Annotated in this window: 106 protein-coding genes, 1 pseudogene and 4 riboswitches (1 of these 111 running past the window's edge); of the genes and pseudogenes, 55 read left to right on the plus strand and 52 right to left on the minus strand. The window is 73.4% G+C overall.

Annotated features, from left to right (window positions below; genetic code table 11):
• The first annotated feature begins 630 nt into the window (after positions 1–630).
• Positions 631–834 (plus strand): hypothetical protein, encoded by a 204-nt coding sequence (locus tag ACFY2K_RS16455; protein ID WP_387711908.1) that lies wholly within the window; start codon positions 631–633, stop codon positions 832–834.
• A 265-nt stretch (positions 835–1,099) separates the two neighbouring features.
• On the plus strand, positions 1,100–1,753 hold the full coding sequence (locus tag ACFY2K_RS16460) for a hypothetical protein (protein ID WP_380530185.1): 654 nt from the start codon (positions 1,100–1,102) through the stop codon (positions 1,751–1,753).
• Positions 1,754–1,813: 60 nt separating this feature from the next.
• On the opposite strand, the gene ACFY2K_RS16465 is transcribed toward ACFY2K_RS16460, so the two are convergent.
• Both ACFY2K_RS16465 and ACFY2K_RS16470 read right to left on the minus strand, forming a co-directional pair.
• Positions 1,814–2,116: a DUF3040 domain-containing protein gene (locus ACFY2K_RS16465; RefSeq protein ID WP_380530183.1), complete on the minus strand. Its 303-nt coding sequence runs from the start codon at positions 2,114–2,116 to the stop codon at positions 1,814–1,816.
• 103 nt (positions 2,117–2,219) lie between these two features.
• Complete coding sequence (locus ACFY2K_RS16470) at positions 2,220–3,569, minus strand: nucleotide disphospho-sugar-binding domain-containing protein (RefSeq protein ID WP_387711910.1); 1,350 nt, start codon at positions 3,567–3,569, stop codon at positions 2,220–2,222.
• Positions 3,570–4,006: 437 nt separating this feature from the next.
• On the opposite strand from ACFY2K_RS16470, the gene ACFY2K_RS16475 reads away from it, so the two are divergent.
• Positions 4,007–5,872 (plus strand): glycosyltransferase family 4 protein, encoded by a 1,866-nt coding sequence (locus tag ACFY2K_RS16475; protein WP_387711912.1) that lies wholly within the window; start codon positions 4,007–4,009, stop codon positions 5,870–5,872.
• Between the two features lie 24 nt (positions 5,873–5,896).
• Positions 5,897–6,061, plus strand: coding sequence for an FAD-dependent oxidoreductase (locus ACFY2K_RS16480; RefSeq protein WP_387711914.1), 165 nt, complete (start codon positions 5,897–5,899; stop codon positions 6,059–6,061).
• 8 nt (positions 6,062–6,069) lie between these two features.
• Here ACFY2K_RS16480 and ACFY2K_RS16485 read toward each other — a convergent pair whose 3' ends face one another.
• Complete coding sequence (locus ACFY2K_RS16485; RefSeq protein WP_380530171.1) at positions 6,070–7,584, minus strand: cryptochrome/photolyase family protein; 1,515 nt, start codon at positions 7,582–7,584, stop codon at positions 6,070–6,072.
• Entirely contained in the window at positions 7,581–8,114 is a 534-nt protein-coding gene (locus ACFY2K_RS16490; protein WP_380530168.1) for a DUF4383 domain-containing protein, read from the minus strand. Before ACFY2K_RS16490 ends, ACFY2K_RS16485 begins: the two co-directional genes overlap by 4 nt.
• A 275-nt stretch (positions 8,115–8,389) precedes the next feature.
• On the opposite strand from ACFY2K_RS16490, the gene ACFY2K_RS16495 reads away from it, so the two are divergent.
• The 9 genes from ACFY2K_RS16495 (at position 8,390) to ACFY2K_RS16535 (ending at position 13,906) form a co-directional block, all read left to right on the plus strand.
• Entirely contained in the window at positions 8,390–8,989 is a 600-nt protein-coding gene (locus ACFY2K_RS16495) for a sigma-70 family RNA polymerase sigma factor (protein WP_387711919.1), read from the plus strand.
• Positions 8,986–9,471: a DUF427 domain-containing protein gene (locus ACFY2K_RS16500; RefSeq protein ID WP_387711922.1), complete on the plus strand. Its 486-nt coding sequence runs from the start codon at positions 8,986–8,988 to the stop codon at positions 9,469–9,471. The genes ACFY2K_RS16495 and ACFY2K_RS16500 overlap by 4 nt, the downstream gene beginning before the upstream one ends.
• Positions 9,472–9,709: 238 nt before the next feature.
• Entirely contained in the window at positions 9,710–9,928 is a 219-nt protein-coding gene (locus tag ACFY2K_RS16505; RefSeq protein ID WP_380530159.1) for a hypothetical protein, read from the plus strand.
• The gene (locus ACFY2K_RS16510) at positions 9,922–10,971 is read left to right on the plus strand and encodes a MerR family transcriptional regulator (RefSeq protein WP_380530154.1); all 1,050 of its coding nucleotides are present in this window, start codon (positions 9,922–9,924) and stop codon (positions 10,969–10,971) included. The genes ACFY2K_RS16505 and ACFY2K_RS16510 overlap by 7 nt, the downstream gene beginning before the upstream one ends.
• A gap of 28 nt (positions 10,972–10,999) precedes the next feature.
• A complete protein-coding gene (locus ACFY2K_RS16515) occupies positions 11,000–11,323 on the plus strand; it encodes a glycosyltransferase (protein ID WP_387712155.1) in 324 nt (107 codons plus the stop codon).
• Positions 11,323–12,186, plus strand: coding sequence for a 5'-3' exonuclease H3TH domain-containing protein (locus ACFY2K_RS16520; protein WP_380530191.1), 864 nt, complete (start codon positions 11,323–11,325; stop codon positions 12,184–12,186). The genes ACFY2K_RS16515 and ACFY2K_RS16520 overlap by 1 nt, the downstream gene beginning before the upstream one ends.
• Entirely contained in the window at positions 12,180–12,803 is a 624-nt protein-coding gene (locus ACFY2K_RS16525; protein WP_387711926.1) for a PIG-L deacetylase family protein, read from the plus strand. Before ACFY2K_RS16520 ends, ACFY2K_RS16525 begins: the two co-directional genes overlap by 7 nt.
• A 51-nt stretch (positions 12,804–12,854) precedes the next feature.
• Positions 12,855–13,448 (plus strand): GTP cyclohydrolase I, encoded by a 594-nt coding sequence (gene folE / locus ACFY2K_RS16530; RefSeq protein WP_380530148.1) that lies wholly within the window; start codon positions 12,855–12,857, stop codon positions 13,446–13,448.
• Between the two features lie 35 nt (positions 13,449–13,483).
• Positions 13,484–13,906, plus strand: a complete 423-nt coding sequence (locus tag ACFY2K_RS16535) for a hypothetical protein (RefSeq protein WP_387711930.1) — start codon at positions 13,484–13,486, stop codon at positions 13,904–13,906.
• Positions 13,907–14,008: 102 nt separating this feature from the next.
• On the opposite strand, the gene ACFY2K_RS16540 is transcribed toward ACFY2K_RS16535, so the two are convergent.
• Positions 14,009–14,725 carry a flavodoxin family protein gene (locus ACFY2K_RS16540; protein WP_380530142.1) on the minus strand — a complete coding sequence of 239 codons (717 nt, stop codon included), beginning with the start codon at positions 14,723–14,725 and terminating at the stop codon, positions 14,009–14,011.
• A gap of 172 nt (positions 14,726–14,897) precedes the next feature.
• Here ACFY2K_RS16540 and ACFY2K_RS16545 point away from each other — a divergent pair, with 172 nt between their 5' ends.
• Complete coding sequence (locus tag ACFY2K_RS16545) at positions 14,898–15,275, plus strand: hypothetical protein (protein ID WP_387711933.1); 378 nt, start codon at positions 14,898–14,900, stop codon at positions 15,273–15,275.
• 15 nt (positions 15,276–15,290) lie between these two features.
• A complete protein-coding gene (locus ACFY2K_RS16550) occupies positions 15,291–17,693 on the plus strand; it encodes an SAM-dependent methyltransferase (RefSeq protein ID WP_387711936.1) in 2,403 nt (800 codons plus the stop codon).
• 99 nt (positions 17,694–17,792) lie between these two features.
• Here the strand turns inward: ACFY2K_RS16550 and ACFY2K_RS16555 are convergent, their stop codons facing one another.
• Together ACFY2K_RS16555 and ACFY2K_RS16560 are read right to left on the minus strand one after the other, a co-directional pair.
• Positions 17,793–19,937 carry a hypothetical protein gene (locus ACFY2K_RS16555; RefSeq protein WP_387711939.1) on the minus strand — a complete coding sequence of 715 codons (2,145 nt, stop codon included), beginning with the start codon at positions 19,935–19,937 and terminating at the stop codon, positions 17,793–17,795.
• Positions 19,934–21,736: an HSP90 family protein gene (locus ACFY2K_RS16560; RefSeq protein ID WP_380530131.1), complete on the minus strand. Its 1,803-nt coding sequence runs from the start codon at positions 21,734–21,736 to the stop codon at positions 19,934–19,936. Before ACFY2K_RS16560 ends, ACFY2K_RS16555 begins: the two co-directional genes overlap by 4 nt.
• 350 nt (positions 21,737–22,086) lie before the next feature.
• Here ACFY2K_RS16560 and ACFY2K_RS16565 point away from each other — a divergent pair, with 350 nt between their 5' ends.
• Positions 22,087–23,691 (plus strand): neuraminidase (sialidase), encoded by a 1,605-nt coding sequence (locus tag ACFY2K_RS16565; RefSeq protein WP_387711942.1) that lies wholly within the window; start codon positions 22,087–22,089, stop codon positions 23,689–23,691.
• Positions 23,692–23,805: 114 nt separating this feature from the next.
• Here the strand turns inward: ACFY2K_RS16565 and ACFY2K_RS16570 are convergent, their stop codons facing one another.
• Positions 23,806–24,519, minus strand: coding sequence for an IclR family transcriptional regulator (locus ACFY2K_RS16570; RefSeq protein ID WP_380398676.1), 714 nt, complete (start codon positions 24,517–24,519; stop codon positions 23,806–23,808).
• Between the two features lie 199 nt (positions 24,520–24,718).
• A riboswitch (SAM riboswitch) is annotated at positions 24,719–24,861 on the minus strand.
• Between the two features lie 117 nt (positions 24,862–24,978).
• On the opposite strand from ACFY2K_RS16570, the gene ACFY2K_RS16575 reads away from it, so the two are divergent.
• Together ACFY2K_RS16575 and ACFY2K_RS16580 are read left to right on the plus strand one after the other, a co-directional pair.
• Positions 24,979–25,272 carry a transporter suffix domain-containing protein gene (locus ACFY2K_RS16575; RefSeq protein ID WP_380531425.1) on the plus strand — a complete coding sequence of 98 codons (294 nt, stop codon included), beginning with the start codon at positions 24,979–24,981 and terminating at the stop codon, positions 25,270–25,272.
• A gap of 8 nt (positions 25,273–25,280) precedes the next feature.
• On the plus strand, positions 25,281–25,736 hold the full coding sequence (locus ACFY2K_RS16580; RefSeq protein WP_387711947.1) for a MarR family winged helix-turn-helix transcriptional regulator: 456 nt from the start codon (positions 25,281–25,283) through the stop codon (positions 25,734–25,736).
• Between the two features lie 102 nt (positions 25,737–25,838).
• Here the strand turns inward: ACFY2K_RS16580 and ACFY2K_RS16585 are convergent, their stop codons facing one another.
• On the minus strand, positions 25,839–26,234 hold the full coding sequence (locus ACFY2K_RS16585; protein WP_380640882.1) for a hypothetical protein: 396 nt from the start codon (positions 26,232–26,234) through the stop codon (positions 25,839–25,841).
• A gap of 257 nt (positions 26,235–26,491) precedes the next feature.
• On the opposite strand from ACFY2K_RS16585, the gene ACFY2K_RS16590 reads away from it, so the two are divergent.
• From ACFY2K_RS16590 to ACFY2K_RS16620, 7 genes are all read left to right on the plus strand, one after another.
• On the plus strand, positions 26,492–26,749 hold the full coding sequence (locus ACFY2K_RS16590) for a hypothetical protein (RefSeq protein ID WP_380640880.1): 258 nt from the start codon (positions 26,492–26,494) through the stop codon (positions 26,747–26,749).
• Positions 26,750–26,886: 137 nt separating this feature from the next.
• Positions 26,887–27,333 (plus strand): SRPBCC domain-containing protein, encoded by a 447-nt coding sequence (locus tag ACFY2K_RS16595; protein WP_387711951.1) that lies wholly within the window; start codon positions 26,887–26,889, stop codon positions 27,331–27,333.
• Positions 27,330–27,734, plus strand: coding sequence for an ArsR/SmtB family transcription factor (locus tag ACFY2K_RS16600; protein WP_380640878.1), 405 nt, complete (start codon positions 27,330–27,332; stop codon positions 27,732–27,734). Before ACFY2K_RS16595 ends, ACFY2K_RS16600 begins: the two co-directional genes overlap by 4 nt.
• Before the next feature lie 201 nt (positions 27,735–27,935).
• The gene (locus ACFY2K_RS16605; protein ID WP_387711954.1) at positions 27,936–29,207 is read left to right on the plus strand and encodes a hydroxymethylcytosylglucuronate/cytosylglucuronate synthase; all 1,272 of its coding nucleotides are present in this window, start codon (positions 27,936–27,938) and stop codon (positions 29,205–29,207) included.
• Between the two features lie 152 nt (positions 29,208–29,359).
• Entirely contained in the window at positions 29,360–30,784 is a 1,425-nt protein-coding gene (locus tag ACFY2K_RS16610; protein WP_387711957.1) for a M1 family metallopeptidase, read from the plus strand.
• Positions 30,785–30,982: 198 nt separating this feature from the next.
• Positions 30,983–32,812: an RNA ligase family protein gene (locus ACFY2K_RS16615; protein WP_387711960.1), complete on the plus strand. Its 1,830-nt coding sequence runs from the start codon at positions 30,983–30,985 to the stop codon at positions 32,810–32,812.
• Positions 32,812–35,718, plus strand: a complete 2,907-nt coding sequence (locus tag ACFY2K_RS16620) for a poly(A) polymerase (protein WP_387711963.1) — start codon at positions 32,812–32,814, stop codon at positions 35,716–35,718. The genes ACFY2K_RS16615 and ACFY2K_RS16620 overlap by 1 nt, the downstream gene beginning before the upstream one ends.
• 87 nt (positions 35,719–35,805) lie before the next feature.
• Here the strand turns inward: ACFY2K_RS16620 and ACFY2K_RS16625 are convergent, their stop codons facing one another.
• Positions 35,806–36,075: a hypothetical protein gene (locus tag ACFY2K_RS16625; RefSeq protein WP_387711966.1), complete on the minus strand. Its 270-nt coding sequence runs from the start codon at positions 36,073–36,075 to the stop codon at positions 35,806–35,808.
• A 184-nt stretch (positions 36,076–36,259) separates the two neighbouring features.
• Entirely contained in the window at positions 36,260–36,997 is a 738-nt protein-coding gene (locus ACFY2K_RS16630; RefSeq protein WP_387711969.1) for a VOC family protein, read from the minus strand.
• A 97-nt stretch (positions 36,998–37,094) separates the two neighbouring features.
• On the opposite strand from ACFY2K_RS16630, the gene ACFY2K_RS16635 reads away from it, so the two are divergent.
• The 3 genes from ACFY2K_RS16635 to ACFY2K_RS16645 all read left to right on the plus strand — a co-directional run bounded on the left by ACFY2K_RS16635 (position 37,095) and on the right by ACFY2K_RS16645 (position 40,061).
• Positions 37,095–37,751: an ArsR/SmtB family transcription factor gene (locus ACFY2K_RS16635; RefSeq protein ID WP_387711972.1), complete on the plus strand. Its 657-nt coding sequence runs from the start codon at positions 37,095–37,097 to the stop codon at positions 37,749–37,751.
• 42 nt (positions 37,752–37,793) lie between these two features.
• Positions 37,794–39,092, plus strand: a complete 1,299-nt coding sequence (locus ACFY2K_RS16640) for an MFS transporter (protein WP_387711975.1) — start codon at positions 37,794–37,796, stop codon at positions 39,090–39,092.
• Positions 39,093–39,449: 357 nt separating this feature from the next.
• A complete protein-coding gene (locus tag ACFY2K_RS16645; RefSeq protein ID WP_387711978.1) occupies positions 39,450–40,061 on the plus strand; it encodes a hypothetical protein in 612 nt (203 codons plus the stop codon).
• Between the two features lie 334 nt (positions 40,062–40,395).
• Here the strand turns inward: ACFY2K_RS16645 and ACFY2K_RS16650 are convergent, their stop codons facing one another.
• The gene (locus ACFY2K_RS16650; protein WP_380398650.1) at positions 40,396–40,851 is read right to left on the minus strand and encodes a MarR family winged helix-turn-helix transcriptional regulator; all 456 of its coding nucleotides are present in this window, start codon (positions 40,849–40,851) and stop codon (positions 40,396–40,398) included.
• A 147-nt stretch (positions 40,852–40,998) separates the two neighbouring features.
• On the opposite strand from ACFY2K_RS16650, the gene ACFY2K_RS16655 reads away from it, so the two are divergent.
• Both ACFY2K_RS16655 and ACFY2K_RS16660 read left to right on the plus strand, forming a co-directional pair.
• Positions 40,999–42,537 carry an MFS transporter gene (locus tag ACFY2K_RS16655; protein ID WP_380586369.1) on the plus strand — a complete coding sequence of 513 codons (1,539 nt, stop codon included), beginning with the start codon at positions 40,999–41,001 and terminating at the stop codon, positions 42,535–42,537.
• A 187-nt stretch (positions 42,538–42,724) separates the two neighbouring features.
• Positions 42,725–44,149 (plus strand): pyridoxal phosphate-dependent decarboxylase family protein, encoded by a 1,425-nt coding sequence (locus ACFY2K_RS16660; protein WP_380586366.1) that lies wholly within the window; start codon positions 42,725–42,727, stop codon positions 44,147–44,149.
• 113 nt (positions 44,150–44,262) lie between these two features.
• On the opposite strand, the gene ACFY2K_RS16665 is transcribed toward ACFY2K_RS16660, so the two are convergent.
• Positions 44,263–44,709: a hypothetical protein gene (locus tag ACFY2K_RS16665; RefSeq protein WP_387711983.1), complete on the minus strand. Its 447-nt coding sequence runs from the start codon at positions 44,707–44,709 to the stop codon at positions 44,263–44,265.
• Between the two features lie 199 nt (positions 44,710–44,908).
• Between ACFY2K_RS16665 and ACFY2K_RS16670 the strand changes: the two genes are divergently transcribed.
• Positions 44,909–45,346 carry a PPOX class F420-dependent oxidoreductase gene (locus ACFY2K_RS16670; RefSeq protein WP_387711986.1) on the plus strand — a complete coding sequence of 146 codons (438 nt, stop codon included), beginning with the start codon at positions 44,909–44,911 and terminating at the stop codon, positions 45,344–45,346.
• Positions 45,347–45,531: 185 nt separating this feature from the next.
• Here ACFY2K_RS16670 and ACFY2K_RS16675 read toward each other — a convergent pair whose 3' ends face one another.
• The 4 genes from ACFY2K_RS16675 to ACFY2K_RS16690 all read right to left on the minus strand — a co-directional run bounded on the left by ACFY2K_RS16675 (position 45,532) and on the right by ACFY2K_RS16690 (position 50,676).
• The gene (locus ACFY2K_RS16675) at positions 45,532–46,323 is read right to left on the minus strand and encodes a putative protein N(5)-glutamine methyltransferase (protein ID WP_380524534.1); all 792 of its coding nucleotides are present in this window, start codon (positions 46,321–46,323) and stop codon (positions 45,532–45,534) included.
• Positions 46,324–46,582: 259 nt separating this feature from the next.
• Positions 46,583–48,658: an NAD-dependent DNA ligase LigA gene (ligA, locus tag ACFY2K_RS16680; protein WP_387711989.1), complete on the minus strand. Its 2,076-nt coding sequence runs from the start codon at positions 48,656–48,658 to the stop codon at positions 46,583–46,585.
• Between the two features lie 145 nt (positions 48,659–48,803).
• Positions 48,804–49,616, minus strand: a complete 813-nt coding sequence (locus tag ACFY2K_RS16685) for a BTAD domain-containing putative transcriptional regulator (RefSeq protein WP_387712158.1) — start codon at positions 49,614–49,616, stop codon at positions 48,804–48,806.
• 343 nt (positions 49,617–49,959) lie between these two features.
• Complete coding sequence (locus ACFY2K_RS16690) at positions 49,960–50,676, minus strand: ScbR family autoregulator-binding transcription factor (RefSeq protein WP_380640858.1); 717 nt, start codon at positions 50,674–50,676, stop codon at positions 49,960–49,962.
• A gap of 381 nt (positions 50,677–51,057) precedes the next feature.
• On the opposite strand from ACFY2K_RS16690, the gene ACFY2K_RS16695 reads away from it, so the two are divergent.
• Together ACFY2K_RS16695 and ACFY2K_RS16700 are read left to right on the plus strand one after the other, a co-directional pair.
• On the plus strand, positions 51,058–51,513 hold the full coding sequence (locus tag ACFY2K_RS16695) for an ArsR/SmtB family transcription factor (RefSeq protein ID WP_387711992.1): 456 nt from the start codon (positions 51,058–51,060) through the stop codon (positions 51,511–51,513).
• Positions 51,510–52,004: an SRPBCC family protein gene (locus ACFY2K_RS16700; RefSeq protein WP_387711995.1), complete on the plus strand. Its 495-nt coding sequence runs from the start codon at positions 51,510–51,512 to the stop codon at positions 52,002–52,004. The genes ACFY2K_RS16695 and ACFY2K_RS16700 overlap by 4 nt, the downstream gene beginning before the upstream one ends.
• A gap of 13 nt (positions 52,005–52,017) precedes the next feature.
• Here ACFY2K_RS16700 and ACFY2K_RS16705 read toward each other — a convergent pair whose 3' ends face one another.
• Positions 52,018–52,422 carry a RidA family protein gene (locus tag ACFY2K_RS16705; protein WP_380524527.1) on the minus strand — a complete coding sequence of 135 codons (405 nt, stop codon included), beginning with the start codon at positions 52,420–52,422 and terminating at the stop codon, positions 52,018–52,020.
• A gap of 240 nt (positions 52,423–52,662) precedes the next feature.
• On the opposite strand from ACFY2K_RS16705, the gene ACFY2K_RS16710 reads away from it, so the two are divergent.
• Positions 52,663–53,319, plus strand: coding sequence for a C40 family peptidase (locus tag ACFY2K_RS16710; RefSeq protein WP_387711998.1), 657 nt, complete (start codon positions 52,663–52,665; stop codon positions 53,317–53,319).
• Between the two features lie 28 nt (positions 53,320–53,347).
• Here the strand turns inward: ACFY2K_RS16710 and ACFY2K_RS16715 are convergent, their stop codons facing one another.
• The gene (locus tag ACFY2K_RS16715; RefSeq protein ID WP_380586354.1) at positions 53,348–53,809 is read right to left on the minus strand and encodes a MarR family winged helix-turn-helix transcriptional regulator; all 462 of its coding nucleotides are present in this window, start codon (positions 53,807–53,809) and stop codon (positions 53,348–53,350) included.
• A 71-nt stretch (positions 53,810–53,880) separates the two neighbouring features.
• On the opposite strand from ACFY2K_RS16715, the gene ACFY2K_RS16720 reads away from it, so the two are divergent.
• Complete coding sequence (locus ACFY2K_RS16720; RefSeq protein ID WP_387712002.1) at positions 53,881–54,291, plus strand: VOC family protein; 411 nt, start codon at positions 53,881–53,883, stop codon at positions 54,289–54,291.
• 48 nt (positions 54,292–54,339) lie between these two features.
• Here the strand turns inward: ACFY2K_RS16720 and ACFY2K_RS16725 are convergent, their stop codons facing one another.
• From ACFY2K_RS16725 to ACFY2K_RS16745, 5 genes are all read right to left on the minus strand, one after another.
• A complete protein-coding gene (locus ACFY2K_RS16725; protein WP_387712004.1) occupies positions 54,340–54,888 on the minus strand; it encodes a hypothetical protein in 549 nt (182 codons plus the stop codon).
• Positions 54,889–55,017: 129 nt separating this feature from the next.
• The gene (gene thrS, locus ACFY2K_RS16730; protein WP_387712161.1) at positions 55,018–56,247 is read right to left on the minus strand and encodes a threonine--tRNA ligase; all 1,230 of its coding nucleotides are present in this window, start codon (positions 56,245–56,247) and stop codon (positions 55,018–55,020) included.
• A 257-nt stretch (positions 56,248–56,504) separates the two neighbouring features.
• Positions 56,505–57,239: a leucine-rich repeat domain-containing protein gene (locus ACFY2K_RS16735; protein ID WP_387712163.1), complete on the minus strand. Its 735-nt coding sequence runs from the start codon at positions 57,237–57,239 to the stop codon at positions 56,505–56,507.
• A gap of 50 nt (positions 57,240–57,289) precedes the next feature.
• Positions 57,290–57,949, minus strand: coding sequence for a TetR/AcrR family transcriptional regulator (locus ACFY2K_RS16740; RefSeq protein WP_380524521.1), 660 nt, complete (start codon positions 57,947–57,949; stop codon positions 57,290–57,292).
• A 102-nt stretch (positions 57,950–58,051) separates the two neighbouring features.
• Positions 58,052–58,981 carry a 3-hydroxyacyl-CoA dehydrogenase family protein gene (locus ACFY2K_RS16745; RefSeq protein WP_387712007.1) on the minus strand — a complete coding sequence of 310 codons (930 nt, stop codon included), beginning with the start codon at positions 58,979–58,981 and terminating at the stop codon, positions 58,052–58,054.
• A 173-nt stretch (positions 58,982–59,154) separates the two neighbouring features.
• Between ACFY2K_RS16745 and ACFY2K_RS16750 the strand changes: the two genes are divergently transcribed.
• From ACFY2K_RS16750 to ACFY2K_RS16765, 4 genes are all read left to right on the plus strand, one after another.
• On the plus strand, positions 59,155–59,907 hold the full coding sequence (locus tag ACFY2K_RS16750; RefSeq protein ID WP_387712010.1) for an acetoacetate decarboxylase: 753 nt from the start codon (positions 59,155–59,157) through the stop codon (positions 59,905–59,907).
• 179 nt (positions 59,908–60,086) lie between these two features.
• Positions 60,087–60,881 carry a hypothetical protein gene (locus ACFY2K_RS16755; protein WP_380524518.1) on the plus strand — a complete coding sequence of 265 codons (795 nt, stop codon included), beginning with the start codon at positions 60,087–60,089 and terminating at the stop codon, positions 60,879–60,881.
• Between the two features lies 1 nt (position 60,882).
• On the plus strand, positions 60,883–61,719 hold the full coding sequence (locus ACFY2K_RS16760; RefSeq protein WP_387712013.1) for a hypothetical protein: 837 nt from the start codon (positions 60,883–60,885) through the stop codon (positions 61,717–61,719).
• A gap of 34 nt (positions 61,720–61,753) precedes the next feature.
• Entirely contained in the window at positions 61,754–64,384 is a 2,631-nt protein-coding gene (locus ACFY2K_RS16765; protein ID WP_387712016.1) for a CHAT domain-containing protein, read from the plus strand.
• A 36-nt stretch (positions 64,385–64,420) separates the two neighbouring features.
• Here ACFY2K_RS16765 and ACFY2K_RS16770 read toward each other — a convergent pair whose 3' ends face one another.
• Both ACFY2K_RS16770 and ACFY2K_RS16775 read right to left on the minus strand, forming a co-directional pair.
• Positions 64,421–65,668, minus strand: a complete 1,248-nt coding sequence (locus ACFY2K_RS16770) for a serine hydrolase domain-containing protein (protein WP_387712018.1) — start codon at positions 65,666–65,668, stop codon at positions 64,421–64,423.
• 206 nt (positions 65,669–65,874) lie between these two features.
• A complete protein-coding gene (locus ACFY2K_RS16775; RefSeq protein WP_380398681.1) occupies positions 65,875–66,354 on the minus strand; it encodes a carboxymuconolactone decarboxylase family protein in 480 nt (159 codons plus the stop codon).
• Positions 66,355–66,512: 158 nt separating this feature from the next.
• On the opposite strand from ACFY2K_RS16775, the gene ACFY2K_RS16780 reads away from it, so the two are divergent.
• Both ACFY2K_RS16780 and ACFY2K_RS16785 read left to right on the plus strand, forming a co-directional pair.
• Positions 66,513–67,490: a pirin family protein gene (locus ACFY2K_RS16780; RefSeq protein WP_387712020.1), complete on the plus strand. Its 978-nt coding sequence runs from the start codon at positions 66,513–66,515 to the stop codon at positions 67,488–67,490.
• A 470-nt stretch (positions 67,491–67,960) separates the two neighbouring features.
• Positions 67,961–68,977, plus strand: coding sequence for a tyrosine-type recombinase/integrase (locus tag ACFY2K_RS16785; protein WP_387712023.1), 1,017 nt, complete (start codon positions 67,961–67,963; stop codon positions 68,975–68,977).
• A 214-nt stretch (positions 68,978–69,191) separates the two neighbouring features.
• On the opposite strand, the gene ACFY2K_RS16790 is transcribed toward ACFY2K_RS16785, so the two are convergent.
• From ACFY2K_RS16790 to ACFY2K_RS16800, 3 genes are read right to left on the minus strand one after another with little or no spacing between them, the layout of a single operon-like run.
• Positions 69,192–70,448, minus strand: coding sequence for a multidrug effflux MFS transporter (locus tag ACFY2K_RS16790; protein ID WP_380586327.1), 1,257 nt, complete (start codon positions 70,446–70,448; stop codon positions 69,192–69,194).
• A gap of 3 nt (positions 70,449–70,451) precedes the next feature.
• On the minus strand, positions 70,452–71,096 hold the full coding sequence (locus ACFY2K_RS16795; protein ID WP_380524511.1) for an NAD(P)-dependent oxidoreductase: 645 nt from the start codon (positions 71,094–71,096) through the stop codon (positions 70,452–70,454).
• Between the two features lie 23 nt (positions 71,097–71,119).
• Positions 71,120–71,872 (minus strand): MBL fold metallo-hydrolase, encoded by a 753-nt coding sequence (locus ACFY2K_RS16800; RefSeq protein ID WP_380524509.1) that lies wholly within the window; start codon positions 71,870–71,872, stop codon positions 71,120–71,122.
• An 81-nt stretch (positions 71,873–71,953) separates the two neighbouring features.
• On the opposite strand from ACFY2K_RS16800, the gene ACFY2K_RS16805 reads away from it, so the two are divergent.
• Positions 71,954–72,583, plus strand: a complete 630-nt coding sequence (locus ACFY2K_RS16805) for a winged helix-turn-helix transcriptional regulator (RefSeq protein ID WP_380524508.1) — start codon at positions 71,954–71,956, stop codon at positions 72,581–72,583.
• A gap of 60 nt (positions 72,584–72,643) precedes the next feature.
• On the opposite strand, the pseudogene ACFY2K_RS16810 reads toward ACFY2K_RS16805, so the two are convergent.
• Positions 72,644–72,832 (minus strand): annotated as a pseudogene (locus tag ACFY2K_RS16810) (recombinase family protein); the annotation flags it as partial.
• Positions 72,833–73,160: 328 nt separating this feature from the next.
• Between ACFY2K_RS16810 and ACFY2K_RS16815 the strand changes: the two are divergent.
• A complete protein-coding gene (locus tag ACFY2K_RS16815) occupies positions 73,161–73,298 on the plus strand; it encodes a hypothetical protein (RefSeq protein ID WP_387712028.1) in 138 nt (45 codons plus the stop codon).
• Here the strand turns inward: ACFY2K_RS16815 and ACFY2K_RS16820 are convergent.
• The gene (locus ACFY2K_RS16820) at positions 73,285–73,449 is read right to left on the minus strand and encodes a hypothetical protein (protein ID WP_380524506.1); all 165 of its coding nucleotides are present in this window, start codon (positions 73,447–73,449) and stop codon (positions 73,285–73,287) included. The two genes, ACFY2K_RS16815 and ACFY2K_RS16820, sit on opposite strands and share 14 nt — an antisense overlap.
• Before the next feature lie 347 nt (positions 73,450–73,796).
• Between ACFY2K_RS16820 and ACFY2K_RS16825 the strand changes: the two genes are divergently transcribed.
• Positions 73,797–74,987: an Ig-like domain repeat protein gene (locus ACFY2K_RS16825; RefSeq protein ID WP_380524505.1), complete on the plus strand. Its 1,191-nt coding sequence runs from the start codon at positions 73,797–73,799 to the stop codon at positions 74,985–74,987.
• 304 nt (positions 74,988–75,291) lie between these two features.
• Here the strand turns inward: ACFY2K_RS16825 and ACFY2K_RS16830 are convergent, their stop codons facing one another.
• On the minus strand, positions 75,292–75,450 hold the full coding sequence (locus ACFY2K_RS16830; RefSeq protein WP_380524504.1) for a hypothetical protein: 159 nt from the start codon (positions 75,448–75,450) through the stop codon (positions 75,292–75,294).
• A 215-nt stretch (positions 75,451–75,665) separates the two neighbouring features.
• A complete protein-coding gene (locus ACFY2K_RS16835) occupies positions 75,666–76,523 on the minus strand; it encodes an alpha/beta fold hydrolase (RefSeq protein WP_380640836.1) in 858 nt (285 codons plus the stop codon).
• Positions 76,524–76,623: 100 nt separating this feature from the next.
• On the opposite strand from ACFY2K_RS16835, the gene ACFY2K_RS16840 reads away from it, so the two are divergent.
• Positions 76,624–77,034, plus strand: a complete 411-nt coding sequence (locus ACFY2K_RS16840) for a winged helix-turn-helix transcriptional regulator (RefSeq protein ID WP_380640834.1) — start codon at positions 76,624–76,626, stop codon at positions 77,032–77,034.
• A gap of 79 nt (positions 77,035–77,113) precedes the next feature.
• On the opposite strand, the gene ACFY2K_RS16845 is transcribed toward ACFY2K_RS16840, so the two are convergent.
• The 13 genes from ACFY2K_RS16845 to ACFY2K_RS16905 form a co-directional block, all read right to left on the minus strand.
• Complete coding sequence (locus tag ACFY2K_RS16845; protein WP_380640832.1) at positions 77,114–78,130, minus strand: ricin-type beta-trefoil lectin domain protein; 1,017 nt, start codon at positions 78,128–78,130, stop codon at positions 77,114–77,116.
• Between the two features lie 123 nt (positions 78,131–78,253).
• Complete coding sequence (locus tag ACFY2K_RS16850; RefSeq protein ID WP_380640830.1) at positions 78,254–83,932, minus strand: PA14 domain-containing protein; 5,679 nt, start codon at positions 83,930–83,932, stop codon at positions 78,254–78,256.
• Between the two features lie 610 nt (positions 83,933–84,542).
• Positions 84,543–85,340 (minus strand): (2Fe-2S)-binding protein, encoded by a 798-nt coding sequence (locus ACFY2K_RS16855; protein WP_387712035.1) that lies wholly within the window; start codon positions 85,338–85,340, stop codon positions 84,543–84,545.
• Positions 85,337–86,212, minus strand: coding sequence for a CbtA family protein (locus ACFY2K_RS16860; protein ID WP_380524498.1), 876 nt, complete (start codon positions 86,210–86,212; stop codon positions 85,337–85,339). Before ACFY2K_RS16860 ends, ACFY2K_RS16855 begins: the two co-directional genes overlap by 4 nt.
• Positions 86,213–86,238: 26 nt before the next feature.
• Positions 86,239–86,457, minus strand: coding sequence for a CbtB-domain containing protein (locus ACFY2K_RS16865; protein ID WP_380524497.1), 219 nt, complete (start codon positions 86,455–86,457; stop codon positions 86,239–86,241).
• 37 nt (positions 86,458–86,494) lie between these two features.
• Positions 86,495–86,619: riboswitch (cobalamin riboswitch) on the minus strand.
• Between the two features lie 22 nt (positions 86,620–86,641).
• Positions 86,642–87,430 (minus strand): ECF transporter S component, encoded by a 789-nt coding sequence (locus tag ACFY2K_RS16870; protein WP_387712039.1) that lies wholly within the window; start codon positions 87,428–87,430, stop codon positions 86,642–86,644.
• Positions 87,427–89,070 carry an ABC transporter ATP-binding protein gene (locus ACFY2K_RS16875; RefSeq protein ID WP_387712042.1) on the minus strand — a complete coding sequence of 548 codons (1,644 nt, stop codon included), beginning with the start codon at positions 89,068–89,070 and terminating at the stop codon, positions 87,427–87,429. The genes ACFY2K_RS16870 and ACFY2K_RS16875 overlap by 4 nt, the downstream gene beginning before the upstream one ends.
• Complete coding sequence (locus ACFY2K_RS16880; protein WP_387712045.1) at positions 89,067–90,287, minus strand: CbiQ family ECF transporter T component; 1,221 nt, start codon at positions 90,285–90,287, stop codon at positions 89,067–89,069. The genes ACFY2K_RS16875 and ACFY2K_RS16880 overlap by 4 nt, the downstream gene beginning before the upstream one ends.
• 4 nt (positions 90,288–90,291) lie before the next feature.
• The gene (locus ACFY2K_RS16885; RefSeq protein ID WP_387712048.1) at positions 90,292–91,392 is read right to left on the minus strand and encodes a hypothetical protein; all 1,101 of its coding nucleotides are present in this window, start codon (positions 91,390–91,392) and stop codon (positions 90,292–90,294) included.
• Positions 91,389–92,945, minus strand: a complete 1,557-nt coding sequence (locus ACFY2K_RS16890; RefSeq protein WP_387712051.1) for a prenyltransferase/squalene oxidase repeat-containing protein — start codon at positions 92,943–92,945, stop codon at positions 91,389–91,391. Before ACFY2K_RS16890 ends, ACFY2K_RS16885 begins: the two co-directional genes overlap by 4 nt.
• Before the next feature lie 108 nt (positions 92,946–93,053).
• Positions 93,054–93,198, minus strand: a riboswitch (cobalamin riboswitch).
• 160 nt (positions 93,199–93,358) lie between these two features.
• A complete protein-coding gene (locus ACFY2K_RS16895; protein WP_380524491.1) occupies positions 93,359–93,856 on the minus strand; it encodes a flagellar hook-length control protein FliK in 498 nt (165 codons plus the stop codon).
• A 29-nt stretch (positions 93,857–93,885) separates the two neighbouring features.
• Positions 93,886–94,992: a peptidase gene (locus tag ACFY2K_RS16900; protein WP_387712054.1), complete on the minus strand. Its 1,107-nt coding sequence runs from the start codon at positions 94,990–94,992 to the stop codon at positions 93,886–93,888.
• Between the two features lie 98 nt (positions 94,993–95,090).
• A riboswitch (cobalamin riboswitch) is annotated at positions 95,091–95,239 on the minus strand.
• A gap of 112 nt (positions 95,240–95,351) precedes the next feature.
• Positions 95,352–95,945 carry a TetR/AcrR family transcriptional regulator gene (locus tag ACFY2K_RS16905; RefSeq protein ID WP_387712057.1) on the minus strand — a complete coding sequence of 198 codons (594 nt, stop codon included), beginning with the start codon at positions 95,943–95,945 and terminating at the stop codon, positions 95,352–95,354.
• Between the two features lie 126 nt (positions 95,946–96,071).
• On the opposite strand from ACFY2K_RS16905, the gene ACFY2K_RS16910 reads away from it, so the two are divergent.
• Complete coding sequence (locus ACFY2K_RS16910) at positions 96,072–97,181, plus strand: FAD-dependent oxidoreductase (protein ID WP_387712060.1); 1,110 nt, start codon at positions 96,072–96,074, stop codon at positions 97,179–97,181.
• A gap of 34 nt (positions 97,182–97,215) precedes the next feature.
• Here ACFY2K_RS16910 and ACFY2K_RS16915 read toward each other — a convergent pair whose 3' ends face one another.
• Complete coding sequence (locus ACFY2K_RS16915) at positions 97,216–98,124, minus strand: LysR family transcriptional regulator (RefSeq protein WP_387712063.1); 909 nt, start codon at positions 98,122–98,124, stop codon at positions 97,216–97,218.
• A 172-nt stretch (positions 98,125–98,296) separates the two neighbouring features.
• On the opposite strand from ACFY2K_RS16915, the gene ACFY2K_RS16920 reads away from it, so the two are divergent.
• The 4 genes from ACFY2K_RS16920 to ACFY2K_RS16935 all read left to right on the plus strand — a co-directional run bounded on the left by ACFY2K_RS16920 (position 98,297) and on the right by ACFY2K_RS16935 (position 100,914).
• Positions 98,297–99,115 (plus strand): inositol monophosphatase family protein, encoded by an 819-nt coding sequence (locus tag ACFY2K_RS16920; protein WP_387712066.1) that lies wholly within the window; start codon positions 98,297–98,299, stop codon positions 99,113–99,115.
• 39 nt (positions 99,116–99,154) lie between these two features.
• The gene (locus ACFY2K_RS16925; protein ID WP_380593620.1) at positions 99,155–99,751 is read left to right on the plus strand and encodes an NADPH-dependent F420 reductase; all 597 of its coding nucleotides are present in this window, start codon (positions 99,155–99,157) and stop codon (positions 99,749–99,751) included.
• 59 nt (positions 99,752–99,810) lie between these two features.
• On the plus strand, positions 99,811–100,155 hold the full coding sequence (locus ACFY2K_RS16930) for a hypothetical protein (RefSeq protein ID WP_387712069.1): 345 nt from the start codon (positions 99,811–99,813) through the stop codon (positions 100,153–100,155).
• 78 nt (positions 100,156–100,233) lie between these two features.
• Positions 100,234–100,914, plus strand: a complete 681-nt coding sequence (locus ACFY2K_RS16935) for a hypothetical protein (RefSeq protein WP_387712072.1) — start codon at positions 100,234–100,236, stop codon at positions 100,912–100,914.
• A gap of 152 nt (positions 100,915–101,066) precedes the next feature.
• Here the strand turns inward: ACFY2K_RS16935 and ACFY2K_RS16940 are convergent, their stop codons facing one another.
• On the minus strand, positions 101,067–101,576 hold the full coding sequence (locus tag ACFY2K_RS16940; RefSeq protein WP_380593618.1) for a hypothetical protein: 510 nt from the start codon (positions 101,574–101,576) through the stop codon (positions 101,067–101,069).
• Between the two features lie 272 nt (positions 101,577–101,848).
• Here ACFY2K_RS16940 and ACFY2K_RS16945 point away from each other — a divergent pair, with 272 nt between their 5' ends.
• The 3 genes from ACFY2K_RS16945 to ACFY2K_RS16955 are packed head-to-tail and all read left to right on the plus strand — an operon-like array spanning position 101,849 to position 105,640.
• Entirely contained in the window at positions 101,849–102,526 is a 678-nt protein-coding gene (locus ACFY2K_RS16945) for a response regulator transcription factor (protein WP_380529735.1), read from the plus strand.
• Entirely contained in the window at positions 102,520–103,914 is a 1,395-nt protein-coding gene (locus ACFY2K_RS16950; protein ID WP_387712076.1) for a sensor histidine kinase, read from the plus strand. The genes ACFY2K_RS16945 and ACFY2K_RS16950 overlap by 7 nt, the downstream gene beginning before the upstream one ends.
• Positions 103,915–103,969: 55 nt before the next feature.
• Positions 103,970–105,640, plus strand: coding sequence for an alpha/beta hydrolase (locus tag ACFY2K_RS16955; RefSeq protein ID WP_387712080.1), 1,671 nt, complete (start codon positions 103,970–103,972; stop codon positions 105,638–105,640).
• Between the two features lie 453 nt (positions 105,641–106,093).
• Here the strand turns inward: ACFY2K_RS16955 and ACFY2K_RS16960 are convergent, their stop codons facing one another.
• Genes ACFY2K_RS16960 through ACFY2K_RS16975 form a run of 4 tightly spaced genes read right to left on the minus strand, consistent with a single transcriptional unit; the run spans position 106,094 to position 109,786 of the window.
• Entirely contained in the window at positions 106,094–107,317 is a 1,224-nt protein-coding gene (locus ACFY2K_RS16960) for an ABC transporter permease (protein WP_380644295.1), read from the minus strand.
• Positions 107,314–108,078, minus strand: coding sequence for an ABC transporter ATP-binding protein (locus ACFY2K_RS16965; RefSeq protein WP_387712083.1), 765 nt, complete (start codon positions 108,076–108,078; stop codon positions 107,314–107,316). Before ACFY2K_RS16965 ends, ACFY2K_RS16960 begins: the two co-directional genes overlap by 4 nt.
• Positions 108,075–109,262 (minus strand): peptidoglycan-binding protein, encoded by a 1,188-nt coding sequence (locus ACFY2K_RS16970; RefSeq protein WP_380529709.1) that lies wholly within the window; start codon positions 109,260–109,262, stop codon positions 108,075–108,077. Before ACFY2K_RS16970 ends, ACFY2K_RS16965 begins: the two co-directional genes overlap by 4 nt.
• A complete protein-coding gene (locus ACFY2K_RS16975; RefSeq protein ID WP_380529708.1) occupies positions 109,259–109,786 on the minus strand; it encodes a hypothetical protein in 528 nt (175 codons plus the stop codon). Before ACFY2K_RS16975 ends, ACFY2K_RS16970 begins: the two co-directional genes overlap by 4 nt.
• Before the next feature lie 179 nt (positions 109,787–109,965).
• Between ACFY2K_RS16975 and ACFY2K_RS16980 the strand changes: the two genes are divergently transcribed.
• Together ACFY2K_RS16980 and ACFY2K_RS16985 are read left to right on the plus strand one after the other, a co-directional pair.
• Positions 109,966–110,616, plus strand: a complete 651-nt coding sequence (locus ACFY2K_RS16980) for a response regulator transcription factor (RefSeq protein WP_387712087.1) — start codon at positions 109,966–109,968, stop codon at positions 110,614–110,616.
• Positions 110,613–111,695, plus strand: the 5' portion of a protein-coding gene (locus tag ACFY2K_RS16985) for a sensor histidine kinase (protein ID WP_387712090.1). It continues 192 nt past the right edge of the window; only the first 1,083 of its 1,275 coding nucleotides appear in the window; it begins with the start codon at positions 110,613–110,615; the stop codon falls past the right edge of the window. Before ACFY2K_RS16980 ends, ACFY2K_RS16985 begins: the two co-directional genes overlap by 4 nt.

Below are 111,695 nucleotides of genomic sequence, written 5' to 3' on the forward strand. Positions count from 1 at the left end.
CCGACCCCCGGCCCTACGTCTGGACCAAAACCGCTGACCAGATCCTCGAATCCCTCGCTGGATACATCCGACGGATCAAGGACTCAGGACACTAGCCACGGCGGTGTAGACAGTAGGGCACCGGGCATCCACGAAACAGTGTCTCCACCTGTGAAAGGACCTTCCATGCGCGTTCTCCGTGTTACGTCCGCCGCGCTTCTCGGCGTGCTCGTCTCCGTCGGCCTGGCGGCTGAGCCATCGTCGGCAGCTGGTATGTCCCCGCAGGCCGGCATCAGAGGGCACGTCGTCGCCCAGGACGCCGCGCTGCAAAGCAGCTACATCTTTAACCGTGCAGTTCCGTCAGACCAGAAGGTGTACGCGCCCCGCGGGGACTGCCAGCGTGCGCACCAACGGATTCAATGCTGAGGTGCGGCGGTTTCACGGCCGCAGTTCGAGGGACTGTCAGGCGGCCGGATCTTGGACGGGCGCGGGCACGGTCGCGGGAGCGGAGTCGCACCAAGGTGTTGGCCTGCGGTGGGGACGGCGGGGCGAAACGCGCCGCCCCGCAGGGCGGAACCCGCAGGACGGTCCCGCGCCCTGTTGGCGGGTCACCGGGTGCGGTGGTGCCCGGCGCCGGAGCAGGGTGAGGTGGTGGGCATCCTCGTGGTGATCGAGCAGCCGCAACAGCCGGATCTCCTGGTCGTGCACGCCACTGGCTCCGACCCCGACTCGCCCGGTGACCCGCTGCCGGTGACGGCCTGCGGGATCGAGACCGTAAGCATGATCGTCGACCCGTGGCGACCGTCCGGACCGGGCCCGCGCTGGTACCCGCCCGAGCACGCCGGGCACGTGTGACCGCGATGCGAGCGGGCCGTCCGGTCGATGTGAGCGCCAGCCCCGCGGCGCCCGACTCGGGCCCGCCTCGTGGGTGGCGCCCGTCGGCGATGGCCCGGGTTGTGCGTCTCGGGTCCGGCGGGCGCCACGGGCAGCCTATCCGCCCTGGCCTGCGGCGGGGAGCGAGGCAGATCCCGTGTCTTGGCGGGGCGAAAGCAGCGCTTTGGTGGGGCGAAACCCGGCAACCGGGGCGTGAGCGGGATGGCGTCGGCGGGGTTCACCGGTCATGACGAACCTGATTCCCCTGTCCGACGACCAGCAGCACTTCGGCGGCGGACACGACAGCGGCGGCGGTGCGGTGTCGGTCCTCGCCGCCGAGCGGGCCGCCTTCGAGGCTGCCCGTGCCGCCCGCGCGCGGCATGACTCGGCGGAGGCGATGGAGGTGGCGCGGGCCGACGCGCGGTACCGGGTACGGGTCGAGGCCGCGGTGGGGATCGCGGCGGCCGCGGCCAGCCGAGCGGCCACGTGGGTGGAGGAGCTGGCCGCGCGGACCGGTAGCCGGCGCCTGGCCGGGTACGCGGCCGCGGTGCTCGCCTGCGGGCGGGACCTGGACCCCGGGGACGACGAGGACGGCGGCGTACACCCAGACCTCGCCTTCGTCCTCAGCGGGCTGATCCTGGTCGACGAGAACGGCCTGACCGAGGGCGAAGGCCTCGTCCTGGCAGCCGCCGGCGCGATCGCCCTGGCGATGCCCCGCAGCATCACCGTCGGCAACGACCCGGACGGCCAGCTGCCCGAGCTCGCCCACCACCTCGACCGGGCCGTCGCCGCCGGACGGCGCGCAGCGCCGCAGTGTGCATGGCCGCCGCCGGGAAGGTGGGCAGAGGGGCGGGGCCACAAGCCCTTGCGGTCACGCGGACCTGTAGCTGAACTGCGGTGACGGAGTTCGCGCAAGCCCCCGGCTCGTGGCGGCCGTTCGCGGGAACGCGGAGCGGGCAGGTCAGACCGTGCGAAGTGCCGCGAGTCGTCGGAAGACGAGCGCCATCATGAGTGCGCCTGTGGCTGCACCCGCTGCGGCCATCGGCGTGGCCGGTCCGCCCGTGCTCGCACACAGCGCGGCGAATGCGGTCAGGGTGGCCAGCGCTGCGGCCAGGGCGGCGAGGAGCCGGGGGCGGTGACCGATCCGCGTCAGGATCGAAGGCCGACGCCCGAGCAGACGGTCGAGAGCCGGGTCGTCGCGGCGTAGGTGCTGCTCGATGCCGTTCAGCAGGTGTCGCTCTCTGTCGGTCAACGGTGCGTTCACGGTGCTGCCGCCTCTCATCCGCCGGTCCTCGTCCAGCCTCCGCCGGTCCTGGCGCGTCGCCAGTCGCAGCGTTTGGCACATCGACCGTTGCGGGGCGCGGTCTTCAGCGGTGGGAGGGCATGTGCCGCAGGAGGGAGGACGCCGCCCACTCGGGGCCCCGCGGGCGCACACGGGCGCTGAGCTCTGCGGTGCCGCGGGCCTGTCCGTCGAGCAGGGCCGCGACGGCGGTGCCGGCGGATTCCGGTGTGAGCGTGTTGGGGTCGAGGCAGCGGCCGAGGGCGGCGCGTTCGGCGTCGTGCGCGATGGCGAACTGGTCGCTGGAGAAGGGCAGCACCAGGGCGGGCACGCCGGCGTGCAGGCACTCCGTGAAGGAGTTGTTCCCGCCGTGGTGGACCATGGCGGCGGCGTACGGGAGCAACTCCTGCTGCGGAATGGCGGGTGCGACCTCCAGCCGCCCGGCCGGCGCCTCCCGCAGCAGCGGGTGGGCGGTGAGCTCGGCGAGGTGGTCGCCGGCGGCCACGATCACCGAGGCCGGTGTGTGCCGCAGGATCCCGGCGGTCGCGGTGGCCAGGACGTCGTGGCGGGCGGACAGGAACGTCCCCAGGGCGACGAGCGTCAGTGGGCGACCCGCCGCCGTCAGGCGTGTGACCGCGTTGCGCCAGTGCCCGTTCAGCGGGGCGGTGCCGGTGTGCGGCAGCAGGTGGCCCGCGTAGATGGCCTTGGGCCCGGGCGGAGCGGGCGGCAGCCAGGGCAGAAGCGGGTAGTTGAAGACGACGGCGTGCGGTGAGCAGAGCGCGAAGGCACGGCCGGGTTCCGGCCGGTCGGGGGCGTGGCGGCGGGTCGTCGCCCGGAAGACCCGGGTGAAGGACGCGTCGTTGGCCGCTACCGCGGCGCGCAGCCGGCCGAGGTCGGCGGTGTCCGGGCGCAGGGTGTCGGGCCAGGCGTACGGCAGGCCGAAGTGGGCGTCGGGGGTGGCGGGCAGGTAGCTGGGGTGGCCGGGGCAGAACGTGGCGTAGGGCAGGCCGAGGCAGTGCAGGGCGAGGGTGGCGCTGTAGGCGAGCTGGTCGACGAGGTACCAGTCGGGGCGTACCGCGGTGTCGAGGGCGCCGAGCTCGTTCAGGACGCGCTCGGGGTCGGGGAGCATGTCGTCGGCGCGGTGGCGGGCCTGGGCGAGGAGGGTCGCGGTCGGTCCGTGGTGGGTGGCGGCGAGGAACTCGCGCAGGCGGCCAGCCTCGGTGCGGCCCTGGCGGGTCGTTTCGGCGATGCCGTGGTTGGCGTTGCGGGTGACCGCGAGTTCGGCGAAGCCGAGGCCGCTGCGGGCGGCGAGTTCGGCGAACGCGCCGGTGCAGGCGAAGTCGACGCGGGTGCCGTGCCGGGCCAGCGCGGCGCCGAGGGCGGCGAGCGGGCGGGCGTGGGAGTGGAAGGGCGGGCTGATCACGACGACGCGGGCCATGGTGTCCTCCGTCGGGGGCCGTGGGTTCGCGTGCGGCTTCGATGATGCCAGCAATCCCGGGGCAGCCGCGGACCTTGCCGGCCGCGCGACCGCGTCCCTGCCGCTCTCCTGCGGCCCGTGCGGGTGGAGGGGCGCCCGGATCCAATCCGTTCGGCCACCGGTCTCCGAAAAGGAGGCCGGAACGATCCGGCGGCTCGGGAGGACGGCCGATGACACACCACAGCACACCGACCACGACCCCGCAACCGTCGGGGGCCGATGGGGGCGACGCGAGGAGCCTGGCGGCGTGGCGCAGGTGCTACTGGACCCAGGACTTCGCTGCTGTGACCGGTGGCGACCTGCTCGGTCGGCTCGCGCGGGCCGAGTACGGGGGTTCGTGGGTCCACCCCGATGCGGTCCTGTCGGGCTCCGACCGGCGAGCGGCACGGCTTCGCCAGATGGCGCGGCGCGAACGGGCCGCCCCGGCATGGATGCTGGCGGCCGCCGGGGCTGCGCCGGACCAGGCGGCGTGGGAGCGGACGGCACTCGCCGAGGCGTGGGAGCGCAGTGCCGGCCTTGATGAGGGGCTGACGGCGACCGCGGAGGTCCGTCGGCGCCTGCTGGCCGCCCCCGGTCCGGCGGAGACGGCGTTCCTGCTGGACATCGCCGACGCGAACGCCCTGCGGCCGCTCTCGGCCCGAGAGGTGATCAAGCTGAAACCCGCCGCGCGGACGCACCTGCACGCACGGTGGCGCTACCTGTCGGGGGTACCGGGCGGTGATCTGGTGCTGCCGAGTCCGGAAACGGCCGGAGACGCCTACGAGCGGCTCCTGCTCGCGGCCTGCTGCGAGCGGGCACGCCCGGGGTCCCCGGCCGGACAGCGGTTCAGGACGGCGTTCGAGGCCCTGACTCAGCACTTCCGGGAATCCCTGGTGGTCGCACAGTCGATGCTGCTGGGCCGCCTCGAGGAGCCGGGCGCCGGACTCAGCGGCGGAATGAGCGTGCTGCTGACCGGACTCGGCGAGGCCCTGACGGCCGACGCACGCGTCGCGCGAGTCCTGACCCTCACCGCCACCCACCCAACTGAGTCACAACACCAGTCGCTGGTGGACGAGTTGAGTCCCGGGCACTGGCTCGTGCGGCTCCCCGTGGACACGCCGGGAACGCTCGATCCCGAGACCGCCGCCGCCCATCGGAGCGCCCTGGCCTGGTGGACCACCCGCGTCTTCGAGCTCCCGGGCGCCCGACCCGACATCACCCACGTCAGGTTCGCCGACGACGCGTCCCTCGCCGTCGCCCAGGCCACGCTGCGCCACGGCGCCAAGCTCGCGTTCACCGTCACCCCCGACCCGCACCGTTCCATGGACGAACGGCACGCCGGCACAGAGCCGGTCCACACCGGCGACGCGGGCCGCGCGCTGCGCCTGGACCTGCACCGGGTCTTCGTCGCCGACCGTCTCGTGGCCCGCGCCGACCTGCTCGTGGCCATGCCCGGCCGGTCCGGGACCGAGGAACTCCACACGCACTTCCCGCAGTTGCGGGGCCGCGCGATCCACACGCTGCCCGAAGGCATCGCCCCCTTCCGCCCGGCCCCGCACGATGGCGCGACCGCACGCGCGATGCTCTCCCGGCTGTTCGCAGGCGGTGCGAACGCCGACGGACTGGACTCCGCGGACCGCGAACTGCCGCTGCTCCTGTGCGTGGGACGGCTCCACCCGGTCAAACAGCAGGAGCAGCTCGTGCGGGCCTGGATGCACGCCGGCCTGCACAACCGCTCGACCCTGTTGCTCGTCGGCGGGTCACTCAGGGAGCCGACCGCCGTCGAATCGGCGGTGCGAGGACGGGTGAGCGAGCTGCTGCGGTCGCAACCGGTCGCGATGCGCCGGGCGGCCCTGTGGCCGGCGCTGCCCAACCACCACGTGCGCCTGCTGGAGCGGGTCCTGGCGCAGGGGCGGTCCGGAGCAGCCCTGTACGTGTGCCCCAGCGCGAAGGAGGAGTTCGGACTGGCGGTGCTGGAGGCCATGGAGGCGGGCCTGCCCGTCGCCGCCCCGCGCCGCGGCGGCGCCTCCCACTACCTGCGTGACGGTGTCAACGGACGGCTCCTGGTCACCGAGTCGCCGCAGGGCCTGGCCGCAGGCCTGCAGTCCCTCCTGCGCACACCCGCGCCCGAGCTGGCGGCGATGGCGGCGGCCGGGGCGGCGACGGTCCGTGACCGGTTCGGCGTCGACACCATGGCCGAGTCCCTCGCGCACGCCTACCACGCCACCTGCCCGACGGGCCACCACCGCCCGCGGCGCAGCCCGCACTCGACGGAAAGCCGGTGAGCAGGGTGCGACGAGAGACAACCAGTGGACCCGGGCGCGGTCGGCGCGGGCCCGGCCGCGCCGGACCTGACCGCGGCCGGACAGGACGTCATGGTCGTGGAGGCCGCCGACGAGACGGGCGGACGGATGCGCACCGACGCGGTCCTCAGGCACGGATGCTCAAGGAGCGGGTACCTGAGCGGACGTTGAGCGGCGAGCTACGGCGGTGACTGGCCGCGGGCGCGTTCGGCGGCCAGGAGTTCCGGCAGGCCGTCCAGTCGGCGCAGGCCGGCGGCGGCCTGCGCGGTGCGGTGGTTGGCGGCGAGGAGGTCGTGGTGGCGGTGGACGAAGGCCCAGTAGCCGGTGGTGAACGGGCAGGCACGCTCGCCGAGTCGTTCGGTGGGCCGGTAGCGGCACGGGCGGCAGTGGTCGCTCATCCGGTTCAGGTAGGCGCCGCCCGCCGCGTAGGGCTTGGTGGTGATCAGTCCGCCGTCGGCGAACTGGGACATGCCGACGACGTTGGCGGTCATCACCCAGTCGTAGCCGTCCACGAAGCAGCGGTGGAACCAGTCGGTGAGTTCGCGCGGGTCCCAGCCGTGCTGCAGGGCCCAGTTGCCGAGCACCATCAGCCGGGGGATGTGGTGCACCCAGCCGTGGTCGCGGACCTCGGCGAGGACGCGGGCCAGGCAGCGGGCGGTGACGGCGTCGGCGTCGAGGTCGCGGAACCAGGCCGGCAGCGGCTCGTGGTGGCCGAGGCGGTTGGCGTCGCGGTAGCCCTCGCCGAGGTGCCAGTACAGCTGCCAGACGTACTCGCGCCAGCCGGCGACCTGCCGTACGAAGCCCTCCGCGCTGTTGAGCGGCACCTGCCCCGCCCGGTAGGCGGCCTCGGCGGCGCGCACGCACTCGCCCGGGTCGAGCAGGCCGAGGTTGAGCGGGACGGACAGCGCGCTGTGGGCCAGCCACGGGTCGGCGTGGAGCATGGCGTCCTCGTACCGGCCGAAGTCGCGGAGTCGGTGGGTGACGAAGTGCGCGAGTGCCCGTTCGGCCTCCGCGCGGGTCGCGGCGAAGCGGCGCGGGCCGTCCCGGCCGACGAAGGCGACCTCGCCCGCGCGTTCCCAGCGGTCCAGGTCGGCCCGGACCTGCTCGTCGATCCCGTCCTCCTCGGGCGCGAAGGGCGGCGGCAGTGGGAGGGCGGCGGCTCCCCTGGGCGGTGGCTCGCGGTTGTCCCGGTCGAGGTTCCAGCGGCCGCCGGCCGGGCTGCCGTCCGGTTCCAGCAGCAGGTGCTCGGCGCGGCGCACCCGGTGGTAGAAGTCCTCCAGCAGCAGGCGCCGTTGCCCCGGCTCGCCGGCCCAGCGGCGGAAGTCGGCGAAGGGGACGAGGAAGCCGCGCGGTGGCAGCACCGTCACCCGGGGGAGGCCGTCCACCAGGCCGAGGGCGGCTCGCGAGGTCGGGTGGCACACCGTAATCTGCTGCCGGCCCACCGCCCGGGCCAGGCCCTCCCGGTAGGTGTCGGCCTGGACGTAGCGCACCCGGTCCCCGAGGGCGGCCGCGGCATGGCGCATGGCCGAGAGCACCAGGTGGGCCTTGGCCCGGTGGAAACGCCGTCGGCGCAGCACGGACCGGGCCTCGATCATCACCACCGGGGCGTCCGGGTCCGGGCCGTCCTGCGCGGGGACGCGGAAGTGCGGCCCCAGCTGGTCGCCGAACACCCAGTGCGGGCGCGGGCCGCTCATACCGGACGCCCGGGCAGGAGGGCCCGTCCCGTCCCGCCGGGAAGGGCCGCGGCGCCGTCCCGAAGAGCCGGCCGCGGGTGGCGGTGACGCCAGTAGGGGTTGTCGAGCGGCAGCTTTCCGCTCACCCGCCCGTACATGCCGAAGGTGGCGATCACCAGCCCCATGACGAAACTGAACAGCACGTTCGGCATGCGGAAGGCCAGGATGTTCGCCGACGAGTCCAGCAGCGCCAGGTTGACGAAGCCGCTGAGGACGAACAGCGTGCCCACGGTGATGTTGATCGTGGAGGCGGTGTTCCCGCCGATCAGCGCGCCGACGACGAGCACCACGGCGGTCACCACCGACACGAGACTGAGCAGACCATTGCTGGAAAGACCGGCAATCCTCTCACCGGAGGTGCTGAAGAAGGACAGCCCGTCCACCAGGCCGAGAGCGCCGAACACGAACAGGGCCGCACCGCACAGTCCGGCGCCGGCACGGTAGACCTGGGACAGACGGTGATCGACCGGCAGTTCATCGTGCAGTTTCATGGTCGGCTCCACTTCTCGGTCATCGGGTGGGCGCGAGGCACGCGGCCTCCCCCGCAGATTCGGCCGCCGCAACCGGCCGCAACAGTTGCAGCGGTACCGCACCGTTTACCGGACGGACGGGTTCCCGGCTGGATCAAAACGCTGCACAAACGCTTCGGCTTCTCTCCCGTGCCGAATCGCTGCACCGTGACGGCGTGACCTCACCATGGCAAGGTCGTGTCGGCAGTGCCCCCGGCGGCAGCAGGGTGCCGAAGGCCTCCGATCTACGTCCTCTCGTGGAGCGTTCGGCGCGCGGCGACGAGCGTGCGTTCGAACGTGTGTATCGCACGGTCGCCGCACCGGTGTACGGAGTCGCACTGCGGACGCTGCGCAGCCCCGCACACGCCGAGGAGGTCGCCCAGGAGGTCCTGCTGGAGATGCGGCGCACTGCCGCGGTCTACCGGCCTGAGCGGGGGTCGGTGATGACGTGGGCGCTGACGATTGCGCATCACCGTGCGGTGGATCGAGTGCGCTGCGTCCGGGCGGCTGCCGAGCGGGACCACCGTGTCGCGGCTCGCGGGCCTGTGCCGAGCGATACGCCGGAGGAGCAGGTGGTCCGCTCCCTGGACCGGCTGCGGGTCAGGTCTGCCCTCGCGGAGCTGAGTTCGGCGCAACGCGAGGCGGTGGTGCTGGCCTACTACGGCGGGTACTCACATCGGGAGATCGCGCAGCGGACCCGCGTGCCCCTGGGTCCTGTCAAGACCCGCATCCGCGACGCGCTCATTCGGCTCAGGGCCGCCTTCGACGTTGGCTCCGACCTCCCGTGCACGAGGCAAGCGCGCGCCGGGCTGCGGGCCTGGCCCGGGTCCAACCGTCTGACGGGGGCGGGACGATGACGGTGGCAGGTCGCGGTACGGAGTCGGTGTGGGACTACCCGCGGCCTCCGGCGGTCCGCTCCGCCCGCGGCCGGCTCGTCGAGGTGCGGTTCGCCGGGAAGCTGGTGGCGTCCACGACGCAGGCGGTGCGGGTGCTGGAGACGAGCCACCCGCCGGTGTTCTACCTGCCGCCCGACGACGTCGCCACCGAACTGCTGAGCCCCGCCGACGGTGAGAGCGTGTGCGAGTGGAAGGGCCGGGCCCGCTACTGGGACCTGAAAGTGGACTCCCGCACGGCGGTGCGGGCGGCGTGGAGCTACCCGCATCTGCTCCCCGGGTACCGGGAACTGCGCGGCATGCTGGCGTTCTACCCGGGACGGGTGGACCTCTGCACCGTCGACGGCGAGGCCGTGCACGCCCAGGACGGCGACTTCTACGGAGGGTGGATCACCCGGGAGATCACCGGCCCGTTCAAGGGCGGGCATGGCACCTCGGGCTGGTAGGAGACGTGTCGAGCACCGCCGAGTACGACGGAACCGGGTTCCGGTGGCGGTGCGCAAACGCTGCGGCTGGGGACAGGGAGCAGGCAGACGCACCATGGAGACGTTGAACCGCCGGACCTGCGACGGGCCCGAAGGGCTTCGGGCAGGCCCGAGTTCGCTCCGGGCCGACGCGCACCGTACCGGCCGGGCTCGCATCCAATCGGATCGCCCGCACCACCGCACACAGCGGGAGGACATCATGACCACCTACCACCAACTCCCCGCCGGCGGGCGCCCGCAGCCCGTGAGCCCGCCCACCGAGACGCCCGAGTGCGAGGCCTCGACCTGCGCGGGCATCTCCACCCCGGAGTCGGTCGAGCTGCACACGGCCTGGCCGGGCTGGATCCCGCTGCTGGTCATCGCCGCCATGGTGGTGTGCTGTGTGGGCTTCGCCGTGGGGCGGATCGCCGGATGGTGACCGTGTCGCCGGGCCACGCTGCCGGACTGCCCGTCGGGGCGGAGCCCGCGGCGTCGGACTCCGTCTCCGGTCCGCTGGAGGACGTGGGGCTGCCGACCGGCGGTGTGGCCCGGCGACTGGGGGTGTCACCCACCACCGTCCGTTCCTGGGAGCGCCGCTACGGCATCGGTCCTGCCCACCGCGAGGCCGGACACCACCGGCGCTGGAACCAGCAGGACATCGCGGTCCTGGAGACGATGTGCCGCCTGACAGCACGCGGGGTACCGCCGGGCGAGGCCGCCCGCGCGGCCCTGGCCGAACGCGACGGCAGTCCGCATCCCGCCCCTGGCAGGCCCGAAGCGAACTCCCGGGGCCGCAACCGGCCCGGCCCCGGCCCGGGTGGAAGCCGCGCCCTGGGGGTCGGGACGGTACGCCCTGAGTGCCGGGGCCTGGCCCGGGCGGCGGTGCGGCTCGACGCGCCGGAGATTTCCAGGATCCTCCGGGAAGCGCTGGAAACGCTGGGGGTGGTCGACGCGTGGACGGACGTCATGATGCCCGCCCTTCGTGCCGCGGGCCGCAAGTGGGCGGCGGACGGCGAGCAGTACGTCGAGGTCGAACACCTGCTGTCCTGGCACGTCTCCAGTGCCCTGCGGAGCGTGGCCGTGGGCGCGTACACCGCCCGGCGGACAAGGACTGTCCTGCTGACCGCGACTCCCCTCGAACTGCATACCCTCCCCCTGGAAGCGACGGCCGCGGCGCTGACCGAGCGCGCGGTCGCCTTCCGCATGCTGGGCGCGGCCGTCCCGCACCGGGCCCTGCTGGACGCCGTCCACCGGATCGGCCCGGGGGCCGTGATGATCTGGTCCCAGGACCGGCACACCGCGGACCGCGAGCTGGTACGCACGGTCAGCGACAGCGCGTGGGGCCCGCACGGCTCCCGCGGCGGGGCGGTGGTCGTCGCCGCCGGTCCCGGCTGGGCCCGCAACCAGCCGCCGAGCGGCGCAGCCCGCCCCGCCACCCTCGCGGAGGCCGTCGACCTCCTCGAACAGGCCGTCACCCACTGACGCCCGGCCGCTGACCCCGTCCGCGGTACTGCCCTGGCTCGCCCAGGCCGCCGTGGTGATCGTCCCCAGTCACAAGGAGACCTTCGGCCTGGTGGCGCTGGAGGCCATGAGCGTCGGCACCCCGGTCGTCGCCTACCGGGTCGGCAACCTTCCTACCCTGATCGGCCCGACCGGCCACGGCGACCACCTCCTCGTCGACCACGGTGAAGGCCCGGCCGCACTCCACAAGGCGGCACGAACCCTCCTGGAAGATGACATACTGTACGTCGCGACTACACAGACCGTGTATCGGCGGGCGGCTCAGTTCGAGCCCCGCCGAATCGCTGACTTCTTCATGGAGGCGGTGTCGTGATGCCCGAAACCCCAGCAACCCCTGCCCCGTTGCTGCTCGTCGACGGGTTCAACCTTCTGTGGGCCGGCACCTTCGGCTTCCCCGCGCCGATCCACTCCCGCGACAAGACCCGCGAGCTGACCGGCCTGTTCGCCTTCTTCGCCCTGCTGCGCGCGGCGATCCGCGACGACGTCGACGTCGCGCCCCCTGAGGTCCTGGTCGTCTTCGACGGCGAGCACGGCTCCGCCGAGCGCGTGGCCGCCGACCAGGAGTACAAGGCGAACCGGGAGGCGACACCGGAGGCACTCAAGCCGCTGCAGTTCCTCGCCCCGGTGAAGGACGGCTTGGACGCACTCGGGATCCGGTGGGCCGAGGTCGAGAACGCCGAGGCCGACGACGTCATCGCCACCCTCGCCACCCGGGCCGCCGCTTCCCGACCGGTCCTAATCATGTCGCGGGACATGGACTTCTACCAGCTCCTCGACGACCGTGTGCGCATCCTCAACCGCTCCCGGAAGTCGTCCCAGCGGATCATCACTGCCGACGAGGTCGTCGCCCGCTTCGGCGTCACCCCGGCCCAGTGGCCGGCCTTCCGCGCCCTGACCGGCGACAAGTCCGACAACATCCCCGGCGTCCGCGGCGTCGGCCCTAAGGTCGCCGCCACCCTGCTGCGTGGCGGCATGCTGCTGCACGGCCTGCCCGGCTCCGGGCGGCTGACCGGCGCCGAGGGCACCGCGATCACCACCGCCTGGGCCGACGTGCTCCGCTGGGAGGCGATGATCACGGTGCGCCGCGACCTGGACGTGCCCGTCGTCCTCCGCGGCGAGGCCAGCCCCCAGCTGCCGAAGCCCGCCGACGTCGTCGCGAAGCTCGGGCTGTGGTGACCAGCGGCGCCGTGCCGGGCTCGATCCTGGCCGTCTTCGCACACCCCGACGACGCCGAGCTGTGGGCCGGCGCCACCCTCGCCCTCCACGCCAGGTACGCCGTCGTCACCGTCGTCATCCCCCACCGCGATGACGTCCGCGGCGCCGAGGCCCGCAAGGGAGCGGCGGCCCTCGGCGCCGACCTGCGCCAGGTCCCCCGGCTCGACCACGCCACCGTGCAGCAGCAGCTGCTGGAGGCGCAGCCGGAGATCGTCATCACCCACCCGCTGGGCGATGTCCACCCCGAGCACCGGGCGGTCGCCGCCACCGTGCTCGTGGCCGTCCCCGAGCCCCGGATCGCCACTGGCCGGCCGACCCGCTTCTACACCTGCGACACCTACAGCTCGCTCACCCTCGACGGGCCGGTGCGCGCCGACGTGATCGTGGACGCCACCGCGACCTTCGACGCCAAGATGGCGGCGCTGCGCGAGCACGCGAGCCAGCCGATCGAGCAGCACTTCGGGCCCATGGCCGAGGCCCTCGGTCGGCTCTGGGGCCCCCGCATCGGCACCCGGTACGCGGAGGCGTTCACCTCCGTGCCGATCCTCGGTTGTCTGCCCGGCGCCACCCACCTCTGATACTCCGCACCTCGCGGCCCCTCCACCGTCAACTCACCCCGAGGGATGACTATGACGTCCATACCCGTGCAAACCCAGCGCCGCCCAGTCGACCGCCCGCGCGTCGCAGAGCTGACCCGCCAGCTGTTGCACGCCCTCGACGAAGACCCCGACCGCGACGGCCTCAGGGACACACCCCGCCGAGTCGCCGACTGGTGGGGAGAGTTCCTCGACCACAACCCCGGCCGGCTCGACACCAGCTTCGCCCACGAGCGCCAGTACGGCGACTTCGTCCTGCTGACCGGCATCGAGGCGTGGAGCGTCTGCGAGCACCACCTGCTCCCGTTCCGCCTCGACGTCTCCATCGCCTACGTCCCGGCCACCACCGTCCTCGGCCTGTCCAAGCTGGTACGGCACTTGGAGGCCCATAGCCACGCTCTCCAGCTCCAGGAACGCATCACCCACGATGTCGCCCACGACCTCGCCAAGGCCGCCGGGACCGATGACGTCGCCGTCTACACCGCCGGCGAGCACCTGTGCATGAGCATGCGCGGCGTCAAGGCCACCTCGGTCCGTACCACCACCATGTGCCGACTCGGCCGCACCGAGAGCGACCCCGACCTGGCCACCCGAATCGAACGCCTCGCGCTCCCCGTCCGCCCCTGACCACCTCCCACCCTCGACACACCAGGAACCCCACCGTGCCTGTCCACACCTTCACCCTCACGGCCTCGCTGGGCACCGACGCGGCGACGGCCGAGGTCTGGCAGCAGTTGAAGGCCTCTCCACCGGCCGGCTGCACCTACGACTCCGAGGTCCTCCCCCAGACCCCCGGGCTGCACTGCGAGCGTGCGGCCCACACCCGGCTGGAGGCCGTGTTCGCCGTCGTCGGCGAGGTCGACGCCTCCCACGGCCTCCTCCTGGACGACCTGGGCGTGGAGAACCTCTCCGAGTGGATCGGCGACGACGCGGACCAGCCCGACGGCCTCACCGGGATCTACGCGGCCGACACCGCCGCTCAGGCCCTGCTCCTGGCGATCGACCGCCTCCGGCGCCTTGGTCACACCGCCGACAGCATCAAGGCGTCCATGGACCTGGTCATCGGCAGGTCTCTCACCTCGTGATCACCAGGCCATAGGCATACCGACGCTGGCACCTCAAGACACCCAACCTGCCAGCTCGCGACGGCCGCAGCCACCTGCTCCTGGCTCAATACCGCCAGCGGTTCAGCGGTGCTCGGGGTTCTCGAAGTCGAAGCGGCAGCCGGCGTCCCACTCGGAGCGCTGGTTGCCGTGGGCCGGGATGCCGCCGGCATCCTTGAGCATCCTGGCCAGGTGGAGCTGGTTCCAGGTCATGAAGGTGGTGTTGCGGTTGGTGAAGTCGTTCTCCGGGCCGCCGGAGCCGGGATCGAGGTAGGACGGCCCGGGCCCGGCCTCGCCGACCCAGCCCGCGTCGGCCTGCGGCGGGATGACGTAGCCCAGGTGCTGGAGGCTGTAGAGGACGTTCATCGCGCAGTGCTTGGCGCCGTCCTCGTTACCCGTGATCAGACAGCCGCCGACCCGGCCGTAGTAGGCGTACTGACCCTCGGAGTTGAGGATCGACGAGCAGGCGTACAAACGCTCGATGACCTTCTTCATCACGGATGAGTTGTCTCCCAGCCACACAGGACCAGCTAACGTCAAGATGTCCGCGCTCATCACCTGGGAGTAAATGACGGGCCACTCGTCGGTCTCCCAACCGTGTTCGGTCATGTCCGGCCAGACGCCGGTGGCGATGTCGAGGTCGACGGCGCGGAGGACCTCGACCTCGACGCCCTGGCGTTGCAGGATTCCGGTGCTGACGTCGATCAGGCCCTGGGTGTGGCTGCGCTCCGGGGAGCGCTTGAGGGTGCAGTTGATCACCAGGGCGCGCAGGTCGGCGTACGAGGTCGTCGGGTCCGGCACGGGGTCTCCTTCGGGCGGTCCGGGAGGCCGGTCGGTGGCGGGCTCCCCGCACAGCTCACCAGGCCGGGTCGGCGGGCGCGCGCGGGGCTGGGCCGGTTGCCTGACGGCGGGGCCCCGCCCGGGGTCGGGTCGGGACCTCGGCCCCTGTTCGACCGAACGCCTGATCAGTAGCATGAACTCGCCTTCCACCATGGCCCCGAGGGGACGAGTGACCGCCGTGCTCACGCTCACAACGAACAGCCTGCCCGTCGACGTCGTGGACATCGACGTGGACTTCGACCTCACCCTGGCCGGTGACACCGCCACGGACCTCGCTACCGCCGGGTCACTGCCGCAGAGCCCCATGCCGCAGGTCACCCAGATGGATCCGCTGCCGCCGCAGGTCACTCAGATGGGCTTCGACCTCGACACCACCACCGCCCTGGCGGAGCCCGCACCGCAGGTGGTGCAGACGTACGTCCAGCTCGACCCGCCGCTCCTGGTCGACGCGCTGACTCCGCTGGTCACCGTCGCAGCCACCGAGGGTGCCCACGCCCCCGACACCGTCTGAGGCCGCGCCGCACACATGGACCACGACCTGCCCTCCGGCCATCACTACACCCGCCCCTTCGACCGCTTCCCGTCCCAGTACGAGCACCAGGAGCGGTGGGCCGAACTGACCCGCGCGATCGCCGCCGCCGGCCCGCCCGGCGGTGACTCCGGCCGTTCCGGCCGTGAATCCTGTGATGAATACGGTGGCGCCAAGGGCGAGTTGACGGTGCTCGGCTCGGGCATCGAGGCGGCCGGGTTCACCCGGGCCGACGAGCGCCTGCTCCGCGAGGCCGACCACGTCTTCCACTGCGTGGCGGACCCGGCCACCGTGGTCCGGATCAACGCCTGGCGCCCGGACGCCTACGACCTCGGCGTCCTCTACGACGACGCCAAGGACCGCTACCTGACGTACGTCCAGATGTCCGAGGCCGTGCTGCACTTCGTCCGCGCGGGGCGGCGGGTGGCCGCGGTCTTCTACGGCCACCCGGGCATCTTCGTGCTCTCCTCCCACCGCGCCGTCCGGATCGCCCGCCGGGAGGGGCACCGCGCCGTGATGCGGCCCGGCATCAGCGCCCTGGACGTGCTCTGCGCCGACCTCGGGGTGGACCCGAGCACCCCCGGCATGCAGACCTTCGAGGCATCCGACCTGCTGATCCGCGGCCGGCGCATCGACCCGAGCCTGCACCTGGTGCTCTGGCAGGTCGGCGTCGTCGGCGAACTCGACTACCAGCGCGCCGGGTTCACCAACCGGCACCTGCCCGTCCTGCTGGACCGGCTGGAGGAGGTCTACGGGCCGGACCACACCGTGGTCAACTACATCGGCGCCCGCTACCGCGGCCTCGAACCCGTCACCGCCGAGCACACCGTCGCCGCCCTGCGCGACCCGGCCGTGCAGCGCACCGTCACCAGCGCCTCCACCTGGTACCTGGCTCCCACCGCCGCCGCACCGGCCGACCCCCAGGTGCTCCGCCGCCTCGGCCTGCTCCAGCCCGGCCAGACCGTCCGCACGCCCGACGGGCCGCTGCGCACCATCGACGAGTACGGCCCGCGCGAACGCGCCGCGCTCGACGGTTTCGCCGACTTCCGCATTCCGGCTGCGTACCACTGGCAGGAGGACACGCCCGGCGCCCGCTTCGTCCTCGCCCTCGGCGAGGACAGCGCCCTGCGCGCACGCTACGTCCGTGAGCCCGCGGCCGCCGTCGCCGACTGGGCGCCACCGGAGCTCGGCGCAGCCGAACGCGCCCTACTGTCCCAGCGCGAGGACCTCGCCCTCCAGGCCGCCGCCCGTGGCGTACGGCACCGGCCCACCCCGGAGGCCGCGCGGCGGCTGCGTACCCTGCTCACCCGCAAGTCCGAGGCGCGCGCACTGCTGCGGGACGGCATCACGGCCTGGCCGTCGCTCCGCCAGGACCTGGAATCCGTTCTGGACGACGCCCTCTACCCCTGGACCGGCCTGTACGGCACGCCGGACGGCGAACTCTCCGTCTACGTCCTGGGCCGCGCGACCGACCCGCCCCGACACCGGGTCCACATCGACGGCCGCCGGATCGCCGACCCGCGCTACGAGCGCGGCGTGCTGCGCTGGCGCGAGCCGGACGGCAGCGGCGGCGAACTGCGCACCGAGTTCGGCCGGGACGGCCGGCGCCGACTCGTCGGCACCGTCAGCGCTACCGGTGTCGGCGGTACTGCGGGTTCCGTCACGCGCGCTGTCCGCCTGACGGAATACCCGCTGCCGGAGACCCCGCCGCTCGCCGACCTGGTGGGCGGGTACCGAGCCCGTGGCGTCCAGGTGGACGTGGTGTCCGACGCCCCCGGCGCGCTCCCGCGCCTGCACGTCAGCGTCGACGGCGAACCCGTCACCGCGGCGGTGCTGCTCGGCCCGGCGGGCTTCGAAGTGACGGGCTTCGAGGTGGCGGACTTCGAGGTGGACGCGGTCACCGTCCCCTTCGACCAGTCGCTGCCGGACGTGCCGCCCTGCCTGTACGGCGACTACCGGCTGCGGCTGCCGTCCCGGCCGGACACCGGCGCCCACCTGCGGGTCGCGGTGGACGGCGTCACCCTCGACGGACAGCCCGTGCCCAAGGTCGGGTCGAGCGGCCGGCGTCTCGGCTGGCAGGACGGCCCGGCCCCGGTGCCCGGCGCCGAGCTCACCCTGCTGCTCGACCCGATCACCCTCCACCCGATGCTGCACGGCACCGGCCGGACCGCGGACGGCACGCCGTTCCCGCTGGTCGGCATGGTCCCGGTCGAGGCCGAGGCGGCCCGGCGGCTCGCCGCCCGGCCCCGGTTCGGCATCCCACCCGGCCCCTGGGCCCACCTGACCGCGCTCGCCGCCGAGGCCGGCCAGGACGGCGGGCTGTTCTGGTGGCACGGCTGGGAACAGTCGGCCACCGCCCTGCGGACCGTCCAGCTCGCCCTGTGGGAGAGCGAGCGGTAGGCGCGCCACCGTGCCGTCGGGCGCGTAGCACTCGGACCAGGTCAGGTCAGGTCAGGTCAGGTCAGGTCAGGTGAATCTGCTCAGGTGAATCTGGTCGGGTCAATCGTCCAGGTCCTCCCGGTCCAGGCCGTAGCAGGCCAGGACCTTCGTCAGCTCCTCCTCGGCGCCCCGGGCCCGCAGGGCCTTGCCGAGCAGCAGGGCCTCCTCCCAGGCCTCGTCCGGCTCGTCCAACAGTGCGATGGCGGCGCGGGCCAACTCCTCGGCGCCCGCCACGTCGCCGAGTTGCAGCTGCACCTCTCCGAGATCGGTGAGCACCGTGCCCCGCCGCTCGGCAGCCTCGGTGTCCGGGTGTGCGTCGAGCAGGGCGCGGGCCGCCCGCAACCGGTCGGCGGCCTCCTCCAGCCGCCCGACGGCGCGCAGGTGCTCGGCATAGGCGATCAGGATGACGACGGTGGGCGCGACGACCGGGCCCGGCACACCGGCCGCACCGAGGAGCCGGTCGAGCACCGTACGGGCCTCCCCCAGCAGGTCGGCGAGGACGCCGTCCACGGGTTCGGCGTCGGCGTCCGGGTGCCGGGCCAGCGCCTCGCCGAGTGCCGTCAGCCCTTCCTCCTCCCGCCCGGCGGCCGCGAAGCCACGCGCTGCGGCGAGCCCCCAGGCCGCGCCCTCGGCACCGTAGCCCAGCCACCAACCGAGGGCGGCTTCGACCTCCGGGCGCGACGGGAGCGAGGGAGCTGAGGGCAGCGATGGCAGCACCGGCACCGGCACCGACTCCGACCGCAGCGCCACCGGGCCACCGCCCCGCAGCTCCTGTCCCCACGGGTCCGCGTCCAGCAGGTCGCGCAGTACCCGGGCGCCGCTGCCGCTCCCGCCGTGCATCCGGTAGGCGCGCGCCAGCACCCACCGGCAGGCTGCGGCATCCGCTGTCAGGCCGAGCCGGTCGAGCTCGCGAACGGCCTCCTCGGCAGCCTCCGAGGCCTCGGCGTACTGCTCGTCCGCGAGCAGCGCCGCCGCGGTGGCCGCCCGGGTGCGGGCCGCTCCGGTCAGGTCACCCGCCGCCGTCCGGGCCGCGACCTGGTCGAGCAGGCCGCGGAGGCCCTCCCCACTGCGGGAGTTCAGGTCGCGCTCGAAGACCGACAGCGGTGTGGGCTCGCCGATCGGGCCGGCGTCCATCCAGCCGCGTATTCGGGTGCTCTGGTGGGTGTTGCCGTTGCGGGCGTCGAAGCGTTCCGCGATGCCGAGGGCGCGCTCGCGCAGTTCCACCGCGAGGTCGGCCACGCGGGTGTCCGGGCGCCGCTTCCCCTCCACGGTGGGGAAGCGCAGCACCACGTCGCCGTCGCCGCCGTTCTGTTCCTGGCTGCGGGACAGGACGGCCACGGCGGCGGCCGCGAACTCCATCTCCGTCAGCGGCGTGCGCGGCCGGTCGAGCCAGGAGAGGTGGCGCTCGATCAGGTCGAGTCCGCGCCCGAGGTTGCCGCTGTGCACGCAGAACAGCAGGTTCAGCGCCAACTCCCCCAGGTGGTGCGGGTTGTCGCGGATCCTCCGGTAGGCGGCGCGGTGCGCCTCGACGGCCCGCTCCCCCAGGCCGGAGCGGAGGAACGGCAGCAGCAGCTCGGAGTAGATCAGCTGCGGCTGTTCGGTGCAGCCGGAGCGGACCGCCGACTCGCCGATCCGGATCGCCTCCTCGTCCCGGCCGAGTGCCACCAGGGTCTGCACCTGGCTGCTCGGCACGCAGCCCGCGCAGTCGGAGAGGGCGTCCCGGCGGGTGAGCGCCATCTCCTCGTAGTGGGCCTGGGCCCGCTCGATCTCGCCGATGGACTGCGCGGCCTCTCCGCGGTGCTGGAGGACGGCGTGCATGCTGTGGCCGCCCCGGCGGTAGCGCCGCTCCATGTCCGCGAGCAGGTCCGTCCCCCGCTGCAGCGGGATCTCGGGGTACTGGTAGACGCTGTAGACCATCCACTTGAACTGCCACAGCAGGGTGTGCTCGTGTCCGGAGCCGAAGCGGTGCGGCTCCCGGTCGTAGGCCGCCAGGCACCAGGAGAAGGTGAGGAAGGCCTTCTCCGGCGCCCAGCTGTGCTGGAAGACCGAGGTCGCCGACATCCGCACGTCGAAGGCGAACTCGACCAGGCCGAGCGCGTCGGCGTGCCGGATCACCTCCTCCAGTGCGGCGAACTTCGCCGCCCCCGTGGGCATCCCGAAGGTGCTGTCGTAGAGCCGGCGGAGCTCCTTCTCGGTACGGCTCATCGCGCACCTCCGGCGACGGCCCGGCCGATCAGGCCGAGGAAGGACTGGTTGAGGGCCGCGGTGTCGGCCGGGCGCAGCGGATGGTGCCCGAGCAGCAGCGCCTGGGTGTACAGGCCTTCCAGGCACATGCCCTGGAGCTCCGGGTCGGCCAGCGCGAGGACCTGGCGGGCCAGCGGGTTGCGGTGGTTGAGCACTAGCCGGGGCCGGGGCGGGGTGTCGGCCTGGAAGCTGCCGAGAATCGCCGCCCAGGTCTCGTCCACCTGCTCCCGGGCGCCCTGGACGTCCAGTTGGAACGCGGTGTCCTCGTCCAGGAGGTAGAGCGAGGGCAGTCCGGAGGGCTCGAAGGAGCGGACCAGCAGGTCGCATCCGAGCCGGTCGAGCACCCGGTCGGCCACGGCCAGGAACGGGGCGATCGCCTGTTCGTCGGCCGGGTCGAGGCGCTGCAGGTGGGTGGTGAGGTCGGCGGCGCGCAGCTGCTCGACCTCCAGGGCCCGGTCCACCGTCGCGAGCCGGTCGACCAGCTCGGCGTCGTACACGTAGCCGGCGTTGACGACGGCCAGGCCCTGCGCGGCGGCCACCGGTGCGAGTTGCCGGAACTCGTCCAGCAAGGGGGTGAAGCGCAGCAGGCCGTAGCGGTCGGTGAACTCGGCGAGGGTGAGCGGGCCGACGTTGGTCTCCATCGGCCAGAAATCGGCGACCAGGCGCAGCATGTCGTCGTCGTGCAGCGCCAGCGCCTTGACGCCCAGGTGGTGGACGCGCAGGAAGGAGCGCAGTCGCGCGGGCTCCTGGCGGCTCAACCGCACCAGCCAGCCGCGCAGTCGGTCGCCGAGGGCGTCGCGGGTCGCCTCCAGCAGGGAGTCCTCGTAGAGCGCCTCCCGGCTGGCGGTGGGCCGCAGCTCGGAGGTGTCGACGACGCACCGTACGAAGAAGGCCCACTCCGGCAGCAGGCGTTCGGCTCCCTCGGCGAGCAGCATCTGCTTGAGGTACACCCGGTGCGCGGCCGGGACGGCCGGGTTGGCCGGCATCGGCAGGACGAAGGCGACGCCGCGCAGGCCCGCCTCCGCGCTGGCCACGTCGATCACGTCGAAGGGCGCGAAGCCGAAGACCTCCTCGCAGTAGGCCTCCAGGCGGGCGCGGCGGGCCGGTTCGCCCTCGCCTTCGGGGCGGTCCCAGGGGGCGGGGCCGCCGGTGACCGTGGTGCCGTCCACCGTGACCGGGTGCGGCAGCCGGGCGCCGTAGTGGCCGACCAGTTCGGTGACGGCCCGGCGGGTGAGCAGGTGCTCGCAGCCGGGGCGGGGGCGCAGGGTGACGGTGGTGCCGGGCTCCGCGCGCTGCTCGTCGGCGGGCGCGAGCTCGACGGTGTAGCCGCCGTCCGAGGAGCCGTGCCAGCGCACGGTGGGCTCGCCGGCCCGGCGGGTGGTGACCTCGATGGCCTCGGAGACCATGAAGCAGGAGAGCAGGCCGATGCCGAACTGCCCCATGAACTCGTGCCGGGCGAACCCCAGGTCGTCGCGCTTCGAGCTGCGCCCGATCGTCGCCAGCAGCTCGTGCACCTGTGCCTCGGTGAGGCCGATGCCGTTGTCGCTGATGGTCAGCGAGCCGTCGCCGTTGGCGTCGCTGGAGGCGATCGCGATCCGGGCCTCCCGCGCCGCCGCGGCGGCGTCGCCCGGGTGCCGGGCCGTGATCGCGTCCACCGCGTTCTGCAGCAGCTCGCGCACGTACACCTGCGGGCTGGTGTAGAGGTGGTGGCTCAGGAGGTCGACGATGCCGCGCAGGTCGACGCGAAAGGTTCGGCTCAACGGACTCTCTCTCAGGTCGGTTCGGGAGCACCCTAGAACGGGGGTACGACACGGGAAACCGAATATCCGCGCGACGGGCGCCCGGAAGGTCGACCGACCGGGCAGCGGCCGGGGTGCGCTCAGATAACCGCAGGTCAGCGCGGGGACAGCGGCCGATGGTGCGGACTTGGTAAGGGAGCGCACGCGGACCGTTGGCGCGCCCCCTCCGGCTGGTTAGACTCGCGCGGCCGACCGGGCGGGCGACACGCACGGCCGACCGGGCGCCGACTCCCGTTCGGCACCGGAGCAGAGCACAGCGCGGCACCACCCAGGACACCAGGCACGTACCGCCGACGACCATGGGGGTCTCCATGCAGTTCCGCACCAGAGCACCGCTCGCCACCGCGACCGCGGCGCTCCTCCTCGCCGCCGTCGCCGCCGGCACCCCGGCCGGCGCGACCACGGACGGTACGAACCCGCCCGACACCTCGCCCGGCGCACCGCTCGCCGTGATCTCACCCGGCGATCCGTACGCCTCCTGCGACCTCGGCGCGGACGGCGACGGCACCAACCACCCGGGCGCGGAGGACGAACCGTACGCCGCCGCCAACCCGCTCGACCCGGCGAACACCATCACCGTCTACCAGCAGGACCGCTGGTCCAACGGCGGTGCCCGGGGCCTGAGCTCCAGCTACACCACGGACGGCGTGCACTTCACCCAGACGGCGCTGCCCTTCACCCACTGCGCGCCGGGCGGGCTGGCCTACCAGCGGGCCTCCGACGGCTGGGTGAGCTTCGGCCCCGACGGCACCGCGTACGCCAGCGCCCTGGTCTTCGACGCCACCACGCCGCGCAGCGCGGTGGCCGCCGCCACCTCCACCGACGGCGGGCGCAGCTGGCAGCACGTCACCGAACTGATCGGCGACGACGACCCGGCGATCACCGACGACAAGAACGCCGTCACCGCCGACCCGGTGCACCCGGGCGTGGCCTACCAGGTCTGGGACCGGGTGGACCAGACCACCGGCCCGACCCCGGTCTTCGACGGGCCGGGCTACCTGTCCGTCACCCGGGACCACGGCCGGACCTGGTCCCCGGCGAAGCCCTTCGTGACCACGGCCACGACGCCGAACACCCAGACCATCGGCAACCAGATCGTGGTCGACCCGCGCACCGACACGCTGTACGACTTCTTCGACTGGATCACCTTCACCGACGCGACCGCCACCACCGTCAGCGACGTGCACTTCGGCATGGTCAGCTCCACCGACCAGGGCCGCACCTGGAGCCCGCCGGTCCGGGTCGCCGCCGACACCTCCGTCCCCGAGGTCCACCCGAACGCGCCCACCGACGCCACCAAGTCCCTCCGGGCCGGCGCCGGACTGCCCAGCGTGGCGATCGACCCGCAGACCGGCGAGCTGTACCTCGCCTATGAGGGCTCGGAGTCCACCGGCGGCAGGTACGACGCGATCCAGCTGGTGCACTCCACCGACGGCGGCCGGACCTGGAGCGGCCCGACCCGGCTCAACCAGGCCCCGGGAGCGCCGGCGTTCACCCCGTCGATCACCGTGACGGCCGACGGCACCGTCGCCGTCAGCTACTACGACCTGCGCTACCTCACCCCGGACGACACCACCGCGCTGCCCACCGCCGCCTGGCTGCTCAGCTTCCCGCGCGGCGGCGAGAACAGTCCGGTCGAGCGGCAGATCTCGCCGGTCTTCGACTGGCTCCAGGCGCCGTACGCCGGGGGCCACTTCCTCGGCGACTACCAGGCCCTGATCACCGACGGCCACCGGATCCGCCCGGTGCTGGTGACCGCCAACAGCGGCGCCCCGCTGAACTCCACCGACGTGTACAGCGGCCGCTTCCGGCCGGACACCCTGCGCAGCCCGGGTGCGGCCGCACCGACCACCGGGGCGGCGCGCACCGGGGCGCCCGCCGCCGGCCCGCGCGCCGTGCAGCACCTGCGGCGCTGACCCGACCGGCGGCTGCCGGCGCGGAGGAGCTCCGCGCCGGCGGCCGCCCGGACCCGAGCGCTCGGGTCCGGTCCGGGCCCCGGACCGGTCACCCCACGTCAGCCGACGGCCCGGTCAGGGCCTGTTCAGTGCGTCCGTGAGGTGGCCCGCCGCCTCGATGACGGCCTGGGAGAGGCGGGCCCCCGGGTGCCGGCTGAGCCGTTCGATCGGCCCCGAGACGGAAACGGCGGCCACCACCCGGCCGGCCGGGCCCCGCACGGGCGCGGAGACGGAGGCCACGCCGGGCTCGCGCTCGCCGATCGACTGGGCCCACCCCCGGCGCCGCACCCCGCTCAGCGCGGTGGCGGTGAACCGGGCGCCCTGGAGGCCGCGGTGGAGCCGCTCGGGCTCCTCCCAGGCCAGCAGGACCTGGGCGGCGGACCCGACCTTCATCGGCAGCGCGAGGCCCACCGGCACGGTGTCCCGCAGGCCGAAGAGGCGTTCGGCGGCCGCCACGCAGATCCGGACCTCGCCCTGCCGACGGTACAGCTGGGCGGTCTCGCCGGTGACGTCGCGCAGGTGGGTGAGGACCGTGCCCGCCGCGGCCAGCAGGCGGTCCTCACCGGCCGCCGCCGAGAGCTCGGCGAGCCGCGGGCCGAGGACGAACCGGCCCTGGAGGTCCCGGCCGAGCAGCCGGTGGTGCTCCAGTGCGACGGCGATCCGGTGGGCGGTCGGCCGGGCCAGCCCGGTGGCGTCGACCAGCCCGGCCAAGGTGGCCGGACCGGCCTCCAGGGTGCCGAGGATCGAGGTGATCTTGTCGAGCACGCCGACGCCGCTCGTGTTCTCCATGGACGGGTACTCCAGTCTCAGATCCCGTGAGCGACGGGTGGGTACGGCTCACGGGCGCTCCGGTGGGGTGGGAGCGGGGTGGTCAGCGGAAACAGGCCTGCGGGAACAGCAGATCGCCTGCGCCGAGCACGAAACGGGTACGCGAAAGGGCCGGGGCGGGAAGCGCCCGGGCGAAGGACAGCACTGAGAGCACCGTGTCTCCTCATCTTCCCCGCGCCACGTTGGCGACAGGCCGGAGTTGGCACTGACCCCGGACGGCACGGCGCGTACTTCGGACGCCGGGTCGAACGGGGAGTTGCCGGGGCTTCGTAGGGCCGGTCCCTCCACCCCTCTGGATGATTCGCGAAGAACCATACAAGATTTCCCGGCCGCCCCGCCAAACCCTTTCCCGACCGCCCCTCGACCCGGAGCCCGCCGGGGTCCTTGACCACGGATGATTTAGATTTCTAAACTATTTCCATGACTGCGACCCCGGCCACCTCAGCGCCCCCGAAGAAGCCGCTCAGGTTCAGAATCGGCATCGCGCTCCTCATCCTGAGCGCCCTGACCTACGTGGCCGTCCTCGTCATCCTCTTCCTCCCGCTGGAGTCCGGCACCAAGGCCGCCGCCTTCGGCGGGACGCTCGTGGTCGCCGAGACCTGCGCCCTCATCGGCATGGCGGGCGTCGGCAAGGAGGCCGTCCGGGCAGTCCGGTCCCGCCTGGGGCTCAGGAGGCGCAGCCGCGCCGCCGAGCAGCCGCCGACCACGGACTGACGGGCCCGATGGACACCGGAGAAAGACCCGACAGCGCCGACCTGCACGCCCGCATCACCCGGATCGACCGGCTCTTCGCGGACCTGTGGGTCCTCTCGGAACGGCACGCGCCCCGCTACGGCGACTTCGGGCTCACCGCCCAACAGCACCTCGTGCTCGCGCGGATCGTGGCCGACCCGGGCATCACCCCCAAGGACCTGGCCGAGCACCTGGGCGTGTCCAGGGGCGCCGTCAGCCAGCACCTGGCGCGCCTGGAGGAGGACGGCTACCTCTCCCGGCGGCGCAGCCCCCAGGACGGACGCGTCCACGTCCTCCGCCTGGAGGCCCGCGGCGCGGCCTACCGGCAGGCCGTGCTCCGGTACGAGCGGGAGCTCCACGACGCCTACGTCGCGAAGCTCTCGGCCGCGGACATGGCGGAGATCGAGTCCGCACTCGGGAAGTTGAGGCGGGTGTTCGAGGACTGACGTCACCCGCCGTGGCCGCTACTCCGGATCGATCAGTCGGGACCGGTCACTTGGGGCCGGTCACTTGGGGCCGGTCACTTGGGGCCGATCAGTGCAGACCGATCACTTGAGATCGATCACGAGGCCGCCCGTCCGCGCCTCTTCGTTCGTGACCTTCGTCCTCGGGTGCCAGAGCACCTGCACCGAGTAGGAGTCCGAACCGCCCGGCACGTCGGGCAGCACGATCGGGAACCGGCAGGCGGAGTCGTGGTACTCGCCCTGCCCCAGGGTGCCGGTCGCCACCACCCGGCCCGCCGCGTCGCGAACGGTCACCAGGGCGTCCTTGTCCACGTCGTCCAAGCCCCTGGCACCGTTGCAGGTACCCGACTTGGTGGGGTCGGAGGTGCTGATCCGCGCCTGGCCCACCAGCGTGAAGGGCTCGTCGTCCCCGGGTCCGGACAGGCCCCAGGCCAGTCCGACGGCGCCGGCGCCGACCACGAGTCCGGCAGCCGCGAACACCGCCGGGGCCTTCCAGGGCCGGAGCCGGGGCTCCTGCGCAGGCTCCGGCGGAGCCGCCTCCGTGGCGGGTATCGGAGCGACATTCTCTTCATACGATGCGTCAGACATTCGCACAGCATGGCATCGAGCGCTTCGCCCGACGAGGAGTTATCTCGACCGGGGCCTGCCCGCGCGGCCGCCACCGACCGGCCGTGCCGACCGGCCATGGGGGCTGGCCATGGGGCCGGCAGCCGTCGGGGCACGGAAGAATGGGGCGGGTGACCAGCACTCAGCCGCTCCCCCGGGGCCTCACCGCCCTCATCCCCGACGCCCGCACCCAGGCCACGCCCGGCGAGCGGGCCGCCTCCCAGCTCCTCCACCTGCGCGAGGCGACCGTGCCCGTGCCGGTCCTCGCCGCGGCCGCCGAGCTGATCACCCCGTTGCTGAAGGACCAGGACCCGGCCACCCGCGCCGCCGCCACCGCCGTCCACACCCGCCTGCTCGCGGCCATCGAGGAGGCCACCCCCTGGCGGTAGCCGGCCGGGCGCGGCAGGGCGAGGGCCGAGCCCCTTCGCGACGAGCCCTCGCGAGGTGCAACCCTCGGGTTGCACCCGGCAGTGCGACGTGCAACTCTGGAGTTGCATCCATTGTCCGCAAGCGAAGGAGCCCCCTCATGAGCGAGGACCGGATCGAACGCGAGACCCTGATCGAGGCGCCCCTGGAGCGGGTCTGGTCCCTGGTGGCCGAGCCCGGCTTCTGGGTCGCCGACAAGGCGAGCCTGCCCGGCACCGTGGCCAGGGAGGGCGAGGAGCTGGTGGCCAGGAACCCGGAGTACGGCGACTTCCCGGTACGCGTGGAGAAGGTCGAGCCGCCGACCTACCTGGCCTACCGCTGGGCCAGCGCGTTCCCCGGCGAGGAACTGCGCGAGGACAACAGCACCCTCGTCGAGTTCACGCTGACCCCGGAGGACGGCAGGACGCGGCTGCGCGTGGTCGAGAGCGGCTTCGCGGCACTGGCCGGCTCCGAGGAAATGCGCGGCAAGGCGGTCGAGGACAACACCGGCGGCTGGCGCCAGGAGCTCGACGCGCTCAGGACGCGCGCCGAACAGCCCGCCACGTGACCGACGAACCCCACGGCGCCGCCGAGGCGGTCGACACCGTCCTCACGGCCCTGGCCGACCCGACGCGACGCCGGCTGCTCGAACTGATCGCCGCGCAGGGCGAGGCCACCGCGACGACGCTCGCCCGGCACCTCCCCGTCTCGCGCCAGGCCGTGGTCAAGCACCTCGCCGTCCTGGACGCCGCCGGGCTGGTGAGCGGCGACCGCATCGGGCGCGAGGTGCGCTACACGGTGCGGCCCGCGGCGCTCGACGCCACGGCGCGTTGGATGGCCTCGCTCGCCGCCGACTGGGACCGCCGGCTGGCGCACATCAAGCGCCTCGCCGAGGCCGCGGAGCACGACTCCCGGACCACGCGTGACCACGCGTCACGCCCACCGGAACAGCCTCACGGAAGGGCATGAGCTAGGCCTGAGTGCGGCCGGTCACCCGCCTGCCCATCCCTCCGCCCCTCCGTCCGTCCGTCAATGCACCGAGCGGGAACTTCACCTTTCGGGGTGGTTAGGTCTCGCTTTTCCGTAGGTAGTCGAACCGCCCCTTCTCCGAGCGCCTGGTACGAATGCGGAGCGACAGAAGATCCGGTACGGGCGGGGGAGTTGACACGGATGCGGGCGAGGACGGGGATCACGACGGCAGGGACCACGACGGCGGGCACGACGGCGGGCACCACGACGGTCGCCGTGGCCGGGGTCGAGTGCGGCTGGGGCAGTTCGGGGAAGTTGAGCGCGGTCCTGTCCGCCCTCCGGGCCCACAGCAGCAGGCGGCTGAGATTCATCGGCCTCGCCTCCGGGTTGGGCAGACCGCTGCTCGCCGAACAGCCGGTGGAGCGCTGGTTCGACCTCCCGGACGAGCGGTCCGACCAGGAGCTGGACCGGATCGTCCGGGCGCAGCGGGTGCAGGCGGCACTGGTGGTACTGGACGGCGTGCTGGCGAAGGCGTTGCGGGCCTGCGGGGTGCCGGTGGTGTTCGTGGACAGCCTGCCGTTCCTCTGGACGGACGGCGACCGGCCCGACCTCCCGCTGGACGCCGAGGTGTACTGCGCCCAGCGGTGCGTGGAACTGCCGCCGGAGGGCGCCGGGGTGCTGGCCGACGTGCACCGGCTGCGCTGGGTGGACGCCGTGATCGCCGACGGCGGCACCGTCCGCAGCAGCCCTCCCACGCCCCACCCTCGGCGCGCCCTGCTCAACCTCGGCGGGCTGCGCGCGCCCCACCTCACGGACTGGGCGAGCTATCCCCAGCTCGTGCTGCCCGCCGCGCTGGAGGCACTGACCGCGAGCGGGGTCACCGAGGTGCACATCGCGGGCAACCTGCCGGCCTGGCTGGCCGCGCAGTTGGTCGACTCCTGCGCCCACCCGCCCGTGACCACCGTCGGCGCCCTCCGCCACCAGGACTTCCTGCACCGCCTCGCCGACTGCGACGTCCTGCTCACCTCCCCCGGGCTGACCACCCTCCTGGAGGCCGGGCAGCTCGGCACCCCCACGCTCTGCCTGCCGCCGCAGAACCTCAGCCAGATCTTCAACGGCCGCTTCCACAGCCGGGTACTCGGCGCCGACGTCCGCCTGCGCTGGCCACCGGAGGTGTTCGACGAGGAGGAGGCACTGGCCCTGCGCGCCCACGGCGCGGGCAAGGCCCTCGACCTGATCCACGGCGGCATCGCCCGCGCCGCCGACCTCGGCCGCCACCGTACGGCCGCGGCCGTACGGGAAGGCCTGGTCGAGAAGCTCAGACAGTTGGCCTCCGTGGCTGCCACCACTCCTCCCGCCCCGGACTGGACGGCGTTGACGAGCGCGGTCGGCACGGCCGGTGCGGCCCAGGTCGCCGACGCGCTGCTGCGGCTACTGGCCGAGTCCCCGGAAGCCGACCAGCCACTCCGCTGACCAGGCCGGATCACCCCGACGGAGGGCTGCCGCGTGTCCCCGGGCCGGTGGGGGCCGTTCTCAGGCTCGGTGCCGGCGACGCGCCGACCACCCCTCCGGCACCCACGCCTGCGGCCCTGCTTCCGACGTCCCCGAGGTTTCCGAGGTCCTCCATGATGAAGTCCACCGGCCCACCCTTCCGGCCGGTCACGTCCGCCCGGTTCACCACCACCGTCCAACGACTCCTCGACCGGCCCGGTGCGCCCTCCCGCGCACGGCGCCTCCTCCCCCTGATCGCCGTCCTCACCGTGCTCCTCTCGGTGGGCGCCGCGCCACCCGGCCGCGCCCCCTCCGACCCGACCCGCACCCCCGGCGCCCCCGCCTACACCGTGGAGTTGAGAAGCGACGCCACCGGAGCTCACTGGCGCGGCCACGAGCGGATCGTCTTCACCAACACCTCGCCCGAGCCCCTGCACGAGGTCTACCTGCGCCTCTGGGACAACTTCCGCGGCGGCTGCGCGACCCCGTCCGTCCGGGTGACCGGTCTGGACGGCACCGCGGAGGTCGACTGCACCGCGCTGCGCGTCCCGTTGGCCCACCCGCTGCACCAGGGCGCCTCCGACACGGTCGAGTTCGACCTCGGCGTCGACGTCCCCGACGGCCTCGACCGCTTCGGCCGGGACGGCGCGTTCAGCTTCATCGGCAACGCCCTGCCCGTCCTCGCCGTCCACGACGGATCGGGCTGGCACCTGGACCCGTACAGCGAGCTCGGCGAGTCGTTCTACGGCCTCGCCTCCGACTTCGCCGTCACCCTCGACCACCCCACCGAGGTCCTGGTGCCCGCCACCGGCACCGCCGTCGACACCCCCGGGCGCCCGGGCCGCACGGTCACCCGGATCGGCGCCCGGCAGGTCCGCGAGTTCGCCTGGGCCGCCGGGCCCTTCCACCGGATCGAGGGCCGGTCCGGCGACGGCGTCCGGGTCGCCGTCTACTCGGTCAGCAGCGTCTCCGCCGAGGACGCCCGCGCGATGCTGGACCTCTCCCTGCGGACCATCGACGACCACTCCGCCCGCTACGGCCCCTACCCGTACGGGGACGTCGCCACCGTCCTCGACGACGCCTTCGAGTTCGGCGGCATGGAGTACCCGGCCTTCGTCCTCGACCGGATCCGACCCTCCGCCGTCATCCACGAGCTGGCGCACCAGTGGTGGTACGGCATCGTCGGCGACGACCAGTACCGCGCACCCTGGCTGGACGAGTCCTTCGCCGAGTACGCCATGGACGTCGAGATGGGCCGGACGAAGGAGGGCTGCACCGCCGCGACTCCCTTCCGGAGCCCGGCCGAACGCCTCACCAATCCGATGAGCTACTGGGACACCCACCCCGACCGCTACGAGGCGGTCATCTACGACCACGGCTCCTGCGCCCTGCACGAACTGCGCCGGCTGATCGGCACGGACACGATGTCCGCGCTGCTGCACGACTACGTCCGCGCCCACTGGTTCGGCGTCTCCACCACCGCCGAGTTCAAGGCCGCCGCCCAGGCCGCGACGTCCGTCGACCTGACGCCCTTCTGGCAGGAGCACCGCATCGACTGATCCCCGACCCGCACCGGCCCCCTCCCGGCCCCTCCCGTTCCCGTACCCTCCCGTTCCCGTACCCTCCCGTTCCCGTACCCGACCGAACCCCCGGCAGCAGTCCCGGCAAAGCCCCCACCAGCAGCTTTAATCGGTGGCCCTCCCGTCCCAGCGGCTCCTACAGTGGCCGCCGGATCAAGGACGTTCAGGGAGCCGAGCATGCGTGTGCACTACCCCCGGACGCCGCATCTCCCCTGGTCACCGGGGGCTGCGGCGGACGACGTACGGACCGGGGACGTCTCCGCCCTAGCCGGGGCGGAGATCGTGGTCACCGAGAAGCTGGACGGCGAGAACACCACCCTCTACCCCGACGGACTGCACGCCCGCTCGCTGGACTCCGCCCACCACCCCTCCCGCGCCTGGGTCAAGGGCCTGCAGAACCGGGTCGGCGCCCGCATCCCGGACGGCTGGCGGATCTGCGGCGAGAACCTGTTCGCCCGGCACTCCATCCCGTACACCGACCTGGACAGCTGGTTCTACGGCTTCTCGGTCTGGACGGACCGGGACGAGTGCCTCGACTGGGACGCCACCGTGCGTTTCCTGCGCCGCCTCGGCATCCCCACACCCCGGGTGCTCTGGCGCGGCCGCTTCGACGAACGGGCCCTGCGCGCCCTGCGCCTGGACCTCGACCGCCAGGAGGGATACGTGGTCCGGACCGTCCGGGGCTTCCCCCGGGGCGAGTTCGGCGTGCGGGTCGCCAAGTGGGTCCGCCCGGAGCACGTACGGACCGACACCCACTGGATGTACGCCGCCGTGGTGGAGAACGGCCTCGGTCCCGACGCCCCGCTCTGGGACATCCGGTCCGGCCGACTGCCCGAACTCCCGCTGCTGGCCGAGGCCTTGGACCTGCCCGAACTCACCACTGTGCCCGTCCCCTCCCCCACACCCGCACCCGCACCCGCACCCACACCCGTGCCCGTGCCCGTGCCCGGAGCCCCGACCGCCCCCGGCCCCGACCGCCGGTCGGAGGAGCTGGCCGACGTCTCCGCCCGCCTCGACGAGCTCGGCCGCACCGGCGACGCCCGTCTGGCCGGCATGCTGGCCACCGCGCTGCGCTCCGCCCGCCGGGAGTCGCTCGCACCCCGGCTCGCCGACCGCCTGGGCCTGCCCCTGGCCCGCCGGGTCGCCGACCTGGTCGGACTGCACCCCGGCCTCCAGCAGCCGTACCCGGACACCGAGCGCCGCGCCGGGCTGGTCCGGCTCGCGAGCGCCGCCGACCTCGGGGTGCTGCACGCGGTGGCCGCGGCCACCGCCCCCTGGCCCGCCGAGCGCGAGCAGGTCGCCTGGTCGGCCCTGCACGCCGAGGACGCCGGACTGCTCGACCCCGACCCACTGGCCTGGCTGCGCACCGGCCTGCGCGAGGCTCTCGCCGACCTCGCCGCCGACGCACCGGACGCCGCCGACCGCTGCTGGGCCCAGGCCCGCGAGGCCTACGCCCTCGGCCGGATCAGCACCGTCGAGGAGGCGGTGGCCGCCACCTGGCGCTGGCGCGACGGCCGCTTCCCGCGGCTGGTCCACCTGAGCGGCCCGTCCGGCAGCGGCAAGAGCACCTTCGCGGCCGCCCTGCCCGGTGTCTCGGCCCGGATCAGCCTGGACGACCTGCGCGCCGCCCGCGGCTCGCGCGCCGACCAGCGCAACAACCCCGAGGTGCTGCGCACCGCCATGGCCCGGCTGGACTCCGCCCTGGCCGACCGGGCCGCCACCGTGGTCTGGGACGCCACCTCACTCAACCGCGAGCAGCGCTCCCACGTCCACGGCACCGCCCGGCGCCGCGACGCCCTGGTCACCCAGGTGGTGCTGCTGGTCGGCGAGCAGGAACTGCTGCGCCGCAACGCCGTCCGCCCGCACCCGGTACCGCCCGAGGTGCTCTCCGCCCAACTGCACCGCTTCAACCCGCCCTACCCCGGCCAGGCACACCGCACCTGGTACGTCGGCGCCGGTGGCACCGTGGAGGACACGGCGGGAACGCTCGACTCCGAGGAGGACTGATGCGCCCCATCGAACAGGTCTGCCAGCGGATCCGCTGGGACGCCCGCTTCGACCCGGCCCGGTTCACCCTGGGCGTGCGCCAGCGCGACGACCGCATCGCGCGCGTCCCGTTGGAGGCCTTCCTGGCGTCCGGCGAGATCCCCTGGCACCGGGTGTACCAGGTCGAGGCCGACGGCGTCGTGGTGTGGGACCGCTCCACCGGCGTGGACGACCTCGACACCACCGAGGCCGGGCACCGCGCCGAACCGCGCCACCTGCCCGCGCCCTTCTTCACCGCCACCACCCCGTACGCCTGGCGGCCGGACGGCGGCTGGCAGCCCCACCACACCGCGGGCGGCACCACAGGCGGAACCGGCCCGAACGCCACCACCACCGCCGCCACCGCCACCCTGCGCGTGGTCACCTGGAACACCCTGTGGGACCGCTACGACGCCGACCGGATCGCCACCGCCCGCCGCCGACCGCTGCTGCTCGCCGAGCTGGCGGCCGCCGACGCCGACGTCATCGCGCTCCAGGAGGTCGAGCCCGCCCTGGTCGTCCAGCTGCTGGCGGAGCCCTGGGTCCGGGAGCGCTACGTCCTCGGCACCGACCCCTCCGGCCGCGACGTGCCCGAGTACGGCCTGCTGGTGCTCAGCCGTCTCCCCGTCCTGGAGGCCGGCCGGCACGCGCTGGGCCCGCACAAGGCCGTCACGGCCGTCACCGTCCGGGCCGCCGACGCGCCGCTGACCGTCGCCGCCGTCCACCTCAGCAGCGACCACTCGACGGACGGCCCGGCCCGCCGCCAGGCCGAACTCACCCGGCTGGCCGAGGGCCTGGCCAGTGTCGAAGGAGAACTGCTGCTGCTCGGCGACTTCAACGACGCCCGCTCCGGACCGGACGGCCCCGCCGCCGCACTCGGCCTCCGGGACGCCTGGACCCAGGTGCACGGCCGGGGCGACGACACCCCCACCTTCGACCCGACCGTCAACCCACTCGCCGCCGTCTCCTCCCTCACCGGCCGCCCGGGCCGGATCGACCGTGTCCTGTACCGCGCCGACCGGGCCGGCGCCACCGCCGCCGCCCTGCTCGGCGACCGGCCCACCCCCGACGGCCTCCACCCCTCCGACCACTACGGCCTGGTCGTCGACCTCGCCCTCGCCCTCGACGGTGCCGCCTCCCCGGACTCCCTGGACGCCCCGCCCACCGCCCGGACGGCCGTCGCCTGGCTCCCGCCCGAGGAGCTGTGGCCGCCCATCCAGGAACTGCGCGCCGCGTACGACCCGCAGCTGCGCCGCTGGCCCCCGCACGTCAACCTGCTGTTCGGCTTCGTGCCGGAGTCCGCGTTCGACCGCGCGCTGCCACTGCTCGGCGCGGCCGCCGCCGAGGTGGCCCCCTTCACCGCCCGGCTGGAGGGCGTGCACACCTTCGGCCACCGCGAGGACGCGACGATCTGGCTGGACCCGGCCGCCACTGCGGCCGACCCCTGGGCGGCACTGCGGCACGCCCTCGAAGGCCGGTTCCCCCGCTGCCGGGGCCGCGCCGAGGGGTACACCCCGCACCTGAGCCTCGGGCGCAGCGACGACCCCCAGCGGGTGGCCGCCGACTGCGCCGCCCGGCTGCGCGGGACGGACGCCCTGGTCGGCGAGCTGGTGGTGCTGTCCCGCCGGGGCGAGGAGCCGATGCGCCCGCGCGCGGTGGTCACCCTGGGAACGGGCCAGGTGCGGGTGCTCCCGGCGGAGCCGACGGTGTCGCTCCACCCCGAGCCCCCGCAACGCACCGCCGTCGCGGACGAGTTGGCCCGCCGACTGACCGCCGCGCTGCCCGAGGGGGTCGTCCACCAGGTCGGCTCGCGGCGGCTCGGCTGCCAGCTGGACGGCGGCGACCTGGACCTGGTGGCGGCGCTGCCCGGCCCGGCGGACCTTCCCGGGGTGCTGGCCCGGGTGGCGACGGCCCTGCCGCAGGCCCGTCGGCTCCGCGAGGTGCGCGGCGCCCGGGTGCCGGGGCTGCGGCTGGAGGCGGACGGGCTGACCGTCGACCTCGCCGTAGTGTTCACCGGCGTCCTCGACCCCGCCGAGGCGGTCGCCCGGCGCACCGAACTGGGCGAGGCGGCGGCCGTCGCACTGAGCGCGGTCACCGACGCCGAGGCGATCCGCTCCGCGCTCGGCGAGCAACGGCCGCGGTTCGTCCGACTGGCCCGGCAGGTCAAGTCCTGGGCCCGGGCCCGCGGCCTGGACGGCGCGCCGTTCGGCCAACTGCCCTCGCTGGCCTGGTCGGTACTCGCCGCCCGGACCGTCCTCGACCTGCCGGACACTCCCGAGGACGACCTGTTCCAGCGCTTCACCGAGACCTGGGCCTCCTGGGACTGGCGCCAACCCGTCACCCTCACCGCAGAACCCACCACCGTGGAAGCCACCGCGGAGGCGACCCCCAGGGAAACCACCGGGAGTTCCGGCTCCGGACCAGCCGGGGGCCCGCTGACCGTGCTCACCCCCTCCACCCCCGTCCGCAGCTGCACCACCCAGGTGGGACCGGACACCAGGGACCAGCTCACCGAGGAGCTCTACCGCGCCTGGGAACTCACCACCACCGACCCCGACCCCTGGCCCGCCCTGCTCACCCCGCCCCCGCTGCACCGCCGCCACGCCGCCTGGGCCGTGGTCTCCGCCGAGCAGGAGTCCGTCGGCCCGGCGCGCGGCCGCCTCCGCAGCCTCCTCGCCGCCCTGGAGGAGGCCGGTGCCACCGGGCTCCACGCCTGGCCCCAGCCGTACCGGACCCGCGACGGCCGCACCCATTTCCCGATCGGCCTCGGCCCCGCCCCGCTCCCCCGCGCCGAGCTCGCCGCGGTGGCCGCCGCCTGGTCCCGCGGCCTGCCGGGCGTGCGGGTCGACCACGTCGAGGGCGGCGCCGTCCGGACCCTCACCCGCTGACCCGGCCCCCGGGGCCACCGAGCCCGGAGACGACCGAACCCGCCCGGCGGATGTCCACCGGGCGGGCTCGTCAGCTCCTGCGGAGGATCAACAGCTGTGCGCCGAGGCGGGGCGCGAGGCCGCGATGTACGGCTTGCCGCTGATGTGCGCGACGACGTCGGCCGGGCAGGACGCGATCCAGGCGGCGCCCGTGGCGTGGTTCTTGACCTTGGCGTCGCTGCAGTACACGTCGCGGTCGGCGGTCTTGAAGCACTGGAAGCCGGGGTAGCCGCCGCCCGCCGCCGTGGCGGTGTTGACGCCGGCGAACAGGCCGACCACGGTGAGCAGGGCGACGGGAAGAGCGGTACGCATCCTCATGGGTTCTCCCATTGGTTCGTACAGACAGTGCGCCGATCCTGGCACCGCGGTTCCGGGCCCGACAACGACGCACGTCATGTTCGCGTCAATCCAATCGGGGGTGAACCGTTCACCGCCCGGCCCCGTCACCCGGCCCCCTGCTGCCGGCCGGCGGCCCGAGTACGACCGGCACCCCCACCGCGCCTCAGCGCGGACTGAGCAGGCAGAACTCGTTGCCCTCCGGGTCGACCAGGATCCTCCAGGAGATCGAGGACTGGTCGATCCCGGGGTCGGTGGCACCGAGGGCGCGCAGCCGGGCCTCCTCCGCCTCCGGGTCGTCCCCGCGGTAGGGGCTGACGTCGAGGTGGACGCGATTCCACCCGCTCTTGGCATCGGACGTGCGGATGAACTCCAGGTACGGGCCGACGCCCCGGGCGGAACGCATCGACGCGAAACCGTCGGCGACCTCGTGCACCGTCCAGTCCATCGCTTCCCCCCAGAACCCGGCCATTCCTCGCGGGTCGGCGCAGTCGACCACCACCGCGGCGATCGGCCCGGTGTCCCGGTACACCTCGCGGGGCTCCAGGACGCAGAACTCGTTGCCCTCCGGATCGGCCATGACCGTCCAGGGCACGTCACCCTGCCCCACGTCCGCGAGCGTGGCACCGAGGCCCTTCAAGCGCGCCACCAGTTCCGCCTGGTGGGCAGCCGAGGTGGTGGCCAGGTCGAGGTGGACCCGGTTCTTCACCGTCTTGGGTTCCTCGCTGACGACCAGGTCGATGCAGACCGCCGCCGGGTCGGGATAGGCGAAGCCCACGGGTTCGAGGTTAGTCACGCCGGGCGCCTCGCTGTCGATGCCCCAGCCGAGCGCCTCCGCCCAGAACCGGCCGAGCGCCGCATCGTCCCGGGCCTTCATGTTGATCTGCACGAGTCTCGTCGCCATGCCGAAGATCCTAGAAGGCTCCGCTCCGGGAAAGATCAGGAGTATTCATTGCGCAGTTTTCATTGCGCAACATTCCTTTCGGATCTACCGTGAAGACATGCCCAAGCCGGCCGAACCCCAGCAGCCTCAGCACCCCCAGCACCCTGAACAGCCTCGAACCCCTCGGCAGCAACCCCCCTCGGAGTGGATCACCGATCTCTCCCGCCTCAAGGCGTTCACCAACCCCCTGCGGATGCAGCTCTACCGCCTGCTCTACCTCGCCGGCACCGCCACCGCCTCCCAGCTCGCCGAACAGGTCGACCAGGCGCCGTCCCTGGTCAGCTACCACCTGCGCAAGCTCGCCGAGCACGGCTTCGTCACCGAGGCGGCCACCCAGAGCGGCGACGGACGCGAGCGCTGGTGGCAGGTCTCCTCCGAGGAGGGCTGGAGCTTCCGCGAGTCGGACCTCTCCGGCACGCCCGAGGGCGCGGCCGCAGTCGGCGCCGTCAGCCGCAGCCTGGTCGACAGCCGGGCCGCCCAGTACCGCAACTACCTCGACCAGAGCTCCGCCTGGGGCGCGGAGTGGACGGACGCCGCCTTCACCGCCGAGTGGCTGCTCGACCTCACGGCCACTGAACTCGCCGAACTGGGCGACGAGTTGCAGGAGCTCAGCCGACGCTGGCGGGAGCGGAGCAAGGCCGCGCGCGCGGCCGGCGCCACCGAGGGACGCGAACACGTGTCCGTCCACATGTACGGCTTCCCGTTCCGTCCCTGAAACCGTCACCCCACTCCCGCCCCGACCCCTCGGAGCCCCGCCATGGCCACGCTGGAGACGACCCCTCCGATACGCTCCGCCGCCGATCCCGGGAACGCACCCGCCCACCGGGACCCGAACGTCCTGCGCTGGCTCACCGCCTACACCGCCTCCCTGGTAGGCGACAGCGTCTACTTCCTCGCCCTCGGCTGGTCGGCCCAGCGGGCCGCCGGGCCCACCGAGGTCGGCCTGGTGATGGCCGCGGGGGCACTGCCCCGGGCGGTGCTGATGCTCGGCGGCGGAGTGGTCGCCGACCGGTTCGATCCCCGCCGGGTGATCCTCGGCAGCGACGCCCTGCGCTGCCTGCTCATCCTCTCCGTCGCGGCCGCCATCGCCTTGACCACGCCCGCCCTCTGGCTGCTGGTGGCGGTAGCGCTGGTGTTCGGCGCCGTGGACGCCCTGTTCGTACCCGCCGTCGGTGCCCTGCCGCCCCGGATCACCGGCCCCGACCAGTTGGCCCGGGTCACCGGACTGCGGTCGCTCGCGATGCGCCTCGGCCAGATCGCCGGCCCGCCGATCGGCGGCCTGGCCATGGGCCTCGGCGGCCCGGCGGCCGCCTTCACCGTGGCAGGAACCCTGTTCGCCCTCTCACTGCCCCTCCTCCTCTCGGTCCGGATCCGCCCCCTGGACCCACCCCCGGCCGACACCACACCCACCACCCCCGCCGGCCGTACCCCCGCCGACCGCACCTCCGCCCGCGCGGACCTCGCCGACGGGCTGCGCTACATCCGCCGTCACCGTCTGCTCGGCCCGCTGGTCCTCGTCGGAGCCGTCTGCGAGCTCGGCCTGATCGGCACGCTGAACGTCGGCATGGTCCTCCTCAACGCCGAACGCGGCTGGGGCCCGTCCGGCTACGGCCTGATCATCGCCTGCTTCGGCGCGGGCGCCACCGTCGGCGCCACCCTGCTCGCCGTCGTCGGCCGGCTGCCCCGGGCCGGGCTCACCATGGCCGTCACCCTGCTGCTGGGCAGCATCGGAGCGGCCGCCATGGGCCTGGTCCCCACCCTGTGGTCCGCCGCGGTGCTCGCCGCACTCGTCGGCCTGAACGCGGGCATCTTCGGCACCCTGGACGGCGCCCTCGTCCAGACCACTGCCGACCCCGCCTACCTCGGCCGGGTCACCTCCGTCGTCATGCTCACCATGGTCGGCCTCGCGCCACTCAGCTACCCCCTGGTCGGCGCCGCCATCGGCGCCTGGGGCGCAGCCCCCGTCTTCCTCGCCTGCGGCACCCTCTCCTCCCTCGGCGCCCTCCGCGCCCTCACCTCCCGCCCCGTCCGAACCGCCGAACTCCCCCGCCGCTGACGCCCCCGACGCCCCCCCCGACGCCACACCCCGCCCACGGCCCACAACCGGGCACGGCCAGACATCACTTGACCAGGCGGAACCTGGCCCCGGCGAGGCCAAGGGCCCGGCCGCCAGGGACACGCCCGCCCGCCGGCACTCCGGCCGTGCCATTCTTCTGGGAGCGGACCAGGGAGGGCCCGCTGTCCGTTGACGGGGGGCGTGATGGGATCGATCGGTCTCGCGTGCGTGGTGGCCGGGCTTGTCGGTGCTGGGCTGTTGCGGTGGCTACCCGTCAGGGGGCGAGCGGACGGACTGGCGGCGGAGGGCGTCGCCGGAGTGCGGGGCGGCTCGAAGGCCGCACTGACAGTGGCTGTGGTGGAACTCCACCTCGTGGGGGCGATCGACGTCGGCCGGCGCGGCCTGCTGCGGCGGGTGGTGCACTCCAGCCCCGGACGTGACGCGACTTCCTTGCGCCGAGCCACATGGACGGCGTTCGGCCGAGAGCTGTCCTCGGCCGATACCGCCGCCGCTCCGGCCGTACGGCGGGCTCGGGAAGAGGTGCGCACCGAACTGACCGGGCGTGGCCTGCGATGCGGCCGGGCTCGGCTGGCGGTGGCCTGCCTGCTGGCCATGGCAGCAGGCGGTACGGCCGTCGCCATCGCGGCGCAGGAAGGCCTCTGGACCGGCCTGCCCCTGGCCGTGCTCTCGCTCACCCTCTTGTGCGCCCCGGCGCGAACACTGGCCGGGCACCGGCTGCTGCGCGAGATGCGCCGCCTGCATCCCCTTCCCGGCGCCACCCCGGCCGAGCCGGGGGAGATCGGGCTCCTCGTCGCGCTTCACGGACGCCGGGCACTGCGCCTGCTGGTACCGGAGTTCGCCGCCCGCGCCGCTTTGCTCGGTGGCCGTGCCGCCAGAGAGACGGTCGCCCGGTCCGAGGGCGACTCGTTCGGCCACAGTGCCCTCTCCGGCACCGGCGAGGGAACCTGAGAGATCGCTGCTACGGCCGTCCCGAAGGGGAAGGGTATCTGCGGGAGGCGGTCCGTCCAGGTCTTCACCAGGGCATTACTGCTGGCCGCGAACCGACGGTTCGTTTCAGCACTACCGCTGGAACGTGCGGCCGACACCGAAGGTGTTCCTTCCTCGGACTCGACCCGACGCCGCGACCCCGACTCGGCCCACTCGGTCGACAACCATCCGCATCCGGGCCTCACTTGACCACGCGCAACTCGGGTGTGCGAGCCGGGCGGTCAGGAACTCGACGTCGCCGACGTGGCCCTACCAGCGGCCGCCGTCCCCGTGAACCGCCCTGCGGGGTGCGGCCTCAGGGCCGGGGCCAGGGCCGGCCGTCGAGGCGTTCGATGCCGGTGTTGAAGCGGCGCAGGTAGTCGGCGAAGCCGGCGATGTCGGCGTCCGACCAGTCGGACATCACCAGGTCGAGGGCGCGGACGTGGGCGCCGCGTTCCTCGTCCAGGCGGCGGCGGCCCTCGTCGGTGAGGCGGAACTTGCGGGCCATCCCGCCGTCGGGGTCGGGGATGCGCTCCAGCAGGCCGGCGCCCGTGAGCCCGGCGGTCTGCCGGTTGAGGGTGGAGACGTCGAGGCCGAAGGCATCGCTGAGCTGGCCGATGGACATCGGCCCCTGGGCCTCGACCCGGCTGAGCAGGATGTACGCGCTGCGCTCGAGTTGGCTGCCCTCGGGGCGGTTGCCGACCTGGCCGAGGTCGCGGTGACGGGCGAACACCAGGAATTCGAGGGCGACCTGGTGCGTGGGGCTGGTCATGTCGAAGTCCTTCCATCGCCCGCTCGACCTGCGGATTCCTCATTGATCGCGACCATCAGTATGCCAGAGGAGTGCAGCGCCCACATGATGTGCACGGCGCACAAGAGGGGTATGCTCCCAGCGATGTGCATGATGCACATCTCATGCATGGAGCACATTCGCCCGCCGAGCCCCAGGAGGCCCGCCATCGACGGCCCCGCCCCCACCCTCCGTACCGGTCCGATCGTCGCCACGCTCGCCTTCACCGGCACCGTCGCCGCGATCATGCAGACCCTGGTCACCCCGCTGATCAGCGAGCTGCCCCAACTGCTGCGCACCACCCCGTCCAACGCCTCCTGGGTGATCACCGCGACGCTGCTCTCCGCCGCCGTCTTCGTCCCGATCATCGGGCGCCTCGGCGACCTCCTGGGCAAGCGGACGATGCTGATCGCCTCCTGCGTCCCGCTGCTGCTCGGCTCCGTGCTGTGCGCGCTCTCCTCCTCCGTGCTGCCGATGATCGCCGGACGCGCCCTCCAGGGCATCGGCATGGGGTTGGTGCCGCTCGGCATCAGCCTGCTGCGCGACGTCCTGCCGCCCGAGCGGCTCGGCTCCGCGATCGCCCTGGTCAGCGCCTCGATGGGGATCGGTGGCGGCCTCGGCCTGCCGATCGCCGCCGCCGTCGCCGACTACGCCAGCTGGCGCGCCCTGTTCTGGGGCACGGCCGTCCTGACCGTCGTCATCATCGGCATGATCCGGACGGTCGTACCGGCACCAGCACCGGCACCCGCACCGACCCAGGCCCCAGCAGCGGCCACCCGACCGAGCGCCACCCGCTTCGACTTCATCGGTGCCGCCGGACTCAGCGTCGGCCTGGTCTGCCTGCTGCTGCCGGTCTCCAAGGGCGGCGACTGGGGCTGGGGCAGCACCCGCACCCTCGGCCTGTTCACCGCCGCCGCGGCCGTACTGCTGCTCTGGGCCCGCTGGGAACTGCGGGTCACCGCGCCGCTGGTCGACCTGCGGGTGACCGCCCGCCCGCGGGTGCTGCTCACCAACGCCGCGTCCGTCCTGGTCGGCTTCGGCATGTACGCCCAGGCGCTGATCGTGCCCCAGTTGCTGCAACTGCCGAAGGCCACCGGCTACGGCCTCGGGCAGTCGATGCTGGCGATGGGCCTGTGGATGGCACCGGGCGGTCTGATGATGATGCTCGTCTCCCCGCTGGGCGGACGCCTTTCCGCCGCGCGCGGTCCCAAGTTCACCCTGGTCGTCGGCGCGCTCGCGATCGCGGCCGGCTACGGGCTCGCCCTGCCGCTGATGGGCTCCACCTGGGGCGTGCTGACCGCCACCCTCGTCTCCAACGGCGGCGTGGGGCTGGCGTACGGCGCGATGCCCGCCCTGATCATGAGCGCGGTGCCGCTGTCCTCGACGGCCTCCGCCAACAGCTTCAACACCCTGATGCGTTCCCTGGGCACCTCGGTGTCGGCGGCGGTCGTCGGCGTGGTGCTGTCCCAGCTGACCACCACCCTGGGCGGCCGCACCCTGCCCTCGGAGGGCGGATTCCGGGTCGGCCTGGTGCTCGGCTGCGGTGTCGCCCTGCTCGCGGCCGCCGTCGCCGCCGCGATCCCCGCCCCGCCGATCGCCGCCACCGCGCCCGACCGGCCCGCCGCCGACCCGAGGGCCGGCGAGGCGCAGAACACCGCCACCGCCTGAGCCCGGCCCGCGCCCGAGCGGCCCGAGCGGCCCAAGCCCCCAGCCCCAGCCCCAGCCCCAGCCCCGACCCCCGGTGGCCCGGGCGGTCCCGCCCCACGACCGCCCGGGCCACCGGCACGGAATTGGCCCGCGACACCCTCTCCGTCCGCCACTAGCCTCGGCCTGACCACCGATCAACGGAGAACCCATGCACCGCGAACTCGCCGCCGACCTCGACCAGTTGCCCGCCCTGTTGGAAGAGGCCCGGCAGCGGGCCGTCGACTTCCTCGGCGGGCTCGACGACCGGCCGGTCATCCCGGAGGAGGCCGGCCGACCGACACCGTCGGAGCCGCTGCGCGAGGACGCCGACGGACTGCGGGCTGCCCTGGCCGAGTTCGGCGAGCGCTGGGAGCCACGGCTGTCGGCCGGCGCCGGGCCGCGCTACTTCGGCTTCGTGACGGGCGGGGCGACCCCGGCCGCGCTGGTGGGCGACTGGCTGACCGCCACCGCCGACCAGAACTCCAACTCCTCGCTCGACCCCGCCGGTCAACACCTGGAGCGGGAGACCGTCGGCTGGCTGCGCGAGCTGTTCGGGCTCTCCCCCGCGCACAGCGGCACCTTCGTCAGCGGCGCCACCCAGTCCAACACGGTCGGACTGGCGATCGCCCGCGAGTGGCTGGGCGAACGCCTCGGGGTCGACGTGGCCGAGGACGGGGTCGCCGCGCTGGGCCGGGTCCGGGTGCTGTCGGGCAGTGCGCACTCCAGCGTGGCCAAGGCGCTGTCCGTCCTGGGCCTCGGCCGCACCGCGCTGACCGCCGTCCCCGCCCTGCCCGGCCGGGAGGCCGTGGACGTGGCCGCCCTGGAGCGGGCCCTCGCCGGGGCCGACGGCCCGTGCGTCGTGGTCGCCAACGCGGGCACCGTGAACACCGTCGACTTCGACGACCTGCGGGCGATCGCCGCCCTCCGCGAGCGGTACCCGTTCTGGCTGCACGTGGACGCCGCCTTCGGCGCCTTCGCCGCGCTCTCCCCCCACCACACCGAGCTGGTCGCCGGGCTCGACCTCGCCGACTCGGTCTGCGTGGACCTGCACAAGTGGCTCAACGTGCCCTACGACAGCGCCGTGCAGTTCACCCGCCGCCGCGACCTCCAGGCCCGGGTCTTCCAGAACGCCGCCGCCTACCTCGGCCCGGTCGGCGACCACCCCGACCTGGTGCACCTGACCCCGGAGAACTCTCACCGCCTGCGCGCCCTGGCCGCCTGGTTCACGCTGCGCGCCTACGGCCGGGCCGGCCACCGCGAGATCGTGGAGCGCAATGTCGCCGGGGCCCGCGCGCTCGGCGCGGCGGTCGAGGCGATCGACGGCCTGCGGCTGCTCGCGCCGGTCCGCCTCAACGTAGTGTGCTTCACCCTCACCGAGGACCCCACCCCGGAGCGCCTCGCCGCCCTCGCCTCCGAGCTCTCCGCGGAAGCCTTCCTCACCCCGACCCGCTACGCCGGCCTGCCCGCCCTGCGCGCGGCGTTCAGCAACTGGCGCACCACGGAGGCGGATGTGCGGCGGACGGCCGCCGCGCTCTCCGCCGCGACCGCCGTGATCACCTCGGCCCACGCCGGCCGGACCCCGCCCGGCGCCTGAGCCCTGGAACCCCGGTCACCGCCCGTAGGGTGGCCGGGGTTCCAGGCGTTCGGACGTTCCGGCGTTCGGGCATTCCGGCGTGCGGACGTTCCGGCGTTCGGGCGTTCAGAAGCTCACGGGTGCGCCCCGTCCCCGTACCCGCCCCGCGACAGGTCCGTCAGACCGGCCATCAGTTCGGCATGGGCGAGGTTCAGGAAGCGCAGCGCCCGCCACCGGGGTCTGTGGTCGGGGTGGTCGCGGAAGCCGTCGGCCGTTCCGCACAGCCGCTCCCACCACACCATCACGTCCTGCCGGAGCCGTTGAGTCTCCCCGGGCACTTCGATCCGGTCCTCGACCACCACCTCGCGCCAGGCGACGAGGAGGTCGCCGAGGTGGACGCAGTCGCGGCGGGTGACATCGGCGAGGCGCTCGGCCGCGAAACGGCCGGCGCTGCCCTCGGGCTGGGCCTCGACCACCTCGCCGAGACGGGCCGACAGGAAGGCCTGCAAGGGGAGGACGTCCTCGTGGTGCAGGTCGTCGGAGAACTCCAGCACTTCCCTGGGCCGGTAGTCGGCAGCCATCGCGTGTGCTCCCTCGGTTCGGACCAGCACTCGGTGACGGATCGTCACGCCCTGTCGGCTCCCGACCCTAGCCGCGGCACGGCGGCGGCCACCGGCGATTCCGCAGATCCTCATCTTTCGGGGCCAACCAGGCGCCAGCGGCGCAACACACCTGCCGGGTCCCGCCCTTCACACCGGCGTGAAGCCCGATGATGCTCCCATGACCACCACCACGCGCCCTCCGTACGACCCGTACGCCCTCCTCGCGCAGAGCCGCCTCGGCATCCTCGCCACCATCAAGGCCGACGGCCGGCCCCAGCTCTCGCCGGTGCTGCCGTACTACGACCGCGAGGCGAACGTCCTCCTGATCTCCACCCGGGAGGGACTCGCGAAGACCGCGAACCTTCGCCGGGACCCGCGGGTCAGCCTGGAGGTGACCGCACCGGACGACCGCTCCTGGACCACCGCCGAAGGCACCGCCACCCTCACCGGACCGGGCCTCGACCCCGACGGTCCCGAGGTCGAGGCCCTGGTCGACTACTACCGCCGGGCCGCCGGCGAGCACCCCGACTGGGCGGACTACCGCAGGGTCATGGTCGCCGACCGCCGGGTACTGCTCACCATCCCGGTCGACCACGTGTACGGCGCCCGGATCTGACCGGATGACCGGGTGACCGGGTGACCGGGTGACCGGGTGACCGGCGACCGAACGGCCCGGCCATCGTCACAGGGGAACGGTGGCCGGGCCGTTGACCGCCCTCGGACGAGCGCCCCCGAACGACCACCCGCCTCCCGGGGCCGACAACCCCCAGGCGCCCCCAGGCGACCACCCGCCGACGACGGTCAGTTCCGGGTCGCCGTGACGACCGTGGCGTCCAGTTCCTCCTCGCGGCTCACCTCCGCCGCCAACCCCGCCGCCCGGGCCACCTCCAGCGCACCGGCCGCCTGCCGCTCGCTGGTCTCGAACAGCAGCGCCCCGCCCGCCGCCAGCCACCCGGGCGCGACCGCGGCCACCCGGCGCAGCACGTCCAGCCCGTCCGCCCCGCCGTCCAGCGCGGGCCGGGCCTCGTGCAGTCGCGCCTCGGGCGGCAACAGCTCGACGTCCGCGGTCGGTACGTACGGGACGTTGGCGATCAGTACCTCCACCCGTCCGCGCAGTGCCTCGGGCAGGGGTGCGAAGAGGTCGCCCTCGTAGACCCGCGCGCCCGTCCCGGCCAGATTGCGCCGGGCGCAGCGGACGGCGGCGGGGTCGAGGTCCGCGGCGTACAGCTCGACCGGGTGGTCGACCTGGTCCGCCACGGCGGCGCCGAGGGCACCGCTGCCGCAGCACAGGTCGACCACCACGGCGCCGGGGCCGGCGAGTCGGGCGGCCTCGGCGGCCAGGAACTCGCTGCGTCGGCGCGGGACGAACACGCCGGGGTCGACGGCGATCCGCAGACCCGCGAACTCGGCCCAGCCGACGACGTGTTCGAGCGGTCGGCCCTGGGCGCGGGCCCGGACCATGGCGGCCAGTTCGGCGGGCGAGGCGGCGGCGGTGAGCAGGATCCGGGCCTCGTCCTCGGCGAACACGCAGCCGGCGGCGCGCAGTCGGGAGACGACGGAGGAACGGAGAGCGGCGGAGGAGAAGACCGACAAAGGGACCCCTAGGGCAGGACGGGAGGAGAACGGAGGACTCCGTCAGGGCTCCTGCCAGGGCCGACACCGCGTCGGCGCGCCCGCGCTACGCGCGCGATGCGCCCGCACGGCCGCGCTCCGGGAGCACCCGCTCGGACATACCGGTAATGGGTCTCACCTCCCTGGCTCTCGGTCGTGTTCGTCGTGTACAGCGTCGGCCACCCTACCGCACCGACCGGGCCCACCGACCGGCCGCTGAGCCGTGCGGTCGGCCTCGCGATCAGCCGAGGAAGTCGGCGACCAGGACGGCGAAGTCCTCCGGGGTGGTGACCGGCACCCCGAGCTCCTCCGCCTTGGCCCGCTTGGAGCCCGCCTTCTCGCCCGCGACCAGCAGGGTGGTGCGCTTGGACACCGAGGAGGAGACCTTGCCGCCCGCACGCTCGATCAGTTCGTTCATCGCGTTGCGGGAGAGCTCCGCCAGGACGCCGGTCATGCTCCCGGTGACCACCACGCTCTGCCCGGCCAGCGGACCGGCCACCGCACCTTCCGTCTCCGCGCCTTCGCCCGCCGCACCGGCAGCGGGAGCAGCCGCCGCGACCAGCGGCTCGGTGACCGCCGTCCCCACGCCCTGCTCCGCCAGTCGGTCCAACAGCGGCGCCACGTCGGCGAGTTCGGCGACGATCACGGTCGCCTTCTCGGCCCCGATGCCGTCCACGCCTGCCAGCGCCTCCGCGTCGGCGGCCCGGATCGCGGCCATGCTGCCGAAGTGCGCGGCGATCCGGCGCGACATCGTCCGGCCGGTGCCGCGGATGCCGAGGGCGCAGAACACCCGGTTCAGCGGGCGGGTGCGGGCGGTCTCGATCGCGGCGAGCAGGTTGTCCGCGCTGGTGTCGCCCATCCGCTCCAGCGTGAGCAGTTGTTCCTTGGTCAGGGTGAAGAGGTCGGCGAGGTCGGCGACCAGCCCGGATTCGACCAACTGGACGGCCCGGGTGCCGCCGAGGCCCTCGATGTCGAGCTGGTCGCGCCCGGCCGCGTAGATCACCGAGGCGACGGCCTGGCAGCCGCGGCCGCGCACGCAGCGCCAGCGCTGCTCCGAGCGGTCGATGGCATCGCCGCAGCGCGGACAGACCTCGGGGAAGGCGATCGGCTGCTCGGCGCCGGTGCGCTCGTCCACCAGCGGCGCCTCGACGCGCGGGATGACGTCGCCGGCGCGGTAGACGAACACCTGGTCGCCGAGCATCAGTCCGCGGCGCTCGATGTCGGCGGGGTTGTGCAGGGTCGCGTAGGTGACGGTGACGCCGTCGATCACCACCGGCTCCAGCACCGCGCGGGGCGCGATGATCCCGGTGCGGCCGACGTTCCACTCCACGGCGAGCAGCCGGGTGACCTTGTGCTGGGCCTGGAGCTTGCGGGCGACCGCCCAGCGCGGCGCGCGGGAACCGGAGCCGGCCTCCTCCTGGTCGGCGACCGCGTCCGCCTTGACCACGACGCCGTCGATGCCGAAGGGCAGTGCGGCGCGCAGCGCGGCGATCTCCTCGATCCGCTGCTCGGCCTCGGCGAGCGTGGCGCAGCGGCGGGGCGCGGCCGCGGTGGTGGCCGCGGTGTTGGCGCCGAGTCCGGCGATACGGGCGAGCAGCGCGGCGTGGTCCAGGCCGGGCAGGCCGTGGGCGTCGTAGCCGAAGAAGGTGAGCTCGACCCGGTACGGGCGGTCCTTGGCCCGCAGGGTGCCGGCGGCGCCGCTGCGCGGGTGGGCGAAGGGGGTGGCGCCGTGGGCGGTACGCACGGCGTTGGCCGCTTCGAACTGTGCGTGGGTGAGCAGCACCTCGCCGCGCAGTTCCACGTCGAGCGGCTCGCTGAGCCGGGCGGGCAGGCCGAGCACGGCGTCGGCGGCGTGGGTGATGTCCTCCCCGGCCAGGCCGTCGCCCCGGGTGAGCACCTGGTGCAGCCGGCCGGCCCGGTAGCGGGCGGCGACCGCGAGGCCGTCCAGCTTGGGCTCGACGCACCAGGCGGCGACCGGTCTGCCGAGCCGGCGCTCCAGCCCGGCGGCCCAGGACTCCAGTTCCTCGGCGGAGAAGACGTTGTCGAGCGAGAGCATCGGCGTGCTGTGCGGGACGTCGCCGACGACCGCGCCGCCGGCCACCTTGCCGGTGGGCGACTCGGGCAGCACCTGCTCGGGGTGCGCGCGCTCGTAGGCCTCGATCCCCCGGACCAGGGCGTCGTACTCGTCGTCCCCGAGCGGGGTGGAGCCGTCGCCGTAGTACGCCCCGGCGGCCCGGACGGCGGTGGCGACGGCGTCGGCGTAGGCCTGCGGGGAGGCGAGGGTGGCGGGGGTGGCCGTGGTGGCTGCGTCCTTCATACCGCCATCATGGCGAGGCGCACTGACATTCGACCCGGTCCGGCGCGGGCGGGCCCGGGAACGGGTACCCGATCGGCCGAGTGAACCGGTTGCTCCGGGCGAACCGGATGCTCCGAGCCGTCCGGGTGGGCCGACGGCGGGCCGGCTACGGCGCCGCCGGCGCGGGTTCGCGCTCCGCCCCCTCCGAGCCGGCCAGCAGGACGGACCGCTGGAGCCGCCGTAACCCGGCGGACGGTTCCATGCCCAACTCCCGCACCAAGGTGGCGCGCAGGCGCTGGTAGGCCGCCAGGGCCTCGCCCCGGCGGCCGGAGCGGTGCAGGGCGATCATGTACTGGCCGTGCAGGCTCTCGTGGGTGCGGTAGCGGTCGACCAGTACGGTCAGCTCCGCCAGCAGGGCCCGGTGCCGTCCCAGCCGCAGGTCGGCCTCGATCCGCTGGTCCAGCGCGCAGAGCCGGGCCTCTTCCAACCGCTGCGCCTCAACGGCGAGTTGGCCGCCCGCCGGGACGTCCGCGAAGGCCGGTCCGCGCCACAGCGCCAGCGCCTCGCCGAGCGTCCGGGCGGCCTGCGGATGGTCGCCCTCGCCCATCGCCCGGTGGCCCGCCCCGGCCAGCCGCTCGAACTCCCGCACGTCCAGCGTCCCGTTGCCGCTGTTCAGCAGGTAGCCGCCGGGCGAGGTCACCAGGACGTCCTTGGCGCAGGAGACCCCGGCGGGCGCAGCGGCCCGGGCGAGCGCCCGGTCGATCAGGTCACGCAGGTGCAGGACGTAGGTCTGCACGATGGTGCGCGCCGTGCGCGGCGGGCGGCCGGACCACAGCTCCTCGGCCAGCACCCCGGCCGGGACCACCTGGTCCGCTCGCACCGCCAGCAAGCCCAGCACCTGGCGGGGCTTGGGCGCCGTCGGCACCACCGACTCCCCGCACACCCGGACGTCCAGCGCCCCGAGCACCCTGATCTCCACGATGACCACCCCCATCACGCGGAACGCCACGGCCCCTCCGCCGCAGCGCCTCCGCCACAGCCGACCCCGAGTCGACACCCCTGGGTCAACCGTCCGTCCTCAGTGAAAAACAGCACGTGCGGTTTGTCAATACAAAACCGTACGCGCTGTTTTTTACGGAATCGAGCGCCGACCTTCACCGGGCGACCCACCACCGGGGCCCCGCGTCCGCACGTGATCACCCTCCGCGCCCACCCCCGGACAAACCGAAGGCGGCGCCGGCCCCCTGGGCCTCGCGCCGCCACCTGTACCCAACTCATCTGGCCTCGGGGCCCGTTGCCGCCCGTACCGCGCGGCCCGCCGGTCAGCCCACCCCGACCCCGTCCGCGACACCCGCCGTCTCCGACCCCGCCGACGATCCGTCAGCAGCACCCTCCGCCGCCCGGGCCGCCGCAACCTCGGCGACCACCTGCCCCCCGCGGTCCGGCCCCATCTGCAACGAGCCGAGCACCCCGGGCACCGCGACGCTCGGCATCAGGTGCTGGAACAGCCCGGACACCCGCAGTTCCAGGTCGGCCCGGCCGGAGAGCTTCTGCGACTGGATCTGAACACCCGTCCAGGCAGCGGTGATCAGCCAGGCGGTGTCGGCCGGGACGATGTGCGGCAGCAGTTCGCCCCGGTCGCCGGCGGCGACCAACAGCGCCTCCATCCGGCCGATCCAGCCGGGGATCGCACCGCCGCCGAAGTCGTCGGACACGTCCTGGCCGAGCGAGAGCCGGGCACCGGCGCTGAGCAGCGGATCGCGCGGCATCAGGTGCGCCACCACCATCCCGGTGTCCACGAACTCCTGGAGTTTGCAGCTCCGTTCCGGCACTCCGTCCTGGACGAACTGCTCCTCGACGACTCCCTGCGCGAGGTCCCGCTTCGAGGCGAAGTGGAAGTACACCGCACCGCGCGTCACACCCGCCCGGGAGACCACCTCCCCGATGGTCGCGCCCTCGTAGCCGAACTCGTCGAAGACCGACGCCGCGGCCTCCAGGATCAGCCGGCGCGTCCGGAGCGCCCGTTCCTGCCGTACCACCGCAACCACCCCGCCCTGAGCTCCGGGAAAACCAAACCAAACACCCCGTATCTTAGCTACGGGCGCCCAACGGGCGACAAGACGATGCCCACGAGGCAGCCGAATCGCCCTCTCTTCCCCCACCTGCCCGCACAGTTGCCGTCAACGGTCCGCCAGTTCCCGACTCGGCGATCAGGGGTCGCACCTCCCGATGGATCGGCCGAACAGTGCGACCGCCGCCTCGTAGTACTGCCAAGAAACCGAATGAACGGTTTCTTCCTCCGGACACCAGCTGCCAAAGCTCCGCTTCCGCGACTTCCACAACCAATCGGTTGAACAAGCAGGCGGGCAGGGGTAGCGTGGTTGTCAACCAATCGGTTGAGGAAGAACAGAGGTGCCACCGTGGCCGTCGACCAGCTCTCCCGGGCGTTCGTCGCCCTGGCCGATCCGACCCGGCGCGACATCGTCGCCCGGCTCTCGGTCCGGGACGCGACCGTCGGCGAGTTGGCGGAGTCCTATGCGATGTCCATGCAGGCCGTCTCCAAGCACCTCAAGGTGCTGGAGGAGGCCGGGCTGGTCAGCCGCAGCCGGGACGCCCAGCGGCGGCCGTGCCACCTGGAGCCGCAGGTGTTGGACTTGATGACGAGCTGGATCGAGCGCTACCGCCGCCGGGCCGAGGAACGCTTCCTCCGCCTGGACGCCGTCCTCGCGGCCATGGGCGACAGCGACGCCACCGACGAGAACGCCGCCACCGCCCCGACCCAGGATGCGACCCCGGACACCGGCACCCACTCCCGCACCGACCGCCTCACCGCACCCACCGCACCCACCACACCCACCGAAGGAGACCCGTCATGACCTCCACCACCGGCCGCGAGACCCGCATCGAGGCGGACCCGGCCCTGCCCACCATCCGGATCGTCCGCGAGTTCGACGCCCCCCAGGAGCGGGTCTTCCGGGCCTGGATCGAGCCCGGGCTGGTCGCGCAGTGGCTCGGCCCCGAGGACCTCGACCTGAAGATCGACGAGTGGGAGGCCCGCACCGGCGGCCACTACCGCTACTCCGTGCACCGCGAGGGCCAGGAGGTCGCCGCCTTCTACGGCTCCTTCCACGAAATCCGGCCGGCCACCCGACTCGTTCAGACCTTCACCTTCGAGGGCGTGCCGGACGGCGTCTCGCTGGACACCGCCGTCTTCGAGCCCGTCGGCGAGGGCCTCACCCGGGTCACCGTCCTGTCGGTGGTCGACAACCTGGTGGCCCGGGACGCGATCCTGGCCAGCGGAATGGAGCGCGGCGTGACCGAGGGCTACCGGAAGCTGGACGCCCTGCTCGCCGCCGCCTCCTCCTGAGCACCCGGGTCCGTCAGGGCAGCACGGCCACCGCCTCCACCTCCACCAGCTGGTCCGTGTAGCCGAGCACCGAGACGCCGAGCAGCGTGCTGGGGGCGTCGTGCTCCCCCAGGTACTCCCGGTACACGTTCCATACCTTCACCAAGTCCGCCTGGTTGCCGGAGGCCACGTACACGGTGGTCCGCGCGATGTCCGTGAGCCCAGCGCCCGCGTCCTCCAGCACGGTTATCAGATTGCGCATCACCTGGTGGGCCTGGCCCTCGTAGTCGCCGACCGCGACCGTACGGCCCTCCTCGTCCAACGGGCAGGCCCCGGCGAGCCAGAGCGAGCGGACCGGGGCGTCGACCACCGCCGCGTAGGCGTAGTCGACGGCCTGGGTCAGGCGGGTGTTGCGGACCAGCTTGACCGCGCTGTTCATGGGGCCTCCGAGGGGATCGCGACCGAACGTTCGCGCTCATCGTTGGCCTCGGACGAACGGGCGTCAAACCGATTTCGGGCGAAACCCCTTCCGTACCAAGGCCCGTGTGCCCACGATTCACCGTTGTGGGTGATGGCGGACGACACCCCCAGACGTCGATCCTGGTGCCGACCCACGCCGGCACCCCGATCGACCACCGTCGGCCGCGACCGGCCACCCCCAGCCAGGAGGAGTCGACCGATGGAGCCCCAACCCCCCGAGCACGACCGGGTGTCCGGCGTCCGACGCCGCCGGGTGCTCGGCCTCGCCCTCGGCGCCGGCCTCACCCCGGCCCTCGCCGCAGCGTCCCAACCCGCCCACGCCGCACCGCCGTCCGACGCCCGCACCGACCCGGCACCCACCGACCCCGTCGGCACCGAACCCGCCGCCGCCCTCGGCCGGCGGGTCGTCACGGTGGCCGAGACCCAACTCGGCCTCCCGTACGCCTGGGGCGGCGGCGACCGGCTGGGCCCGGGCCTCGGCTTCTGCGACGGCGAGAACGGCTACCTGAACGGCGTGTGCATGGGCGAGAGCACGGTCGGCTTCGACTGCAGCGGGCTGTCCCTGTACTGCTGGTACCGCGCCAGCCACGGCACCATCGAGCTCGCGCACTACACCGTGGCCCAGTTCAACCGCAGCGCCCCGGTCGACCGTGACGCCCTGGGCCCCGGCGACCTGCTGTTCTTCTCCCGCCCCGACGCCCCGCTGCACCACGTCGGCATCTACACGGGCGACGGCGCGATGATCCACGCCGAGCGGACCGGCACCCTGATCGCCCGGGTCGAGCACGTGCTCGACATCCCGCGCTGGGCGAACGAGTTCGCCGGCGCCCGCCGCCCCGGAGCGGTGCCCACGTAGCCCGTCCGGTGGATCACGCGGGGGCGTGTCACTCCGGCATCCCCTGCTCCACCCGCAGCAGCAGGTCGTGCAGCACCCGGCGCTCCGCCGGGTCGAGCGGGGCCAGCACCTCGTCCTGCACCGCCCGGGCCCGCGCCTCCAGCTCGGCGAGCAGCGCCCGCCCGTCGGCGGTGACCGACACCGAGACCCGCCGGCGGTCCGCCTGGTCCCGGCTGCGCTCGACGTACCCGGCCGCGCCGAGCTGGTCGGCGACCTTGGCGAGGTCGCTCGGGTCGATGCCCAGCCGCCGGACCAGGTCCCGCTGCGCCTGCGGACCGAAGTCGACGAGGGCCGCCAGCACGGCCATGTCCCAGAGCCGCAGGCCGCGTTCGGCCAGTTGCCCGGCGAGTCGCGCCCGCGCGGTGCGACCGGTCCGGGCGAGCAGGAAGGTGCTGAGGCCCAGCAGTGTCGGCGGCAGCGCGTCGGGCGGGGCGGGGTTCTCGGAGGCCATGGCGACATTCTAGGGTCGATCCCTATAGTGGGTGTTGACCCACTGATTCAGATCCCCGCTGGAGCCCGACCGTGGACGCCCTCTACCCCCGCCTGCTCGTCACCCGCTTCGCCGAGACCTTCGGCTTCTACCGCGCCGTCCTCCCCGCTCTCACCGGCGCCACCCTGGTCAAGGGCACGCCCGAGGGCCCGTACGCCAACTGGGACGTCGACGGGCAGGCCGTCCTGGTGCTGTTCGACCGCGCCGCGATGTCCGCCACGCTGGGCACCACCGGGCTGCCGGCCCGCCCGGCCACCCCCACCCAGGACACCGCGATGCTGGTCCTCCGGGTCGGCGACGTGGACGAAGCCCTCGCCCTCTGCCTCCGGCACGGCGGCGTCCTCGCCGTCCCGGCCACCGACCGCCCCGAGTGGGGTCCCGGCCTGCGCAGCGCCCACCTGCGCGACCCCGACGGCCACCTGATCGAGCTGCAGTCCTACTGACCGTGACCGCCGGGGCGCGCTCCCGGCGGTCGACGACGCCCGGGGCGTTCAGCGGTGGAAGACCTGCAGTTCGCGGACCGCGTCGTTGAAGTTGGCGCCCAGCTGGGCCGCCGGGAGGTCCGTGGTCTTCTCCACGCCGAGGGTCGACCAGAGGTGGACGGCGTTGCAGTTGTTGTAGCCCTTCATCGAGGAGACGCTCAACGCCACGGTGATGTAGTTGACCAGGTGGTAGCCGGTGCCGTCGCAACCGCCGGCGTCACCGTAGAAGGAGTAGATGACGCCGCCCTGGTAGTCGATGTCCTTGAACTCCTCCAGCAGCAGCGTCCGGTCGGCCGGCTGGTCGGCACCGCGGGTGAGGGTCCGGCCGTCGGCCAGGGCGAGCGCGTCGGCGCGGGAGTCCGGCGAGCAGGCCCGGCCGAGCACCGGCGACGCGCCGTCGGCGCCGGGCAGGTGGCCGAGGACGGCCGCGCAGTACTGGACCTCGGGGACGGGCAGCGGGCGGAGCCCGGCCGAGCTCGCCGGGGCGGCGGCCACCGCCCCGGCGAGGGTCAGGCAGGCGGCGAGGGCGGGAGCGACGAAGCTGCGCGGTCTGCGCACGGTTACCTCCGGAAGGGTGGGGACAGCGGCGGCGGGGGACTCGGCCGCCCCGCCCATTCGACGGGCGGCCCTCGCCGCCGGCCCCGCCGACACACCGCGCAGCGCACTAGTCGTACGTATGCTCCCGGTTCACTCGGCCGGGGCGTCCCGCCACAGCTCGGCGCTACAGTCCGCGACCAGCGCGCCGATCCGCGCCCAGGCCTCCTCCGCCGCCATCGGCTCCAGCCGGCGGCCGTCCCGCAGCCGCAGCGCGACCCGGCCGTCCGCGGCCTCCCTGGCGCCGATCACCGCCTGGTAGGGCACCAGCCGGGCCTCCCGGATCCGGGCGCCCAGGCTGCCGTGCTCCGGTCCGGCGACCTCGGCCCGCAGCCCGAGGTCCAGGCAGCGCTGCCGCAGCCGCTCGGCCTGCGGCAGCTCGGCGTCGGAGATCGGCAGCAGCACCACCTGGGCCGGTGCCAGCCAGGCCGGGAACGCACCGCCGTACAGCTCGATCAGGTGGGCGACCACCCGTTCGACGCTGCCGATCACGCTGCGGTGCACCATCACCGGGCGGTGCTTGGCGCCGTCCGCGCCGATGTAGTGCAGGTTGAAGCGCTCGGGCTGGTGGAAGTCGATCTGGACGGTGGAGAGGGTGAACTCGCGCCCGGCGCCGTCGGCGATCTGCACGTCGATCTTGGGCCCGTAGAACGCGGCCTCGCCCTCCGCCGCCTCGAACGGCACCCCGGAGCGCTCCAGTACGTCGGTCAGCAGCGCGGTGGCCCGCCGCCACAGCTGCGGGTCGGCCACGTACTTGCCGCCCTCGCCGGGCAGCGACAGCCGGTAACGGACCGGCACGATGCCGAGCGACCGGTGCGCCTCACGGATCAGCTCCAGGGCGGCGACGGCCTCGTCGGCGGCCTGCTCCGGGGTGCAGAAGACGTGCGCGTCGTTCAGCTGGATCGCCCGGACCCTGGTCAGCCCGCCGAGCACGCCGGACAGCTCGGAGCGGTACATGCCGCCCAACTCGGCCATCCGCAAAGGGAGTTCCCGGTAGCTGTGCGGACGGGAGCGGAAGATCAGCGCGTGGTGCGGGCACAGGCTCGGGCGCAGCACCATCTCCTCCGAGCCGAGTTGCATGGGTGGGAACATGTCCTCGCGGTAGTGGTCCCAGTGGCCGGAGATCTCGTACAGCTCGCGCTTGCCGAGCACCGGCGAGTAGACGTGGCGGTAGCCCGCCCGGCGCTCGCGGCCGCGGATGAACTCCTCCAGGGTGTGCCGGATCGCCGCGCCGTCGGGCAGCCAGTACGGCAGGCCGGAGCCCATCAGCGGGTCGGTGTCGAAGAGGTCGAGTTCGCGGCCGAGCTTGCGGTGGTCGTGCACGGGTCGGTCGTGCGCGGGGGCGGGGGCGGGGCGGTCGTTCACGAGGCGGTCGTTCATGGGGGTGGTCTCCACTCGGGATCCGCGGGCGAGTGGGGACGGGAACGACGAAGCCCCGGGGCACTCGCCCCGGGGCTTCGGACTAGGTCAGCAGTCAGCGCGCCGGGACTCTTTCCGGCGTCGTCGTGGCGAGTGCAGCGCGCTTCATGCCTTCCACGGTAGCAGCACCCGGACCTTGGCGTTGATCTTTATGGGAGAGCTCACATCAGCAGGGCGCAGCCGCGCTCGGCGAGCGCCTCCCGCACGCGGTCCGACACCTGGACGTCGTTCCACCGCAGGTCGAGCTTCTCCAGCGCGGGCAGTGCGGCCGGGTCGGCCAGCCAGTCCGGCAGTCCGGTGATCCCGTTGCTGCGCAGGTCGATCCGGCGCAGCCGCGGCAGCCCGGCCAGGACGGCGGGCAGCTCGGCGAGGGCGTTCTCCCGCAGTTCCAGCTCGCGCAGTTCGGAGAGCAGCCCGAAGGAGGCCGGGAGGGCGGTCAACTCGTTCCCGCGCAGCCAGAGTTCACGCAACTCGCCGAGGGCGCCGATGGACTCGGGCAGGACGCCGAGCCGGTTGTGCTGGGCCCGCAGTTCGACCAGTTCGGTCATCTTGCCGATGGCGAACGGAAGTTCGGTGAGCCGGTTCTCGCCGACGTTGAGGTAGCGGAGTTCGGTGAGCTTCCCGATGTCGTCCGGCAGGACGGTCAGCTGGTTGTCGTGCAGGTAGAGGAAGTCCCGCAACCAGGTGAGCCGGGTCAGCTCGGCGGGCACCTCGGTGAACAGGTTGTGGCCGAGGTCGAGGGTGCGCAGCCGCATCAACCGGCTGATGCCGGGCGGGATTTCGGAGAGCGCGCCTTCGGCGAGGATGAGCACGGTCAGGTCGTTGCGGTCCCACACCGAGCTGAGCACCTCGGCGGCCACCGGGCCGAGCGGCTGCCGCCAGAGGTTGAGCGTCATGTCTGTCACGTCCACCATTGTCCGCCTCGCCAGAGCGGGGCCGGACAGGCCTACCGGGGAGCCGTGGGGTGGAACAGCCCGTCGACGACGCGGTGCAGCAGGTCCTCCGGGAACTCGGCGAGGTCGCCGCGGGCCTCCTCGGTGAGGCGCATGGCGGTGGCGCCCTCGTGCAGGATGACGAGCAACCGGGCGAGGTCGCGCGGGCTGATCTCCGGGGCGTGGTCGGTGGCCTCCCCGATCAGCTCGACCAGTCCGTCGATCAGCCGGGCCTCGTGCTCGGCGAGGCTGCGGGCGACCTCCGGGTGCCGGGCGGCGTGCAGGGTGAACTCCATCGAGAGCAGGAACCAGCCCTCGTCCACCCGCCGCCGGTCGGCCAGTTCGCGCAGCAGCCGGGACGGCACATCCTGGGCGGCGGCGCTACCGGAAGCGGCGGCGGCAGTGGCGCTGTCAAAAGCGGCAGTGGCAGCGGCGGCGGTGAAGGCGCTGCGCAGGTCGGCGAGCAGCCGGTCGATCTGCTGGTCGTAGAGGGCGAGGAACAGCTGTTCCTTGTCCTGGTAGTTGGAGTAGAAGGCGCCCCGGGTCAGCCCGGCGCGGGCGACGATGTCACGGATCGAGGTGGCGTGGAAGCCGTGCTCGGTGAACAGGGCGAGGGCGCTGTCGTTCAGGGCGGCGACGGTCAGCGGGCGCCGCTTCGTGGGTGACTTGGGCACGAACTGCGGTCCTCGGGTCTCGTTCTTCGCTCGGCGGTGCCGACGGCGGCCCCGGACCCAGTCTACGGGTGGACCGGGGCCGCCCGCCCCGCCGGAGAGCCCTCAGGCGGCCGCGGCGCCCTCCCGGTCCCTGTCCCCGGCCCCGTCCCCGTCCCCAGCCCCGCCCGTGTCCCCGGCCTCGTACTCGTAGAAGCCGCGCCCGGCCTTGACGCCGAGTCGGCCGGACCCGACGTACTCCGCCAGCAGGGTGCGCGGTCCGTCCGGCAGGCCCGGGCGTTCGGCCGCGTAGTGCTGCTCGATGTCCAGCACCACGTCCAGGCCCACCTGGTCCATCGCGCGGAACGGGCCGCCGCGCAGGCCGGTGTTGACGGACCACATGGCGTCCACCTCCTCGGCGGTGGCCACGCCCTCGGCGACCACGGCGAGCGACTCGCGCTTGATGGCCGCCCAGATGCGGTTGAAGATGAAGCCGGTGCTCTCCCGGCGCGCCTCGAACGGGAACACGCCGTGCCGCGGCAGTTCCGCCAACAGCAGGTCGATGACCGCCCGGCTGGTGCGGCCGCTGGACATCACGTCCACCGCGTTCTGGGTCGGCGGCATGTAGAAGTGGATGTTGACCAGCCGCTCGGGCTCGCGCACCCGGTCGACGAAGTGGCTGGTCGGGTAGGACGAGGAGTTGCTGCCCAGGATCGCGTCCGGGTCGGCGTGCCGGTCCAGGTCGGCGAAGACCCGCTGCTTGAGCTCGGGGCGCTCCGGAACCGCCTCGATCACCAGCCAGGCGCCGCGCAGCGCCTCGGCGAGGTCCCCGGTGACGGCGACGGTGCCCGGCCCTCCCGCACCGACGCCGGCGGCGACGGCGGGCAGCTGCTCGGCCACGTAGGCGCCGGCGGCCGCGAGCTGCTCGGCCGAGGGGTCGTAGATCCGCACCTCGCCGCCGTCGGTGGCGAACATCAGGGCGATGCGGCGCCCGAGGGTGCCGGCTCCGACGACGGCGACGGGGCGACCGGTGGGGTCGGGAGTGGTGAACGACATCAAGATCACTTCCTTGGCTGTACTGCGCTCCGAGGGGCCCGGGCCTGCGCCGTGTGGTTCGCGCTTGCCTCACCGCCACCATCGGATGCATGGTGTATCCGATACACATGGTATCCGTTTGAGCGGGCAGCACAACCCCGCCCCGCACAACCCGCACCCCCGAGGAGCCCCCGATGCGTTCCGACCAGGTCGTCCGCCACGCCACCACCCCGCTCACCGCCCCCGTCTACCCGCTGCGCACCACCCGCTTCACCGACCGCGAGTACCTGAACGTCGTCTACCGGACCGACCCGGAGGCCCTGCGCGCGGTCGTCCCCGAACCGCTGGAGATCGACGAGCCGCTGGTGCGCTTCGAGATCATGAAGATGGGCGAGGTCGACGGCTACGGCCCGTACGTCGAGGCCGGGCAGGTCGTCCCCGTACGCCACGGCGACGAGCACGGTGAGTACCTGCACGCGATGTACCTGGACAACTTCGCCGCCACCGCGGCCGGCCGGGAACTGAGCGCCTACCCCAAGGTGATGGGCTCGCCACGCCTGTTCACCGAGGCCGGGGCGCTGGTCGGCACCCTGGACTACGCCAGCCAGCGGGTCGCCACCGCGACCATGGCCTACAAGTGGCGGCCGCTGGATCGGGAGGAGGCCCGCGCCCAGATCGGCGTGCCGACCTTCGCGGTCAAGGTGGTCCCCGACTACACCGGCGGCCTGCGGGTCTGCGACCTGGTCCGAACCCGGATCACCGACCTCACGGTCAAGGAGGCCTGGACCGGCCCCGCCCGCCTCCAGCTCAACGCCCACGTCATGGCACCCCTGGCCGACCTGCCGGTGCTGGAGGTGGTCTCCGCGAGCCACGTCCTCACCGACCTGACCCTCTCCCCCGTCACCCCGGTGCACGACTACCTCGCGGAGCGGCGCCGCCCCGCCTGATGCCACCGGCGACGCCGGGCCGGTCGGACCGGTCGGACCGGTCGGACCGGTCGGACCGGTTGCTCCCGCAACGCCGCGGCCGGGCGCAGAAGTTGGGAGTCCCCGTTTGCACCCCGCCGGTCCGGGCACTGGCCTACGATGCCGACTGCCGGCGCTTCCGGCGTCCAGGGGGAGGGTGCGTGCCCGCGATCCACGAGCAGTACTCGGAGGAACTCCGCGCGGAGTTCGACTACCTGTCCAGCTGGCTGCCCAACACCCATCTCGAACTCGGCGACGTCGGCCGCCTGCACCGGGACCGGTTCGAGCGCCTGACCTCGCTCGCCGACCTGGGCATCGGGTTCGCGGTGCGGGAGCGCGAGCGGGGCGTGGACCTGGACTACAGCTCGGCCGCCGAGGTCGCCGTCTCGACGGACGTCGACGGCGGACCGCTCGCCCGCGTCGCGGTGTCGTTCAGCCGCCGGCACGGCATCGTCTTCCAGGCGCGGTCGTGCCGGATCAGCGAGATCGCCGACCGCGAGGCGCTCGGCCGACGCGTGCTCGACCTGGCGGCGGCCGGGCGGTGGCCGGCCGCCCAGGTCGTGGTGACCGAGGTGGTGGCCACCGGCCCCGCCGTGATCCTCGTCTCCCAGCAGCAGGGCGCCAGCGTCGACCTCGCCGCCTCCGCGGAGGCGCTCTCGGGGACGATCCCGCTCGCCTCCGCGTCCGCCGGGCTGAGCATCGTCGGGTCCAAGGGCGTCGGCGTGAAGGTGATCGCCCCGGACGGCCTCACGCCGCTGTTCCGCGTCTCCGGCGTACGCCCCCGGCTGTTCGGCCGCAAGGAGTTCGGCGGCCGAGGCCCGGCGGGGAGCACCGTCGGCGGGCCGGCGGAGGGCAGGACGGCGGAGGGCAGGACGGCCGAGGGCAGGACGGCAGAGAGCAGGACGGCCGAGAGCCATGTGTTCGCGGAACTCACCTACGAGGACGTCGGAGCATGAGATGACCGGACACCTCTGGTTCGAGCTCGAAGCAGCCGTCGACGCCGGGGACTCCGCGCTGCTGGACCGGCTCTGCCGGCTCCACGGGGACCGGCTGCGCGCCGACTTCCCCGCCCGGTTCACCGTACCGGCAGAACTCCGCCACGACCCGGCCGCGGTGCAGCGGTACGGCCGGGCCTCGTTCGCGGTCGCCGAGCGCCTGGGCGTCCCGCTGCCCGGCGTCGCCGTGTCGCAGACCCTCGACCGGGCCCTCGCCCGGTGCGGGGAACTCTCCCGGCAGGGCGGGCACGAGCAGGCACTCGCCCTGCTGACCGGGCTCCTCGCCAGCGGGGAGGCCCTGTCCCGGCCGCCCGAGGTGGGACAGGCCACCTGCTACGAGTGGATGGGCGGACTGGCCCGCCAACTGTCCCGGCACCAGGAGGCCTGGCAGTACACCAGCACGGCCCAGGAGTTGTGCCACCGGATGCAGGACGCCGAGGGCTGCCTGCGCCACCTCGCCACGATGCACGGCATCGCCGAGGAGACGGGCGCGCACCCCGACGCGCTCGCCGTCGCCGGCATGGCCGTGCACCACGTCCAGGAGCACGGACCGGTCACCCTGCTGCCGCCCTGGCTCGCCGCCTACACCGAATCCCTGCGCCGCGCGGAGGGCCCCGGCCAGGTGGGAGAGGCCGCGAAGGCAACGGAACGCTATGCCCGGGAGATCCTCGGCTCGAATCCGGCCGAGCTCTCCAGGACGCTCAACCAACTCGCCGTCACCCTGCACAAGGCGGGGTACGACGCGGCGGCGAGGGCTCTGCTGGAGGAAGCGGTCGAGCTCCGGCGCCGAGGGGCCTGAGCGGTGCGGTCGAGAGGCACGGTGTGACCCGCGGATGCCGGACATCGACCTGGGGATCATCATCGCCAACCTGGGCAAGCTGTTGGCCCTCGACGGCGATCCGCGCGCCGAGGCCGTCCTGACCGAAGCCGTCGAACTCCTCACCGCGGCCGGCCCCGAGGCCGCCGCACACCTCGCCGAGGCGCGCGGCAACCTCGCCGCCTACCACCAGCTCCACGGCGACCCCGCCGTCGCCCGGTCGATCTACCGGGAACTGCGGGATGCGGCGGCAGGCATGGCGCCCTCCGCCGCCGTGTTGCGCAACTTCGCGGCCCTGGAACAGGAGGAGGGGCGGTCCCCGAGCCGCCGGATGCTCCTCGAACTCGCGCACGACGCCCGGCCGCAGGCCGGTGGAGAACCGGACGACCCCGATGTCACCTTCCGCACGCTGATCGAACAGGCCTCCGAGGAGGACCGCCTGGGCAACCTCGCCCGGGCTCTCGAACTGGCTCTCCGGGCCGCCGATGTGGCCCGGGCCCGCCCCCGCCGGTCCCCGCTCAGGACGGCGGTGGCCCTGGTCGCCACCGCACGGTACGGCCTGGACGTCCCGGACGAGCACCTGGACGCGGCACTCACGGCGGCCGCCGACGACCCGGAGACCACACCGGAACTCCTGCGTTCGCTGCGGACCAGCATCGGGCAACGGTGCCGCCACCAAGGACGCCTCACCCGGGCGTTGGCGTACGCCCGGGCCGCCGCGGCGCACCTCGCCCCGGCGACGGCCACCGAGGAGCAGCTCAACACCTTCGACCTCCTCGCCCTGGTGCACCACGCCCTGGACGAGCGGGACCAGGCGGAACAGCTCTACCGCGCCGTGATCACCCGCCGGCGCGAACTGGCCGACCCCAACCGCGTGGCGATGACCGACTCACTGTTCAGCCTCGGGATGCTCTGCCTCGAAACCGGGCGGCTCGGCGAGGCCGCCGCCCTGGTGCGGGAGCAGCTCGACATCGAGGACGCCCACCTGGTCGAGGTCTTCGCTGCCTCCTCCGAGGTGCAGCGCCTGGCCTACGCACGGACCCTCCTCGGCAGACTGGACGCCTTCGTCGTCGTCCTGCTCGCCGCCACCGGCTTCGAGCCCGGCGCGGAGCTGCTGGAGCTCCTGGCGAACGCCGTCCTGCGGCGCAAGGCCGTCGTCGCGGAGGCCGTGGCCCGCGACCACGCGATGCTGTCCAACGGCCCCGAGCCCGGGATCGCGGCCGTCGCCACCGAACTCCGCACCGTTCGGCACGAGTTGCGGCGCCTGGCGCTCGACGACGAGCCCCTCCGGCCGCACCCGGACCGGCACGTCCACGACCTCCGGGCCCGGCAGGGCCGGCTGGAGATGCTCCTCGCCGACCGGCTCTCCCACCCCGGCCCCGGCACCGGCCCCAACCCCGACACCGACACCGACCTCGGCGGTACCCCGGCGGCCCTGCCGACCTGGCAGGCGGTGACCGCCGCCCTCCCGCCCGGTACCGCACTCGTCGAGTACTACCGCGCGGAGCTGGGCGACGAAGCCGCCGTACTGAGCCTGGTGTTCACCCCGGGCTCGCCGCCGCAGCTCTTCACCCACGGCACCGCTGACACCCTGGACCAGGGCGTCCGGCAGTGGCGTGAGTTCCTCCGACACCAGGACACCGGGGAACGGGCGCTGGGCCTGGAGCTCCACCGGGTGCTGATCCGGCGGATCGACGCCGCCTTGACCGGAGTCGACCGGCTGCTCATCTCGCCGGACGGGAGCCTCAACCTCCTTCCCTTCGCCGCCCTCCCCTCGCCCGACGGCAGCCGACTGCTCGACACGTTCGAGATCGGCTTCCTGACCACCGGCCGGGACCTGCTGCGCGGCCGGTACGGGCCGCGCCCGGCGCCGCCGGTCGTGTTCGCCGACATCGACTACGAGGCCGGCGGCACCGCCCTCGACGGAGGCCCGTTCGCACCGCTGCCGGAGACCGGGGCCGAGGGGCGGTGGATCGCCGACCACATCGGCGCCGAGCTGTACACCGGCCCGGACGCCTCGACATCCCGACTGCGCACGGCCCGGAGTCCGCTGGTCCTCCACCTGGCGACGCACGGCTACGCCCTGGCCGAGCCCCTGCGCCCGACCGGCGCCCGACGGCCGGACCCTGGCCCCGCGCCCAGCCCGCCGGGCGCCCCGCCTCCCGACCCGGCACGCACCCCCGACCCGGCGCACACCCCGGGCCCTGCCGTGGACCCGCTCCTCTGCACCGGCCTGGCCCTGGCGGGCGCGAACACCTTCCTCGCCGGACAAGAGCCGGCCGAGGGCCTGGGCCCCGGAGTCCTCACCGCCTCCGACGTCTACGACCTCGACCTGCTCGGCACCGAGTTGGTCGTGCTCTCCGCCTGTGTCACCGGCCTCGGCTCCTATCATCCGGGCGAGGGCGTGTTCGGCCTTCGCCGCACCTTCGAGATCGCCGGCGCCCGGTCCGTCCTGGTGAGCGTCTGGGACGTTCCCAGTGAGCCGACGGTGCAGCTGATGTGCGAGTTCTACCGCGCGCTGCGTCGCGGGGCCTCCAGGACCGCGGCGCTGCGCCGAGCCCAACAGGCCGTGCGGCGCCGCTTCCCGGAGCCCGTCGCATGGGCACCCTTCGCGCTCTTCGGCGACCCCGGGCCGCTTCCGTGGTGAGGGAGCGCAGCGGTCGACTCGGCAGCCGGGGCCGACTCAGCCGAGCTTCGGCCGGACCTCACCCCCGCCCTGGTGCTTGCCGCAGAAGGCCTCCTCCAGGAAGCCGCCCTGCGCGAGGAGCTGCTGCACCGCCTGCGCCTGGTCACCCCTGGACGTCACGGACATCGCGACCTGCCGATCCCCCTTGCTCCACAACTGGGAGGAGAACCCGGGCATCCCGCCGTCGTGCCCGTACACCGGCCCGCAGGACAGTTCCAGCCGGGCCAGCCCCAGACCGTACGACAGGGTCACGGGCACGTCGCCGGACTGCGCCGGGATGGTGGTCGTCATCTGCTGCATCAGCTCGGGCGACAGCAACCGCCCACCCAGCAAGGCACGGTGGAAGCGGTTCAGGTCGGACAGGGTGGATATCAGCTCGCCCGCGGAGTTCGCCCAGGTGACGCTCTCCACCGTGACGTCCCGGTCGCTGCGGTCCTCCGGGGCCGGGCCCTCGGCGAGCGTCCAGTAACCGTGGGCGTGCGGGCCCCGGATGTCGGTGGCCGTGCCGGGGAAGTACGTCGCAGTCATCCCGAGCGGCCGCAGGATGCGCGCGGTGATCTCCTGGGCATAGCTGCGGCCGGTCTCCCGTTCGATGATCATGCCGAGCAGGGTGTAGTTGACGTTGGAGTAGCTGAACCTGGCCCCCGGCGGGAAGTTGGGCGCGTGCGCCACCGAGGCGGCCACCACCTGGGCCGGGGTGATGCTGCGGGTCAGCCCGCCCTGGTCGAGCCAGTTCCGGATCTCGACCGGGTCCGTGGTGTGCGGGAACAGCCCGCCCGGCTCGTTGGTCGGATCCCACAGGCCGGAGCTGTGGTTGAGCAGCTGACGGACGGTGATCCGCCCGCCGTTCGGGACGAGCCCCGGCAGATGGCGCTCGACCGGGTCGTCCAGGCCGAGCCGGCCTTCCCCCACCAGTTGCAGCACGGTGGTGGCGGTGAAGGTCTTGGTGATGCTCCCGGCGCGGAACCGGCCGTCCACCCGCACCGGGGCGCCGGTCGCGAGGTCGGCGACGCCCGTACCCGCGCGCCAGACCCCGTTCTCGTCGCGGACCTCGGCGATGGCCGCGGCCGCGCCCGCGTCGGTCACCGCCCTCAGCGCCGCCGTCCGCGCCGCGTTCGCCGTCCGCGCGGCATTCTCGGCCGCGACGGCCGCGGGCGGCTCGGCGGCGCCCGCCGAAACCACCGGCCCGGCCAGCACCAGGCAGACCGCCGCCACCACCGTCAAGGAACCCGTACGACGTGCCATGCGACCCCCTCGTCCACGGCGGGCCCCGCCCGCCTCCGAGTCCACAGCCTCGCCGCTGACGTGATGATCCGTCATCCTCCACCGGGAGGAACCGGTCGTACTCCCACCAACGTAGACACTACGCCGAACGGAGGAGCCGACCGGCCCCTGCCCCTGCCCCTGCCCTTGCCCCGGACCAGACCGGACCGGACCGGACCCGCGCGGGGTCAGAGCCCCGGCATCGGCCGGACCGGGTGCTTGCTCATGATCGACACCCGGTTGAAGGAGTTGATCGTGATCGCCACCCAGATCGCCGCCGAGAGCTCCTCTTCGGTGAACACCTCCCGCGCCAGGCCGTACGCGGCCGCCTGGAGGGCCGCGTCCGCCGGGTTCGTGGTCGCCTCCGCCAACGCCAGCGCCGCGCGCTCCCGGGCGGTGAACAGCTCGGTGTCCCGCCAGGCCGGGAGCACGCCCAGGCGCTGGGTGGTCTCGCCCTCGCGCAGGGCGGCCCGGGTGTGCACGTGCAGGCAGTAGGCGCAGCCGTTGATCTGGGAGACCCGCAGGTTGACCAGTTCCACCAGCCGCCGGTCCAGCCCGGCCTCGGCCGCGACCTCCTTGGCCGCCTCGGCGGCGGCGAGCAGCGCCTTGTACGCCTTGGGGCTCTGCTTGTCGATGAACACCCGCCGCTCCGCCGGAACCACCGTCATGTCAGCACTCACCTGGACTCCTCGACTCCCACTGCGATCATTGGCCCGCTGCCGTTCGACACTCTGCCATGCCATAATAGTTGAATCTAGAACTATCCAGTAGTCGACGTCGCCCGGAGGCACCGCCGGTCGACACCGTCCAGGGAGGGACCACCGCCGTGAGCACCGCCGAGACCGAGCCGCACCCCGCCGTGCCGCACGACCAGCAGGACCAGCAGGACCCGTACGTCGAGGTGCTGTCCCCCCGGGACGTCCCGCTCGGCGGACCGCGCGCGATGACCGTCCGCCGCACCCTGCCGCACCCCTCCCGCCGGCTGATCGGCGCCTGGTGCTTCGTCGACCACTACGGACCGGACGACGTCGCCGACACCGGCGGCATGGACGTCGCCCCGCACCCCCACACCGGCCTGCAGACCGTCAGCTGGCTCTTCACCGGCGAGATCGAGCACCGGGACAGCCTCGGCGTCCACGCCTTCGTCCGCCCGGGCGAGCTCAACCTGATGACCTCCGGCCACGGCATCTGCCACTCCGAGGTCTCCACCCCCGCGACCACCGTGCTGCACGGCGTCCAGCTCTGGGTCGTGCTGCCCGACGAACACCGCGACACGGCACGGGACTTCCACCACCACGTCCCCGAACCCGTCACCCTGGACGGCGCCGAGGTCCGCGTCTTCCTCGGCACCCTGGCCGGGCGCACCGCCCCCGTCCCCACCTTCACCCCGCTGCTCGGCGCCGAACTCACCCTCGCCCCGCACGCCACCGTCACCCTGGCCGTCGACCCGGCCTTCGAGCACGGCGTCCTCGTCGACCACGGCGAGGTCCACCTCGCCACCACCGCCCTCCACCCGGGCGACCTCGGCTACCTCGCCCCCGGCGCCACCACCCTGACGCTCACCAACACCGCCGACGCCCCGGCCCGCCTCGTCCTCATCGGCGGCGAGCCCTTCGAGGAGGAGATCGTCATGTGGTGGAACTTCATCGGCCGCTCTCACGAAGACATCGCCCGAGCCCGCGAGGAGTGGATGAGCTCCGCGGACCCTGCCCGCTTTGGCGAGGTCCACGGCTACCCGGGCGACCGCCTGCCCGCCCCGGAGCTCCCGGGAACCCCCCTCAAGCCCCGGGGACGCACCCGCTGACCTGCGCGTTAGGCAATCGGGGGTGCGGCGAACAAGTCCACCGCACCCCCGCGCCGGAGTCCCCTGCGCTCACCTTGAAGCGCTCCTGTCGACACTCGGCTCGGCACTCGACGCGTGACACCGTTCGACCATCCGCGACAGGGCCTGACAGGACCAATGCTGACTCAATGCTGAGTTTGCTGACTGTTCATCAGAAGCGACCGGGGCAGTCACAGCGCCCGGGACGTCATCGTCGGGTTCCGCCGCGAGAACCGGCGGACGCCCTGCCACGGCCCCCTCGCCAGTTGCCGAAGGACGGTCACCACCGCAGCGGCGCGGGCCGGAGAAGACGGCCACCGTCACGTCCGCTTGGTCACTGACGATCTTGCTTCAAGCCAGTTATTAGACCCGGTCTCTGCGGGACATTCCCACCCCCCCCTCTACCGCCAAGAGCCCGCCGACCCACCCCGACCCGGCACTAGGGTGACCTCATGGCGGACGCCCCGACGACAGCAGCACCCTCCGTCGAGGCGCTGGACACCCTCGTCGAGCGTGCCTGCGAACCGCCGACCGGCAGGTCTCGGGCGAAGCAACTGCGCTGGGTCGCCGGCGAACTGCGCACCGCCCTGGAGCGCGGAGCGATCGCGCCCATGGCCACCGGCTCACTCGCCCTGCTCCTCGCGCCGGAAACCCTCGCCGACTACCTCACAGCCGCCGAGCATGGCCTGCTGCGGCGCAAGCCCGCCGCACGACCGGGCCAAGCCTCACCCGCGTCCATGCGCGTCCGCGAGGACTGCCTCCGCATCCTCGGCGCCCTGGCCGGCATCACCGTCATACTCCCGGACCGCAACCCGCCGCCGGTCGAGCTCCGGCCCGTGGTCACCGCCCGCCCGCGCAGCATCCTGCTCGGCCACCTGGAACACTCGGCCCGCACCGGCCAATCGGAGTCCCGCAGCCGGATCCTCGCGATCATCGGCACCGTGCTGGACACCGGCTGCCGCGCCGGCGAACTCTGCGCCCTGCGCACGGTCGACGTCGACCTGCACCGCGGCACGATCCGCCTCACCCGCCTCCCCCAGCACCGCAACCCGCGCACCACGCCCGCCACCGAGACCGTCGCGCTGTCCAGCCCCACCCGGACCGCGATGCGCCACTGGCTCACCGTCCGCAGCCACCTCGTCGCACGCGACACCACCCAACCCCTCGGCCCGGGCAACGAGACCACCGACGCCCTGTGGGTGAGCATCGCCCCCAGCGGCCACCCCCGCCCCGGCCTGCCCCTGCACTTCCGCGGCCTGGCCCGCGCCTACGCCCGCGCGATCCACGACCTCAACACCGAGATGGCCGCGGAACCCGGCTGGCACCCGCTGCCCCAACGCATGGAACAGCTGCGCCGCGCCATCGAAGTCGAACCGGCCGGCCCCGAGGGACTGACCCGCACCGCCTCCCCGGCCGACCCTGCGACCTGCACCGAGGGCGACGTCTGCCGCATCATCACCGCCGGCTGAGCCCACCGCGCCGACCGTGACGGAACATCGGATCGATCCGGCGTGGACGGGCCTGGCAGGCCAGCTGGAGGAGGTGGTGCTCCGGGTGAGGGCCTGGGCCGCTCGCGCGGCGGCTTCACCGCCAAGGTCCACCTGAGCGCGGATGGCCGTTGCCGCCCGCTGTCGCTGCTGGTCACACCCGGACAGCGGGCGGACTGCACCCAGTTCGAGCCGGTCATGGAGAAGATCCGCGTGGGTGCCGGCGCGGTCGCCGGTGCCCGGCAGGTCCTTGGCGAGCCGGCCTGGGAGTGCGCTCACCGGGCATCGACCGGGTGAGGACGCCGAGTGTGAGCAGAGCGAGCGCCGGCAGCACGGCGACGATGATTCCCATCGGCAAGGCGTCGGTGGCGCCACCCGCGCCGGCCAGCGGAGCAAGTGCCCCGCCGAACATGAACTGGCTGAAGCCGAGCAGAGCGGCGGCCGACCCGGCGTGTCCGCCGTGGTCGGCCAGGGCCTGGGCCGCGGCGTTCGGCATGACCAGGCCCACGCTGGAGACCAGGACGAACAGGCCGATCAGGAGCACGGGCAGGGGTGCCCGTGTCAGCACCGCGCCCAGGACCGTGGTGCCACCGGCTGTCGCGCCCAGCAGACCGGCGAGCAGCAGCACGCGGGCGCCGGCCCGGGCCACCAGCCGGCCGCTGATCCGGGCGGCCGCAATGAGTCCGGCGGCGTTGACGGCGAACACGGCGCTGTACTGCTGCGGTGACAGGCCGTGGATTTCCTGCAGGACGAACGGCGAGCCGGAGATGTAGGCGAACATCGCCGCGAAGACCAGGCCGTTGGCCAGGACGTACCCGGTGAAGACCCGGTCGCTGAGCAGTTGCCCGACGACAGCCGGCAGCGGCTGGCGTGACGCGGAGGGGCGGGTCTGCGGCAGTCCTGCGGCGGAGGCCGCCAGCATCACGGCGCCGAGTACGGCCAGGGCCACGAAGATTCCGGGCCAGGCCGTGACGCGCAGTAGCTGGCCGCCGAGGACCGGCGCGAACACGGGCGCCAGGCCGGTGATCAAGGTCAGTGCGGAGAAGAGACGTGCGGTGCGGGTTCCGGAGGTGCGGTCGCGGACCATGGCGTTGGCGATGACGATGCCGAACCCCCCGCCGATGCCCTGGACCAGGCGCAGGCCGACGAAGGTCGGGACGTCGGGTGCCACCGCGCAGAACGCGCTGGCGATCGTGTAGAGGGCGAGGCCCGCCAGCAACGGACGCCGCCGGCCGTAGGTGTCGCTCAGCGGCCCGGCGATCAGCTGCCCGATGGCCAGCCCGGCCAGACAGGCGGTGATGGTGAGCTGGGTGGCCGCGGCGCCGGCGCGCAGGTCGCCGGCGAGTTCCGGCAGTCCGGGCAGGTAGCCGTCGATGGACAGTGGTCCCAGGGCCGCGAGCGCTGCGAGCAGGACGATGAATCGGGTGTGCGGGCCGGCGGCGTCGTTGCTCATGGCTCAGTACGCCACGGTGATGCGGCGGCGGATCGCGGTGCCGCTCTCGATCGTGTCGGCCAAGGCGATCGCGTAGTCGGCGTACGAGATGCGGCTGTTGCCGTCGTCGTCGGTGAGCAGGGTGTCCCCGGCGCTGCGGTAGGCCCCGGTCCGCTCGCCCGCTGCGATGACCGCGGCGGGCGACACGTACGTCCAGTCGAGGTCGTGCACGCCGCGGTAGAGGTCGAGCGCTTCGGACTGGGCCTCGGCGTTGGCCTTCCACAGCGCGGGGAAGTCCGGGTCGTCCATGACCCGGGCGCCGGTCGGCGTGCGCAGGCTACCGGCACCACCGATGGTGACCAGGCGGGTGACGCCGGCTCGGCGAAGTCCGTCGATCAGCGCACGGGCGGCTCCGACGATCGTGGCGCGGTCGTTCTCCTGGCCGATCCGGGGGCCGACGGCCGACAGTACGGCGTCGTGGGAGGCGGCGAGGCCGGCGACCGCGGCGGCGTCCGTGACGTCACCGGTGGTCACGGTCAGGGCCTCGTGCTCGAGTCCGTCGACGTGGCCGGCTCGAGTGACCGCGGTGACGGTGTGGCCGCGACGCAGGAGTTCCTCGGTGGTGGGCCGGCCGATGTTGCCGCCGGCACCGAACAGGACGATCTTCATGTGTTGCTCCTTGTTTCCGATGGTCACAGGACGGGCCGGCCGTCGGCGATGACGGCCGCGGTGATGCCGCGCTCGGCGGCGGCGTGCCGGAAGCGCTGCTCGATGTCGGGTTGTTCGGTGTAGAACGGCGGGTTGTGGAACAGGCCGTAGTGCATGGCGCAGACGGTGTCGGCGCCGAGTGCGACGGCGGCCTCGACGCCCTGCTCGGGGGTCATGGTCGCCGGGACGTTGGCCGCGTAGCCCTCGAAGTGGGCGATGACGCCGTTGACCGGGACGAACGCGACGTCGAACGGGCCGTGGTCGCGGGCGATCTGCCACCAGCTGCCGTGCCACTGGGTGTCACCGCAGTGGATGATCCGCCGACCGGCGCCTTCGACGACCCAGGCGACCTGGTCGCAGTCGTTGCCGCGCCAGTCCAGCGAGGTCACCGGGGTGACGGTCAGCTCTCCAATGCGGCGTGACCGGCCCAGGTCCTGGGCAACGGGGGTGATGCCCGCCTCGTGCAGCGCCGCCGCGCTCGGGGTGTGGCAGCCGATCGTGCCGGTGGCCGCGATCCGGGCGATCAGGTCGTGGTCGTAGTGGTCGGGGTGCAGGTGGGTGATGAGGGCGTGGGTGCCGGGCGGGGTGTCGACCGGGTCGACCGGCCGGTGCGGCGGCCCCATCACCGGCGCCAGCGGAGCGACGTTCTCGAGCGGGTCGATCAGCAGGCGGGTGTCGCCGAGACGGATCTCGACGCCGGCCCAGGCCAGCCGACGCACGGAAAGAGTGGTGGTCATGGGCAGCGACGCTAGACCTCCGTTGTTGAGAAAGTCAACAAGAGAGTTCTGAATCTCAACGCCACAAGGTAGGGTGGTGGCATGCGCACCTACGGGCAGTACTGCGGCATCGCGAAAGCACTGGACACCATCGGCGACCGGTGGACCCTGCTGATCGTCCGTGAACTGCTCGCCCTGGGTCCGTGCCGGCACACCGACCTGCGCAACGGCCTGCCCGGGATCGCCAGTAATCTGCTGGTCGACCGGCTCCGCGAACTGGAGGAAGCCGGCCTGATCCACCGCAAGGCCGCCCCGCCGCCGGTGGCCACCACCCTGTTCTCCCTCACCGAGCGTGGCCGCGCGCTGGAGCCGGTGCTGCAGGAGCTGAGCCGGTGGGGCGTGCCGCTGCTGCGTGAGCCGGGCGGCAGCGACACCTTCCGCACCCACTGGCTGGACATGCCCGCCCGGGCACTGACCGACCACCGCCCCGACCAGCCGGCAATCGCCCTGCAACTGCACGCCGACGGCAACGAAGACCTGGTCATCGAAGTCAAGGACGGCTCGGTGCACACCCACGCCGGCCGGGTCGACCACCCCACCGCGTCCCTGACCGGACCGCCGCACCTGCTGGCCGCGACCCTGCTCGGCGACCTCGACCTGAGCACCGCACTACAGCAAGGCCTGCGGCTCAGCGGCGAACGCGAGGCAGTACTGCGCATCCTGCCCCGCTGATCCGGGTGTGAGTAGTTGCCGTACAGAAGTGCCGCTGAGATTGATCTTGCTCGTGCTGGGCTACTTCGCGGGGGCCTCGAGCTGGCGGGGGCCGGCGCCCGCGCGCAGTTCACGTCCGCCGACGCGGCCCCGGGCGCGGGCTGCGGCCAGGCCCTCGTTGGTGCCGATGACGATGAGTTCGCGGATGAACTCCGCGAGGGCGGCGAAGGCGTGGAAGACGAGCCGACCGCCGGGGGTGGTGGTGTCCAGGTTCGTACGGGTGCGACCGACCGCCGACCGCCTCGGTCGTCCGGGCGGCGTGTCGAACATGTTCTGCACCCGCTTGCGGCTGAAGACGGCGAGGAGCAGGGCCAGGGTGTAGACGACGAGGGTGTGGATGCGGTCGCGGACGTCTATGACGTCGATGACCTCCTGCATCATCGCTTCGCCCCGGGCGAGGCGGCGGGCGGCGGTGGTGACCGCGAACTCGTGCTCAGCGAGGACGGCCGACGACACCGTCCTGATTCCGGCTGCCGCCGGGGGTGTCGGCTCGCTCGCCGTCCAACTCGCCAAGCACGTGGGCGCGACGGTCGTCGCCATGGCCTCCAGCGAGGAGAAGCGCAGCACCGCCCGCCAGTTGGGCGCGGACGCCGTCGTCGACTCCCTGACCCGGAACGTTCGGGACGAACCCTCCTTCACCGAGCAGCACCCGCATGCCGGCTTCACGCAACCGTAGCGACGCTCCGGGGGAACTGCGGGTGCCCGGTGAGCGCCGTGTTCGTGCACGGCATCACCGTCAGCGGGATGCCCTTGCCGATCGCCTCGGCCGCGTAGCCGATGACCCAGGAGGTCGTGATGCCGAGCGCGAGGCTGTTGATGCTGTTCATCGTTCCGGGAGCGAACAGAACGGCGTCGGCGGCCGGCCCCGCCCAGGAAGCGCCGTCGCCGGCGCCCGGCCCTCCACCTCCGCCTCCGCCCGCACCCGTTGGACTCGGGTACTGCCGAACGCCCGGCCAGGGGCCGCCGGTGTGAACCGGCGGTGTGTCAGCCCGGTGGGCGACCGCGACCCCGCCCGTGTGATCGACAGTGACGGAAGGCGATCCCTCGCCGAGAGACCCTCTTCCGTCTTCTGGAGTTGATCGTGATGTTCCCACTGTCGGAGGTCGCCGACCGGCTGAGCTCAACGCGCGGGCACCATGCCGGTTCGCCCGGGCGTCGGAGCCGGGTGGCGGCCATGGCGGCCGCCGTGTTCTGCGCCGCGGCCGTCGCCCCGCTGGCGCTGCCCGCGCCCGCCCACGCACAGGGCACCTGCACGGTGTCCGGCCCCACCACCACCTGTACGTTCGCCTCCACCGGCGCCGAGCAGACGTTCTCCGTGCCCGGCGGTGTCACGCAGGTCGACGTCACGGCGATCGGCGGGGCCGGCGGCGTGGAGGACAACGGCGTCGGCGGCGGCCGGGGCGCCCAGGTGTCCGGCACCCTCACCGGGCTCTCCGGTGGACAGACCCTCTACGTCGAAGTCGGCGCCACCGCCACCGGCGGCGCCCAGTGCGCCGGTAGCGCGCAGTGCACCGGCGGGTTCAACGGCGGTGGCAGCACCCACTTCGGCGGAGGCGGCGGCGGCGCCTCCGACGTCCGCACCCAGCCCGGCACCACGCCCCTCACCACCACCGACTCCCGCCTCATCGTGGCCGCGGGCGGCGGCGGAGCCGGCTGGGCCGGCCAGTGCACCGGAAGCGCAGGCGGAGACGCCGGCCAGCCGGGCACGAACGCGACCTGCAACGGAGGAAACGGCGGCGGGGCGGGGACGTCCACCCAGGGCGGGGTCGGCGGCACCGGCGGGGGCGGGGTGTTCGGCGGTGGGACTGGCACCCTCGGTACCGGCGGCACCGGAGGCGGCCCGGGCGCCTCCCTGACCGGCGGTGCCGGCGGGGGCGGCTACTACGGCGGAGGCGGCGGCGGCAACATCAACCCCTTCATCAGTCCGAGCGGCGGCGGGGGTGGCGGCGGCGGAGGCTCGTCGCTCGTCCCCGCCGGCGGCACCGGCCCCACCGCCACCAGCGCCGCCCCGGGCATCACCATCAGCTACACCACCCCGGGCAAGCCCGTGAAGACGACCCTGACCGCGATGCCCTCCCGCACCCGGGTCGGTGCTCCGGTCGTGCTCAGTGACATCGTCTGCCCGGCCAGTACGAGCGCCACGACCAGGCCGACCGGCACGGTCACGTTCACCGACACCACCACCGGCACGACCCTCGGCACCGGACGCCTGTTCCTCTCCCTCGGCACCTGCGCGGCGGCCGGGACCGTCACCGCCTTCCACACCGCCGGCACCCACACCATCACCGCCGTCTACAGCGGGGACACCGTCTACCAGGGCAACAGCGCCAGCCCCGAGACCACCACGGTGACGGTGACAGCCTGAGAACGCCGCAGAAGCGCGGGCCCTGCCGTGAGGCGGGGCCCGCGCCACGCTATGGCGCCCAGGTGACAACGATCCGAACAGTCCCAGGCGCCGACCGAACCGGGCTTGAGTTCCGCCGACGCCCAGGCCACGCGCTGGTCCGGCCTCGGCTGCCCCATCCGCCGGGACAGCGACGGCCGACTCCGCGCCAGCGCCGGTTGGCTGCTGGACTTCGTCGGCTGCCGCCCCGGCCACACGATCACCGAAGGCGTGCGCTGCTCGGAACGCCGAACCCCCACAGTCACCGCTCACGGCAATGCGACAGCTACCAACCGCCCCGCACCGCGACGGCCCGCGGGCCGTCCGCGCCGTTGTAGAGCCACCAGGTCGTGCGCCCGTCCGGCAACGGCGCCGGCTCGCTGCCGTCCGCCAACACCGCCGCCGGGAAACCCTGATGGCGTCCGCTCTCGTCGAACCATGGCATGCCGTGTCCCTCGCGTCCCTGGAGTACAGCACCGGAGTTCTCAGCTCATCACGCACTGTCAAGACTTCGCGACAACCAGTGCGATCCGCAGCTCAAGGAGGCGCGCATCAGCCTCCGCACGCCGGATTGAGACTGCTCAGGCAGCTCGGTGAGCCGCTCGATCCGCTCGCGGGTCTTGAGGGTCCGCACGAGGGCACTCCGCGGCTCGGGTCCGGTCAGTTCGGCAGGTCGGCGGAGAGGAAGGGATCGAGGAGCGCGTACAGGTCGTCGGGGCGGTCGAGGGGGATGATGTGGCCGCAGTCCCGGAGCAGGTGGCCGACCAAGTCGTCGGCGATGGGGCGGAGTTGGCGTTCGAGCCCGGTGCCGACGGGGTGCGAGCCGACGGCCATGGTGGGCATGGTCAGCCGAGCCGTCGCGGCGGCGTCCCGGATCTGCTGCGCGCTGGTGGGCAGGGCCCGGTAGTAGGAGAACGCGCAGCGGAGGGCCTCGCTGCCGGTGTAGGCACGGACGAACGACGCACGGATGTCGTCGGGCACTCCTCGCCCGAGCGTCCCCACGTCGAGGAACCAGTCGACGTACGGCGCCTCGTTCCCGGCCAGGACGGTTTCGGCGAGGCCGGGGACGGCGTGGAAGCCGAACCACCACGGGGCACCGCCCGTGACGGCGTGTTCGGCTCCGGGCAGGGTGCCGAGCAGTGCCTCCATCGCGACCAGGCGCCGGACGAGGTCGGGCCGGCGCAGCGCGAGCAGGACGGCGGGGGCGGTCCCCGCGTCGATGGCGACCACCGCCGCCGAGGGCTCGCCGAGTGCGTCGAGCAGCCCCTCGGCGTCGGCGGCCAGGGCGCCGGCGTCGTAACCCCCGACGGCGCGTTCGCTGGCGCCGAGGCCCCGCAGGTCCGGGGCGATGACCCGGTAGCGGCCGGCCAGTCGGTCCATGGTGCCGCTCCAGAGTCGCCAGGTGTGCGGGAAGCCGTGCAGCAGGAGGACCGCGGGCCCGTCCCCGGCGATCGCGACGTTGAGGTGGACGCCGTTCGTCGCGATGCGGTGCAGTCGGTGTGCGGTGGGGACGGGCATGACGGCTCCTCAGGACGGTTACCATTGGTTACCACGGAACGATAGGTAACCGTCAGGCCGCTTCCTAGACGGCACTTTCAGGGAAGGTGGTGAGCCACGGGTGACCACCCGAGGAGCCCGGGCCGTCGGTCGCGGGGCACGCGGCGACCTGTTCGATCCCCTCTGCCCGACGCGGCAGTTGCTGGACCGCATCGGCACGAAGTGGACGTCCATGACCGTCAAGACGCTCGCCGACGCCGCACCGGACGAGGTGCGCTTCGCGGAGTTGAGACGCCGGATGCCCGGCGTCTCGCAGAAGATGCTGTCCGTGACACTGCGGAGCCTGACCCGCGACGGGCTGGTGTCGCGCCGGGTCGAACCGACCGTGCCGCCGCGGGTGTTCTACCGGCTCACCGGACTCGGGCTGTCCCTGGAGGCCGTGCTCGCGGGCCTGCGGACCTGGGCGGAGGAGCACATGGCCGAGATCGACCGCGCCAACGAAGCCGTCGACCCGGACGTCGACGAGGGATAGTCGACGGGCGTGATCACACCGCGCGACGAGGGGGTGCGGTGGCCTGGGCCACCACACCCCCTCACCCGACCGGGCGCTGCTACGTTCCGGCGCAGTTGGTGAACGTGGGCCTGGTCCGTGCGCTGTAGATGCTCGCGCCGCCGTTGGTGTCGTACTTGAGGGGCACGGTGATGGTGTCGTCGGCGGTCCAGGGGAAGCCCTGGGCGTCGAACGTGAAGGTTCCGGTGGCCTTCGTGGCCAGCTCGGACAGCGTGACCCAGCCGTACTGGCGCGGGGGCACGCTCACGGTCAGCTTGCTGCCCAGCTCCTGCTTGAGGTCCAGCGTGGTCGATCCGTTGATCTCACCGGTGATCGTCAGCTCGACGTTGGCCAGGCCGATGTTGCCGCCGACTTTCAGGCTTCCGCCGAGCTTGAAGCCGATGGTGTTGGTCCACCCCGTGGTGGTGCTCAGCGAGAACTCCCACGGGATCGTGGTCGAGGTGTCGTTGAACCAGATCGGGGAGACGCAGGCCTCCGGCAGCGTGAACGGCGGTGTCTGGCTGGTCGTGGACCACGAGCAGGTCGCCGTGTCCTTGTTGCACCGGGCGGCCGCGTAGTCCACGGCCATGTTCCACGCCGTCTGGTAGACCGCGTCGGGCAGCGTCCACTGCTGGTACGGCGTGTTGTCGCAGCGGTAGGTGTACGCCCAGTTGTCGTAGGCGGGGGGTATCTGAACGGTCAGGCAGGAGTTGTCGCCGACCTGGCGGATCCTGAACGCCTTCTGCGCCGATCCGGCGATCGGCTGGAAGTACCACTGCTCCGACGCCCGGCCGTCGCAGGGCTGTTGCCGCAGCTGGTAGCGGGCGGTGGTCAGGTCCACGCACTTGCCGGTGGTGGTGTTGACGACGGCGAAGCCCGAGCCGAGGCTCGTGTTCGTGTTGATGCGCCACGTCGTGGCGGACCCCGGCGCCGGGTTGACGGAGACGGCCGCGTTGTCGTCGTAGCTGCCGTCCTGGATGTCCAGCAGCTTCCCGTTGCTGACGTTGGCGAAGGTCAGCTGGACCAGCGCCGTGACCGACGTGCCACTCTCCTCACGCGCGGCGGCGGGGGACGCCATGAGTCCCACTGCCGCGCACAGCACCGCCGCGACGACGGTGGCTTTCCTCCATAAGGTCCGTCTCTGCCTTGGTCGTTCGGTTGTCACCGGCGTGATCCTTTCGTAGCGCATCTATCAGGGTCCTTACGGCCTGTACCCCGGAGAATTGACCTTGTTCGAAAGGTTTCCCTTGCCTCCGAGTTCGGCGATGAGAGACGCTTCCTCCTTCTCGCGGGCTGCCTTGCCACCCGGCACGTGGACGAGCAGGACGTCGTCTCCCTTCTCCGTCCTGCCGTTCCTGGCGTGCTCCTTCAGTCGGCGGTCGAAGTCGTTGGTCTGCCCCACGTACGTGCGCCCTTGCGCGTCCGCCCTGTCCTTGAACGCGTAAACGCCCTCTTGCGGCAGGCCGCAACTGTTGTTGTGCACCAGGACGGGGGTGGGCCCTGCCAGTACGTAGTAGGTGTGGACGTGGCCGATGGTGAGGTTGTAGACGGTCTGGCCGTCCACGTCACCGCGATCGTGCACGCTGGTGACGGTCGCGACGTCGACGCCGCCTCCGCTTCGGATGCGGTCGCCGAGCCGCAGGTCCCCCGCGTCGGTCCAGCCCGGGCCGTCCACCCAGAACGGGTGGTTGGCGGTCGCGGTGATCGTGTTCCCAGGGGTCCGGGCATCGAGACCGATGTCGATGAGGTGCTTCGTGCCGTGGCCGACGATGACGTCCGTGACGGGCTCGTCCAGGGTCGCGCCGGTGGCGGGGTCCGTGGCCTGGACCCGGTCGCCGACCTGAACGACGCTGATGGGTTTGGTCGAGCCGTCGGCCATCACCACAGGGGTCTCCACGGAGAAGGAGTTGCACTTCTCCGCAGCTTGCACGGCTCTACCGACCGTCGAGGCTTCCTTTCCGGCGGTTCTGGCGAGAGTGCTGGCGAGCTTGCCACCGGGGATGGCACCGAGCGCGTCCATGGCGGCTTCTTTGTAGTGCCCTTGCGCCAGCTGCCCGGCTGCGGCTGCGCCGGAGGCGACAGTTCCAATCGGGCCCGGCACGTAGGCCACGACTTCTGCCGCTTTGGTGGCGGTGGAGACGACGGACTTCCAGCCGAAGGTACCGGCGAGGTCCAAGCCGTTGACCGGGTCCGCGTTGACGTAGTCGTAGTCGTTGGCCGATCCGCCCGCGACGGGGTCGACCTGGAGGAAGCGGCCGAGTACCGGCAGGTAGAGGCGGGCGCCCATCTCGATGGCCTGATGGCCAGCCAGGTGTTCCACCGGCCGTTCGTGCTGGCCCAGCCACCCGAAGTCCATCCCGCCGGCGACGGTGACGGGGATCGGGACGTCGGTGAAGGAGCCGGTGGCGGGGTCGATGGTCTGGCCGTAGGGGTCGTAGAGGCGGATGCCACCCGTGAGGGTGGCGGCCCCGTCCGCAGTGAACAGCACATCCCCGTGAATGTTGGGGTAGGACCAGTTGGTGGTGGCGGTCTGGTCGTAGTTCTTGGTCAGCAGCACGCCGCCGGGCAGTGCCACGATCCGCTGGAGCAGTCCGCCGTCCTTGCTGAGGATGAGGTCGGCGTCGTCGTGCTTGGAACTGTAGGAGTAGCGGGTGGTCCCGTTCTTCGACACGTCCGTGGCACCGGTGACCGTGCGGGCGGTCAGCCTGTCGGCCGGGTCCCGGGTGTACGAGATCGCTGTCCCGGAGGCGGTCGTGGTCTGGACGTGCCGTTTGGTGACGTCGTACCCCAGGGTGTCGCCCCCGGCCTTGACCGTGTCGCCGAGGTCGTCGTAGCCGAACGACAGCGCGGTGCCACCACTGGTGGACGTCAGCCGGTCGGCACCGTCGTAGCAATAGCCGGTGGCGACCGCCGGGGCACCGTTGAGACTGTCCGTGGACGTGGTGCGGTTGGTGTTCAGCCCGGCGGCCTTCGCTGTCCCGCAACCGTCGGTCGGGTCGAACCGGTAGGTGAGCTGGTGGTGCGGGACGCTCGCCGCGACGAGCCGGCCCACCGTGTCATAGGTGTAGGCGTACGTCGCGACGGACTTCCCGTCCGCGGTCACCACGTCGTCGGTGACCCGGTTGTCGCGGGACCGGGTCACCGTGTCGACGACCGTGGACGCGGAGGTCCTCCACGCCAACGCCGTTGCCTTGCCCGCGCTGTTGCGTACCAGCGAGTCCAGGCGGGATCCGTTGCCGTAGGCGACACCGACCAGTTCGGTGGCCGCATCGTAGGCGGGCGTGGCGACGGTGGTCCCGTCCAGCTTGACGCTGGTCAACTGGTTGGCGTCGTTCCAGGCGTACGTCACGGTGCTGGACACGCCCTTGACTGTGGTCGTGTCCGTGATCAGGCGCCCGACCTGGTCGTACGTGGAGGTCGAGGTGACGCCGTTGGCGTCGCTGTAGCGGACCTCCTGGCCGATCAGGTCGATCCCGGTGGTGATCGACCCGTTCTCGTCGGTCAGCTTCGAGATCAGCGGATCACCGTCGACCGCCCAGTCCGTGACGACCGTACGACCCGGCTTGCCCCCCTGCGCGGGAACGCTCTTCTTGACCACTCGTCCACGTACGTCGTAGCTGTTACAGGCCCACGGCTCGCCGTTGACGCGCTGGGCCACCACGCGGCCCGCCTCGTCGTACACCGTCTCACCCGTGAGCGCCGCCCCGCTGTCCGGTTTGGCCGCAGTGGCGGTCTTCGCCATGCCGGCCTGGTTGGCGGCAGGAGCGCTCGGATCGCAGGGATTGGCGCGGGTCTCGGAATCGCCGTAGTAGACGGTCGTGGTGCGCTTGTCGGGGTTGGCAATGTCACCGGCAGGCATGGCCGAGGCCAACCTGCGCAGGTATCCGTCGCCCGGACGCTCGTAGGTGGTACGGGCGGTCAGACCCATTCCGCCGGGATCGGCCGTGGTGGACACGGTGAGCCCGTACGCCGGGTCGATGCCCGCCGCCGGGTCCGAGTAGCTGCTGGCGCTGTGCTTGGACGGTGCCCGCTCCTGGTCGCCGCCGGAGGTGTCGTCGGTGGTGGTGCCCGTCGCCCAGCCGTAGCGGGGGGCGAGGTTCGTCCCGGGTACCGGGACCGGGGTACCGGTGCCGGGCGGGGTCCAGGTGAAGGCCAGGGCCCCGGTCGTGCCGGAGCGGTTGTAGTAGTCGACGCGGACGCGGTGCCGGCTGCCGGCCGTGGTGTTGGCGTACGTGCCGGTGACTGCGGTGGCGGGCTTGTCGCTCCAGCTGTCGACGGTCAGGACGTCGTCGACCCAGAGGCGGACGCCGTCGACGGCGGTGAACCCGAGGCCGTACTGCCCGGCTGCCGGGAACTGCACCTCGCCGGTGAAGCGTCCGGACCAGCCGCCGGTGTTCGCCACCGGCGGGCTCGGTCCCCACGACCGTGACAGTGCCCCGTCGGCGGCGCCGACCCCGGTGGCGAACGCCTGCGGGACGCCCGCCAGTTCCGGGTTGTCGTAGAAGGCGGCCGACAGCCCGGCCAGTCCCTCGTCGTAGGTGGTGTGGGTGTGCGGCATCTTCGCCGCGCAGGCGGGTGTCGGGGTCTGGCCGGTGAAGCAGGACGCCGGTGCGGGCCCGTACTTGTCGACCGGGCGGTCGGCGTGGTCGTAGACCGTCGTGGAGCGGCGGCCGGCGCTGTCGACGGCCGCGGTGGCCTGGTCCTTGGTGTTCCACTCCGCGGCGATGCTCGCCCCGGTGAAGTCGGTGGTGACCAGGGTGCGTCCGGCGTCGTCGTAGGTGACGGTGCGGGAGCGGGTGGAGTCGTACACCCCGGCCAGGGCCACGGTGGCCTGCTTGCGCTCCAGGTAGTACTGGTAGAAGTGCTCGGCGCGCTTGTCGGCGGAGCGGCCGTCCGGGGCCGGTGCCAGCACCTGGACCGCGCGCAGGGCGGGCGGCTCCTGGGGCTGTTCGGTCACGGAGTCGTAGCCGATCACCGTGCAGACGGCGGCGGTGTCACCGGTGTTGGTGCACGCGTTCGCCGCGGACGGGGCCTGGTGCGCCACCCAGTCGTAGGCCAGGGCGTCCCGGATGGTGGCCAGCGGCCCGATGCTGTCCAGGGCCTTCTGCTTCTCCTCCTCGTTGTCCCCGGCCTCGTCGTAGCGCTGCTTGGCCGAGGCCCGGCCCAGGTAGTCGAAGTCCTGCATGACCGCGCCGGGGTTCTCGACCCGGGCCAGGGTGCCCATCTGGTACCAGAGCCTGGTCTCGCTGCCGTCCCAGTACCGGATGCGGCAGAGCATCTGCGGCGGCGCCGGGTCCGAGCCGGGCGGGCGGGGCGTTGCGCCGTAGCAGCCGTCGCCGCCGTCGGTGTTGTAGAAGAGCTGGTGCGAGCGGCCGGAGACCGGGTCCTTGATCTGCGTCAGCCGCGGCGGCGTCCCGCTGTAGAGGTACTGCAGGGCGGCCGGTTTCTTGCCGTCCAGGACCGACTCCACCGCCGCCAGCGTGCCGTCGGGGTTGAACAGCGACACGGTGTCACCCTCGGTGAGGGTGATCCGGCCCGAGGTGTCGAAGGCGAGGACGCCGTCCTCACCGGCCGGCGGCGCGTAGCCGCCCGTGGAGGCCTTGGCCCAGGTGTGCTTGCCGCCGGCTCCGTCGGTGAGCACCACCGAGCCGTCCAGCATCTCGGCACGGCTGTAGCCGCTGGACTGCGCCGACAGCGTCCAACCCGCCGGCAGCGCCTGGGAGTCCGCGGAGAGCAGCCACTCCGTCGGCACGATCCTCGGATCCAGGTTGTGGGTGCGGTGGTCGTCGGTGCCGGTGCTGCTCTTGGCCCACAGCACCATGCGCGGACGGTCGTCGGAGTGGTGGTACAGCTCGACCCGGATCGGCACCGACTGGCCGGCCTTCAACGCGACCTCGCCGGCCTGGCGCGGGCCGGGCAGCAGGAAGTCGTTGCCGGGCTCGGCGGGCCCCGCGTTGTCGTAGACGAGCTTGTCGCCCAGCCAGATCCGGGCGCCGTCGGTGTGGGCGCCGGCGAACCGGAAGTCCCCGGTGACCGGGGCCTTGAACTGGCCCTCCCAGCGCACCACGAACCAGTTCTTGTCCAGGGCGGGCGGCATCGGGTTGTCACGCCACGGCAGGTTGTCCGGGTTGCCGGTCCACGGGATGCCCCAGTCCAGGTTGACCTGTGACTCGCCGCGCACCATCACTGGGATCGCGTCCGGGGCGCCCGCGTGCCGGGAGTCGTTGAAGTACGAGGCGCGGACGCCGTGCGGGGCGCCCTCCCGGGAGTTGTAGGCGAGGTTGACGCCCGCCGATCCGCCGACGGTCTGGAACGCCGGCCCGGCGGCCTCGACGTGCGCGTTGCCGTTGAACAGGTTCACCGTGACCGGGCCCAGGTGGTCGGTCGGTGCCGGCCCCGGGTCGCCGACCCGCTGGTTGACCGTGAAGTGCCCGACCCACTGCGGCGGCGTGGCGGTCGTCCCGCCGGACACCGCGGTCGCCGCCGTCCAGGTGTACCGGCCACCGTCGTGCAGCACGTGCTTGGGGACCGTCCACTGCGGCTGGTCGAGGCACCCGGAGTCCACCACGCTGCCGGATCGGCCGTCGAACCCGGTGGAGACCTTGAAGCAGTAGAGGACGCCGTCACCGGCCGCGGCCACCTGCAGCGCGGGCGTCTCCGTCCCCACCACGGCGCCGTCGACCGGGGACACCGGGCTGGTCTGCGGCGCCTCCTGGGCTGCGGCGCGCTCGCGCCCCCGTTCGTCGGAGCGCGGATCCCCGCTGGCCGCCAAGGGCGCGAAGTCGGCCTTCGGCTCCCGCAGTTCGGCCTGCGGCTGCTGCCCGGCCGCCGACGGGACCGACAGGATCGGCAGATCCCGCGGCACCGCTCTCGATGCCACGGATCCGGATGAGGACGCGGGCGCGGGCGCGGACGCCTGCGCCGGTGGCAGGCCTCCCGCCTGTGCCAACGGAGCCACCAGCGCCGTCGCCACCACGAACACGATCCACCGGAACCGCGAGCGCGCGGACGACCGCGCCATGCCGGCACCTCTGGACAAAGCCCCCTCCAACCCCGTTGACGTCCGCCGGACCCGCGGCACGGCAGGACGCGTGTCCACGCTCCTCCGGTCCCGACCGGAGGACTCGGGCAACGAATCCTCCGCGAACGACGGACCCCACGGAACAGGGCCGGTACACCTTGGCCGGATCCACCGAACCGCCGTGCCTCCAAACGGAACACCGGTCACAGCGTCCGGCTGTCACCGCCCGGACACTCCTGTCAGGGACATGTTCAATAACATGCCCGCAGGTATCCCTAAGCGGAGTCGTGGAACGGCCCGGCGCCCGCGACCCACTTGGCCGAAAACCGTACGGCCGGTCACCCCTTCGATCGGCCGGCCAGCCGATCAGGGCCTCGGTGGGCAGTCGGATGGTCCGCGCGGCGACCCGGGGACCGACGGCCGGGCAAGGGGGCGTAGGCGTTCAGGCCCGAGAGCGCCCCTGCTCCGCTCAGGCGGCCGGCGGTCCGGCCAGGACGCAGTCGCCGCACAGCGCGCCGGCCCGGTCGGGTGCGGCCCGGTAGATCAGGCAGCAGCTGCGGCGGCGGAAGCCGGTGCCGTCCGCGGCCACGGTGCCGGCCCCGCGCAGCGGCGGAACCGCCAGCAGGTGCCTGGTGAACTCCCTTTCCTCCAGGCCGAGTTCCGGCCGCGAGCGGGCGACGCCCGCGGCCGCGCCGTTGACCGCCGACGCGACGTTGCCCCAGCGGATCCGCGGTGAGACGGAGTAGGCGGCCACCGCTTCGCCCAGCTCCCGCACCGGCCCGTCCAGCACCTCTGCCACGAACCGCGCGGCGAGCTCGGCCCGGTCGGCGACGGGAACGGCGTCACGGGCGGGCAGCGACAGCGGGAACAGGCCGCCCGGTGTCGGCTGCCACCTCGCCTCCGGCAGCCCGTACCCGAGCAGCGCCCCGTCCAGGACGGCCACCGCGAACGCGGGTGAGAGCAGCCGCGCCACCAGCCCCAGGTGGGTCACCGAGGCCGCCACCCGCTGCTCGACCGCCTCGGGCGGACGGCCCCCCGCCGCCGCGAGGTGGTTCCGGGCGAAGGCCACCCGCTCCCCCAACACCGCTGGATCGTCGAGGAGTTCGGCCATCGGCCGCCACGGCACGGCGACTGCGCCGTCGTCATGGGTCTCATGGGCCCGGCGGGTCTCGTGGCTCCCCTCGGCCCCATGGGTCTCGTAGGCGAAGAACGGCCCGAGGGCCGCGACGCGCTGCGGCGTCGCGGCCCTCGGTCGGGTGTGCGTCACGCCGCGCCGACCGGCTCGGAGCCGGACTCGGCCGGGACCGCCGTGGCGGCCGCCGTACGGGCGTTGATCACTCGCTCGGCCATCGGTCCGAAGAGCAGGCCCAGCGCGGCCCACAGCAGCAGCTGCGCGGCCACCGAGTAGAAGCGGAACTCGAACAGGGTGTCCGCCGGGAAGCCCGGGTAGACGATGGCGCCCTTGTCGTCGGTCAGCGGCAGCGGCGTCTCGGTCGCGTGATGGCCGAACTGCTGGACGTTGTCGGCGAGTTCGCCGAGCGAGGGGAGCACCGCCATGACGATGCCGATCGCCGCCGCGAAGGCGCCGGCGGCGAGCAGGGTGGCGTTCCAGTTCCCGAACCGGGCCTGGAGGCGCTTGCCGAGCCAGACCGCCAGCACGAGGAACAGGAGCGAGCAGGCGACCATGGCCAGGTACAGGTTGCCGCGGTCGCGGATGGTGTCGGGGTGTCCGATGGCCGGCGGGTTGGCGGGGTACTTGACGAACGGCACGAGGTACAGGCCGAGGAACCCGCCCAGGGCCACCAGCATCGCCAGGTTGCGCGGGCGGAGCCTGCCGGTCCGGCCGAGGCACACGGTGTACGCCACCGCGAACAGCGCGCCCATCGCCGCACCGAACAGGATCATGCCGGCGCCGATGCCGACGTTGGCCTGGACGGTGCGGCTGAAGATGTCCGGTCCGCCCATGTCCATGGGCAGCCCGGCGGCCTTGTCCAGCAGGCCCTGCGCGTCGTCACGACCGCTCTCGTACTCGATCGCCGCGTTGATCTGCGGCTCGGCGAAGATCCGCGCGAAGACGAAGGCGAGCAGGCCGGCCACTGCGCCGGCGAGCACGCCGCGCAGGATGAGTTTCTTCTCCATGTCTGGTTGTTCGCTGCTTCCGCTCGTCAGTGGCAGGGGAAGCCGAGGAAGTGCCGCGAGTCGTGGACGAACTCGTGGATGTGCATGTCCTTGCCGAACACGGAGTAGGCACCCTGGTCGACGCCGATGAAGTAGTAGACGGCCAGCGCGAGGAACGCGGTGACGACGAGCCAGGCGACGGCCTTGGACGCCGGCACCACGACCGGGACGGGCAGGGCAGAGGGTCCGGGCATACTGGTGCTCACGGTGGAGCCTCCTTCGGGGATCGTGCGTCCCGCTCTTGTTGGGGCGAATCGTGATGGCGTCGTATCTGACTCGCGGGCCGTCCCGAAGGGCGATCCGCTCACAGTGGCGCGACCGTGCCGGAGTTCCACCGGCTTCCTTACGCCATCACTACATCCGGCAGAGTAGGCCTGCCCGCCGGGGCCGTCAATCGGCCTCGAAGCGCACGGTGGGCTCGAAGTTGGCGCGGCGGGCCGCTCGGCGGAAGACGGTCAGGACGGCGGGCCCGACGACGAGCACGGCGGTCAGGGTGGTGACGGCGCGGCCGGTGTCCCAGCCGAGCGACGTGGCGAGGTCGAACAGCAGGTAGCGGTGCCACTGCTCGGTGAAGGGCAGACCGGGGAGGTAGGCGATCGAACTGTTCGGGTCGGTGGAGAACGGCCAGAAGGACAGGTTGAGCAGGAAGCCGAACAGGTAGCCGGAGAAGGCCCCGTACACGGCCAGCACGGGCACCTCCACCCGGCGGCGCCGGGTCTTCGGCAGCAGGCCGGCGAGCATGCCGACGAAGGCGCAGCCGAACATCTGGTACGGCATCCAGGGACCGACTCCGCCGGTGAGCAGGGCGGAGGCGAACAGCGAGGTGCAGCCGAGGGTGAAGCCGAAGCCGGGGCCGAAGACGCGGCCGGCCAGGACGAGGATGAAGAAGACCGTCTCCACACCGGCCGTCCCGGCGCCGAGGGGTCGGAGCCCGGCGTTGACGGCGGACAGGACGCCGAGCATGGCGAGCGCCTTGGCGTCGATGCCGCCGGCCGAGATCTCTGCGATGACGACGGCGAGGACCAGGACGAGCAGGACGGCGAAGATCAGCGGCGGGGCGTAGTTGGAGCCGAACTTCCCGGGTGCGACGACGAACGGCCAGGTGAAGGCGACCAGGCCGATGAAGGCGGCCAGGGCGACGACGACGCGGGCCCGGCCGGGGATCCGTACGGCGGTCATCGCGCGGCCTCCGCCGGTTCGAGGGCCTCGGCGACCTGCCGGGGCGTCAGGTAGCCGAGTGGGGCGAGGATCTTGGCGGTCTGCGGGGCGAAGGTGGGCGAGGCGACGATGACCTGGGCGGTCGGCCCGTCGGCGACGATCTCGCCCTCGGCCATCACCACGACGCGGTCGGCGGCGGAGGCGACGAACTCGACGTCGTGGGTGGAGACGACGACCGTACGGCCTTCGGCGGCGAGCGCGTCCACGATGCCGGTGAGCGCCTCCTTGGCGTGGTAGTCGAGCCCCCGGGTGGGTTCGTCCAGCAGCACGACCCTTGGTGCGGCGGACAGTTGGATCGCCAGGACGAGGGCCAGCTTCTGCCCCTCGGAGAGGTCCCGGGGGTGGGTGTCGTCCGGGATCCCGGGGGCCAGGCGGTCCAGGATCTGCCGGGCGGTCGGCCCGTCGGCGCCCTCGGCTTCGGCATCGCTCTGGGCGAGTTCCCGGGCGACCGTCTCCAGGTACAGCAGGTCGGTGGGGGTCTGCGGGACGAGCCCGACCAGCTGCCGGGCCCTGGCCGCGGGCAGGCGCTTGGGGTCCTCGGCCTTCCCGCTCCCGGCACCGGTGACCTTCACGCTGCCGCCCTGGCGGGGCCCGGAGCCCTGGAGGGCCCACAGCAGCGAGGACTTGCCGGAGCCGTTGCGGCCCATCAGCGCCATGACCTCGCCCGCGCGCAGGTCCAGCCGGACGTCCCGGACGGCGGCCACAGGCCCGTACCGGACCACCACGCCCTTCGCCTCCAGCACCGGTTCCCCCGCCGCCGCTGCCCGGCGCGGCGGGGGAACCGGTACGTCCGTGAGCCGCTCCCGCAGCGGTGCGGCGGCGCGGCGGGCGTCCCGGACGGACAGCGGCAGCGGCCGCCATCCGGCCAGGCGGCCGAGGTCGACGACGGGCGGCGCGATCGCGGTGTCCCGGAAGACCTCGGCGGGCGGACCGTGCACGACCGTCCCGTCCCCCGGCAGGTAGGCGACGCGGTCGGCGTACTGGACGACGCGCTCCAAGCGGTGCTCGGCCAGCAGGACGGTCACCCCGAGGTCGTGGACCAGCCGGGTGATCGCGGCCAGCACCTCCTCGGCCGCCGTCGGGTCGAGCGCGGAGGTCGGCTCGTCCAGGACCAGCACGCGGGGGTGCGCGGTGAGGACTGATCCGATGGCGACGCGCTGCTGCTGGCCGCCGGAGAGCTCGTGCAGGGCGCGGTGGCGCAGCTCGGCCAGGCCGAGCAGGTCCAGGGTCTCCTCGACCCGCTTGCGCATGACCTCCGGGGGGATCGCCAACTGCTCCATGACGTAGGCGAGTTCCTCCTCCACCGTGTCGGTGGTGAAGCCGGCCGACGGGTCCTGTCCCACGACGCCGACCACGTCGGCGAGTTCTCTCGGCGGGTGGTGGGTGGTGTCCCGGCCGTCCACGGTGACCCGGCCTCGCAGGGTGCCGCCGGTGAAGTGCGGCACGAGGCCGTTGACGGCGCCGAGCAGGGTGGACTTGCCCGCCCCGGTACGGCCGACCACCAGGCAGAGCTCGCCCTCCGGGATGTGCAGGTCGACGTCGCGCAGGACGGGCGTGCTCTCGCCGTCGTACACCACGCCGACCCGGTCGAATCGGATCACGTGCTCACCTCGGAGGTCGTGCGGTCGGTGCGGGTCCGTACGGGCGGCTTCGGTGCGGCCGGTGCGGTCCGTTCGGACGTGCGGCCGGGCGGCGGCGAGACGATCCCGGCCGCGCCCGCCAGGAGCAGGGCGAGCACCGGGACGAGCGGCAGCGTCGGCCAGGTCAGCGGGTAGAGGGAGGGGTTGAGGTCGGTGGCGTCGTAGCCGACGGTGGCGAAGAGCAGCACGGCGGCGGCCACTCCGCAACCGGCCACGCCCCACTCCGCCGCCCGCCAGCGGTCCGGCCGGTAGGTGGTGCGCCGCACCCGGCGCCCGCCGAGCAGCAGACCCGCCACGCAGAGCACGGCACCCGCGAGGAAGGCGGGCAGGCCGAGCGCGGCCGGGGCCGTCCCGTCCAGCAGTCCGTACACCCCGGCGCACAGGCCGCACATGCCGAGCAGCATCAGCACCCCGGTGAGCCGGCGGGAGCGGCGCGAGGCGGTGCCGGAACGCCCGTAGCCGCGCGAGTCCATCGCGGCCGCGAGGCCCAGCGAACGCTCCAGCGCGTCCTCCAGGACCGGCACCACGATGCTGTGCAGGGCGCGGACGCCCTTGCGCCCCCCCGCACGCAACCTCCGTGCCCGGGCGACCCGTTGGACGCTCTGCACCAGCTGGGGCGCGACGCTGAGCGCCACCGTCACGGCGACGCCGAGCTCGTACAGGGCCCCGGGCAGGACGCGCAGGGACCGCTTGGGGTTGGCGAGGGTGTTCGCGGCGCCGATGCAGCAGATCAGACAGGCCAGCCGCAGCCCGTCGAAGGCCGCCGAGAGCGTGGCCTCCAGCGAGACCGGGCCGCCGATCCGGATCCCCGCGTACCAGTCGGGGGTGGGGATGTGCGGCAGGGAGAAGAGCAGGTGGTCGTGCGGGGTGATACCGGTGGCGAAGACGCATCGGAAGACCACCCGGATCGCCACCACCGTCAGCGCCAGCCACAGGTAGTAGCTGAACCCGCGGGCCCACGGGGCCTCGCTGCGGCGGGCGGTGACCACGTAGCCGAGCACGGCGAGGACGAGCAGGAGCAGCAAGGGGTTGGTGGTGCGGCTGGCCGCGGTCGCCAGGGCGAGCGCCCAGGCCCACCAGGCCAGCGGGTGGAGGTTGCGCGGGGCGCGCCGGCCCCCCGCACCCCGCCCGGCGGCACGCGGAGGGGAGCCGGGACCGCGGGTGTCGAACGTGCTCACCGGATCACTCGGCCCGTCGGCGACGGCGCCGTGCGGCCACGACCGTGGCCACGCCCAGCGCCACGACGAGGACCGACCCGAGTACGGCGGGAACCACCGAGCCGGAGTCGTGCGGGGCGTCGGCCACCGGGTCGGCGTCCACCACCCCGCCTGGCACGGCGGGCGCGGACGTCGCCCCGGCCGCGGCCACGGCCGTCTGCGGTGTCGGCCCGTCACTCGGGGTCTCGGTCGGCGGGGCGGTGGACACCTCGGCCGGAACCGGCGTGGGCTCGGGCGCGCCCGGCGGGGTGATGCCGTCCGCGGGGGTGTCGGCGGCACCCGTACCCGTACCCGCTCCCGGGGTCGCGGCGGGCGCGGGCGGACGGGCTCCGCCCGGCCGGGGTGCGGCCGGGGCCGGGGCACCCCCGGTCGAGCCGGAGCCGCCGCCACGCGTCGTACCGCTGCCGCCCGTCGTGCCCGATCCGCCCGCTGTACCGGATCCGCCCGCCGCTCCGCCGGAGCCGCCCGTCGTGCCCTGGCCCGGGTCGGCCGGCTGCCCGCCGGGACTGGGGTTGTGGGCCCGGACGCTGTCCGGCGGGAAGGTCGGACGCCCCTCGGTGCCCTCCACGTTGGTGCCGCCGTAGATCCACAGGTCGACGCTGCCGGGCTTCGGCTGGTAGAGCATCGCCCCGAGTTGGCTGTAGGACCATTCGTTCTGGCCCGGATCGGCGTGCCAGTACGACCAGTACGCGGTGGCCGGAGGTGTCAGGACGCACTTCTCCTGGTCCGGGGTCGGGAACTGCTTGCCGCCCTGGTAACCGCTGTAGCCGATCCGGCAGATGAAGGCCGGGCCGTCGTGGCCGGTGCCGGTGGTCTTCCAACCCCCTTGGTTCAGCAGGGTGTAGCCGGTGGTGGGCGTGGAGCCGCAGGAGCGCAGCAGCGGGCCGCCCCACTTGCTCAGGTCCACGGCGAGGACGACCCCGGAGGTCGGGGTGCACTGCTCCATCGGCAACGGCGCAGCGGCAGCCGGGACCGCGCCCACGGCGAGGCCGCCGAATGCCAGCGCCGAGGTCAGTGCCGCCGCCCCGGACAGCCGGGCGAGCCGCTGCCCGAGTCCCCGGCTCACCGGTGACGCCCCGGGGCGGCCGTCCGGCGGCGACGGGCGACGATGACGGCAGCGGCACCGAGCGCGGTCAGCGCACCGGCGGCCGCCGTCAGCGCCAGTGCCTGGGTTCCGGTGCTCGCGAGGTGGTCCGAACCGGTCTGCACCGGGACGCCTCCGGCCGCATCGGCACCGCCGGACGACGGGGCGTCGACACCACCGGACGACGGCGCGCCGGTGGTCGGGCCGGGCCCGGTCGTGGTGGGCGAGCCCGTCGGGGTCCCGGAGGACGTGGTCGTCAGGGTGGAGGTGCCGGTCGGGGTGGGCGTACCGGACGGAGTGGTGGAGGGAGTACCCGTCGGGGTGACCGTACTCGTCGGGGTCGGCGTGCCGGACGGAGTGGTGGACGGCGTCCCGGTCGGCGTCGGCGAGCCGCCGAGGTCGCGGGACAGCGTGCCGAAGGAGATGCCGGTGGCGCCGCCGAGCACCTGCGTGGACGCCCGGACGTCCGACCCCCGCTGCCCGGTGGAGGCGACGTTGAACCCGCCGTCACCGTTCTGCTGCCCGGCGAGGAAGTCGAGCGCCTTGGCGATCTGTCCGCCGTAGGCGGCCTTGCGCAGCGTCATCCCCTGGACGGCCAGCGCGGCCGAGTTGGTGGAGTTGCCGGCCGCGCCGGGGAAGCCGCCGTCGGGCAACTGCCGTGCGGCGAGCCAGCCGAGGCCCTTCTCGACCGCCTGGGCGGCCTCGTCCCCGGGGACCAGGGCGAGGGCCATGACGGCCATGGCCGTGCTGTCCACATCCGCGTCACCGGCGGCCGGGATCAGGCTCGGCCAGGACCCGTCCGGGTGCTGGAGGCTCCTCAGATAGCCGATCGCGGGAGCGGCACCGGTCGACTCTCCGGCCCGGAGCTGGGCCATGACGGCGAGCGCCTGGGAGAAGACCGAGGTGGCGTAGGTGTAGTTGCCCGGGGCGTCGCAGCCCGTGCTCGCGTCGGCCTTGGTGCACACCATCGCGGCGAGGGCGGCGATCAGGTCGTGGCCGCCGAAGTTCCGCGGGTTGCGGCCGACCGCCTCGGCGAGCAGCGCCTCCTTGCCGATGGACCCGCCGCCGGCGTACTCGGTGCCGATGGCGGTCCAGTCGTTGACGGTGCGCGCGCTCGCGTCCTTGCCCTGCTGGTCCAGGAAGTCGACGATCCTGCGCAGCGCGGCGTCGTCCGTACCGGTCGCGGCGAGGGCGTAGGCCCCGTCGATGGTCAGGCCGAAGTCGGCGAAGGCCGGGAACCCCTCGTAGTAGTGACCGTCCGTCAGGCGGGACGGGTCGGTGAGGTAGGCACTCCCCTTGGCGGCGTCCGGCTTCCTCCCGGCAGGCGGGGTCGGTGTGGCGGTGGGGCCGTCCGCGTCGTGCCGGGCGGTGGTGAGGTCGGCACCGGTCAGGGCCGGGATCGTCGGCCGGGCTGCCGCGCTCTCGGGGTGCCCCAGCAGGACCGTACCGCAGGCGGCGACCGCGACGGCACCGGCGACCACCAGCGAGGCGAGGTCCCGGTTTCTGTGACGTGTACGACTGCTGCTGACCCTCACGACGACTCCCTGGTCGGTCGACACGGGAGAAACGGCGCAGCCGACGGCCGCCCACGGGGAACACGGGACCGTCGAGACCACGTCGTAGTCCGCGACGACGCAAGTGCTGTGTGAACACACCCCCGGTCCAGGCATTCCGGCTCACCCACCCTCAGGTGGGTCCACGGTTGCGGGTCAGCGCCGGAGTTGGACCGGCTTCCCCTGAATGCCGAGGGCAAAAAATCGGTTCATCAGACCACGTTGACCGAAGCAGAGTCAATGAGGCGTCAGCGGTGGCCGAGCGGGAGGACCCGGGTGCGGCACCGGGGCTGACGCGCAGCGGTGGGGGGGTCACCGGTGCCCCGGCCCCTCCCGGGAGAGGAGCCGGGGCACCGGTCGGCGTCCGCGGTTCAGGACGCGGTTCAGGACGCGGTTCAGGGCGCGGTGATGCCCGGCTGGGCACCGGCGCCGAAGGACCAGCCCTCGACGTCGCCGGGTGCCGGGTTGTAGCTGCCCGCGCCCAGGTTGCTGTACGACCAGGGGCCGCCGTGCTGGGCGTGCCAGTACGACCAGTAGGCGCTGCCGGTCGGGTTGGTGCAGGTCGTCGGCAGGGCGTTGATCGTGCAGACGAAGCCCGGGAAGCGCGGGTGGAAGGAGTACGAGAAACCGGCCCCGGTCAGCGCGGCCAGGCCGCTGGCCGGGTCGCCGGGCGCACAGCCGGTCTGGACGCCGCCGCCGACGGCGGTGAAGTCGACCACGACGGTGACCCCGGTGGTGCCGGTGCAGGCGTCCGCCCGCGCCTGCGGGGCCTGGACGGCGGAGACGCCGAGCAGGCCGGCCGTGAGGGCCGCCGCAGCGGCGATCGACCCGAGCGTACGGCGGGCCGGGCGGGCACGGCGGGCCGGGCGGACCGCGGTGAAGGTGTCGGTCATCGGTGAAATCCTCCTGGAGTCAGGCTCGTTCAGCGCACGGCCGTGGGCGTGGCCGTGTCCCTGGCCGTGTCCGTGGCCGGGCAGGCGAGGGTAGGGGCGCCGGGGCGTGCACCGGCGGCGGACAGCGTGGCCAGCGGGGTGCCCGCGAGGCCGAGGACGGCCTGTGCCGTGGCCCGGGCGCCGTTGCCCGCGTTGAAACCGCTCGCGTCGTAGGCGACGGCGCCGCGGACCGCCTGGTCGGCGGAGCAGTCCTGCTGGAACTTGACCAGCCGGCTCCAGCCCTTGAACCCGGCGGCCAGGCGCCCGCCGGAGAACAGCGCCTGGGTGGCCAGGCCGGTGGTGTTGGCGTTGGAGGCGGTCGCCCCGGCGGCCGCGAACCCGCCGTCGCCGTTCTGGTGGGCGGTGAGCCAGCCGAGTCCCGTGTTCGCCTTGGCGGCGCGACCGGTGGCGGCGAGGGCCTGGACGGCGAGCGCGGTGGCGTCGGGGTCGCTGGTGCAGGCGGCCTGGCCGAAGGAGACCGGGAAGCCGCCGTCCGCGCACTGGCTGTTCGCCAGGAAGTCGACGGCCGCCGCCGGGGCGTCACCGGGCGTGCGGTGCAGGGCGATCAGGGCGAGGGACTGGCCGAAGGCGTTGCTGTAGTCGCCCCACTGGGAGCGGTCGGAGAAGCGGCCTCCGGCGGTCTGCAGCGAGCGCAGCCGGGCCGGCAGGTCGACGCCGCCGAAGGCCGTCGGGTCCCCGCCGCGGACCTCGACGGCGAGCAGCAGCTTGGCGGTCGCGCCCGCATAGGCCTCGGTGGTGCCATCGCCGAGGTAGCCGCTGATGACCTCGGGCTTCGCCAGCCAGGCGGTGGCCTTCGCGGCGGCGTCGTCGGAGCTGCGCGAGGCCGCGAAGGCCAGCACGGCGTCGATGGTCAGGCCCTGGTCGGGGTAGGCGGTCCCGTTGAAGACGGACTCGAAGTGGTCGCCGCCGACGAGCTGGCGGGCCAGCCAGCCGCCCGCGGCGGCGTCGGGGCGGAACGTCCCGGACGAGGTCGGGGCGGCGGGCGCGGCACTCGCGGCGGTGGCCGCCGGGAGCGCGGCGGCAAGGGCGAGGGCGGGTATCGCGAGCAGACCGAGGGTGCGGCGGAGCGCGGGCATGGAGACCTTTCCGGGCCCGCACACAGGGGCCCGGAGGGCCTCGGCGACGCACCGGGCAGCCCTCTGAGCTCCGGCCCGCAGACCACGACGGGAGGAGTGGACGACACACCTCCGCCGACGGGTACTCGGGCTCGCCACCGACGCGGAGTCGGAGGCCTACCGTTGCGGGTCAGCGCCGGACTCGAACCGGACTTCCCCCGAGGGCGGAGTCACAACTTGACGGCCCATCATGGCGATACGGAAAAGATCCGGTCAAGGGTTCGAGCGCGACACCACGGCGCCCGGCAGGCGTGAGGAGTGGCCCACGCGGCGCGCAGCGCCACCACGCGCAGCGGAGCGGCCGGCGGCCGGCGGACCGGTCAGGTGCCCGGGTGGGCGGCCGCCCAGCCGTGTTCGAGCAGCGCGAAGGCCTCGTCGGCGGCTCGGCGCGGGTCGGCGTGCCGCAGGACGAGGCTGCGGGCCTCCAGGGCGAAGCGGGCCAGGGCGGCGCAGCTGACGTCGTCCTCGGGCGCGCCCACCGCCTCGGCGACGGCCCTGGCCAGGGCCGCTTCGTGGCGCGTCCACATGCGCTGGGCGTAGTCGCACAGTGCGGGGGTCTCCTGCACCAGGCGCGTGAAGTCGGCGAACCGCGGGTCGGTGGCGTGGACGGCGAGCTGGGTCTGCTTCCGCAGCATGTGCTCGCGGAGGGCCCGGGGGATCGACGTGCCGGGGGCGCGGTCGCGCACGGCAGCGACGAGTTCTGCCTCCAGTTCGTCGTCCTGGTCGAAGACCAGGGCTTCCTTGCCGGAGAAGTGTTTGAACAGGGTGGTCACCGAGACGTCGGCGTGGTCGGCGACGTCCTTGACGCCGACCTGGTCGTAGCCGCGTTCGAGGAAGAGTTCGAGTGCGGCGTCGGCCAGGGACTGGCGGGTCTGGGCCTTCTTGCGCTCGCGGCGCCCGGTCGGTTCGGTCACCCGCCCACCGTACCGCGAAGTGCATTCGCTGCAAAAGTGTAGTCATTGCACTTATTGAGCGAGTGTGGTTTCTTGGTGATGCGCCGGGCCACCCGGCGACCGACCCACCTCCCGAGGGGCACTTCCATGCACTCTGCCCGTGATCCCCGCATCGCCATCGTCGGCGCCGGCCTCGGCGGCCTCACCTGCGCCCGAGTCCTCCAGCAGCACGGCCGCTCCGTCACCGTCCTCGAACGCGAGGCATCCGCCGCTTCCCGCCCGCAGGGCGGCTCCCTCGACATGCATCCCGGCACCGGGCAGGCCGCGCTCGGTGCGGCGGGGCTCCTCGACCGGTTCCACGCCCTCGCCCGCCCCGAAGGAGACGAGTGGCGCGTGCTCGACTTCGCCACCGCCACCCTCCTGGCACAGCAGGGGCCCTCCGCCGACGGCGGCCGACCGGAGATCGACCGAGGCCAGCTGCGCGGTCTGCTCCTGGACTCGCTCACCGAGGGCACGGTGCGGTGGGACCGTGCCGTCACCGGCGTCACCCCGCTGGCGGACGGCACCTGCCGGCTGCACTACGGCGACGGCACCGCCGAGGACTTCGACCTGGTGGTCGGTGCCGACGGCGCCTGGTCCCGGGTGCGCCCGGCCCTGTCACCCGCCGTACCCGCCTACACCGGCGTCACCTTCGTCGAGGCCGGATTCGACGACTGCGACACCCGCCATCCCGACCTCGCCCGGCTGGTCGGCAACGGATCGATGCTGGCGAAGGGCGCCGGACGGTCCTTGGTCGCCCAGCGCAACAGCAACGGCCACATCCGCGCCTACATCGCGCTCCGCGCGCCCGAGGACTGGCACGAGGCCGCCGGTGTCGACCTCGGCGACCAACGGGCCGTGCAGGAACATCTGTTGACGCTGTTCGACGACTGGGACGAGAGCCTGCGCTACCTCCTGCGCAACAGCGACCGCGGGTTCGTCCACCGGTCCCTGTTCGTCCTGCCCGCCGCGCACACCTGGGAGCACGTCCCCGGCGTCACACTGCTCGGCGACGCCGCGCACCTGATGCCACCCGTCGGGCTGGGCGCCAACCTCGCCATGCTCGACGGCGCCGACCTCGCCCACGCCCTCGCCGCCGAATCCGGCGTCGACGACGCCGTCCGCGCCTACGAGAACGTCATGCTGCCGCGCTCGATCGAGGCCGCGACGGGCAGCGCGCAGGGGCTCGACCACCTCGTCCCCGCGACGGCCTCCTGAAGCACCGTACGGTGGGGCGGCCGGGCGGCGCCGACTACGACGACGCTCCGCCCGTGGCCAGCGCGGTTCGCGCCAGACCGCGCAGCCAGGCGTGGGCCTGGTCGGTGTCGTAGCGCTGATGCCACGACAAGTACACCTTCGCCGAGGGTAGTTCGAGCGGGAGGGGGAGCACGACCAGGCCGAGGTCGGCGACCGCGGACCGGGTGGTGGCCTCGGGAACGGTGATCACGAGATCGGAGCCGCGCGCGAACCCCACCGCGGCCGCCTCCGTGGGCGCGGTCGCCACCACGCGGCGGGTGAGGCCGAGCCCGGCGAGGGCGTCGTCGAGGGCGTTGCCGAGGTTTCCGCGTCGCGAGACGGTGACGTGCTCGGCGGCGGCGTACCGCTCCGCGGTGACGGTCCCGCCACGGGTGAGGGGGTGCCCCCGCCTCACCACGACGACGAGACGGGACTCGCCCACGTTCTCGGCGCGGACGTCCGGTGCGCTCGGCCGGTTGGCGTTCGCCTCCAGGTCGACCTCGCCGCGCCGCAACTCCGGGGTGTCGACGCTCGATTCCGCGACGAAGCGCAAGCGCACGCCCGGCGCCTCTTCGCGCACGGCCGCGAGCAGTGCGGGGCCGCTCAGGGCGACCAGGGAGTCGTGCCAGCGGAGCGTGAAGGTGCGCTCCAGCGTTGCCAGATCGAGTTCACGGCTCGGTGCCAGCACGCCCTGAACCTGGTGCAACAGCTCGTGCACCTGAGCCCGCACCGCGATCGCGTACGGCGTCGGGGTCATCGTGCGGCCGGTGCGCACCAGGATCTGGTCCCCGGTCGTGCGCCGGATCCGGCCCAGACTCCGGCTCATCGCGGGGGCGGTGACATGCAGGCGCGCCGCCGCCCCGGCCACACTGCCCTCCTCCAGCAGCGCGTCGAGCGCGGCGAGCAGGTTCAGATCCAATTGCATGCGAGTCACTCTAGACGTGCTTGACATGCATTTGAAGTCAATCACCGGGCTGTCTACCGTTGAGGCGAAAGCGCAGGAAGCAAAGCGCAGTTCGGCCCTCGACCGGCCCTCGACCGGCTGTCGCGCGGCTCTCGACCGGCCTCGACACCCCTCCTCAGACAGGAGTACCACCATGTCCGAAACGCCTCGGACCACCGACGTCGCCTCCTCGGACGCCGACCTGCTCACCCGCACCGCGAACGCCGTCCGCGAGGCGGGTTCGGCGCTGCGCGAGCGCTTCGGCGAGGTGGTCCACCACCGGACCCGCGAAGAGCTGATGCACGCGCTCGCCGCCAACGACGACACGGCCCTCGCCATCCTGCGCCCCCGGCTCACCCACCTGCGCCCGGACGCCCGCTGGGTGGAGGACGAGCTGGACGGCGGGGCGCTGCCGCCCGGCGAGTGGTGGGTCGTGGATCCGGCCGAAGGCAACGTCAACCACCTGCACGCCCTGCCGGAGTGGGCGGTGACCGCCACCCTCGTCCGCGACAACCGGCCGGTGCTCACCGTGGTCCACCTGCCGTTGACCGGCGAGACCTACACCGCGCTCACCGGCGCGGGAGCCCACCTCGACGGACGGCCGCTCCACGTCTCCCCCACCGCGGACCTCGGCCTGGGCATCGTGGCCACCAGCCAGGCCCGGCCGGACGAGGACGAGACGGTCGTACGGCGCGTCGGCTCCTCGATCACCGCGATGCTCTTCGACGCGCTCGTCGTCCGCACCGCCGTGCCCGCGACCCTGCACCTGGCGAACGTGGCCGCCGGCCGCATCGACGCCTTCTGGCAGTTCGCCGGCGCCCGCGCAGACCTGCTGCCCGGGGCACTGCTCGTCACCGAGGCCGGTGGACGGATCTCCGACGCCGAGGGCCGCCCCTGGACCCCGCAGAGCGGGAGCTTCCTGGCCGCCGCGCCCGGCATCCACGCCGAGGCCGTCGCCACGCTCTCCCGCTGACCCGCACCACTACCGCACACACGGAAGGACCACATCATCATGACCACGATCGCCGTTCTCGGAACCGGCCGCGTCGGCGGCAACCTCGCCGCCGCCCTCACCCGGGCCGGGCACCAGGTGGCCGTAGCAGACCGCACGCCGGGCGCCGCCGCCGAAGCCGCCCGGACAGCCGGGATCGTCATCAACGCCACCCCGGGCGCCGGCTCGCTGGACCGGCTCATCGCCCTGCGCGAGGAACTGCGCGGCACGATCCTCGTCGACGTCTCCAACGCCACCACCGACGGGCCGGACGGACTGCCCGCCGACCTGCTCTACCCCGGATCGAGCCTCGCCGAGCAACTCCAGGAAGCACTCCCCGAAACGCGCGTCGTCAAGACCCTCAACACCATGCTCTTCCCGGTGATGACCGCGCCGGCCACACTCACCCGGCCCCCGACCGCGTTCCTCTCCGGCGAGGACCCGCAGGCCAAGCAGACCGTCGGCGACCTGCTCACCGACCTCGGCTGGCGGAAGGAATGGATCACCGACCTCGGCGGAATCCGGACCGCCCGCGCCACCGAGGCCGCGATCCTCTTCGTCCCGCACGTCATCCGCTCCAGCGGATTCACACCCTTCGCGATCTCGATCGCCCGCTGACGTCGCTTCTCCGGTCACCCGCGCGATATCCCGTTTCGAAGTATCGCCATACTGACGCCATGCACAACACCTCCCACCCAGTGGTCCGACAGGCGCCGTTTCCGTTCCCCGACGGGCGGTTTCCGCCCGATCTCGGCGCCGTGGTCCAACGGACCGTCGGGGAAGGACGCCTGCCGGCGCTCGTGGTCGTCCACGACAGCGACGGCGACTGGCTGATCGGGGACAGTGTCAACGATCCGAACCTCCCGGACGCCAGCGGGCTGTACTGCCTCGCCTGCCTGGTGGAGGGGGATGCCTCCATCTCCGAGACCGCGACCCTGCCGCCCGGCTTCGCGGCCTACCGGAACGGGCCCGGCCTGCCCTGGACGATCGAACCGTTCCGCTACGGGGACGGCGAAGGCTGAACGTCGGGCTCACAGCTGGAACTCAGCCGTGGAACCGCAGAGGTTCTGGATGTCAGGGGCATCCGGTTGGATGAGCACGTGGCTGTCCATGACGTAGCTCGCCAACTCCCCTCCATCGCTGACCTGCGGAACCTGTGCCGCTCACTGGCGATGCTCGACGCGATCTTGAGCCCGGACTGGGAGGGCCGGTACCACTCCTTCAACGCCGGCTGGGCCGACGGCGAGGAGATGTCGTCGATGCGCAACGGGTCGGGCGACGAGTACTCCATCGTGTTCTCGGCGGCCGGGGCCTATATCCGCGGTTTCGACCACGAAGCGCCGATGAGCCCCTACCGCAACGATGGTGAGCCCTGGCCGGGAGTGGTCGACGAGGTCCCGGAGGTCTTCAAGCCGTTCGTCGAGGAGCCGGCGTTCACCGACGAGGACGACGTCCCCGTCGTGACGGCCTGCCTGTGGCGGGAGGCAACGGATGACCGGTGGCGGCACGGCGTGATCGACTTTCCCTCCGGGTGTTCCGACCCCGACGGGGCAGCGGGTCTGTTCGAGCTCCTGGTCGACCGTTCGCCGGAGGCGTTCCAACGCTTCGCCGAGGACTACTACGAGGTTCCCGTGGACCTGGACGCGGTGCGCGACGTGTATGCCCTGCGACCGCTGAGCCAGAAGCTCGTGTCATCGCTGAACGGGGAGGTCACCCTCGCGGACCTGGCCGAGGACATCGCCGAGATCGGCTACCCGCGGCCGGGCCGGGACGGGATCTGAGTTTCCATCGTCGGAGACGCGTCACCGTCGGCCGCGCCAGCGGGAGCGCCCTCCGCCCGAGGCCCTGACGGAGGGGCCCGGTCGCCCGCGGGGCGGGCGACCGGGTGGTGGCACGGCGGGAGTTGGCGAGGGGTCGGCCGTGCGGGCCCGGCTCAGGGGAAGAGGAGGACCTGGTACGTGCCGTCGCTGCGGGTGACGGTGGACGTGACCCGCCAGCCGGCCGGGACGGAGTAGCCGATGATCCGGCCGCCCGGCTCCAGGATCACCACGTAGGCCATGGCCGTCGTGCCGTGCGGGGCGCCGCCGAGGTAGCTCACCACCGCGGTCTGTCCGTCGAGCAGGCCGCCGACGAGCACCCAGCCGGCCGGCAGGCCCTGGTTGGCGAGCAGGGCGACCCTGGCTCCGAAGGGGGCCCCGCCGAGGTACTCGATGAGCTTGTCGTGGTTCGCGGCGTTCTGGCTGATCACTGCCCAGCCGGCCGGGACGGGGTTGTACAGCGGGATCCGCGTCTGGGTCCCGAAGGCCGGGGTGGCGGCGGGGGCGGGGTGCGCGGCGGCCGGGGCGGGGTGCGCGAGCGGGGCGGCGCCGGCGGTACCGGCGCACCCGAGGAGCAGGGCGAGGACGGTGGCGCAGACGGCCAGGGCGGAGGTTCTTCGACGCATGGCGGTTCCTCTTCCGTGAGGACGGACGGGGTGGCACGTGCCAGGCTTCACGCTCCGCCCCGCCGGCACCGGGCGTCAACGCCGTCCGGCGCTTTGCCGGGGGCGCAGTGGCGCACCGGCGGCGGTCGGCGGTTGCGGACTCTGCGCCCGCACCCGACCGGTGGGTCGTCGCATCGTCGGCGCTGATCTGTGGCGGGGGCGGGGCGGGGGCAGGGGCCTCGCCGCCGTCCACCGGGGGCAGACGCCCTCCGGCCTCGGGCTATAGTGCGCCGGTGCGAGTACTGGTGGTCGAGGACGACGAGGACCTGCGCTTCGCCGTGGCCGCGGCGCTGCGCGGCGGCGGGCTGGCCGTCGACGAGGCGGCGGACCTGCCGGCCGCGGACGAGGCCCTGTTCGTCACGGACTACGACTGCGCGGTGTTCGACCGGATGCTGCCCGCCGGGGACGCCGTCGACTACGTCCGGCGGCTGCGGCGCGACGGGCGCACCGTCCCCGTGCTCTTCCTGACCGCCCGCGACACCGTCGCCGACCGGGTGGACGGCTTCGCCGGGGGCGGCGACGACTATCTGGTGAAACCTTTCGCCATCGCCGAGCTGGTGGCCCGGGTGCACAGTCTCTGCCGCCGCAGCGGGACGGTCCGCCCGCCCGTCCAGCACGCCGGCGACCTGGAGATCGACATGGCCCGCCGCCAGGTCCGCCGCGCCGGTGTCCTGCTGGTCCTGACCGGCAAGGAGTTCGCCGTCCTGGAAGTGCTGGCCGCCCGCGCGGACCAGGCCGTCTCCCGCGCCGAACTCATCGAGAAGTGCTGGGACGAGATGGCCGAGCCGAACTCCAACGTCGTCGAGGTCCTGGTCTCCCAGCTGCGCCGCAAACTGGGGGACCCCTGCCCGATCGTCACCGTCCGCGGCCTCGGGTACCGCCTGGCCACCGGCGGCGGCACCGGGTGCTGACCGCCGAGGCCCGGATCCGCCGCCTCCGGCTCCGGTTGACCGCCCTGTTCACCCTGACCAGCGCCGTCGGCCTGGTCGGACTGACCGCCTTCGCCGTCCACAGCGACACCACCGCGCGCAGCCGCCAGCTCGACACCGAACTGCGGATGCTCGGCAGCACGGCCGTCACCCAGCTCGGCTACGACGAACAGGACCAGCTCTTCGTCCACGACCTGCTGGACACCACGGACACCAACTGCCCCCAACTGACGGTCCTGGAACGGACCTCGGGCCGCTACACGGTGGCGCACGCCCCGCGGACCCCCTGCATACGCGCCACCGACGCCGACATCCACGACCTCGCCGTCCGCGCGGCCACGACGAACGCCACGGTCGAGGAGGAGCGCCGGGCCCAGGACGGCCGACCGGTCCGGCTGCTCGTCCGGCCCTTCCCCGGGCCGGACGGTGAAACCCCCGGCGGCGCCGTGGTGGTGGCCGCCAGCACCGCCACCGACCCGGCGCAGCACCAGCTGCGCGTCCTGCTGATCACCGGCAGCCTGGTGCTGGTGTCCCTGTCAGCGGTGGCCGGGCACCTGCTGGCCGGCCGCGCCATCCGCCCCGCGCTCGCCACGCTCCGGCTCCAGGAGCAGTTCCTCGCCGACGCCGCCCACGACCTGCGCACCCCGGCCGCCACGCTGCGCGCCCTCGCCGCCACCGCCCTGCGGGAAACCGGCCTGCGGGAAACCGCCCTGCGGGAGCCCGGCCTGCGGGAAACCGCCCTGCGGGAGCCCGGCCTGCGGGAGCCCACCCGGCCCGGCGACGCCCAGCCGCAGGACACCGTCCGCACCAGTGCGCTGCAGCGCACGGAACGCCTGGCGGCCCGGATGGGCGACCTCGTCGACGGGCTGCTCACCCGGGCCAGGCTCGTGGCGGGCATCAGCGCGCCCGTGCGCGAGCCCCTGCGGCTCGACCAGCTCGTCGAGGCGGTCGTCGACGACACCGACACCGGCGGGCACCGCGTCACCGTCCGCACCGAACCGGCCGTCGTCACCGCCGACCCGGACCTGCTGCGCCGGGCCGTCGCCAACCTGCTCGGCAACGCCCTCGCCTACGGCCACGCCCCGGGCGCGCCCGCCGACATCCACCTCCGCGTGACCGGCGACGGCGTGGTCACGGTGGACGACAGCGGTCCGGGCGTGCCGCCGGAGCTGGCCGGCTCGCTCTTCGAGCGCTTCCGCAGCGGCTCCGGATCCTCGGGGCTCGGCCTGTCCATCACCTCCTGGGTCGCCCACGCCCACGACGGGAGCCTCACCGTCGGGACCAGCCCCACCGGGGGCGCCCGCTTCACCCTCCGCCTGGGCGCCGGCTCCCGGCCCCCGGGGCCGCTGGGTCGGCGGGATCCTCACTAAAACTTCAGGCAGCCCGGGGCAGGGTGGCGGCAACGCCGACCCCGGGAGCCACCCCATGACGTTCACCACCCCCCGCAGGCACGCCGTGCTCGTCCTCGCCCTCGCCGTCCTCGGCGGTGCCGCCCTCACCGGGTGCGGCCCCGACGGGCCGGACGGAGCCGCTCTGAGCGGGAGCCAGGGTCCCGTGCCCCGCGCGCTCGGCACCTTCTACGGGCAGAAGCCGACCTGGAACGCCTGCGGCGACCTGGAATGCGCCACCCTGACCGTGCCGATGGACTACGCCCACCCCGAGGACGGCAGGACCTTCGTCCTCCCGCTGGCCCGGGCCCGCGCCAAGGACCCCGGCGCGCGGATCGGCTCCCTCCTCGTCAACCCGGGCGGTCCGGGCGGATCCGGGGTGGCCATGCTGGAGGGCGGCGCCGTGGACTCGTTCGGCGCCCGCGTCCGCGCCCGGTTCGACATCGTGGGCTTCGACCCGCGCGGGGTCGGCGGCAGCACCCCGGCCGTCGACTGCACCGGTGACGACGCCGCCCCCGGCACCGGGGACAAGCCCGACGGTACCGACGGCGCCGGCCGTCCCGACGGCGCCGGCGGGGAGGCCACCGGCGGGCTCTACCCCCGCACCGACGAGGAGCGCAAGGCCGCACTCGCCGACGCCGACCGCACCGCCCAGGCCTGCAAGGCGCGCAGCGGTGCCATCCTGCCGCACGTCGGAACCCCGGACGCCGCCCGCGACATGGACGTCCTGCGGGCCGTACTCGGCGACGAGAAGCTCTCGTTCCTCGGCTTCTCCTACGGGACCAGCCTGGGCACCTCCTACGCCGAACTCTTCCCCCGCCGCGTGCGCGCCCTCGTCCTCGACGGTGCCATCGACCCGGCCAAGGACTGGTACCAGCGCTCGGTGGAACAGTCGGCGGCCTTCCGCAGTGCCGTGGACGACTACGCCCAGCACTGCGCCGAAGTGGCCAAGGAGGCCTGCCCCGCGGCCACCCCCGACGGGATCCGCCGACTCGTCGACGACCTGTACGAGAAGGCCGCCAAGCAGCCGCTGCCCGTCCCCGGCACGGCCGACCACGTCGACCTCCGCACCCTGCACACCGTGATCACCATGTCGATGTACACGCCCGAGGACCAATGGGCGGACCTCTCCGAGGCGTTGAAGGCCGCCCAGGGCGGCGACGGCACCAAGCTCGCGGAGCTCGCCGGCGGCGACCAGGCCGGCCCGGACGACCAGAGCGGCCAGGGCAGCCGGACCGCCGGCACCCACGGCCGGAAGGCCTCGACCCGCGGCCCACGGCCCGCCGACGCGGAGCGCGACAACTCCGACGACGCCTTCACCGCCGTCAACTGCCTGGAGGTCTCCCACCCGCGCGACCCCCAGGCCTACTGGGAGGCCGTCGACCGGTCCTACCGGGACGCCGGGGTCTACGGTCCCTCCGGCGTGGTCGACGAACTGGTGTGCCACGACTGGCCCGCCGCCCCCCGCGAACCCCACAGCGTCGACGCCAAGGACGCGCCGCCCGTCCTCGTCGTCGGCACCACCGGTGACCCCGCCACCCCGTACGCCGACGCCCAGGGCCTGGCCCGCCAGTTCCCGGCCGGCATGCTCCTGACCTACCGCGGCTTCGGCCACACCGCCTACGGCCGCAGCAACGCCTGCGTCGGCGACGCCGTGGACGCCTACCTCACCGAGCTGCGCCCGATACCCACCGGCACGACCTGCTGACCGACGTCCCCGCGGCCGGACTCCCGAACGGCCGGCAGGCACCGCCGCGCCACCGGCAGCGCCGACCGCGCGGAGCGCAGGCAGGCCACCGGCACGCACCCGGTGATGCGACTCGAACGGACCGGTGGATCAGCGGTGGCGGTCGTGGTCGGCCGGCACGTCGGCGGGAGGACCTGCAGCACCGCCGAGGAGCAGCCGACCAGCGGGACCAGGCCCAGCGCGGTCAGGACCAGGGCGAGGGCACGGCGCCGGTGAGGCGCTCGACGGCGTGGCCGGGCGTCCGGGGTGCCGGGGCTGTGACCGCCCGTCACCAGCGGGTCGGGGGTGCTCCGGAGGGTCTGCCGCAATTCCCTGCTCCGTCCGTTCGGGCCGCCTGGTGCGGGATGCGAGTCTCGGTGAGGCGGCATGAGGATTCGATGAGGAGTGCGGGCACCCCTGCTGATCCGCGGCTCGCTAGGTCGAACGCAACGCGTCCGTCGGTGAGGCCTTGGCCGCGCGCAGGGCCGGGTAGATCCCGGCGACGGCGGCCACCAGGACCGACACCAGTGGTCCGGCGACCAGGACGGGCAGGGGGATCGTGGCGGGCCAGCCCTGGGCGAGGGCGTAGCCGTAGACGGTGAGGCCGCCCAGCAGCAGGCCGGCGAGGCCGCCGAGCAGGCCCATCAGGACGGCTTCGAGCAGGAACTGGACGGCGATCTGTCCGCCCCGGGCGCCCAGTGCGCGGCGCAGTCCGACCTCGCCGCGGCGCTCCATCACACTGACCACCATGGTGTTGGCGATGCCGACGCCGCCGACGAGCAGGGCGACCGCGGCGAGGGCGAGGACCAGCCCGGTGAGGGCGTTCTTCGCCTCGGACCGGGCCGTGAGCAGGTCGGAGGGGCGGCTGACGGCCACGGTGTTCGGTCCGGCGGGGTTGGCGGTGGCCGCGGCGACGGCCTGGACGTCGGGGACGCGTTCGGGATAGGAGCGCAGGTAGACGGTGGCGGCGGTGCCGTCCGCGCCCAGGTGGGCCGTGGCCTGGGGCCAGCCGACCAGGGCGGCGGTGCCGATCTCGGGCGCGAGTTCGTTCGGGGCCAGGATCCCGGTGACGAGGAACGACTGTCCGCCCAGCCAGACCCGCTCACCGGGAGCGGTGACGCCGAGCCGCTGGGCGGCCCGGTCGCCGAGGACGGTCACGGGCAGGTTCTCGCTCGCCGCGTCGAGCCAGCGTCCGCTGCGCACGGTGGTGTACAGGACGTCGAGCAGGTTGAGCCGGGCGGCGAGCACGGTGAGGCTGCCGGTCTGCTGCGGCGGGACGAGGTCGTTGCGGTAGACCTGGGCCTTGGTGGCCCCGGTCGCGGTCACCTGCTGGACGGGGGCGATGTCGGCGAGCATCTTCTCGGCCGTGGGCGGCAGTGGGACCGGTTGCTGGTCGGCGCCCTTGCCGGGGGCGACGGTGAGCAGGTTGGAGCCGAGCTGGTCCAGGCGGGCCAGCAGGTGGGCCTGGTTGGAGAAGGAGATCCCGGTGACGGCGATGACGGCGGCGATGCCCAGGCAGATGCCGAACGCGGACAGCGCGGAGCGCAGCTTGCGGGTGCGCGGCCCGATCATGCCCAGGCGCAGCAGATCGGTCGGGCGCAGCCGGCTGCGGCGCGGGCGGTGTTCGTGCTGGGGGCGGTGTTCGTGGTGGGGGGTCACAGGCCGGCTCCCGCGGGGTCGGGGTGGCGCTCGTCGAAGTCGATCCGGCCGTCGTGGATGCCGATGCGCCGGGGGAAGGAGGCGGCCAGTTCGCGGTCGTGGGTGATGACGACGACCGTGGTGCCGTCGGCGTTCAGGGTGCGCAGCAGGTCGACGACGGCCGCGCCGGAGACGCTGTCCAGGGCGCCGGTGGGCTCGTCGGCGAGCAGGAGCGCGGGGCGGCCGACGAGTGCGCGGGCGATGGCGACGCGTTGCTTCTCGCCGCCGGAGAGCTGGTCGGGGCGGTGGTCGAGCCGGTGGCCGAGCCCGACGTCGCGCAGCGCCCGGGCGGCGTCGGCGCGCCGCAGTGACGCGGGGGCGCCGCTGTAGAGGAGGCCGGTGGCGACGTTCTCGACCGTGCTGAGTCCGGGCAGCAGGAAGAACTGCTGGAAGACGAAGCCGATCCGGTGGGCGCGCAGGGCGGCCAGTTCGGGGTCGGAGAGGTCGGACAGGTCGCGGCCCTCGAAGCGCAGTCGTCCGGTGGTGGGGCGGTCCAGCGAGCCGAGCAGGGCGAGCAGGGTGGACTTGCCGGAGCCGGAGGGGCCGACGACGGCGAGGAGTTCTCCGGGGGTGACGGTGAGGTCGATGCCGTGCAGGATGCGCAGCGGCGGTGACCCGGGGTACTCCTTGGTGACGCCAGTGAGTTCCAGGACGGGGGGCGCCGTGCCGGTCTGCGCCGGGGACTGCGCCGCGGGCTCGGTGTGCGGGTGGTGGGGCGTCACTTCGGGATCACCACCTGGTCGCCGCCGCGGACGTCGCCGGTGATCTGCGCCTTGGCGTCGGCGACCAGGCCGAGCTGGACCTTCACGAGCCGGGTGGTGGCGTCGGCGCCGGCACCGTCGACGACCCTGACGCCGTAGCCTCCGCCGTCCAGGGCGACCAGCGCGGTGACGGGGACGATGAGCGCGTCCTCGGCGGTGTCGCCGACCACGTTGACGGTCACCGAGGAGGGTCCGGCCTGCTGGGCCTTCGCCTGGTCGTCGAGCGTGATGGTGACGGTGGTCTTCTCCGGGCCCGCGCCGCCGCCGGAGCCTCCCGGGCCGGCGTCGCCACCGCCCCCCGCGCTCTCCCGCAGCAGGGAGCGGATGCGCCCGCTGATGGTGGTGCCGTCGGCGAGCTTCACCACGGTCGGGCCGTTGGGCTTGAACCGGGAGAGCTGGTTGTCGGCGGGCTTCACGGTGGCGACGAGGTCGGTGCTGCTCACGGTGATGATCGCGGTGGTGCCGACGGCCGAGCCGAGTTGGGCGCCGACCTGCTGCACCCGGACGGCCTGCTGCGGCAGCATGACGACGCTGCCGAGGGTGACGGTCCCGGTCTGCTGCGCGCCGAGGGCCTTCTGCCAGCGTTTGACGGCGGTGGCGGTGCCCTCGGTGAACTTCCGGTCGGCGGCCAGGCCGAGTCCGTCGGCGTAGCCGAGGTCGATCAGGTTGCGCTTGAGCTGTCCGACGTCGGGGCCGTCGCCGACACCGGGGCCGAGGTCGCGCCACAACGGCCGTTCGCCTCGCAGCAGTACGACGGCCTGACCGTCGACCTCGTAGAGCTTGCCGCCCGCCTTGACCACGGAGCCCACGGCCGGGAGGGCCGTGAGCGTTCCGTGGCCGGCGGCCACGACGGGGGTGGGCGCGTCGTAGGCGAGGGCGCCGCCGACCTGGATGCCGCTGGACAGCGATCCCTTCTGCACCACGACGGTGTCGTGGCCCGGGGACGCCTGACCGGCGGCCGACGTGCGGTGCTCCCAGGGGCGGGTGACGGCCAGCGCGCCGGCGCCGCCGATCGCGGCGACCAGGGCGAGCGAGACGACGGCCCTGCGGCGTGGGCCGCGGGTGCGGGCGGGCGGTGCGTCGGCGGGGGCGTCGGCGGGGGCCGGAGCGGGACCGGGGGTTTCGGTGGTGTGGTTCACGGTCACTCGCCGATGTGGTAGCCGGGCATCGGGAGCTTGCCGCAGGCCGGTTGGACGGCATCCCACTTGGCCATGTCGAACGAGGCCCGGGGGATCTCGAGGATGCCGTTCTTCGGGTCGGGGTCGGGCAGGTCCGGATAGCCGTTCTTCCTCGCGCACGCGACGAACGCGCGGGCCATCTCGACGAACCGCTCGTGGTTCTTCAACGTGACCTGGTGGATCCCGGGGACCTTGGCGTCGCAGATCTTGGCCGCCGGCTCGTAGTCGCCGGCCGAGCCGGAGTCGGTCCCGGCGGCCGGAACCCCGATGTTGCCGTCCTTGTCCTGCTGGACACCGGTCTGACCCTGCTGGTGCATGCAGTCCACCCACGCCTTGCGGACCGCGGCGTCGTCCTGCGGCGCGCTCCTGCCCCCGTTGCCGTCACCCGCCACCCGGGGGGCCTGGTCCGCCGAGGAGCACCCGCTCACCATGAGTGCCACCGCCACGGCGGTCGCCGCCAGTACGGCCCGTACGGTCGTCTCGGTACGCATGTCCTGCTCTCCCTGCTGGAGTCGGTGCTGACCCGAGCAGTTCTACGGACCGGCCGGTGAGCCACCGGTGAGCGTGCGCCTAACCGTCGGCTAACGCCCACCGGGGCATCCTTGATCCGCCGGGCCGCCGCGTGTGCCGCAGCCGCGGCCCCCAGCGGATCCGAGCGGAGTGGGACCAGATGCGAGTACTGATCGTCGAGGACGAGCGGGAGCTGGCGGCGATGCTCGCCGAGGGCCTGCGCGCGGAGGGGATGGTCTGCGACATCGCCCACGACGGCGCCCGCGCGCTCGAAATGACCGCCGCGGCCGACTACGACGTGCTGGTCCTGGACCGGAACCTGCCGCGGCTGAGCGGGGACGCCGTCTGCCGGGCGCTGGACACCGCCGGCTACCCGGCCCGGATCCTCATGCTCACCGCCGCCGGCACCCTGTCCGACCTCGTCGACGGCCTCGGCAAGGGCGCCGACGACTACCTCGCCAAGCCGTTCTCCTACCTCGAACTGGTCGCCCGGCTGCGCGCGTTGGCCCGCCGCACCCCCACCGGCACCACGGTGCTCAGCCGGCACGGCATCAGCCTCGACACCGTGCGCAGGGTCGCCGAACGCGACGGCCGGCCGTTGCGGCTCACGCCCAGGGAACTCGGCGTCCTCGAACTGCTCCTGGCCGCGGACGGCGCCCCGGTCGCCACCGAACAGCTCCGCGACAGACTCTGGGACCCAGCACTGGACCCCGCCACCACGGCCGTCCGGGTCACCGTGCACTCCCTGCGCCGCAAGATCGGCGAACCGCCGCTGATCACCCACGACCCCGGCTACGGGTACCGGCTGTGAGGCGACCCCGCACCGAACCCCGCACCGGACCCCGCACCGGCCGCCGACACGCCCCGTACGCCCTGCCCCTGCGCACCAGGCTGACCCTGGCCACGACCGCGCTCTTCGCCACCCTCGGCTGCGGCCTGCTCCTGCTGAACTGGTTGAGCGCCCGCCAACTCCTGGAGGCCAACCGCAGTCTGGTCGTCCCCACGCTCGCGCAGGCGACCCCGGCGCCGCTCGAACCCGAGCCCACCGGCCCGGCCATCGGCGCCCCCACCGGCTTCCCGTCCGGCGCCGACACCGTGCCCGCCGCACCCACCACCCCCGCCCAGGGGTTCGCCGATTTCCAGCACACCGTCCTCGCCGACCTGCTGACCCGCTCCCTGCTGCTGCTCGCCGCGTTCACCGTCCTCGCCGCGCTGCTCGCCTGGTGGGCCGCACGCCACTCCCTGCGCCGCCTCCACCAGGTCACCGCCGCGGCCCGGCGGATCGGCACCGGCCGCGCCCTGGACGAACGGCTCGGCCTCACCGGCCCGCACGACGAGGTCCGCGAACTCGGCGACACCTTCGACGCCATGCTCGACCGCCTCCAGCGCAGCTTCACCGCCCAGCGCCGCTTCACCGCCCACGCCTCGCACGAACTGCGCACCCCGCTCACCCTCCAGCGCACCGCGCTGGAGATCCCGCTCGCCCAGGGCCGCGTCCCCGCCGACCTGCTCCCCGCCCTCCGGCGCGCGCTCGACGCCAACGCCCGCACCGAACGCCTCATCGACGCGCTGCTGACCCTGGCCCGCGGCGAGAGCGAGCACCTCACCCCCCACCCCGTCGACCTCGCCGACACCGCCGGGCACGCCCTCACCGACCTGGCCGACGAGACGGCCGCCGCGGCGGTCACCGTCACCACCGCCCTCGACCCCGCACCCGTCACCGGGGATCCCGCCCTGCTGCGCCAGGTCGCGCTGAACCTGCTGGCCAACGCCGTACGGCACAACCACCGCGACGGAACGGTCACCATGACCACCGGCACTCGCGGCGCCCGGGCCTTCATCGAGGTCTCCAACACCGGGCCGACCCTGGATCCGGACGAGATCCCCGCC

The sequence above is a fragment of the Kitasatospora sp. NPDC001309 genome, assembly GCF_042896295.1.
GTDB lineage: Bacteria > Actinomycetota > Actinomycetes > Streptomycetales > Streptomycetaceae > Kitasatospora.

Excerpts from the sequence above, each read along its gene's own strand:
- ACFY2K_RS16785 (WP_387712023.1), top strand. The coding sequence starts at position 67,961 with ATGGCGGACGCCCCGACGACAGCAGCACCCTCCGTCGAGGCGCTGGAC.
- ACFY2K_RS16490 (WP_380530168.1), bottom strand. The coding sequence starts at position 8,114 with ATGAAACTGCACGATGAACTGCCGGTCGATCACCGTCTGTCCCAGGTC.
- ACFY2K_RS16630 (WP_387711969.1), bottom strand. The coding sequence starts at position 36,997 with ATGGCGACGAGACTCGTGCAGATCAACATGAAGGCCCGGGACGATGCG.
- ACFY2K_RS16605 (WP_387711954.1), top strand. The coding sequence starts at position 27,936 with ATGCGGGCGAGGACGGGGATCACGACGGCAGGGACCACGACGGCGGGC.
- ACFY2K_RS16745 (WP_387712007.1), bottom strand. The coding sequence starts at position 58,981 with ATGTCGTTCACCACTCCCGACCCCACCGGTCGCCCCGTCGCCGTCGTC.
- ACFY2K_RS16550 (WP_387711936.1), top strand. The coding sequence starts at position 15,291 with ATGGACCACGACCTGCCCTCCGGCCATCACTACACCCGCCCCTTCGAC.
- ACFY2K_RS16920 (WP_387712066.1), top strand. The coding sequence starts at position 98,297 with ATGTCCGAAACGCCTCGGACCACCGACGTCGCCTCCTCGGACGCCGAC.
- ACFY2K_RS16485 (WP_380530171.1), bottom strand. The coding sequence starts at position 7,584 with ATGAGCGGCCCGCGCCCGCACTGGGTGTTCGGCGACCAGCTGGGGCCG.
- ACFY2K_RS16805 (WP_380524508.1), top strand. The coding sequence starts at position 71,954 with ATGCGCACCTACGGGCAGTACTGCGGCATCGCGAAAGCACTGGACACC.
- ACFY2K_RS16835 (WP_380640836.1), bottom strand. The coding sequence starts at position 76,523 with ATGCCCGTCCCCACCGCACACCGACTGCACCGCATCGCGACGAACGGC.
- ACFY2K_RS16700 (WP_387711995.1), top strand. The coding sequence starts at position 51,510 with ATGACCTCCACCACCGGCCGCGAGACCCGCATCGAGGCGGACCCGGCC.
- ACFY2K_RS16760 (WP_387712013.1), top strand. The coding sequence starts at position 60,883 with ATGACCGGACACCTCTGGTTCGAGCTCGAAGCAGCCGTCGACGCCGGG.
- ACFY2K_RS16620 (WP_387711963.1), top strand. The coding sequence starts at position 32,812 with ATGCGCCCCATCGAACAGGTCTGCCAGCGGATCCGCTGGGACGCCCGC.
- ACFY2K_RS16565 (WP_387711942.1), top strand. The coding sequence starts at position 22,087 with ATGCAGTTCCGCACCAGAGCACCGCTCGCCACCGCGACCGCGGCGCTC.
- ACFY2K_RS16625 (WP_387711966.1), bottom strand. The coding sequence starts at position 36,075 with ATGAGGATGCGTACCGCTCTTCCCGTCGCCCTGCTCACCGTGGTCGGC.
- ACFY2K_RS16940 (WP_380593618.1), bottom strand. The coding sequence starts at position 101,576 with ATGCGTCGAAGAACCTCCGCCCTGGCCGTCTGCGCCACCGTCCTCGCC.
- ACFY2K_RS16765 (WP_387712016.1), top strand. The coding sequence starts at position 61,754 with ATGCCGGACATCGACCTGGGGATCATCATCGCCAACCTGGGCAAGCTG.
- ACFY2K_RS16925 (WP_380593620.1), top strand. The coding sequence starts at position 99,155 with ATGACCACGATCGCCGTTCTCGGAACCGGCCGCGTCGGCGGCAACCTC.
- ACFY2K_RS16500 (WP_387711922.1), top strand. The coding sequence starts at position 8,986 with ATGACGGTGGCAGGTCGCGGTACGGAGTCGGTGTGGGACTACCCGCGG.
- ACFY2K_RS16660 (WP_380586366.1), top strand. The coding sequence starts at position 42,725 with ATGCACCGCGAACTCGCCGCCGACCTCGACCAGTTGCCCGCCCTGTTG.
- ACFY2K_RS16980 (WP_387712087.1), top strand. The coding sequence starts at position 109,966 with ATGCGAGTACTGATCGTCGAGGACGAGCGGGAGCTGGCGGCGATGCTC.
- ACFY2K_RS16575 (WP_380531425.1), top strand. The coding sequence starts at position 24,979 with ATGACTGCGACCCCGGCCACCTCAGCGCCCCCGAAGAAGCCGCTCAGG.
- ACFY2K_RS16750 (WP_387712010.1), top strand. The coding sequence starts at position 59,155 with ATGCGTTCCGACCAGGTCGTCCGCCACGCCACCACCCCGCTCACCGCC.
- ACFY2K_RS16705 (WP_380524527.1), bottom strand. The coding sequence starts at position 52,422 with ATGAACAGCGCGGTCAAGCTGGTCCGCAACACCCGCCTGACCCAGGCC.
- ACFY2K_RS16795 (WP_380524511.1), bottom strand. The coding sequence starts at position 71,096 with ATGAAGATCGTCCTGTTCGGTGCCGGCGGCAACATCGGCCGGCCCACC.
- ligA (WP_387711989.1), bottom strand. The coding sequence starts at position 48,658 with ATGAAGGACGCAGCCACCACGGCCACCCCCGCCACCCTCGCCTCCCCG.
- ACFY2K_RS16815 (WP_387712028.1), top strand. The coding sequence starts at position 73,161 with ATGGCCTCCAGCGAGGAGAAGCGCAGCACCGCCCGCCAGTTGGGCGCG.
- ACFY2K_RS16930 (WP_387712069.1), top strand. The coding sequence starts at position 99,811 with ATGCACAACACCTCCCACCCAGTGGTCCGACAGGCGCCGTTTCCGTTC.
- ACFY2K_RS16910 (WP_387712060.1), top strand. The coding sequence starts at position 96,072 with ATGCACTCTGCCCGTGATCCCCGCATCGCCATCGTCGGCGCCGGCCTC.
- ACFY2K_RS16610 (WP_387711957.1), top strand. The coding sequence starts at position 29,360 with ATGATGAAGTCCACCGGCCCACCCTTCCGGCCGGTCACGTCCGCCCGG.
- ACFY2K_RS16665 (WP_387711983.1), bottom strand. The coding sequence starts at position 44,709 with ATGGCTGCCGACTACCGGCCCAGGGAAGTGCTGGAGTTCTCCGACGAC.
- ACFY2K_RS16555 (WP_387711939.1), bottom strand. The coding sequence starts at position 19,937 with ATGAGCCGTACCGAGAAGGAGCTCCGCCGGCTCTACGACAGCACCTTC.
- ACFY2K_RS16650 (WP_380398650.1), bottom strand. The coding sequence starts at position 40,851 with ATGACCAGCCCCACGCACCAGGTCGCCCTCGAATTCCTGGTGTTCGCC.
- ACFY2K_RS16505 (WP_380530159.1), top strand. The coding sequence starts at position 9,710 with ATGACCACCTACCACCAACTCCCCGCCGGCGGGCGCCCGCAGCCCGTG.
- ACFY2K_RS16870 (WP_387712039.1), bottom strand. The coding sequence starts at position 87,430 with ATGACCGCCGTACGGATCCCCGGCCGGGCCCGCGTCGTCGTCGCCCTG.
- ACFY2K_RS16710 (WP_387711998.1), top strand. The coding sequence starts at position 52,663 with ATGGAGCCCCAACCCCCCGAGCACGACCGGGTGTCCGGCGTCCGACGC.
- ACFY2K_RS16955 (WP_387712080.1), top strand. The coding sequence starts at position 103,970 with ATGACGTTCACCACCCCCCGCAGGCACGCCGTGCTCGTCCTCGCCCTC.
- ACFY2K_RS16475 (WP_387711912.1), top strand. The coding sequence starts at position 4,007 with ATGGCGCGGCGCGAACGGGCCGCCCCGGCATGGATGCTGGCGGCCGCC.
- ACFY2K_RS16570 (WP_380398676.1), bottom strand. The coding sequence starts at position 24,519 with ATGGAGAACACGAGCGGCGTCGGCGTGCTCGACAAGATCACCTCGATC.
- ACFY2K_RS16670 (WP_387711986.1), top strand. The coding sequence starts at position 44,909 with ATGACCACCACCACGCGCCCTCCGTACGACCCGTACGCCCTCCTCGCG.
- ACFY2K_RS16775 (WP_380398681.1), bottom strand. The coding sequence starts at position 66,354 with ATGACGGTGGTTCCGGCGGAGCGGCGGGTGTTCATCGACAAGCAGAGC.
- folE (WP_380530148.1), top strand. The coding sequence starts at position 12,855 with ATGACGTCCATACCCGTGCAAACCCAGCGCCGCCCAGTCGACCGCCCG.
- ACFY2K_RS16640 (WP_387711975.1), top strand. The coding sequence starts at position 37,794 with ATGGCCACGCTGGAGACGACCCCTCCGATACGCTCCGCCGCCGATCCC.
- ACFY2K_RS16820 (WP_380524506.1), bottom strand. The coding sequence starts at position 73,449 with ATGAACAGCATCAACAGCCTCGCGCTCGGCATCACGACCTCCTGGGTC.
- ACFY2K_RS16915 (WP_387712063.1), bottom strand. The coding sequence starts at position 98,124 with ATGCAATTGGATCTGAACCTGCTCGCCGCGCTCGACGCGCTGCTGGAG.
- ACFY2K_RS16825 (WP_380524505.1), top strand. The coding sequence starts at position 73,797 with ATGGCGGCCGCCGTGTTCTGCGCCGCGGCCGTCGCCCCGCTGGCGCTG.
- ACFY2K_RS16470 (WP_387711910.1), bottom strand. The coding sequence starts at position 3,569 with ATGGCCCGCGTCGTCGTGATCAGCCCGCCCTTCCACTCCCACGCCCGC.
- ACFY2K_RS16735 (WP_387712163.1), bottom strand. The coding sequence starts at position 57,239 with ATGACGCTCAACCTCTGGCGGCAGCCGCTCGGCCCGGTGGCCGCCGAG.
- ACFY2K_RS16655 (WP_380586369.1), top strand. The coding sequence starts at position 40,999 with ATGGAGCACATTCGCCCGCCGAGCCCCAGGAGGCCCGCCATCGACGGC.
- ACFY2K_RS16580 (WP_387711947.1), top strand. The coding sequence starts at position 25,281 with ATGGACACCGGAGAAAGACCCGACAGCGCCGACCTGCACGCCCGCATC.
- ACFY2K_RS16460 (WP_380530185.1), top strand. The coding sequence starts at position 1,100 with ATGACGAACCTGATTCCCCTGTCCGACGACCAGCAGCACTTCGGCGGC.
- ACFY2K_RS16860 (WP_380524498.1), bottom strand. The coding sequence starts at position 86,212 with ATGGAGAAGAAACTCATCCTGCGCGGCGTGCTCGCCGGCGCAGTGGCC.
- ACFY2K_RS16520 (WP_380530191.1), top strand. The coding sequence starts at position 11,323 with ATGCCCGAAACCCCAGCAACCCCTGCCCCGTTGCTGCTCGTCGACGGG.
- ACFY2K_RS16895 (WP_380524491.1), bottom strand. The coding sequence starts at position 93,856 with ATGACCGACACCTTCACCGCGGTCCGCCCGGCCCGCCGTGCCCGCCCG.
- ACFY2K_RS16790 (WP_380586327.1), bottom strand. The coding sequence starts at position 70,448 with ATGAGCAACGACGCCGCCGGCCCGCACACCCGATTCATCGTCCTGCTC.
- ACFY2K_RS16715 (WP_380586354.1), bottom strand. The coding sequence starts at position 53,809 with ATGGCCTCCGAGAACCCCGCCCCGCCCGACGCGCTGCCGCCGACACTG.
- ACFY2K_RS16845 (WP_380640832.1), bottom strand. The coding sequence starts at position 78,130 with ATGGCGTCCCCCGCCGCCGCGCGTGAGGAGAGTGGCACGTCGGTCACG.
- ACFY2K_RS16595 (WP_387711951.1), top strand. The coding sequence starts at position 26,887 with ATGAGCGAGGACCGGATCGAACGCGAGACCCTGATCGAGGCGCCCCTG.
- ACFY2K_RS16770 (WP_387712018.1), bottom strand. The coding sequence starts at position 65,668 with ATGGCACGTCGTACGGGTTCCTTGACGGTGGTGGCGGCGGTCTGCCTG.
- ACFY2K_RS16900 (WP_387712054.1), bottom strand. The coding sequence starts at position 94,992 with ATGCCCGCGCTCCGCCGCACCCTCGGTCTGCTCGCGATACCCGCCCTC.
- ACFY2K_RS16510 (WP_380530154.1), top strand. The coding sequence starts at position 9,922 with ATGGTGACCGTGTCGCCGGGCCACGCTGCCGGACTGCCCGTCGGGGCG.
- ACFY2K_RS16830 (WP_380524504.1), bottom strand. The coding sequence starts at position 75,450 with ATGCCATGGTTCGACGAGAGCGGACGCCATCAGGGTTTCCCGGCGGCG.
- ACFY2K_RS16800 (WP_380524509.1), bottom strand. The coding sequence starts at position 71,872 with ATGACCACCACTCTTTCCGTGCGTCGGCTGGCCTGGGCCGGCGTCGAG.
- ACFY2K_RS16545 (WP_387711933.1), top strand. The coding sequence starts at position 14,898 with ATGAACTCGCCTTCCACCATGGCCCCGAGGGGACGAGTGACCGCCGTG.
- ACFY2K_RS16615 (WP_387711960.1), top strand. The coding sequence starts at position 30,983 with ATGCGTGTGCACTACCCCCGGACGCCGCATCTCCCCTGGTCACCGGGG.
- ACFY2K_RS16975 (WP_380529708.1), bottom strand. The coding sequence starts at position 109,786 with ATGCGTACCGAGACGACCGTACGGGCCGTACTGGCGGCGACCGCCGTG.
- ACFY2K_RS16635 (WP_387711972.1), top strand. The coding sequence starts at position 37,095 with ATGCCCAAGCCGGCCGAACCCCAGCAGCCTCAGCACCCCCAGCACCCT.